The organism is Bradyrhizobium sp. HKCCYLRH3073 (assembly GCF_051167995.1).
Classification (GTDB): Bacteria; Pseudomonadota; Alphaproteobacteria; order Rhizobiales; family Xanthobacteraceae; genus Bradyrhizobium.
Genome location: NZ_JBNPUD010000002.1, coordinates 228,361 through 343,703, shown reverse-complemented (window position 1 = coordinate 343,703; position 115,343 = coordinate 228,361). Strand labels below are relative to the sequence as shown.

General features: G+C 66.7%; 99 protein-coding genes, 1 tRNA gene, 1 other RNA gene and 1 pseudogene (1 of these 102 running past the window's edge). 64 read left to right on the top strand and 38 right to left on the bottom strand.

The annotated features are described in order from the left end of the window. From ACQR1X_RS05500 to ACQR1X_RS05465, 8 genes are all read left to right on the top strand, one after another. Positions 1-1,020, top strand: partial view of an amidase gene (locus ACQR1X_RS05500; protein ID WP_434898473.1) — the 3' portion only. The gene continues 456 nt to the left of window position 1, outside the view; 1,020 of the gene's 1,476 nt are visible here — the last part of the coding sequence; the start codon falls outside the window, past its left edge; its stop codon occupies positions 1,018-1,020. Between the two features lie 194 nt (positions 1,021-1,214). Continuing rightward, entirely contained in the window at positions 1,215-1,394 is a 180-nt protein-coding gene (locus tag ACQR1X_RS05495; protein ID WP_316216693.1) for a DUF2256 domain-containing protein, read from the top strand. Between the two features lie 4 nt (positions 1,395-1,398). Next, on the top strand, positions 1,399-1,851 hold the full coding sequence (locus ACQR1X_RS05490) for a DUF3429 domain-containing protein (protein WP_434838521.1): 453 nt from the start codon (positions 1,399-1,401) through the stop codon (positions 1,849-1,851). A 65-nt stretch (positions 1,852-1,916) separates the two neighbouring features. Then, positions 1,917-2,666: an aspartate/glutamate racemase family protein gene (locus ACQR1X_RS05485; RefSeq protein ID WP_434898472.1), complete on the top strand. Its 750-nt coding sequence runs from the start codon at positions 1,917-1,919 to the stop codon at positions 2,664-2,666. Between the two features lie 149 nt (positions 2,667-2,815). After that, on the top strand, positions 2,816-3,901 hold the full coding sequence (locus tag ACQR1X_RS05480; RefSeq protein ID WP_316216696.1) for an ABC transporter ATP-binding protein: 1,086 nt from the start codon (positions 2,816-2,818) through the stop codon (positions 3,899-3,901). Positions 3,902-3,926: 25 nt separating this feature from the next. Then, positions 3,927-4,973, top strand: coding sequence for an ABC transporter substrate-binding protein (locus ACQR1X_RS05475; RefSeq protein WP_315805245.1), 1,047 nt, complete (start codon positions 3,927-3,929; stop codon positions 4,971-4,973). A gap of 4 nt (positions 4,974-4,977) precedes the next feature. Beyond that, positions 4,978-5,847 carry an ABC transporter permease gene (locus tag ACQR1X_RS05470; RefSeq protein ID WP_316182820.1) on the top strand — a complete coding sequence of 290 codons (870 nt, stop codon included), beginning with the start codon at positions 4,978-4,980 and terminating at the stop codon, positions 5,845-5,847. After that, on the top strand, positions 5,844-6,659 hold the full coding sequence (locus ACQR1X_RS05465) for an ABC transporter permease (RefSeq protein WP_316216698.1): 816 nt from the start codon (positions 5,844-5,846) through the stop codon (positions 6,657-6,659). The genes ACQR1X_RS05470 and ACQR1X_RS05465 overlap by 4 nt, the downstream gene beginning before the upstream one ends. 550 nt (positions 6,660-7,209) lie before the next feature. Here the strand turns inward: ACQR1X_RS05465 and uraH (ACQR1X_RS05460) are convergent. Then, the gene (gene uraH / locus ACQR1X_RS05460) at positions 7,210-7,551 is read right to left on the bottom strand and encodes a hydroxyisourate hydrolase (RefSeq protein ID WP_315805248.1); all 342 of its coding nucleotides are present in this window, start codon (positions 7,549-7,551) and stop codon (positions 7,210-7,212) included. Between the two features lie 80 nt (positions 7,552-7,631). On the opposite strand from uraH (ACQR1X_RS05460), the gene ACQR1X_RS05455 reads away from it, so the two are divergent. Further along, positions 7,632-8,996, top strand: coding sequence for an amidase (locus ACQR1X_RS05455; RefSeq protein ID WP_434898471.1), 1,365 nt, complete (start codon positions 7,632-7,634; stop codon positions 8,994-8,996). 218 nt (positions 8,997-9,214) lie between these two features. On the opposite strand, the gene puuE is transcribed toward ACQR1X_RS05455, so the two are convergent. From puuE to ACQR1X_RS05440, 3 genes are all read right to left on the bottom strand, one after another. Then, the gene (gene puuE / locus ACQR1X_RS05450; RefSeq protein ID WP_434898470.1) at positions 9,215-10,639 is read right to left on the bottom strand and encodes an allantoinase PuuE; all 1,425 of its coding nucleotides are present in this window, start codon (positions 10,637-10,639) and stop codon (positions 9,215-9,217) included. 5 nt (positions 10,640-10,644) lie between these two features. Next, positions 10,645-11,001: a hydroxyisourate hydrolase gene (gene uraH / locus ACQR1X_RS05445; protein WP_315805251.1), complete on the bottom strand. Its 357-nt coding sequence runs from the start codon at positions 10,999-11,001 to the stop codon at positions 10,645-10,647. 83 nt (positions 11,002-11,084) lie between these two features. Beyond that, on the bottom strand, positions 11,085-11,990 hold the full coding sequence (locus ACQR1X_RS05440; RefSeq protein WP_434898469.1) for a LysR family transcriptional regulator: 906 nt from the start codon (positions 11,988-11,990) through the stop codon (positions 11,085-11,087). A gap of 138 nt (positions 11,991-12,128) precedes the next feature. Between ACQR1X_RS05440 and ACQR1X_RS05435 the strand changes: the two genes are divergently transcribed. The 3 genes from ACQR1X_RS05435 (at position 12,129) to ACQR1X_RS05425 (ending at position 15,011) form a co-directional block, all read left to right on the top strand. Then, positions 12,129-13,067 carry a ring-cleaving dioxygenase gene (locus ACQR1X_RS05435; protein WP_315805253.1) on the top strand — a complete coding sequence of 313 codons (939 nt, stop codon included), beginning with the start codon at positions 12,129-12,131 and terminating at the stop codon, positions 13,065-13,067. After that, positions 13,064-13,696 (top strand): alpha/beta hydrolase, encoded by a 633-nt coding sequence (locus ACQR1X_RS05430; protein ID WP_434898468.1) that lies wholly within the window; start codon positions 13,064-13,066, stop codon positions 13,694-13,696. Before ACQR1X_RS05435 ends, ACQR1X_RS05430 begins: the two co-directional genes overlap by 4 nt. Before the next feature lie 109 nt (positions 13,697-13,805). Continuing rightward, on the top strand, positions 13,806-15,011 hold the full coding sequence (locus ACQR1X_RS05425) for an amidohydrolase family protein (protein ID WP_434898467.1): 1,206 nt from the start codon (positions 13,806-13,808) through the stop codon (positions 15,009-15,011). Between the two features lie 7 nt (positions 15,012-15,018). Here ACQR1X_RS05425 and ACQR1X_RS05420 read toward each other — a convergent pair whose 3' ends face one another. From ACQR1X_RS05420 to ACQR1X_RS05405, 4 genes are all read right to left on the bottom strand, one after another. Next, the gene (locus ACQR1X_RS05420) at positions 15,019-16,251 is read right to left on the bottom strand and encodes a carboxylate-amine ligase (RefSeq protein ID WP_316216705.1); all 1,233 of its coding nucleotides are present in this window, start codon (positions 16,249-16,251) and stop codon (positions 15,019-15,021) included. 20 nt (positions 16,252-16,271) lie between these two features. Beyond that, positions 16,272-18,047, bottom strand: a complete 1,776-nt coding sequence (locus ACQR1X_RS05415) for an N-acetylglutaminylglutamine amidotransferase (protein ID WP_434898466.1) — start codon at positions 18,045-18,047, stop codon at positions 16,272-16,274. Between the two features lie 26 nt (positions 18,048-18,073). After that, positions 18,074-18,901, bottom strand: a complete 828-nt coding sequence (locus ACQR1X_RS05410; protein WP_434898465.1) for a class II glutamine amidotransferase — start codon at positions 18,899-18,901, stop codon at positions 18,074-18,076. Positions 18,902-19,093: 192 nt separating this feature from the next. Beyond that, positions 19,094-19,975: a LysR family transcriptional regulator gene (locus ACQR1X_RS05405; protein ID WP_316216707.1), complete on the bottom strand. Its 882-nt coding sequence runs from the start codon at positions 19,973-19,975 to the stop codon at positions 19,094-19,096. Positions 19,976-20,085: 110 nt separating this feature from the next. Here ACQR1X_RS05405 and ACQR1X_RS05400 point away from each other — a divergent pair, with 110 nt between their 5' ends. Further along, a complete protein-coding gene (locus ACQR1X_RS05400; protein ID WP_434898464.1) occupies positions 20,086-20,505 on the top strand; it encodes a CidA/LrgA family protein in 420 nt (139 codons plus the stop codon). Then, complete coding sequence (locus ACQR1X_RS05395) at positions 20,480-21,190, top strand: LrgB family protein (RefSeq protein WP_434898463.1); 711 nt, start codon at positions 20,480-20,482, stop codon at positions 21,188-21,190. The genes ACQR1X_RS05400 and ACQR1X_RS05395 overlap by 26 nt, the downstream gene beginning before the upstream one ends. A 5-nt stretch (positions 21,191-21,195) precedes the next feature. Here ACQR1X_RS05395 and ACQR1X_RS05390 read toward each other — a convergent pair whose 3' ends face one another. From ACQR1X_RS05390 to ACQR1X_RS05375, 4 genes are all read right to left on the bottom strand, one after another. After that, positions 21,196-22,026 (bottom strand): type 1 glutamine amidotransferase, encoded by an 831-nt coding sequence (locus ACQR1X_RS05390; protein WP_434898462.1) that lies wholly within the window; start codon positions 22,024-22,026, stop codon positions 21,196-21,198. Between the two features lie 24 nt (positions 22,027-22,050). Continuing rightward, positions 22,051-22,881, bottom strand: coding sequence for a hypothetical protein (locus tag ACQR1X_RS05385; protein ID WP_316182876.1), 831 nt, complete (start codon positions 22,879-22,881; stop codon positions 22,051-22,053). Between the two features lie 131 nt (positions 22,882-23,012). Continuing rightward, positions 23,013-23,534 (bottom strand): hypothetical protein, encoded by a 522-nt coding sequence (locus ACQR1X_RS05380; RefSeq protein WP_434898461.1) that lies wholly within the window; start codon positions 23,532-23,534, stop codon positions 23,013-23,015. Between the two features lie 58 nt (positions 23,535-23,592). After that, positions 23,593-24,285 carry an HAD family hydrolase gene (locus ACQR1X_RS05375; RefSeq protein ID WP_434898460.1) on the bottom strand — a complete coding sequence of 231 codons (693 nt, stop codon included), beginning with the start codon at positions 24,283-24,285 and terminating at the stop codon, positions 23,593-23,595. 106 nt (positions 24,286-24,391) lie between these two features. On the opposite strand from ACQR1X_RS05375, the gene ACQR1X_RS05370 reads away from it, so the two are divergent. From ACQR1X_RS05370 to ACQR1X_RS05355, 4 genes are all read left to right on the top strand, one after another. Further along, positions 24,392-25,078, top strand: coding sequence for a hypothetical protein (locus ACQR1X_RS05370; protein ID WP_316182804.1), 687 nt, complete (start codon positions 24,392-24,394; stop codon positions 25,076-25,078). A gap of 132 nt (positions 25,079-25,210) precedes the next feature. Continuing rightward, positions 25,211-27,235 (top strand): YgiQ family radical SAM protein, encoded by a 2,025-nt coding sequence (locus tag ACQR1X_RS05365; RefSeq protein WP_315805266.1) that lies wholly within the window; start codon positions 25,211-25,213, stop codon positions 27,233-27,235. Positions 27,236-28,165: 930 nt separating this feature from the next. Next, positions 28,166-28,456 (top strand): CopG family ribbon-helix-helix protein, encoded by a 291-nt coding sequence (locus ACQR1X_RS05360; protein WP_434898459.1) that lies wholly within the window; start codon positions 28,166-28,168, stop codon positions 28,454-28,456. Beyond that, positions 28,453-28,740: a type II toxin-antitoxin system RelE/ParE family toxin gene (locus ACQR1X_RS05355; protein WP_434863978.1), complete on the top strand. Its 288-nt coding sequence runs from the start codon at positions 28,453-28,455 to the stop codon at positions 28,738-28,740. The genes ACQR1X_RS05360 and ACQR1X_RS05355 overlap by 4 nt, the downstream gene beginning before the upstream one ends. Before the next feature lie 309 nt (positions 28,741-29,049). Here ACQR1X_RS05355 and ACQR1X_RS05350 read toward each other — a convergent pair whose 3' ends face one another. Further along, positions 29,050-29,484 carry a hypothetical protein gene (locus tag ACQR1X_RS05350; protein ID WP_434898458.1) on the bottom strand — a complete coding sequence of 145 codons (435 nt, stop codon included), beginning with the start codon at positions 29,482-29,484 and terminating at the stop codon, positions 29,050-29,052. Between the two features lie 296 nt (positions 29,485-29,780). On the opposite strand from ACQR1X_RS05350, the gene ACQR1X_RS05345 reads away from it, so the two are divergent. Then, positions 29,781-31,847 (top strand): acyltransferase family protein, encoded by a 2,067-nt coding sequence (locus tag ACQR1X_RS05345; protein ID WP_434898457.1) that lies wholly within the window; start codon positions 29,781-29,783, stop codon positions 31,845-31,847. A 339-nt stretch (positions 31,848-32,186) separates the two neighbouring features. After that, positions 32,187-33,374, top strand: coding sequence for a TCR/Tet family MFS transporter (locus ACQR1X_RS05340; RefSeq protein ID WP_434898456.1), 1,188 nt, complete (start codon positions 32,187-32,189; stop codon positions 33,372-33,374). Positions 33,375-33,434: 60 nt separating this feature from the next. Here the strand turns inward: ACQR1X_RS05340 and ACQR1X_RS05335 are convergent, their stop codons facing one another. Further along, entirely contained in the window at positions 33,435-34,679 is a 1,245-nt protein-coding gene (locus tag ACQR1X_RS05335; RefSeq protein ID WP_434898455.1) for an NF038122 family metalloprotease, read from the bottom strand. 249 nt (positions 34,680-34,928) lie between these two features. Between ACQR1X_RS05335 and ACQR1X_RS05330 the strand changes: the two genes are divergently transcribed. After that, positions 34,929-35,879 (top strand): aldo/keto reductase, encoded by a 951-nt coding sequence (locus tag ACQR1X_RS05330; protein ID WP_434898602.1) that lies wholly within the window; start codon positions 34,929-34,931, stop codon positions 35,877-35,879. A 280-nt stretch (positions 35,880-36,159) separates the two neighbouring features. Beyond that, a complete protein-coding gene (locus tag ACQR1X_RS05325) occupies positions 36,160-37,323 on the top strand; it encodes a TAXI family TRAP transporter solute-binding subunit (protein WP_315800457.1) in 1,164 nt (387 codons plus the stop codon). Positions 37,324-37,354: 31 nt separating this feature from the next. Here the strand turns inward: ACQR1X_RS05325 and ACQR1X_RS05320 are convergent, their stop codons facing one another. Together ACQR1X_RS05320 and ACQR1X_RS05315 are read right to left on the bottom strand one after the other, a co-directional pair. Then, on the bottom strand, positions 37,355-38,794 hold the full coding sequence (locus ACQR1X_RS05320) for a sensor histidine kinase (RefSeq protein WP_434863972.1): 1,440 nt from the start codon (positions 38,792-38,794) through the stop codon (positions 37,355-37,357). Between the two features lie 5 nt (positions 38,795-38,799). Beyond that, positions 38,800-39,471: a response regulator transcription factor gene (locus tag ACQR1X_RS05315; protein WP_315800459.1), complete on the bottom strand. Its 672-nt coding sequence runs from the start codon at positions 39,469-39,471 to the stop codon at positions 38,800-38,802. A 433-nt stretch (positions 39,472-39,904) separates the two neighbouring features. Between ACQR1X_RS05315 and ACQR1X_RS05310 the strand changes: the two genes are divergently transcribed. Continuing rightward, the gene (locus tag ACQR1X_RS05310) at positions 39,905-41,461 is read left to right on the top strand and encodes a glycosyltransferase family 39 protein (RefSeq protein WP_434898454.1); all 1,557 of its coding nucleotides are present in this window, start codon (positions 39,905-39,907) and stop codon (positions 41,459-41,461) included. 108 nt (positions 41,462-41,569) lie between these two features. Here ACQR1X_RS05310 and ACQR1X_RS05305 read toward each other — a convergent pair whose 3' ends face one another. Beyond that, positions 41,570-41,893 carry a hypothetical protein gene (locus ACQR1X_RS05305; RefSeq protein WP_434898453.1) on the bottom strand — a complete coding sequence of 108 codons (324 nt, stop codon included), beginning with the start codon at positions 41,891-41,893 and terminating at the stop codon, positions 41,570-41,572. An 807-nt stretch (positions 41,894-42,700) separates the two neighbouring features. On the opposite strand from ACQR1X_RS05305, the gene ACQR1X_RS05300 reads away from it, so the two are divergent. Genes ACQR1X_RS05300 through ACQR1X_RS05270 form a run of 7 tightly spaced genes read left to right on the top strand, consistent with a single transcriptional unit; the run spans position 42,701 to position 51,214 of the window. Then, entirely contained in the window at positions 42,701-44,131 is a 1,431-nt protein-coding gene (locus ACQR1X_RS05300) for an SWIM zinc finger family protein (RefSeq protein ID WP_434886833.1), read from the top strand. 2 nt (positions 44,132-44,133) lie between these two features. Beyond that, on the top strand, positions 44,134-45,528 hold the full coding sequence (locus ACQR1X_RS05295; RefSeq protein WP_434898452.1) for a DUF5691 domain-containing protein: 1,395 nt from the start codon (positions 44,134-44,136) through the stop codon (positions 45,526-45,528). A 29-nt stretch (positions 45,529-45,557) separates the two neighbouring features. Continuing rightward, on the top strand, positions 45,558-46,661 hold the full coding sequence (locus ACQR1X_RS05290; RefSeq protein ID WP_434898451.1) for an ATP-binding protein: 1,104 nt from the start codon (positions 45,558-45,560) through the stop codon (positions 46,659-46,661). 1 nt (position 46,662) lies between these two features. Next, on the top strand, positions 46,663-49,044 hold the full coding sequence (locus ACQR1X_RS05285) for a DUF5682 family protein (RefSeq protein ID WP_434898450.1): 2,382 nt from the start codon (positions 46,663-46,665) through the stop codon (positions 49,042-49,044). Next, positions 49,041-50,231 (top strand): vWA domain-containing protein, encoded by a 1,191-nt coding sequence (locus ACQR1X_RS05280; RefSeq protein WP_434893213.1) that lies wholly within the window; start codon positions 49,041-49,043, stop codon positions 50,229-50,231. The genes ACQR1X_RS05285 and ACQR1X_RS05280 overlap by 4 nt, the downstream gene beginning before the upstream one ends. Continuing rightward, positions 50,232-50,393: a hypothetical protein gene (locus ACQR1X_RS05275; RefSeq protein WP_434898449.1), complete on the top strand. Its 162-nt coding sequence runs from the start codon at positions 50,232-50,234 to the stop codon at positions 50,391-50,393. It begins immediately after the preceding gene. Further along, on the top strand, positions 50,381-51,214 hold the full coding sequence (locus tag ACQR1X_RS05270; protein WP_316183282.1) for an NAD(+)--dinitrogen-reductase ADP-D-ribosyltransferase: 834 nt from the start codon (positions 50,381-50,383) through the stop codon (positions 51,212-51,214). Before ACQR1X_RS05275 ends, ACQR1X_RS05270 begins: the two co-directional genes overlap by 13 nt. 236 nt (positions 51,215-51,450) lie before the next feature. Here ACQR1X_RS05270 and hisC read toward each other — a convergent pair whose 3' ends face one another. From hisC to ACQR1X_RS05255, 3 genes are all read right to left on the bottom strand, one after another. Next, positions 51,451-52,518, bottom strand: a complete 1,068-nt coding sequence (gene hisC / locus ACQR1X_RS05265) for a histidinol-phosphate transaminase (protein ID WP_434898448.1) — start codon at positions 52,516-52,518, stop codon at positions 51,451-51,453. 93 nt (positions 52,519-52,611) lie between these two features. Beyond that, positions 52,612-52,688, bottom strand: a tRNA-Arg gene (locus ACQR1X_RS05260). A 270-nt stretch (positions 52,689-52,958) separates the two neighbouring features. Then, the gene (locus ACQR1X_RS05255) at positions 52,959-54,434 is read right to left on the bottom strand and encodes a sensor histidine kinase (protein ID WP_315715364.1); all 1,476 of its coding nucleotides are present in this window, start codon (positions 54,432-54,434) and stop codon (positions 52,959-52,961) included. Between the two features lie 500 nt (positions 54,435-54,934). Here ACQR1X_RS05255 and rpmH point away from each other — a divergent pair, with 500 nt between their 5' ends. From rpmH to dapE, 10 genes are all read left to right on the top strand, one after another. Further along, positions 54,935-55,069, top strand: coding sequence for a 50S ribosomal protein L34 (rpmH, locus tag ACQR1X_RS05250; RefSeq protein WP_006609582.1), 135 nt, complete (start codon positions 54,935-54,937; stop codon positions 55,067-55,069). A 31-nt stretch (positions 55,070-55,100) separates the two neighbouring features. Further along, entirely contained in the window at positions 55,101-55,502 is a 402-nt protein-coding gene (gene rnpA / locus ACQR1X_RS05245; RefSeq protein WP_315800470.1) for a ribonuclease P protein component, read from the top strand. Between the two features lie 22 nt (positions 55,503-55,524). Continuing rightward, on the top strand, positions 55,525-57,390 hold the full coding sequence (gene yidC, locus ACQR1X_RS05240; RefSeq protein ID WP_434894917.1) for a membrane protein insertase YidC: 1,866 nt from the start codon (positions 55,525-55,527) through the stop codon (positions 57,388-57,390). Positions 57,391-57,573: 183 nt separating this feature from the next. Then, positions 57,574-58,233, top strand: coding sequence for a ribosome biogenesis GTP-binding protein YihA/YsxC (gene yihA / locus ACQR1X_RS05235; RefSeq protein WP_434846477.1), 660 nt, complete (start codon positions 57,574-57,576; stop codon positions 58,231-58,233). After that, positions 58,230-58,601 (top strand): DUF423 domain-containing protein, encoded by a 372-nt coding sequence (locus ACQR1X_RS05230; RefSeq protein ID WP_316183285.1) that lies wholly within the window; start codon positions 58,230-58,232, stop codon positions 58,599-58,601. Before yihA ends, ACQR1X_RS05230 begins: the two co-directional genes overlap by 4 nt. Positions 58,602-58,676: 75 nt before the next feature. Further along, a complete protein-coding gene (argB, locus tag ACQR1X_RS05225; RefSeq protein ID WP_315800474.1) occupies positions 58,677-59,573 on the top strand; it encodes an acetylglutamate kinase in 897 nt (298 codons plus the stop codon). A gap of 125 nt (positions 59,574-59,698) precedes the next feature. Beyond that, positions 59,699-60,757 carry a DUF1036 domain-containing protein gene (locus tag ACQR1X_RS05220; RefSeq protein WP_434894916.1) on the top strand — a complete coding sequence of 353 codons (1,059 nt, stop codon included), beginning with the start codon at positions 59,699-59,701 and terminating at the stop codon, positions 60,755-60,757. A gap of 220 nt (positions 60,758-60,977) precedes the next feature. Further along, positions 60,978-61,673, top strand: a complete 696-nt coding sequence (locus tag ACQR1X_RS05215) for a pyrimidine 5'-nucleotidase (protein ID WP_315800475.1) — start codon at positions 60,978-60,980, stop codon at positions 61,671-61,673. A 347-nt stretch (positions 61,674-62,020) separates the two neighbouring features. After that, complete coding sequence (gene dapD / locus ACQR1X_RS05210; protein WP_315800476.1) at positions 62,021-62,866, top strand: 2,3,4,5-tetrahydropyridine-2,6-dicarboxylate N-succinyltransferase; 846 nt, start codon at positions 62,021-62,023, stop codon at positions 62,864-62,866. A gap of 59 nt (positions 62,867-62,925) precedes the next feature. After that, positions 62,926-64,080, top strand: coding sequence for a succinyl-diaminopimelate desuccinylase (dapE, locus tag ACQR1X_RS05205; protein WP_316239490.1), 1,155 nt, complete (start codon positions 62,926-62,928; stop codon positions 64,078-64,080). Between the two features lie 17 nt (positions 64,081-64,097). Here dapE and ACQR1X_RS05200 read toward each other — a convergent pair whose 3' ends face one another. From ACQR1X_RS05200 to def, 4 genes are all read right to left on the bottom strand, one after another. Further along, positions 64,098-66,155 (bottom strand): methyl-accepting chemotaxis protein, encoded by a 2,058-nt coding sequence (locus ACQR1X_RS05200; protein ID WP_316216732.1) that lies wholly within the window; start codon positions 66,153-66,155, stop codon positions 64,098-64,100. Positions 66,156-66,309: 154 nt separating this feature from the next. Next, a complete protein-coding gene (gene truA, locus ACQR1X_RS05195; RefSeq protein ID WP_434898447.1) occupies positions 66,310-67,047 on the bottom strand; it encodes a tRNA pseudouridine(38-40) synthase TruA in 738 nt (245 codons plus the stop codon). Between the two features lie 116 nt (positions 67,048-67,163). Then, positions 67,164-68,099, bottom strand: a complete 936-nt coding sequence (fmt, locus tag ACQR1X_RS05190; protein WP_434898446.1) for a methionyl-tRNA formyltransferase — start codon at positions 68,097-68,099, stop codon at positions 67,164-67,166. Positions 68,100-68,236: 137 nt separating this feature from the next. Next, positions 68,237-68,764 (bottom strand): peptide deformylase, encoded by a 528-nt coding sequence (gene def / locus ACQR1X_RS05185; RefSeq protein WP_315800481.1) that lies wholly within the window; start codon positions 68,762-68,764, stop codon positions 68,237-68,239. 170 nt (positions 68,765-68,934) lie between these two features. Between def and ACQR1X_RS05180 the strand changes: the two genes are divergently transcribed. Then, positions 68,935-70,167, top strand: coding sequence for a DNA recombination protein RmuC (locus tag ACQR1X_RS05180; RefSeq protein WP_316183292.1), 1,233 nt, complete (start codon positions 68,935-68,937; stop codon positions 70,165-70,167). 43 nt (positions 70,168-70,210) lie between these two features. Continuing rightward, entirely contained in the window at positions 70,211-71,593 is a 1,383-nt protein-coding gene (locus ACQR1X_RS05175) for an AmpG family muropeptide MFS transporter (RefSeq protein ID WP_315800482.1), read from the top strand. Between the two features lie 166 nt (positions 71,594-71,759). On the opposite strand, the gene ACQR1X_RS05170 is transcribed toward ACQR1X_RS05175, so the two are convergent. The 5 genes from ACQR1X_RS05170 to ffs all read right to left on the bottom strand — a co-directional run bounded on the left by ACQR1X_RS05170 (position 71,760) and on the right by ffs (position 75,309). After that, the gene (locus ACQR1X_RS05170; RefSeq protein WP_315800898.1) at positions 71,760-72,185 is read right to left on the bottom strand and encodes a hypothetical protein; all 426 of its coding nucleotides are present in this window, start codon (positions 72,183-72,185) and stop codon (positions 71,760-71,762) included. 20 nt (positions 72,186-72,205) lie between these two features. Continuing rightward, positions 72,206-72,805 carry a recombination mediator RecR gene (gene recR / locus ACQR1X_RS05165; RefSeq protein WP_315715349.1) on the bottom strand — a complete coding sequence of 200 codons (600 nt, stop codon included), beginning with the start codon at positions 72,803-72,805 and terminating at the stop codon, positions 72,206-72,208. Positions 72,806-72,830: 25 nt separating this feature from the next. Next, a complete protein-coding gene (locus ACQR1X_RS05160) occupies positions 72,831-73,151 on the bottom strand; it encodes a YbaB/EbfC family nucleoid-associated protein (protein ID WP_315715348.1) in 321 nt (106 codons plus the stop codon). A gap of 76 nt (positions 73,152-73,227) precedes the next feature. After that, positions 73,228-75,066, bottom strand: a complete 1,839-nt coding sequence (locus tag ACQR1X_RS05155; protein WP_434893221.1) for a DNA polymerase III subunit gamma/tau — start codon at positions 75,064-75,066, stop codon at positions 73,228-73,230. 146 nt (positions 75,067-75,212) lie between these two features. Next, an RNA gene (ffs, locus tag ACQR1X_RS05150) (signal recognition particle sRNA small type) lies at positions 75,213-75,309 on the bottom strand. Positions 75,310-75,454: 145 nt separating this feature from the next. On the opposite strand from ffs, the gene ACQR1X_RS05145 reads away from it, so the two are divergent. The 5 genes from ACQR1X_RS05145 to ACQR1X_RS05125 all read left to right on the top strand — a co-directional run bounded on the left by ACQR1X_RS05145 (position 75,455) and on the right by ACQR1X_RS05125 (position 79,400). Beyond that, a complete protein-coding gene (locus ACQR1X_RS05145) occupies positions 75,455-75,874 on the top strand; it encodes an HIT family protein (RefSeq protein WP_315715346.1) in 420 nt (139 codons plus the stop codon). Between the two features lie 3 nt (positions 75,875-75,877). Then, positions 75,878-76,822, top strand: a complete 945-nt coding sequence (nudC, locus tag ACQR1X_RS05140) for an NAD(+) diphosphatase (RefSeq protein ID WP_434893222.1) — start codon at positions 75,878-75,880, stop codon at positions 76,820-76,822. Positions 76,823-76,952: 130 nt separating this feature from the next. After that, a complete protein-coding gene (locus tag ACQR1X_RS05135; protein ID WP_315715344.1) occupies positions 76,953-77,453 on the top strand; it encodes an Lrp/AsnC family transcriptional regulator in 501 nt (166 codons plus the stop codon). A gap of 112 nt (positions 77,454-77,565) precedes the next feature. Beyond that, positions 77,566-77,895: a hypothetical protein gene (locus ACQR1X_RS05130; RefSeq protein ID WP_315800486.1), complete on the top strand. Its 330-nt coding sequence runs from the start codon at positions 77,566-77,568 to the stop codon at positions 77,893-77,895. A 38-nt stretch (positions 77,896-77,933) separates the two neighbouring features. Continuing rightward, on the top strand, positions 77,934-79,400 hold the full coding sequence (locus ACQR1X_RS05125; protein WP_434898445.1) for a methyl-accepting chemotaxis protein: 1,467 nt from the start codon (positions 77,934-77,936) through the stop codon (positions 79,398-79,400). Between the two features lie 63 nt (positions 79,401-79,463). Here the strand turns inward: ACQR1X_RS05125 and ACQR1X_RS05120 are convergent, their stop codons facing one another. The 4 genes from ACQR1X_RS05120 to ACQR1X_RS05105 form a co-directional block, all read right to left on the bottom strand. Beyond that, positions 79,464-80,963, bottom strand: coding sequence for a phosphomannomutase/phosphoglucomutase (locus ACQR1X_RS05120; protein ID WP_434838484.1), 1,500 nt, complete (start codon positions 80,961-80,963; stop codon positions 79,464-79,466). A 191-nt stretch (positions 80,964-81,154) separates the two neighbouring features. Beyond that, positions 81,155-81,655 (bottom strand): TIGR02281 family clan AA aspartic protease, encoded by a 501-nt coding sequence (locus ACQR1X_RS05115; protein ID WP_434898601.1) that lies wholly within the window; start codon positions 81,653-81,655, stop codon positions 81,155-81,157. A 161-nt stretch (positions 81,656-81,816) separates the two neighbouring features. After that, complete coding sequence (hrpB, locus tag ACQR1X_RS05110) at positions 81,817-84,291, bottom strand: ATP-dependent helicase HrpB (RefSeq protein WP_434898444.1); 2,475 nt, start codon at positions 84,289-84,291, stop codon at positions 81,817-81,819. 129 nt (positions 84,292-84,420) lie between these two features. After that, positions 84,421-85,740: a UDP-glucose dehydrogenase family protein gene (locus ACQR1X_RS05105; RefSeq protein ID WP_315800490.1), complete on the bottom strand. Its 1,320-nt coding sequence runs from the start codon at positions 85,738-85,740 to the stop codon at positions 84,421-84,423. A gap of 151 nt (positions 85,741-85,891) precedes the next feature. Between ACQR1X_RS05105 and ACQR1X_RS05100 the strand changes: the two genes are divergently transcribed. The 5 genes and pseudogenes from ACQR1X_RS05100 to ACQR1X_RS05080 all read left to right on the top strand — a co-directional run bounded on the left by ACQR1X_RS05100 (position 85,892) and on the right by ACQR1X_RS05080 (position 94,531). Continuing rightward, positions 85,892-86,944, top strand: a complete 1,053-nt coding sequence (locus ACQR1X_RS05100; protein ID WP_434898443.1) for an acyltransferase family protein — start codon at positions 85,892-85,894, stop codon at positions 86,942-86,944. Between the two features lie 282 nt (positions 86,945-87,226). After that, positions 87,227-90,304, top strand: coding sequence for a DNA polymerase I (gene polA / locus ACQR1X_RS05095; RefSeq protein ID WP_315800492.1), 3,078 nt, complete (start codon positions 87,227-87,229; stop codon positions 90,302-90,304). Positions 90,305-90,977: 673 nt separating this feature from the next. Then, complete coding sequence (locus ACQR1X_RS05090; protein WP_316239658.1) at positions 90,978-91,952, top strand: IS110 family transposase; 975 nt, start codon at positions 90,978-90,980, stop codon at positions 91,950-91,952. Positions 91,953-92,609: 657 nt separating this feature from the next. Beyond that, entirely contained in the window at positions 92,610-93,809 is a 1,200-nt protein-coding gene (locus ACQR1X_RS05085; protein WP_434898442.1) for a glycosyltransferase family 87 protein, read from the top strand. A gap of 85 nt (positions 93,810-93,894) precedes the next feature. Beyond that, positions 93,895-94,531: pseudogene (locus ACQR1X_RS05080) on the top strand (LysE family translocator). A gap of 222 nt (positions 94,532-94,753) precedes the next feature. Here the strand turns inward: ACQR1X_RS05080 and ACQR1X_RS05075 are convergent. Next, complete coding sequence (locus tag ACQR1X_RS05075; RefSeq protein WP_315800495.1) at positions 94,754-95,380, bottom strand: glutathione S-transferase family protein; 627 nt, start codon at positions 95,378-95,380, stop codon at positions 94,754-94,756. Between the two features lie 167 nt (positions 95,381-95,547). Here ACQR1X_RS05075 and pyrE point away from each other — a divergent pair, with 167 nt between their 5' ends. Both pyrE and ACQR1X_RS05065 read left to right on the top strand, forming a co-directional pair. Next, complete coding sequence (gene pyrE, locus ACQR1X_RS05070; protein WP_316183115.1) at positions 95,548-96,105, top strand: orotate phosphoribosyltransferase; 558 nt, start codon at positions 95,548-95,550, stop codon at positions 96,103-96,105. 188 nt (positions 96,106-96,293) lie between these two features. Continuing rightward, the gene (locus ACQR1X_RS05065) at positions 96,294-97,109 is read left to right on the top strand and encodes a DUF2865 domain-containing protein (protein WP_315800900.1); all 816 of its coding nucleotides are present in this window, start codon (positions 96,294-96,296) and stop codon (positions 97,107-97,109) included. A gap of 98 nt (positions 97,110-97,207) precedes the next feature. On the opposite strand, the gene ACQR1X_RS05060 is transcribed toward ACQR1X_RS05065, so the two are convergent. Continuing rightward, positions 97,208-97,639, bottom strand: coding sequence for a hypothetical protein (locus tag ACQR1X_RS05060; protein ID WP_315800497.1), 432 nt, complete (start codon positions 97,637-97,639; stop codon positions 97,208-97,210). A gap of 178 nt (positions 97,640-97,817) precedes the next feature. On the opposite strand from ACQR1X_RS05060, the gene ACQR1X_RS05055 reads away from it, so the two are divergent. From ACQR1X_RS05055 to ACQR1X_RS05045, 3 genes are all read left to right on the top strand, one after another. After that, positions 97,818-98,120, top strand: coding sequence for a GIY-YIG nuclease family protein (locus ACQR1X_RS05055; RefSeq protein WP_434838479.1), 303 nt, complete (start codon positions 97,818-97,820; stop codon positions 98,118-98,120). Positions 98,121-98,346: 226 nt separating this feature from the next. Then, the gene (locus tag ACQR1X_RS05050; RefSeq protein ID WP_434898441.1) at positions 98,347-100,854 is read left to right on the top strand and encodes a glycogen/starch/alpha-glucan phosphorylase; all 2,508 of its coding nucleotides are present in this window, start codon (positions 98,347-98,349) and stop codon (positions 100,852-100,854) included. 105 nt (positions 100,855-100,959) lie between these two features. Further along, positions 100,960-101,775, top strand: a complete 816-nt coding sequence (locus ACQR1X_RS05045) for an acyl-CoA thioesterase (RefSeq protein WP_434898440.1) — start codon at positions 100,960-100,962, stop codon at positions 101,773-101,775. Positions 101,776-102,027: 252 nt separating this feature from the next. Here the strand turns inward: ACQR1X_RS05045 and ACQR1X_RS05040 are convergent, their stop codons facing one another. Both ACQR1X_RS05040 and ACQR1X_RS05035 read right to left on the bottom strand, forming a co-directional pair. Continuing rightward, positions 102,028-103,641, bottom strand: coding sequence for a phosphoenolpyruvate carboxykinase (locus ACQR1X_RS05040; RefSeq protein WP_315800501.1), 1,614 nt, complete (start codon positions 103,639-103,641; stop codon positions 102,028-102,030). Between the two features lie 680 nt (positions 103,642-104,321). Then, on the bottom strand, positions 104,322-105,047 hold the full coding sequence (locus ACQR1X_RS05035) for a HugZ family protein (protein WP_434898600.1): 726 nt from the start codon (positions 105,045-105,047) through the stop codon (positions 104,322-104,324). A gap of 217 nt (positions 105,048-105,264) precedes the next feature. Between ACQR1X_RS05035 and ACQR1X_RS05030 the strand changes: the two genes are divergently transcribed. From ACQR1X_RS05030 to ACQR1X_RS05010, 5 genes are all read left to right on the top strand, one after another. Further along, positions 105,265-105,966 carry a response regulator transcription factor gene (locus ACQR1X_RS05030; RefSeq protein WP_006611449.1) on the top strand — a complete coding sequence of 234 codons (702 nt, stop codon included), beginning with the start codon at positions 105,265-105,267 and terminating at the stop codon, positions 105,964-105,966. 226 nt (positions 105,967-106,192) lie between these two features. Then, a complete protein-coding gene (locus ACQR1X_RS05025) occupies positions 106,193-107,998 on the top strand; it encodes a stimulus-sensing domain-containing protein (RefSeq protein ID WP_434838476.1) in 1,806 nt (601 codons plus the stop codon). Then, the gene (locus ACQR1X_RS05020) at positions 107,995-108,456 is read left to right on the top strand and encodes an HPr kinase/phosphorylase (protein ID WP_434846493.1); all 462 of its coding nucleotides are present in this window, start codon (positions 107,995-107,997) and stop codon (positions 108,454-108,456) included. Before ACQR1X_RS05025 ends, ACQR1X_RS05020 begins: the two co-directional genes overlap by 4 nt. A 195-nt stretch (positions 108,457-108,651) precedes the next feature. After that, entirely contained in the window at positions 108,652-109,053 is a 402-nt protein-coding gene (locus ACQR1X_RS05015) for a PTS sugar transporter subunit IIA (protein ID WP_006611446.1), read from the top strand. After that, positions 109,050-109,379, top strand: coding sequence for an HPr family phosphocarrier protein (locus ACQR1X_RS05010; RefSeq protein ID WP_434846494.1), 330 nt, complete (start codon positions 109,050-109,052; stop codon positions 109,377-109,379). Before ACQR1X_RS05015 ends, ACQR1X_RS05010 begins: the two co-directional genes overlap by 4 nt. A 60-nt stretch (positions 109,380-109,439) precedes the next feature. Here ACQR1X_RS05010 and ACQR1X_RS05005 read toward each other — a convergent pair whose 3' ends face one another. Continuing rightward, entirely contained in the window at positions 109,440-111,044 is a 1,605-nt protein-coding gene (locus tag ACQR1X_RS05005; protein ID WP_434898439.1) for a glycosyltransferase family 39 protein, read from the bottom strand. A 116-nt stretch (positions 111,045-111,160) separates the two neighbouring features. Between ACQR1X_RS05005 and lepA the strand changes: the two genes are divergently transcribed. Further along, entirely contained in the window at positions 111,161-112,972 is a 1,812-nt protein-coding gene (gene lepA / locus ACQR1X_RS05000; RefSeq protein WP_316183120.1) for a translation elongation factor 4, read from the top strand. Positions 112,973-113,309: 337 nt separating this feature from the next. Beyond that, positions 113,310-115,277 (top strand): methyl-accepting chemotaxis protein, encoded by a 1,968-nt coding sequence (locus ACQR1X_RS04995; RefSeq protein ID WP_434893228.1) that lies wholly within the window; start codon positions 113,310-113,312, stop codon positions 115,275-115,277. Positions 115,278-115,343 lie beyond the last annotated feature (66 nt).

The window sequence follows — 115,343 nt, the reverse complement described above, 5'->3', positions numbered from 1 at the left end:
ACCTGCGGCTCCTCGGCCGGCAGCGCGGCGATGGTCGCCGCCGGCGTCGTGCCGATCGCGCATGCGACCGATGGCGGCGGCTCGATCCGGATTCCCGCCGGCGTCAACGGCAATATCGGCCTGAAGGTCTCGCGCGGCGTGTTCTCGATCGCGCCGCATCTGTCGGATCTCTCCGGGCTTGTCTCGATCCAGGGCTGCCAGTCGCGCAGCGTGCGCGACACCGCGGCGTTCGTCGACCATTGCCGCGGCGGCGCGCCGGGCGAGTTCATGCCGTACTGGACCACGCCGGAGCCGTATGTCGAGCTGATCAAGCGCGATCCCGGCAAGCTCAGGATCGCGCTGTCGCATCAATGGGGCGACTACCGCGCCACGCCGCACATCGCTTCAGAGCTGGCGGGTGTCGGCAAGTTCCTCGAGGGCCTCGGCCACCACGTCGGCTACGCGCTGCCGGACGTCGATTATCGCGCCGCGTTCGCCGCGCAGACGACCTGCTACATCTCCAACTTCGCGATCGTCATCAACAACCTGCTCGCGTCGCGCAAGCTCGAGCGGCCGCCGGCCGAGCTGATCGAGCCGATCAACATCCGCATCTGGGAAGCGGGTCGCGATACGAGCTTTGCCGAGCGCGCGGCGATGCAGGCGGTGTTCAACACGACGTCGCGTGCCTTCGGTGCCTTCTTCGAGGATTGGGACATCATCCTCACTCCGATCACGGCCCTGCCGACGCCGAAGATCGGCACCACCGAATATCTGACCATCAGCGACAATCCGTCCGTGCTCGACTGGTTCGAGAACCTGTGGCGCAACTTCGCCTTCACGCCGCTCGCCAATCTCTGCGGCATCCCCGCAATCTCGCTGCCGCTCGCGACCAACGAGCACGGCCTGCCGCTCGGCATCCAGGCGATCGGCAAGCAGGCCGACGACGGCCTGCTGCTGCAGCTCGCAGCCCAGATCGAGCGCGCGATCGACGGCAAGTGGAACGGCGGTGCGACACCCGCCGTGCATGTGACCAAAGCCTGAGCCGCGACCACGGGCCACTGATCCGTCGTTGCCCGTCGATCGTTGCCCAGCGTGGATGGTGCCGGCCGGAGCCGGCGCCGCGCACTGGTCGGCGAGGACGAACATGATGGGCGAACGGATCGCGACGCGCTCCGGCAAGGCAGCAGCGGATGCGGCCCTGCCCCGGCGCGGCACGCCGGTCCCGTGGTGACGCCATGCCGAAGATGCGGCGCAAGGCCGACTTGCCGACCAGGATATGCGCTGCGTGCGGCCGCCCGTTCGCGTGGCGGCGCAAATGGGCACGCGACTGGGACGAGGTGAAATACTGTTCGGACCGCTGCCGATCCGACCGCGGCCGGACCTCCACTGCGGTCGCCAAGTGCCGAGAAGGCTAGCATCATGATGTCCGGCGTCCCCGCTCCGATACGCATTCTCGGCCTCGCCGGGCTGATTCCGTTCGCGGGCCTCGCGGTGTTGGCGATCGCAGGTGACGATCCGATCCGGCAGGCCGCGCTGCGCGCGCAGATCGGCTATGGCGCGGTCATCGTGAGCTTTCTCGGCGCGATCCATTGGGGCATCGCCGTGCAGACGCCGGTCCTGGCAGGCTGGCCGCGCATGAGCTGGGGGGTGACACCGTCTTTGCTCGGCTGGGTCGCGCTGCTGCTGCCGCCGCTGCCCGCTTTGGTGCTGCTCACAGTCGCGCTGCTGACGGCGCAGGTCTCCGATGAGTACAGCTTCGGCGGCGACCACCCGCGCGCCTGGTTCCTGAAGCTGCGGCGGCTGCTCAGCATCGGTGCGATCCTCTCTCTGCTTGCCACGCTGATAGGCATCGTGGTCGAAGGCGCGCCCTGACGGCCACCGTTCTAGACAACGCAGCAATCCCTCGGGCAAGCTCGCATATCCACTCGCGAGGCGCCATGAACATCCTGCTGCTCAATCCCAACATCCGCACCGATATCACCGAGCTGATGCTGCAGGTCGGCCGCGAGGCCGCCGCGCCGGGCACGACGCTGATCCCCTGCACCGCGCCGCGCGGCGTGCCCTATATCGCCACGCGTGCCGAGGCGCAGATCGGCGGCGCCGTCGCACTGGAGATGCTGGCGGAACGCAACGGCACGTTCGATGCCGCGATCATCGCCGCGTTCGGCGATCCCGGCCTGTTCGCGGCGCGCGAGCTGTTCGACGTGCCGGTGATCGGGCTTGCGGAAGCGGCGATGCTGACGGCCTGCATGGCCGGTCGGCGCTTTGCCATCGTCACTTTCGCGCAGGCGCTCGGCCCCTGGTACGAGGAGTGCGTGCGCATGCACGGGCTGATGGAGCGCTGCGCCGGCATCCGCATGCTCGACGGCAGCTTCAAGCAGATCTCCGACGTGCAGCACGAGAAGGAAGAGCTGCTGGTCGAGTTGGCGCTGCGCGCGGTCGAGGAGAACGACGCCGACGTGCTGATCTTTGCCGGCGCGCCGCTGTCGGGCCTTGCCGCGCGCGTCGCACATCGCATTCCGGTGCCGGTGGTCGACCAGGTGATCGCGGCGGTGAAGCAGGCCGAGGCACTGCTCGCCTTGAAGATGCGCAAAGCCACCGCCGGCACCTTCCGCCGCCCCGCCGCGAAGCCGACGACGGGCTTGCCCGAGGCGCTGGCCGCGCGGCTGGAGCATCGCGACGGGTAGTTGGGCCGAGCCAATCTTGTTAGCTGGCGCTCGGGGCGAAACTCGTCCTACTCCCCTACCCCCACTTCCACTTCTGTACACAAGCCGCCGCCGCTGCCTGAAAAGGCGGCACGCTTCTTGCTTTTTCAAACGAATAGAGCAGGAAGCCCATGGCCAGCGTATCGGACGCCAAGTCGCTCGTTCTGGATCGGATCACGCACCGCTTCGCCAGCGGAACGATCGCCGTCTCCGACATCAATCTCGACGTGAAAGGCGGCGAGATCATTGCCCTGCTCGGGCCCTCGGGCTGCGGCAAGACCACGCTTTTGCGCATCATCGCCGGCTTCATCGGCCAGAGCGAGGGACGTGTCATCATCGGCAACGACGTCGTCGACGCGCTGCCGCCCAATCGCCGCGCGGTCGGCATCGTGTTCCAGAACTACGCGCTGTTTCCGCATCTTTCGATCACCGAGAATGTCGGCTACGGCCTCGCCGCGCGCGGCGTCGACAAGGCGACGCGCAACAAGGAGGCGCAGCGGCTGCTCGACATGGTGCAGCTCGGCCCGTTCGGCGAGCGGCTGCCGCGACAATTGTCCGGCGGCCAGCAGCAGCGCGTGGCGCTGGCGCGCGCGCTCGCGATCAAGCCGTCGATCCTGCTGCTCGATGAGCCGTTCGCCGCGCTCGACAAGAATCTGCGGCTGGACATGCAGATCGAGGTCAAGCGGCTGCAGCGCATGGCCGGCACGACCACGCTGATCGTGACCCACGACCAGGAGGAGGCGCTGTCGATGGCCGATCGCGTCGCGGTGCTCAGCCATGGCCATCTCGAACAGTTCGGCACACCGTCCGAGATCTACGACCAGCCGCAGACGCTGTTCGTGAACAGCTTCGTCGGCACCGCGAACAAGATGAAGGGCGTGGTCGTGACGGCCGATGCTAACGGCGTCAAGGTCGCGCTGGAGGCCGGCGGCGAGATCATCGCCCGAGCGCCGCAGCCGGTCCGTGCCTCCGACAAGGTCACCGTCTGCCTGCGTCCCGAGCATCTCACCTTCGTCGGCGATGACTCCGGCTTTGCCGGCGAGATCGGCATGGCGCTGCCGCTCGGCGCCACGGTGGTCCATGAGATCAAGGCGCGCGACGGATCGAGCATCAAGATTTCGCAGGCCCGCACCGGCGGCACGCCTTTGCGCGAGGCCGGCACGCCGGTGCGCGTCGCGCCGCTCGCGCCGGGCCTCGCCACCGTCTTCCCCCAATGAACCAACCGACACATCGGAGTGAAACATGATGCTTGACCGCCGCCGGCTCCTGACCAGCGCGTTGACGCTGGGAGCCATGCACGCCTTCCCCGGTCTCAGCCTCGCGCAGGCGCGACCGCTGGTGTTCGCGACCTTCACCGGAAGCTGGGAAGAAGCACATAAAGCCGTGCTCGTCCCTGCCTTCCGCAAGGCCAACGCTGATGCCGCGATCGTGCTCGATCCGATGCTGTCGGTCGACCAGATCGCCAAGGTCAACGCCGCCAAGGCCAATCCGCCGATCGACGTCATGCTGCACGATCCCGGTCCGGCGCTGGTCGCGATCGGACAGGATCTCGTCGAGCCCTACCCGGCCGACAAGAGCACCTATTTCAAGGACCTGATTCCCGAAGCGCAGGACGCCATGGGCCCGGCGCCGTTCTTCCAGGTCGTCGGCCTCACCTACAATCCCGAGACGGTGAAGACGCCGCCGACGTCGTGGGCCGATCTGTGGAAGCCCGAATTCAAGGGCAAGGTCGGCATCACCAATCTGAACTCCACGCTCGGCACCGGCTGGCTGGTCGAGATCGCGCGCATGCGCGGCGGCTCGGAGGCCAATGTCGATGAGGGCTTCAAGGCGCTGGAGGAGCTGAAGCCGAACCTCGCCGCCGTCGCCGCCAATCCGGGCGCGCTGGCGACCCTGTTCCAGCAGGGCCAGATCGACATCTCGCCCGGCAATTTCAACGCCATCCAGATCCTGAAGGCCCGGGGCGTGCCGGTCGAGTTCGTGGCGCCGAAGGAAGGCGCCATCGCCTTCAAGACCACCATCCACATCGTCAAGAACTCGCCGAACAAGGAGCTCGCCTTCAAGCTGATCGAGGCGGCGCTGTCGCCGGAGGTGCAGACGGCGCTGATGAACCCGCCCTATCTGATCGTGCCGACCAACACCAAGGTCGCGATGACCGGCGAGATCGCCAAGGTGCTGGCCAAGGACACCGCGGAGCTGAAGAAGAAGTTCGTGTTCCAGGACTGGAAGAAGATCAACGAGCAGCGCGCGTCCTGGATCGAGAAGTTCAACCGCGACATCAAGATCTGACGCGATGAAGAGCGCGACGGCAGCGCCTGGAGACGTGACCAGCTTCAGCCTGGGGCTTGCGCTGCCCCTGAGCCTGGCATTCGCCATCTTCTTCGTGCTGCCGCTGGCGCAACTTCTTTTTCTCTCGCTGCACAACGACACCGCGGCGACGGTGTGGGGGCTCGGCCAGTACATCAAGTTCCTGACCGACCCCTTCAGCCTCGCCGTGCTCGGCTCGACCTTGCTGCTCGGCGCCGAGGTGACGCTCGCCTGCCTCGTGCTCGGCTATCCCATCGCCTGGCTGTACCAGCGCTCCGGCAGCCGGGTGCAGACGCTCATCATCATGATCGTGCTGCTGCCGCTGCTCACCAGCGTCGTGGTCAGGACCTTCGCCTGGATCGTCATTCTGGGACGGCAGGGCATCATCAACTCCGTTCTGCAATCACTCGGGTTGATCGGCACGCCGCTGCGCATGATCTACACGCAAGGCGGGCTCATCGCCGCGCTTGCGCAGGTGCAGATGCCGCTGATGGTGCTGCCCCTGATCACGGCGATCGGCCGCATCGATCCCAACCTCTCCGACGCCTCGGCCTCGCTCGGCGCCGGCAGCTGGCGCACCTTCTTCAAGGTGATGCTGCCGCTGTCGATGCCCGGCATCATCGCCGGCTGCACATTGACCTATGCTGCGGCGATCACCGCCTTCATCACCCAGTCGCTGGTTGGCGGCGGCCAGATGCTGTTCATGCCGATGTATCTGTACCAGCAGGCTTCGACCCTGCAGAACTGGCCGTTCGCGGCGGCGATCTCGATCATCTTCCTGTTCGCGGTGCTCGCCATCGTCGCGCTGTTCTCGATGCTCGGGCGGCGTGCCCGCGGCTATGGAGAGGCGCGATGAGCAGGCGGCGAAAAAACTGGGAAGCGCTGAGCTTCCAGATCGTGATGACGGTCATTGCCATCATGGCGCTGATCCTGATCGTCTCGCCGTCGCTGGTCGTGGTCATCGTCTCCTTCACGTCCGGCTTCTCGCTGAAATTCCCGCCGCCCGGTTATTCGACGCGCTGGTACGTCGAATTGTGGAACGCCTGGCAACTGCAATTCGCCGCGCGCAACAGCGTCGTCGTCGCGCTGTGGTCGACGGGGCTCTCGATCGTGCTCGGGGTCGCCGCGGCGCTGGCGATCTCGCGCTCCAAGACGCTGACCGCAAAGCTCCTGGACTCCTTGTTCATGTCGCCGCTGGTGCTGCCCGCGCTCGCCTTCGGGCTTGCGGCGCTGATGTTCTTCTCGCTGGTCGGCCTGCCGGTGTCGCTGCTGACACTCGTCATCGGCCACACCATCGTCTGCGTGCCCTACGTCGTCCGCAACACCGTCGCCGCCCTGGCCCAGCTCGAGCCGACCTTGCTGGAAAGCTCGGCGATCCTCGGTGCCAGCAGGCTCTACACGTTCCGCCGCATCGTGCTGCCGCTGATCCGCCCCGGCATCATCTCCGGCGCGTTCATCGCCTTCATGTCGTCGTTCGACAACGTGCCGGTGTCGCTGTTCCTGCGCGATGCCGCCACCGACATGCTGCCGATCCGGATGTGGCAGGACCTCGAAGGCAAGCTCGACGTCACCATCGCTGCACTGTCGAGCGTGCTGATCATCGCCACGATCGCGCTGATGGCGATCATGGAGAGGACGACGGGACTGTCGAAGCGGCTGACGGGTTAGTGGCGCGAGGTCGGGGGCCTCATGGATCGAGACGCGCCGCGAGGCGGCGCTCCTTACCATGAGGGTCAAGCGGCGGAGCGGCCGCTGCACACAGGACCATGAACATGCTGTCAGCGTGTTCATGGAGAGCAACCTCATGGAGAAGCGAGAAACCGATCGACCTTGCCGCGGGCGGGACGGCCGTGACTGCGCCCTCGCCCCTTATGGGAGAGGGCATTTACAATAGCGCAACGATCTCGGTCGGGTGAGGGGTCTGTCTCAACGAGTTGCGCTCGCGGAGAGGACCCCTCACCCGACCGAGCCTGAGGATCAGCCGGCGATGCCCTCTCCCACAAGGGGCGAGGGCACTGCATCGCGCAGCGATGCGGAGGTTGCATCAAAAGACCAGAGATCGGGAAGCGAGAAGAGAGTCCGGCGCCGAAGCTGGAGCTACACGTGAACTATGAGCCGTGTGTTCGTGGAGAGGGTGAATATCTCGCCGCGAAATCAGCCCTCATCCTGAGGAGCCCGCCGCAGGCGGGCGTCTCGAAGGACGGCCGCGCGCGACGCACTAGGCCCCACGAAAGATCGAATAGCCCCAGGGCGTGAATTTCAGCGGCAGGTGAAAATGCTCCTCGACCTTGTCGATCGCGAAGCGAAACGGCACAGTGGTGAGGAATTTCGTTTGAGCGTTTGCCCCGAAGAACTCGCCGACATGGAACAGCACCTCATACTCGCCGGCCGTGACGCCCTCGCCCTTGACGACTGGCGCCTGCAGCGTGCCGTCGGCGCCGAGCTGTCCCTCCGCGAGCAAGGTGCGATCCGGCGTCAGGCGCCAAATCGCGACGCGCAGGCCACGCGCGGGGCGCCCGTTCGCCACGTCAACCGCATGAACCGAGATCCCGCCGGCCATCACCCACCTCATCCTGTCTTTGCTGCGATGATAGACGCGAAATCGGTCGTCGCGCCAGCCACGCAATGGACTGAGACATCATGTCCGTGACGGCATCCCAGATCGCATGCGCTGTCCTGGAACGGCAGGCGTCGGCCAGAGAGACGGCCGAGCAGGCGCTTGCGCGCATTGCCGCGGCGCGCGACCTCAACGCCGTCGTCACGATCGATCCCGAACGTACGTACGCTGAGGCCGATGCCGTCGACGCGCGTGTTGCAGTCGGAGAGCAGCTCCCGCTGGCTGGCGTGCCGATCGTGGTCAAGGACAACATCTGGGTCGAGGGTTGGCGCATCACGCAGGGCTCGGGGCTGTTCACCGATTTCATTGCGCCAGAGGATGCGATCGCCATCGCGCGGGTGCGGCGCGCTGGCGCCGTCATTGTCGGCATCGGCGCGACCTCCGAATTCGCTTGCAAGGGCGTGACGACCTCGCTCCTGTACGGGCCGACCCGCCATCCGCTGGATCAGCAGCTCACGCCCGGCGGCTCGTCCGGCGGGCCGGCTGCGGCGGTGGCGGCCGGGCTCGTGCCGCTCGCGATCGGCACCGATGCCGGCGGCTCGAGCCGCCGGCCGCCGGCCCATGTCGGCGTGGTCGGATTCAAGCCGTCCTACGGCGCGATCCCCTATGGGCCTGGCTTTGCCGAGCCGTTCTGGCGCATCTCGGTGATCGCGCCTATCGCCGCCGATGTCGCCGATGCCAGGCTTGCGTTCGAGGTCATGGCCGGTGCCGATCCGCGCGATCCCGATGCGTTCGATGTGGCCGCAGCCGATCAGGAGAAGCCGCTTCGCGTGACATTCTCGCCGCGGCTCGGCTTGGATGTCGCCGTCGATCACGAGGTGAGTGCCGGCTTGCAGCAGGCCGTCGCCCGGCTCCGCGCCAGTGGCATGACAATCGAGGACAAGAATCCGATCTGGCCGGCAGGGCTTGCCGAAGATGCGGTGATGCCGCTGCAGCACGCCGGGCTGGCCGCACTCTACGGCGAAGGCTTTCGCAGCGATCCCACGCAGTTCGACCCGGACATCGCCAAACAGATCGAGCGCGGCCTCGGCCTGAGCGGCGCAGACGTGGCGCGCGCGATGGAAGCGAGCACGCAGATCGCGCGCGCGTTTGCGGCGTTCTTCACCGAGGTCGACGTGCTGCTCGCGCCGACCGTGCCCTGCGTCGCCTGGCCGTTCACGCAGCTCGGCCCAGCGGAGATTGGTGGCAAACCCGCCATGCCGCGGGCGCACGCGGTGTTCACGCCTTACGCCAACCACGCCGGCGTGCCGGCGATCTCGATTCCGTGCGGGACCAATTCGCAGGGCCTGCCCTTCGGCCTGCAACTGATCGCCGCACGCGGGCGCGATCGGATGCTGCTGGACGTGGCGGCGCGGGCGGAGAGAGTGTTGCTTGGTTCGTTTGAATGAGCTCACGGCGGTCTTAACCTCGCCCCGCTTGCGGGGAGAGGTCGGATTGCATCGCCAGATGCAATCCGGGTGAGGGGGTACAGGTCCAACAACGAACACCACTCGTGCGGCTGCCCCTCACCCCAACCCTCTCCCCGTAAGAACGGGGAGAGGGAGCCCACCGGCTGCGAGGCGCGCGCACCGAACCAACTAACACGCGACGACACCAGCCCGCCTGCTCACCCCTGCTCGAACTTCTTCGCCAATCTCGCCCGCGTGATGTGGCCGATCTGGTCGATCGCGTTGGCGATCTCGGTATCCATATCGTTGCCGATGCGGCGTTCCATCTCGGCGATGACCGAGGGACGGTCGGCGTGCAGCGCCAGAGCGACGATCAGCGGAATGCCGAACTTGTCGCGATAGCGGCGGTTGATGTCGGCGACGCGCTCGAACTCGGCGCGCGACAGCGCGGTGAATCCGAGCCGACCCTGCTCGCCGATCGAGTCGTTCGTCATCTCACCCGCCAGCGCCTCGCGGCCGGCGAGCTCCGGATGGGCGCGGATCAGCTTCAGCTTCTCGTCGCGGCTCATGGCGCGGACGACGTTCATGAGCGTCGTATGCAGCGCATCCGCGGCGTCGTCGAAGGCGGACAGGCCGGCACGATAGGCGCGGTCGGCAATCTCCGGGGAGTGCTCGAAGATGTCGCCATAGCGCTCGACGAACAGCACGCGCGACATCTGCGACGGCCGCCATGCGCCAGCCGGCGGATGCGTCCGGATCCAGTGCCGGGCGATGTCCAGCCGGGTCGCGACCCAGACCTTGTCATGACCCGTGATGTAGTCGAGGAAGCGCGCCAGCGCGGCCGCGCGCCCGGGGCGGCCGACCAGCCGGCAGTGCAGTCCGACCGACATCATGCGCGGGCTCTCCGCGCCCTCTGCGTAGAGCGTATCAAAACTGTCCTTCAGATAGGCGAAGAACTGGTCGCCGGAGTTGAAGCCCTGCGGGGTGGCGAAGCGCATGTCGTTGGCATCGAGCGTATAGGGCACGATCAGTTGCGGGCCGTGCGGCCCCGCGATCCAGTACGGCAATTCGTCGGCATAGGAATCGGCGCTGTAGACGAAGCCCTGCTGGTTGAGGACGATGTCGAGCGTGCGCTCCGACGTGCGGCCCTGGTAGAAGCCGAGCGGCCGCTCGCCCGTCAGCTCGGCATGGAGGCGGATCGCCTGCTCGATATCGGCGCGCTCGTCGGCTTCGGGGACATCGCGGTAGTCGATCCATTTCAGGCCGTGGGAGGCAATCTCCCAGCCGGCCTCCTTCATCGCCGCCACGGCATCTGGATTGCGGGCCATCGCGGTGGCGATGGCGAACACCGTGACCGGCAGCTTGCGGGCGGTGAACATCCGCCACAGCCGCCAGAAGCCGGCGCGCGAGCCGAACTCGTAGATCGACTCCATGTTCATGTGGCGCTGGCCCGGCCACGGCTGGGCGCCCACGATCTCGGACAGGAAGGCTTCGGAGGCAGCGTCACCGTGGAGGATGTTGTTCTCGCCGCCCTCCTCGTAGTTGATCACGAACTGCACCGCGATGCGGGCATCGCCGGGCCAGCGCGGATGCGGCGGCGTGCGGCCGTAGCCGACCATGTCGCGCGGATATTCGGCACTCATTTGTCTCAGCTCCCGCGATAGGTCTGGTAGCTCCAGGGCGTCGCCAGCAGCGGCACATGGTAGTGCGCGCCGGCATCGGCGACGGAGAAGCGGAGCGGGATCAGGTCGAGAAACAGCGGGTCGCCCAAGGCGAGGCCATGGGTCTTGAAATAAGCTCCCATATGGAAGGTCAGCATGTAGGTGCCGGTGGCGAAGTCATCGTCCGCCAGCATCGGCTGATCGGTCCGCCCGTCCGCATTGCTCCGCACCTGCTTGACGCGGCGCCAGGAGCCGTCCGGTTCGAGGACATCGAGATCGATCGCGACGCCGGCCGCGGGCTTGCCCCTGACCGTGTCCAGAATATGCGTGCTCAGCCGCCCCATGCATCGTTTCCTCTCTGCTGCCGGCTCGGAACCCTATCAGCGCCCGGTTAAAGGTTCGAGGCGATTTGCCGTTCAGTTGCAGCCTATGGGCTGGTCACGTCGCGCTCCCTGCCGAACCGCTCGACCAGGAAGTCGATGAACAGCCGCACCTTGACCGAGAGGTGCCGCGTCGGCGGATAGATCGCATAGAGCGCGAGCGGCGGCGCGGCGTAGTCGGCGAGGATCGCGGTCAGCGCCCCGCTCTCGAGCGCGTCCGCCGCGATGAAGCGCGGGATCAGCGCAACGCCCTGCCCCTTGATGGCGACATCGCGCAGCACCTCGGCATTGTTGACGCACAACGACCATGCCGGCTGGATCCAGTGGTCGCCGTCGCTGCCGGTGAGCTTCCACTGATTGCCGGTCAGCAGGAAGCCGTAGGTCAGCGCGGTGTGGCGGCGGAGCTCCTCCGGGCTCTCTGGCGTGCCGTGCCGCGCCAGATAGGCCGGCGCGGCGCAGATGACGCGCTCGACCGGCATGATCCGCCGCGCCACCAGGCTCGACGATTCCAGCTCGGCGATCCGCAAGGTCACGTCGAACCCATCCTGCACCGGATCGAGCAGGTCGTCGCTGAGCACGATCTGCAACTGCAGCTCGGGATAGCGGGCCATGAAATCGGCCACGACCGGCCCGAGCCGCATGGTGCCGAACGACATCGGCGCATTGACGCGCAACAGCCCACGCGGCGCGGCCTGCGACTGGCTGACGGCCTGATCGGCGGCGTCGAGCTCGGCGAGGATCGAGACTGCGCGCTCGAAATAGCGCTGGCCGGTCTCGGTCGGGCTGGCATGGCGCGTGGTGCGGACGATCAGCTGCACGCCGAGGCTCTGCTCGAGCTCGCCGATATATTTCGAGATCGCCGAGCGCGACAGCCGCAACTGCCGGCCGGCTTCGGCGAAGCTGCCGCTCTCGACCACCTTCACGAAGGCCCGCAGGCTGCTCAGCTTGTCCATAGGGTCTCCGGGCCGTCATTGTCGCCAAATCGTAGACAGAGACGTCACAAGAGCACGGATTGTCTCCAAATCAAAGCGGACCAATATGGCGTCCAGGAATTCAAGCGGCCCTTTTGGGCCTACCGACAGGAGATTCACATGCCCGGACTTCACCACGTCACCGCCATCGCCGGCGACCCGATCCGCAATTTCGGCTTCTACACCCGCGACCTCGGGCTGCGCTTCGTCAAGAAGACGGTCAATTTCGACGATCCCGGCACCTATCACTTCTATTACGGCGACGAGACCGGCCGCCCCGGCACCATCCTGACCTTCTTCCCCTGGGCCGGCGTGCGGCCGGGCCGTCGCGGCGTCGGCGAGACCCACCAGACCGCGTTCCGCGTGCCGCAGCGCTCGCTCGGCTACTGGACGCAGCGCCTGACCGAGAAGGGCATCGCCTATGAGGCTCTGGAGAAGCGTTTCGGCGAGTCGGTGCTGCCGTTCACCGATCCCGACGGCATGGCGCTCGCGCTGGTCGGCATCCCCGGCGCGGAGAACGAGCCCGGCTACAGCAACGGCGACATCCCGGCCGAGCACGCCATCCGCGGCTTCCACGGCGTCACGCTGCTGCTCGACTCCGCCGAGAAGACCGCAGCCGTGCTGACCGACGTGTTCGGCTTTGCCGAGACGGGCCGCGAAGGCTCGGTGATCCGGTTCAAGGCGCCGGGCGATGCGCAAGGCAGCGTGGTCGACATCTACGAGGCCAAGGGCTTTCTACGCGGCGCGCAGGGCGCGGGCTCCGTCCACCACATCGCCTTCCGCGCCGCCGACGACGCCGAACAGGGCGTGATGGCGCAGCGGCTGGTCGATCGCCACGGCCTGCATCCGACCGAGCAGAAGGACCGCAACTACTTCCGCTCGATCTACTTCCGCGAGCCGGGCGGCGTGCTGTTCGAGATCGCGACCGACATCCCGGGCTTCGCGGTCGACGAGCCGGTCGCCGAGCTCGGACAAAACCTGAAGCTGCCCGCTTTCCTCGAATCGCATCGCAAGCAGATCGAGGGCGTGCTGCCCAACCTCGAGGAGGCCGCATCATGACCGCCACATTGTCCTTCACCCACCGCTTCCAGCCCGCAAGCGCGGCCGGCGCAGCGCCGCTGCTGCTCCTGCACGGCACCGGCGGCGACGAGAACGATCTCTTGCCGCTCGGCGCCACGCTCTCGCCCGGCGCGGCTCTCCTCTCGCCACGCGGGCAGGTGCTTGAGCACGGCATGCCGCGCTTCTTCCGCCGCCTGGCGGAAGGTGTATTCGACGAGGACGACGTCCGCCGCCGCGCGCGGGAGCTCGGCGCCTTCGTCGGCGAGGCGCGTCGGCATTATGGGATCGGAGCGCCGGTCGCGGTCGGCTACTCCAACGGCGCCAACATCGCCGCAGCGCTGCTGCTGTTGCAGCCGGAGACGCTGGCGGGCGCGGTGCTGTTCCGAGCCATGGTGCCGCTGAGCCAGCCACCGGCGGTCAAGCTGACGCGTCAGCCGGTGCTGATGCTGTCGGGGCTCGCCGATCCGATCGTGCCCGCCAGCAATGCGACAAAGCTGTGCACTGAGCTCACCGAGGCCGGCGCGGACGTGACTCACACGACGCTGCCGGCGGGGCACCAGCTGTCGCAGGCGGACATCGCGCTGGCGCGCGACTGGCTCGCCGGACTGCCGCACGCGATTGCCGCCTGAAGATGCTTGCGGCTCCGGCCGCTCCTGACCAAGAATATCGTCTCATCGCGCATCGGACCGCAGTCATGCGGCTCCGATGCCGGGCGGACGAATGGGAAGGATCTCGGGCATGGCCGTCGACAAGCTGTTCATCAATGCGCGGCTCGACCGCGGCGCGCGCCATGCGATCACGGTCGACGGCGGCCGCATCAGCGGCCTTCTCGCCGAGACCGAGCGCCCCGAGGCGCGCGAGGTGGTCGATCTCGGCGGCGCGCTGGTCGTGCCCGGCTTCGTCGAGGGCCACATCCATCTCGACACCAGCTTCTATGGCGATGCCTGGAAGCCGCACAAGCCCTGCACCAACGGCTTCGACGTGCATGAGCGCGTCACCTTACAGGCCCAGAACATGGCCGCGGCCGCGCCGATGGACGTGCGCGCCCGCAACCAGCTCGATCTCTGCATCGGCCACGGCACCACGCGGATGCGCAGCCACGTCATGGTCGACGGCTCGGTCGGCCTGACATCGCTGGAAACGATCCTGCGCGTGCGCGAGGAGTATCGCGAGCTGATCGAGATCCAGCTCGTCGCCTTTCCCCAGAGCGGCATCCTCAAGAGCCCGGGCACGCCCGAGCTGCTCGACGAGGCCATCCGGCTCGGCGCCGACCTCGTCGGCGGGCTCGACCCCGCGAGCTTCGACCGCGACGTCGAAAAGCATCTCGACGTCGTGTTCGGCACAGCGCACAAGCACGGCGTCGACGTCGATATTCATCTGCACGATCCGGGCATGCTCGGGCTGTTCGAGCTGGAGCAGATCGCGGCGCGCACGCGCGCCCTCGGCATGCAGGGCCACGTCGCGGTCAGCCACGCCTATGCGCTCGGCGACCTGCCTGCTGACCCGCTGAAGAAGATTGCCGATGTCCTGGCGGCGTCTGGCGTCGCCATCATGACCAATGCGCCGGGCGCGCGGCCCTTCCCGCCGGTGGCGCTGCTGCGCGCGGCCGGCGTCACCGTGTTCAGCGGCAACGACAACATCCGCGACTCCTGGTGGCCCTACGGCGACGGCGATCTGTTGAACCGCGCCATGATGGTCGGCTACCGCTCCGGGTTCTATGTCGATGACGAGTTGCGGATGGCCTTCGACCTCGTCACCGAGGCCGGCGCCAAGGTCTTGAGGCTTGCCGATTACGGCCTGCGCGCCGGCGCGCGGGCCGACTTTGTCACCCTCGATGCCGAGCACGTTCCGCAGGCCGTCGTCGCCGTGCCAAAGGGCCGCTCGGTCTACAAGGACGGCCGCCTCGTGGCGCGCGACGGCCGTGTGATCAGGCAACCGATCTAGGCCGGCGTCATTGGGCTGGCTCGACCGGTGCCTGCCGGCGCGGTGGCTCGGCGCGCGACACGGTGGCGGCCTCGATCCAGCGCGTCACCGCCGACAACTGCCCGCCGGACTCGCGATAGGCCTGCAGCTGATAGTCGGCCGAGCTGCCGAACTGCATGATGATGCGGCAGTGCTCGACCTCGGCGAGGCATCCCAGCGCCTCCGCATGCGGCGCGACGTCCGCGATCATGCGGTTCAGGATCTCCTGGCCCGTCACCGGACCGTCCTCGGTCACGAACAGACAGTCGGTGCCATAGCGCTGCGCCCGCCACTTGTTTTCGACCGCGATCGCACGCTCGACGTTGCCGACGGCCTCGGCAAGATCGGGATTCAGGTACAGGTGGCGCGCCAAGGCGCGATAGAGCGAGGCAATCGCCACGGCGTCGTCGACCGAGGTGCAGACGTCGGGGGCACGCAGCTCCAGCGTCGGATGCCGCAGCGACGGGCGCATCGCCCACCAGACATGGCTCTCGTCCGGCATCACGCCGGACTTCGTCAGCGCCGCCACATAGCGATCATATTGCTGCTTCGAGGTGAACAGCTCGGGCAGGCCACTGCGCGGCAGCTCGTCGTAGGCGGCGAGCCGATAGCCCTTCAGGCCCGTCTCGCGCGAATTCCAGAATGGCGAGGACGCCGAGAGCGCGATGAACACCGGGATGTAGGGGAGCATCGCCCGCATCACCGCGAAGCGCAGGTCCGGGTCCGGCAACTGCACATGCACATGCATGCCGCACAGCATGTTGCGCTGGCCGACGATCCGCAGGTCTTCCATCATCTCCGCGTAGCGCGGCTTGGGACTCGGCAGTGAGCTGCGCCACGTCGCGGTCGGATGCGTGGAGCAGGCCAGGATGGTCAGGCCATACTGGCTCGCCACGCTGGCAACCTCGCGCCGCAGGAATTTCAGCTCCTCGCGCGCATCGCCGACATCGACATGGACGTTGGTGGCGACCTCGAGCTGGGCCTGCAGCATCTCGCGCATCGCCTGTCCGCCGGTCGACCAGTTGGCGGCCTCGAACAGGTCGTCCGGCGTCCGGATCGCGACATCGCGCGTCTGCGCGTCGACGAGAAAGTATTCCTCCTCGATGCCGAACGAATATTCCGTGACCTCCTCGCTGCCGGTGGCCGAGCGGATCACCAGACGCCGCTCGTCATCGCTCAGGCCGAGCCGCAGCTTCTCCAGGATGCGTGGATCCAATCCCATGTGATCAATCCTCTCCGACGTCAAATGCCGTGAGTCTGCAGCCATGCCTCCAGCAGGGCCGCCTGCCACAACCGCGAATGTCCCTTGGGGCTCATCTCGGCCTCGGGGTGCTGCAACATGTGGTCAATGAAATCGCGTCGGTAGAGACCGCGTGCACGCGCCTTCTCGTCATTGAGCAGGTCGCGGACGTAGTCGAGAAACGGGCCGCGCAGATAGCGCAACAACGGCACCGGAAAGTATCCCTTGGGGCGGTCGATCACCTCCGCCGGCACGCAGCGGCGCGCCGCCTCCTTGAGAATGTGCTTGCCGCCGTTCTTCACCTTCAGCTCGGCGGGCATGCGCGCAGCCAGCTCGACGACCTCGTGATCCAGGAACGGCACCCGCGCTTCCAGCCCGAACGCCATCGTCATGTTGTCCACCCGCTTCACGGGGTCGTCGACCAGCATGATCTCGGTGTCGATCTGCAGGACCTTGTCGACCGCCGAAGCTCCAGCGTGAGCTGCGAAGAAGCGCTCCACGAATGCCAGGCTCGCGTCGTCGTCGCCAAGCATCTCCGGTGCCAGCAACCGCTGCAGGTCGGAATGCGTCCAGTCGAAATAGGCGTTCTGATATTGCTGAACGGGCTCATTGGCCGAGAGGAAGCCCGGATACCAGCTGTAGCCGCCGAACACCTCGTCGGCTCCCTGTCCGCTCTGCACCACCTTGACGCGCTTGGCGACCTCAGATGACAGCAGATAGAACGCGACGGCGTCATGGCTGACCATCGGCTCCGACATGGCAGCAATGGCGCCGGGGAGCGCCTGCAGCGCGCGGTCGCCGCCGATCCTGATCTGCTCGTGATTGGTCCCGAACGTCCGCGCGATGATATCCGAGTAGCGAAACTCGTCGCCGGAATGCGCGCCCACCGCATCGAACCCGATCGAAAAGGTGCGGATGTCCTCGTGTCCGAGCTTCGACAGCAGCGCGACCAGCAGCGACGAATCGAGGCCGCCGGACAGCAGCACGCCCACCGGCACGTCGGCCACGCGCCGGCGGTCGACCGCTGTCGTCATCGCCTCGAGCAGCGCCTCCGACCACTCCTCCTGGCTCATGGCGCGATCGGTCGGACGCTGCTCGCCGACCGAGAAATGCCAGTAGCGCTCGCGATGCTGCGTGCCGTCGGGCTCGATCGTGAGCAGAGTGGCAGGCTCGAGCTTCTTCACGCCGCGCAATATCGTGCGCGGCGCCGGAACGGCGGCGTGGAAGCTGAAGAAGTGATGCAAGGCGATCGGATCGAGCGCCGTATCGACCTCGCCGCCCGCCAGCAGCGCCGGCAATGACGACGCAAAGCGAAAGCCGTGAGGACCATCGGTGTAGTAGAGCGGCTTGATGCCGAGACGGTCGCGCGCCAGCAGAACGCGCCCGCTGTCGCGTTCCCATAGCGCAAAGGCGAACATCCCCTTGAAGCGCTGCACGCAGGATTTGCCCCAGGCATGGTAGGCCTTGAGGATGACCTCGGTGTCGCCGTCGGAAAAGAAGCGATAGCCCTTCGCCTTCAGCTCGTCGCGAAGTTCACGGAAATTGTAGATGCAGCCGTTGAATGCCAGGCCGAGACCTAGCGCCGCGTCGATCATCGGCTGCTGTGCCGCAGCCGAGAGATCGAGAATGCTCAGGCGGCGATGGCCGAGCGCAAGCCCGCCCTGCACGTAGAGGCCGGCCGCATCAGGACCACGCGCCTGCATCGCATCGTTGATGCGGCCGAGCGTGGACAATGAGGGCCTTCCGGAAAAGCTGATTTCGCCACAAATGCCGCACATCGCGGGATCTTTCAGTTCCTGCTGTTCTAAGTACCTCCGACAACCCGTTGTGATCGCTTGCGTTCCGCGGCAAAATCAGCAGTCCCTGCGGCGAATAGCGGAACAATTTCGGCGGGCTTTGCCGCGCGCGCGATCAGCACGTGGTCCGGCGGCACCTCGATCCAGTCAGGCTCCTTGTCATACGGCTCGGAGACCGCGATCACCTGATTGCCGTCTTCGCGGAAATACAGCGAATTGGCGCGGTCATTCTCGGCGAAGCGAAACGCATAGAGATCGTGGCCGTTGGACAGCGCCGAGGTGAAGCGCAGATGCTCACGCAGACCATCCTCATTGACGAGCTCACAGAGTGATCGCAGCACCTCGCGCGTCGCGCCGATCGGGTCCGGATCAATGCCGGCACCGACAATGGCGAGGAACACGGCTTCGGAGTCGGTCGTGCCGAGCCGTGACGGATACAGCGCGTCCGGGATCAGAGCCTCGACCTTGCGCCGCAGCCTGTTCCAGCTGCCGACGAAGCCGTTGTGCATGAACAGCCAGCGGCCGCAGGCGAAGGGATGGCAGTTCTGGCGAGTGACCGCCGTGCCGGTCGCGGCGCGGACATGAGCGAAGAACAGATGCGAGCGCAGATGCCGGCTGAGATAGCGGAGATTCTCATCCGACCAGGCCGGCCGCGTCTCGCGATAAAGCCCCGGCTCTGGATGATCGCCGTACCAACCGAGACCGAAGCCGTCACCATTGGTGCCCGCGGTCGATTCCAGCGCGCGGATGCTCTGCGTCACCAGGGAATGTTCCGGCTCGGTCACATAATGCTCGAAGGCGGTCGTTTCTCCGCGATAGGCGATCCAACGGCACATCCTTGCCCTCCGGTTCAATGAATGAGCTCGAGGCACGCAAAAACGTGTCACGTTCTTTTCGGATCATGCGGAAACGCCTTCGGAGCAGAGCTGGTTCCGCGCTGCGAGTCGCGCGCTGTGAGTCAGGCCGTAGGACTGGGATCCCTTGCCGCACGTCTCTCACCGTTCAAGCGACATCGTCGCAGTGATTGCTCAAGCCTCGCCGCGCTCGCGTACCAGCCTCAACCACGCCGCAGCCGCAGGCGACAGATAGGCGCCGCGGCGCCAGGCCATCGCCAATGTCCATTCGGTGCCGGGCTCATCAAGCAGGACGAGACTGATCGGCACCTGCGTGCGCTGGGTCGCGATCATGCGCGGCAGGAAGGCGACGCCGAGACCGGCGCCGGCGAGCTCGGCGATGAAATCGATCTGGGTGCTGCGCGCAGCCACGACAGGTTCGAAGCCGTTGCGGCGGCACGCCTCGCGAAGGATTCGGTTGAGCGCGAAGCCGGCCTCGAACAGCACGAACGGTGTCTCGCGCAGCTCCGCAAGGGTGATCGTCTCGCGGCGGGCCAGCGGATGATCGACCGAGACCAGAGCCATCAGCGGCTCGCGGCGCACGACCTGCGCGGCAAACTCATCGGCGATCGGCGGCAGCAGGCCGGCAAAATCGATATCGCCCGCAGCCAGCAATTCGCTGAGCCGGTCGCTGCCGTGCTCCACCAGTCGGATCTCGATCTCCGGATAGAGCTGGCGGTAGAGCGCGAACAACGGCGCGAACAGCGTGCTCGATCCGATCGGCGGCAGGCCGAGACGCAGCACGCCGCGCTTCAAGCCGCGCAGCTCGGCGAGCTCCGCCTGCAGATCATCGCGCTCCGCCAGCAGCCGAATCGCACGGCGATAGACGATCTCGCCGGCGGCGGTCATGCGGCTCTTGTGGCCGAGCCGGTCCAAGAGCGGCAATCCCAGCTCGTCCTCGAGCTGCTTGACGGCCTTGCTCACGGTCGACTGGGTCGCGAACACCACCTTGGCGGCCTGGGAGAAGCCGCCTTGGCGGACGACCTCGACGAAGGTCCTGAGGGTACGAAGTTCCATAATCAGGCCGAATATTCCATATTCGACTTATTATCATTCATTCAATTCGCTTTCTACATGCTGCGATGCGGCATACATTGCAAGCGCAATCACTTTTCGGACGCCACCGCATGATGCATCGCAGCATTTCCATTGGGGTTCATCGCCTGATCCGCCGCAACCGGCTGGCGCAGATCGGTCTGCTCGGCCTGTTCTGGGCCGTCGGCGAGGCGCTGGTCCGGACGACCGGCCTGCCATTGCCCGGCGGCATCATCGGCATGGCGCTGGCGCTCGTCCTGATCCTAGCCGGCGGACTGAAGGTCGCGAGCATCAAGCGCGGCGCGAACTGGATGCTGGCGGAGATGCTGCTGTTCTTCGTGCCGGCGGTGCTGGCGCTGCTCGACCATCATGAGCTGTTTGGCCTGCTCGGCCTGAAGATCTTTGCCTTGATCGTCGTCAGCACCACCGCCGTGATGTGCGTGACCGCGCTCACAATCGACCTCTGCTACCGTTGGACCGAGCGTCATGACCCTCGCCGCGCTGTGGCGTGAGCCGCTGATCCAGGCGGCGGTCTGGTCGCTCGCGACGATCCTGCTCTATCTGCTCGCCAAGCGCGTGCACCGGCGCTGGCCGCGCTGGTGGCTGATGCCGCTCGCGGTGGCGCCGGCCCTGCTGATGATCGCGGCACTCGCGCTCAACGTCTCCTACCGCGATTACATCCGCGGCACGCATTGGCTGGTGGCGCTGCTCGGGCCGGCCACCGTCGCCTTCGCCGTGCCGATCTACGAGCAGCGGGCACTGATCCGCCGCCGCTGGCCGCTGCTGCTGGCCGGCATGGTCGCGGGCAGCCTCACCGCGGTGGCGACCAGCTGGGGGCTGGCCTATGTGCTCGGCATCGACGGCGAGTTGCGCCTCAGCCTGCTGCCGCGTTCGATCAGCACGCCATTCGCGATGGAGGTCTCCGGCGAGATCGGCGGCATCCCCGATCTCACCGCCGTGTTCGTCGTGCTCACCGGCATCATCGGCGCGGCCGTCGGCGACGTCGTGCTCACGCGGCTGCCGTTGCGCTCGACGCTGGCCAAGGGCGCGTTGTTCGGCGTCGGCGCGCACGGCGCGGGCACCGCACGCGCCCACCAGATCGGTCGCGAGGAAGGCGCGGTCGCCGGCCTCGTGATGGTGCTGGTCGGGCTGATGAACGTGGCGCTTGCGCCACTCATCATCCAGTTCATGCGGTAGCGCGCTCAGCCCCGCCCGAGCGAGGCGATCCAGTTGCTGATCTCGGCCTGCCGCACCCGGTCATTCGCGACGTCCTGATCGAGCCCCAGCCGCCACAGAATGTCGCGCCGGTCACGGTCGTGGTGCAGGATCGCGAGATCGGCGGCGTAGCGCTCGAGCTCGGCGGGATCCGTGAAGAAGCCCTCCTCGACCAGCGGCTGGCTGAGGCGGCGGATCACCCAGGCGACGTCCTGCAGGCTGAATTCGGGATGATATTGCACGCCCCAGAACCGGCCGCGGCCGCTGCGGATCTCCGCGGCCTGCACCTCGCTCATCGCGTTGCGCGCGGTGACCGTCGCATCTGGCGGCAGCCTGGTGACGATGTCGCTGTGGATCGCCGGTGCATCGAACACGGCGCCCCGCGCCGCGTGCATCGGATGATCGCGGCCCGCCTCCGTCAGCGCGATCTTGCGCGCGAAGCCGACCTCGCGGCCGGCCGGATTGAGCGACACCTCGCCGCCGGCCGCAACGCTGGCGAGCTGAAGTCCCCAGCATGAGCCGAACATCGGCACGCCCCGCGCGAAGACCGTGCGCACCAGCTCGATCTGGCGCAGCGATTCCGGCTCGCGCTGATAGATGTTGAGCGCCGATCCCGTGATGACGATGCCCTGATAGGCCTCGATCGGCTGCGGCAGGCGCGCATCGGCATCGGCGGGCGTGGCGATGTCGATCGCCGCCTCTGGCGCGAGCGCGCGCAGCACGTCGGCGTAGCTCTCCGACGGCGTGGCACCTGCGATCTCGGCCCAGCGGCGCCTTCCGTCCAGCGAATTGCCTTCGAGCACGAGCAGTCTCAGCACGTCGTCAATCCTCCGCCCGGCCCATCATGGCTCCAACACGCCGCGCAGGAATCGCGCGCTCCGCTCGTGCACCTCCGGCCGGTTCAGGATCGTATGGACGTCGGCATCGATCACCATCACCTCCGCCTTGGCATCGTCCTTGAGCGCGGCGGCGCAGGAGCCGGTGACGGCGCGGTCCTTGTTCCAGGGATTGGCGGCCGTGAAATACGGATCGCGCGCGGAAATCGCGTTCAGCACCGGCTCGTTCGGACCGATGCCGAGCCGGGGCGCGCTGACGAAGTAGTTGTCCTCGCACGACCACGAATAGATCAGCCGCGCCGCCACGTCCTTGCCGGCGTAGCGGCCGACCGCCACCGCACCCTCGCTGGTGCCCGCCAGCACGATCCGCAGCCGGTCGACCCAGCTCCAGTCGCGCGACGCCTTCAGCGCGTTCTCGAGCTCGGCCAGCCGCAGGGCGTGGACACGCTCATAGGTCGCGACGTCGACCGGCGAGGTGTAGGTCAGCCGGTCGGGAATCGCGAGGCTGTCGGGCGCCACCGACGCCACGCCGAGCTCGTCGGCGAGCCAGGCCTGGAACTCCTTCACGGCCGGCGCCACGCCGCTTGACCCGTGCATCACGATCGCGAGCGGCGCGATCCCGATCACGTCGGGCGCGTCCTCCGCACGGCCCTCCCAGCGCCGTCCGCCGGCGAGCGTCGCCGGCAACACCAGGTTGGCCCCGCTCCACGTCAGCGCCAGATTGGCGGGCGACGGCTCCAGCACCGTGCCTTTGGTCTCGCCGGGCTTGTCGGCCGCGAGGGCGGCGGTCGCGCAGAAAAAGGCGACGGCGATCGGCACGACACGCGCCACGAACATGATCGATCCGTCCTCCTGCGAGGCGAGCCCAGCGAGCCTGGCGCGCACCGTCCGTTTCAATCACGGCATCGGGCTGCGGACAAGCAAGGGGCGACGGACGGAGCATGCAGGGCACCCATGCGGTGATGCGATCAGCGCGCCCGCAGCCGCCGGCGCTGGGCGCGCGGCGATTCCATCGACCGGACGTGATGGCGCGGCGTGGCCGCAGCGCAGAAGACCGCGTTGGGCGCGCCGGCCGGCACGGCGGCGGCCTCGCGCGCTCCTCCGCAGCCGCTGACGGCGCGAAGCCGTGGCACGACCGGCGACGTGTCCCGCAAGGCCTCCTGCCGTACGCTCACATCGTTCCGGATCTCCACGGGAGAGAGAGCCAGCAGCGTCGCCCGCAAGCCGCGAAGGATGGCGGCCATTGCGCGCGACGGCTGCGCCCAGCGAAACGGCCGGGCCGAACGTTTGGCGCGGCCGCGCTTGGCTCGCCCGGCTCCACTGCCGCGACGGCCGCGCTGATTGGATGCTGATCCTTCGTCATCGACCTGCAACATCAGCCGGAACGGCTGTTCCGAGGGGCCGGCCGCGATCAACAACTTGCGCATGCGTCTCACCTTGATTTCGTGACGGCCAAGCGAGCGGCCGCGTTGGTCGAGACCATCGCGCAAGCGCGGTGACCGCAAGCTGTTGCCTGATGTCAGCGACATGTCAGCTCCGCGGCGTCGCTCACAGTCGCTCTCCCAGCCGCGCCATCACCAGATCGAGCACGTCGGCGTCATCGAACGCCGCCGCGGTCAGCGCCGCGCCCGCCGCGATCAGCTCGTCATGAGCGAGATTGGTGCGCATGCCGACGGTGGCGATGCCAGCCGCCGTCGCCGCCGCGATGCCGGCGCGGGAATCCTCGAAGGCGACCGACCATTCCGGCACGGCGTCGATCGCGCGCAGGCCTTCCAGATAGGGCAGCGGGTGCGGCTTGCCGTGCGGCAGTTCGTCGCCGATGATCACGGCGCGAAACCGGTCCCTCAGCCCGAGCCCGTGCAGGATCAGCTCGGCATTGGCGCGCGGCGCGTTGGTGACGGCCGCCACCGGAATCGCCGCCGCCGCGGCCCGATCGAGCAACGCCATCAGGCCCGGCAGCGGCTGCACCGCGCCGGCGGCGAGGCTGCGAAACACCTCCTCCTTCTGCGCCATGACCGCCGCGCGCCGCTCGGGCGGCTCATCGGGCAGAAATTGGGCGGAGATCGACAAATTGGATCGGCCGAGCAGTTCGCGTGCCGCCCGCGCGCGGTCGAACACATGGCCATACGGCCCGAACACCGCGTTGAAGGCCTGCAGGTGCAGCGCGTCGGTATCGGCGAGCGTGCCGTCGATGTCGAACAGCAAAGCCCGCCGCTTATTGATAACGCCTCGCATCAGCAAATTGACCTCAACTCATCCGGATGTTGACGCGATCTGATCCAACTCTCGACCAGACCGGCTGTCGTTATTCCTCAAACGGCGTGAAACCGCGACGGGGGAAATTGCGATGATCGGCCAGTTGAGCGCATTGCCTGTTTTGACATCGTCGAGGCTCGGAGCGGCCGCCGCGCTGGTCTCGATCATCTGTGTTGCCGCGCCCGGCGCCGCGCAGGCCGGATCCGCCGACATGGTCAACGGCCAATACTGCAACGATCTCTGCAAGGCCTATATGGCCTGGTCCGACCGCATGCTGGCCGTCACCCAGCCCGCGTCCTATTCGCGGCCGCAGGTGCGGGTCGCGGTGCCGCAGAGCATGACGCCGAAAAAGATGGACAAGGCCGAGAAGCCGGACCGGATGGCGCAGCATGGGCCGAAGCCGCATCGGCCGGCGAACCTGAACTCCTTCGCCCAGCTGCCCGCCGGCAGCCACGCCGCGCAATCCGCGATGGAGCCGCCGCCGGGCGACCTCGCCGCGTCCGACGAGCCCCCGCCGGCGACTGGTCGGCCGTTCGCCGCCGACCCGCTGCCCCATTCCGCCATCGCCGACATGCGGCGCGCGACCGACGCTGCCGGCCTGCGGCTGGTATCGATGACCGAGCCCGGCACCGGGCCGGTCACGGTCGGCGAGGCCGGCGGCAGCCCGCGCTCGAAGATGCCCTCGATCTGGATCATGCTCGCCGCAGCCGCGCTGCTGGCCTATTTCGGCCATGGCTGGCTCAAGCGCCGCAACGGCGCCTCGCATCACCTCAACTGAGACGGCAGGAACTGCGACGTCAGTTCGGCCACGCAAAGCCGCGGGAACCATTCCGGACAATTTGACCACCGGCCCTCGTCTGCGACCGGGGCTTTGGTTGAACTCGCAGCGCCGCGGCTCTATGCGTGGGCGATGAACATCGCCCTCACCGCCCCCCCGTTGAGTTCCTGGCCGCGCCACCGCGCCGACCTCAAGCCTGCGCCGTTCCTGCCGATGAGCCGCAAGGAGATGGACGCGCTCGGCTGGGACGTCTGCGACATCGTGCTGGTGACCGGCGACGCCTATGTCGACCATCCCTCGTTCGGCATGGCAATCATCGGCCGGCTGCTCGAGGCCCAGGGGTTTCGCGTCGGCATCATCTCCCAGCCCGACTGGCATTCGGCCGAGCCGTTCAAGGCGCTGGGACGCCCGCGCGTGTTCTTCGGCGTCACCGGCGGCAACATGGACTCCATGGTCAACCGCTACACCGCCGACCGCCGCATCCGCAGCGACGACGCCTACACGCCGAACGGCGAAGGCGGCAGGCGGCCGGACCGCTGCACGCTGGTCTATGCGCAGCGCTGCCGCGAGGCGTTCAAGGACGTGCCGGTCGTGCTCGGCGGCATCGAGGCCTCGCTGCGCCGCATCGCGCATTACGACTACTGGTCCGACAAGGTGCGCCGCTCGGTGCTGGCCGACGCCAAGGCCGACATCCTGATCTACGGCAATGCCGAGCGCGCCGTGATCGAGGTCGCGCACCGCATCGCCAGCGGCGAAGCGCCGAAGGACATCCAGTCGGTGCGCGGCACCGCGCTGTTCCGGAAAGTGCCCGAGACCTACATCGAGCTGCACGCCGACGATCTCGACTCCGCCGATGAAGGCGCGGCGCGCGAGAAGGGCTGTGTCGTGGTCCGGCTGCCGTCCTGCGAGCAGGTCGAGGCCGACAAGGAGGCCTATGCGCGCGCCTCGCGCGTGCTGCACCGGGAAAGCAATCCGGGCAATGCACGTCCCCTGGTGCAGCGTCATGGCGACCGCGACCTCTGGCTCAACCCGCCGCCGATCCCGCTGACCATGGCGGAGATGGATAGCGTCTACGATCTGCCCTACGCCCGCGCGCCGCATCCGTCCTATGGCGACGCCAAGATCCCGGCATGGGACATGATCAAGTTCTCGGTGACGATCATGCGCGGCTGCTTCGGCGGCTGCACCTTCTGCTCGATCACCGAGCATGAGGGCCGCATCATCCAGAGCCGCTCGGAAGGCTCGATCCTGCAGGAGATCGAGCGCATCCGGGACAAGACGCCGGGCTTCACCGGCGTGATCTCCGACATCGGCGGCCCGACCGCCAACATGTACCGGATGGCCTGCAAGGACCCCAAGGTCGAGGCCGCGTGCCGCCGGCCGTCCTGCGTCTTCCCGGAGATCTGCCCGAACCTCAACACCTCGCATGACGATCTCATCCGGCTCTATCGCAAGGTCCGCGAGGTCAAGGGCGTCAAGCGCGTGATGGTCGCCTCGGGCGTGCGCTACGACCTCGCGGTCGAGAGCCCGGCCTATATCAAGGAGCTCGTGACGCATCACGTCGGCGGCTACCTGAAGATCGCGCCGGAGCATACCGAGCGTGGTCCGCTCGACAAGATGATGAAGCCGGGCATCGGCACCTATCACCGCTTCAAGCAGATGTTCGACGCCGCCGCGGCGCAGGCTGGCAAGAAGTACTATTTGATCCCGTATTTCATCGCCGCCCATCCCGGCACCAGCGATGAGGACATGATGAACCTCGCGCTGTGGCTGAAGAAGAACCGCTACCGCGCCGATCAGGTCCAGACCTTCCTGCCGTCGCCGATGGCGACGGCGACCGCGATGTACCACACCGGCGTCAACCCGCTGCGCGGCGTCCGTCATGGCGGCAGCGACAAGGTCGAGGCCATCAAGGGCCTCAAGCAGCGCAGGCTGCACAAGGCGTTCCTGCGCTATCACGACCCGGACAACTGGCCGGTGCTGCGGGACGCACTGCGCGCCATGGGCCGCGCCGATTTGATCGGCTCGCGCCCGGATCAGCTGGTGCCCGCACATCAGCCGCCGGGGACGGGAAAGGCTGCCGTCACGCGGCGGCCTGTGCGACCCGAACAGCGGCCGCAGCGCTTCACGACCAAGGGCGTGAAGATCAGGAAGTAGTTGTCGAGCGCGCGCCAAGCTTGATGGCATGGGCACGCACCCGCCTCGTTCTCCGCTGTCGTCCCGGGCTTGACCCGGGACCCATAACCACAGGAAGACGTGTTGGGCACATCCTGAAGCACCAGCCTGCCTCACACATCCGCCTGTGGTTATGGGTCCCGGGTCAAGCCCGGGACGACACCGAATTTGTTGCCGCCATCTCGCCAACGCATGCGCACCGGAAGCGCCGGCGTCTGTGACGCATCCACCCCCGTTCCCGCCACCACATCCACTCCACGATTTTTCCGAACAGCCCACCGCACTCCCGCGACGCCATCCGCGCCCAGGTGATGCTGCCGACATCGCCCTCGACAATGAGAGGGCGCGGGGAAGACCGGACCTCGACTGAGGCCCGTGGCCCGCCTGCAGAAAAAAATGCAGGCGGCAGGTACCACAGGTCCAGCCGGACGACCCGGCCTTCCCCGCGCGCTGGTTTGAACGGCTGCTTCGCGATCTCCCTGGGGACCGGGCTTGTTTGCCCCCATCACCGGCGCGACGCGTCTCCGCATCATCGACCGGCTTGACCTCAGCGTCGGGAGGCCAGGACCACGCGACTTGACCGTACGTCCCAGGCTCATTCGCCGGCCCGCTTGCGCGAAAGCCCCGAGCCCGACACGTCCACCGCTCCCCGCTGCTACGCTCCGTGACGATCGGCCGAAACGTCCCTCTTCATCGCGAACGGGATGGCCGAGAGCATCCGCTTGATTTGCCCGACGACACAAGGCGCGCAGCATGCGACAAACTGGCTCGACGGGCAGTTTGCGCATGAGAGGACTACGGGGATTGCTCGTCGGGCAGAGAACGGCGCTCAACGAGTGGTCTTGGCCAGCAATTGCGCAGCACAATCGTCGGTCCTATATTCGATGCTTGCCTGAGCCGAAGGACTGCGTGATGCCCTCGACCACCTTGACCGTGCACGTCGATGCGAGCGTCAACGAGCGCCTCGAACGGTTAGCCAAAAGTACGGGCCGGAGCCGCGACGTCGTCGCTGCCGAGCTGATCAACGGCTCTCTCGATGTGTATGAGTGGCAGGTGGAGAGCATCCAGCAAGCCATCTCGTCGCTCGATCGTGGCGAGGGCATTCCACATCATGAGGTCAGGGACTGGGTTGCGTCTTGGGGAACGGAAACCGAGAAGACAGTCCCCGGTAGCACGACCAAGGCTGCCTCGAAGGGATCATGACCCCGATCTGGTCCCCTGAGGCGATCGCCGACCTCGTCGCCTTGAGGGCCTACATCGCACAAGACGATCCGGCGGCAGCTCAGCGCGTCGCACTCCATATTCTTCGGAATGTCGAGACGCTGTTGGCCAATCGCCCGAAAATGGGACGGCCAGGCCGCGTTCAGGGCACGCGTGAGCTCGTCATTCCGAAGACGCCCTACATCGTGCCGTACCGGCTGTCCAACGATGCAATCCAAATCCTGCGCGTGCTTCACAGCGCCCGGCGTTGGCCCGAGTCCCTTTGAAGCAAATTCTGTCAAGGGTCAGGAGAATGCTTGCGCAAAGCCTCATCATGATGCATTGGCGTCCACTCTTTGGTCGCTTAAGAGATCCGGCGCAAGCGTTCGACTTAGTCGACCAGCCGTTCGACACCCATTCGGGCGCGCGCGATGAATTCCTGGTCATCCGCCGTTGCTCCCGTCAGAGAGATGTCCGTTTTGGCGGTTCGTATGAAGCTGGAGCCGACGCAGCTGTCCGAGCTTTCGATGAACGACGTCCACGGCCCGGGAGTCGCCTGCTGCAATCGCAGGCGAATTTCGGCGAAAACGCCCCAGCTAGCAGCTCGTATCTCCACCGGCCCAGCGGTAGATGCGGCTACTCAGGGGGCCTGCTCCCAGCGGATTGCTGACCTTGATGGTCACGCGCGATCCGGAGCCGGACTTTTCGATGCGCGCCGAGGCGAAGTAGTTCATCCGGACCCCATAGCTGCCTGCGACCAGGCGAAACTCCGCGAAGCCGCGGTCGCGGTGCAGCTCGCCTTCGGCTTCGATCTGTCCCCCGCCCGGGTTGGCCGGATTGCCAAAGACCCGGACGGGCGGATTGCAGCTTTTGCCGGTCTCGATCAGGCGGCGGTAGATCTCCTCATAGCTTTCGGAAAAGCTCCTGCTGTCGGCGACGTCGCGCGAATTCAAGCCCTCCGGCGACATCGCACATCCACCGGCCATCAGAACGGCGATCGCCGCCGCAGGCAGAGCTGCCTTGATCCCCATCGTCCATCCCCCTGCGCCATCGATCGCATCGCCCCGAGCGATCATCGTGCCACCGGATTCACATACGTCGTTTTGCGGGAGACAGACAATAGCCACGCGGCATCATGAGCTCGGGCCGGCTCACCCCGGACGGCTTCGACGTTCGCGACCGACCTCACGATCACCTCCTCACGACGCTCATTCGTGATTGCGTTTGGCCCGCGCCATCCGTCATAATTGTGAAATAGAAATTTTCGCGCAATTGACGGCAGCCAAGACCATTGCAAGCCGAACGTTCTTTTGGGGAGAGAGCGCACATGCACGCGCCAGTGGCCGGCTCGAAACCGGCTCCCGTGGTCGGCACGGCCTACAGGCCGGATATCGACGGACTGAGAGCTGTCGCAGTCATGTCCGTCGTCGTGTTCCACGCCTTTCCCCATGTGCTTCGCGGCGGCTTCATCGGAGTCGACATCTTCTTCGTCATATCCGGGTTCCTGATCACCTCGATCATCGTTGCGGATCTGGCGAACGGATCATTTCGTCTTCGGACCTTCTACGCGCGCCGTGTCAAGCGCATCTTCCCTGCCCTCATCGTAGTTCTCTTGGCCGTCCTCCTGCTCGGGTGCATTCTTCTGTACACCGACGAATACAAGGAGCTCGGCAAGCAGGTCGCGGCGAGCGCCGGATTTGCCGCGAACCTGCTGTTCTGGAAGGAGGCCAACTATTTCGACCTGGCCGCCGAAACGAAGCCGCTGCTTCACTTGTGGTCGCTCGGCATCGAAGAGCAATATTACATCCTCTGGCCGCTGCTGCTGTGGCTGTGCTGGCGGACAAGGAAGCGCGCCTTGCCGTACCTCGTGGGGCTGCTGCTCGTCGGGTCATTTCTGCTGAACATCAGAGCCATGGGCACGAGCCCGACCGAGGCGTTCTACTCCCCGCTCACGCGCGCATGGGAGCTGTTTGCAGGCGGTCTGCTGGCGATCGCGTCGTCGCCACACACCGGGCCGCTCCTCGGCGCCGTCCCTGACACGGGGCATCGATCCCCCGTTTCCAATCGGCTCGCGGCGTCGGGAATAGTCCTGTTGGCGGCGAGCCTGATCCTGATTTCGAGGAATACGCCATTTCCCGGGTGGGCGGCACTGCTGCCCGTCGCAGCGACCTGCATGCTCGTCGGCGCCGGACCGAATAGCTGGGTCGCCCGCCGGATTCTTTCGCATCCTGTGCTGGTCGGAATCGGGCTGATCAGCTACCCGCTCTATCTCTGGCACTGGCCCCTGCTCGTCCTGACCCGGGCCTGGATGGGCGAGGCGGGCTCCGCGCCGCTGCGCTGCGGCGGCGTCGCGCTGAGCGCCGGTCTGGCCTGGATCACCTATCGATTTCTCGAACGTCCAATCCGGTTCGGGCAATCGCCCTTGCGCTCGCTCCCGCTGCTCGGCGGTGCGCTGGCGACGCTCGCTGGAATCGGCGCCCTGGCCATGACCTACGGCTGGTCCTTTCAGCCGGGCGATCTGAACAGCTACGCAGCCTATTTCGATTCATTCCGCACGGGCGTGTCGCCAGCCCGCGAAGAGCTGGTGGAGATCAACCAGAACCAATGCAACTTCTACAACTTCGAGAGCGCGCTTCCCACGCGCGTCCCGCGGGACGGCATCAGCCCGGACTGCTACACCAGCCACTCCCGCAGAACGGTGCTGCTCTGGGGCGATTCTCATTCGGCCCATCTCTTCTACGGCTTACGGAAGACGCTGCCGGCCGATACGTCCCTGCTGCTGGTCTATGCGTCGGGGTGCCGTCCACACCCGATCGATCTGGCCAAACTGACGACCGATTACTGCGAGACGTCCAACTCATTTGCGCTGTCGACGATCAGGAAGGTCGTTCCGGATGTCGTGGTCATCTCATTCAACAATTCCTTCGATACGGAGTACCTGCGCGAAGTATCCCGGGACATCAAACGGATCGGCGTGAAACGGGTGATCGTGCTCGGACTGGCGCCGCATTGGGAGCCGTTCCTCTTCAAGGTGGTCATGCAGCATTATTGGCAGTTCACGCCGGCACGTATCGCGACGCACCTGGACCAGCATGCGCTCGGCATCGACAAGGCCTTTCGGAACGAGCTCCGGGCCGACGAACCGTTCGAGTATCAGAGCCTTCATGACTTCTTCTGCAATCGAGAAGGCTGCCTGATCTATCTCGATCGCAACCGGCGCGAGGGTCTCGTGAGCTTCGACAATGCGCACCTGCGCCCCCTCGCGTCCCTCTATCTCGCCGAGCACCTGCTCACCCCGTTGATCCAACGCGACGTCCTGCCGCCGGGCACGCGCAGCGATGCGCAGCCGCATGGCAGGACGGGGGCTCCCGATGACCGGCCGGCCGTGCCGTGAAGACGCGCATTGCCGGGATGGACCACGAGACATCCCAAGTCCCATCGACGTCTGCGTGCCATCACCCGACCAGAGCTCCGGCGTCGTGTCGATGAATATGCATCGAACGCGCCGATCGGCGTTCGGAAAAAAGCGGCTTGCGCTACCCGATCGCCGCGTGTAGATGGCGCCTGTCGCGAAAAGCGGCCGTTGCCTGCGGCCGAGTACAAGCCGTCCATCTGCCGTTCTGGCATGGACCGGCCCAGCGTCTCCCACACATCAATCGCCTGACCGATCGTCAGGCTCCAGCGAGCGGTCGCGCGTATCTGCGCCATCGGCTCGCGTGGACCGGAGCGCGCCATGACCAGGGCTGTTGCCGTCATCTATCTGACCATCGTGCTCGATGCCGCCGGCATCGGGCTGATCTTTCCGATCCTGCCGTCGCTGCTGCACGACGTGACGCACGCCGACAACGTGGCGTCCCTTCTCGGCGTCATGACGGCGCTCTACGCCGCGATGCAGTTCATCTGCGCGCCGGTGCTGGGCTCGCTGAGCGATCGGCTCGGCCGGCGCCCGCTGCTGCTGGTCTCGCTGACCGGCGCCATCGTCAACTACCTGTTCCTGGCCGCTGCGTCCGATCTCTGGATGCTCCTGCTCGGCCGCGCCATCGCCGGCGTCACCAGCGCAAACGTCTCGGTGGCCACGGCCTACATCACTGACATCTCTGCCGAGGAGGAGCGAGCCCACCGCTTCGGACTCCTCAATGCGATGTTCGGCATGGGATTCATCATCGGGCCCGTGCTCGGCGGCGCGCTCGGCGACCATTGGCTGCGGCTGCCGTTCGTCGCGGCGGCGGCGTTGAACGGATGCAACGTCGTGCTGGCGTTGCTGATGCTGCCGGAGACGCGACCACCGGACCCTGGCAGGATCGAGATCGCGGTCCTCAACCCGCTGCGGCCATTGCGCTGGGTGCTCGCCGTCAAGAGCCTGCTGCCGGTGGTTCTCCTCTTCTTCCTGTTCAGCGCGACCGGCGAGGCCTATGGCGTCTGCTGGGCGCTGTGGGGTGGCGACACCTTCCACTGGAGCGGTCTTTGGATCGGCCTGTCGCTCGGCGCCTTCGGCGTGTGCCAGATGCTGGCCCAGATATTCCTTCCCGGTCCGGCGGTGAGATTGCTGACCGAGCGCGGCGCCATCCTGACCGGGGTGACCTGTGTCTGCACGGCTCTCACGGCCATGGCGTTCGCCAGGCAGAGCTGGATGGTGTTTGGCGCCATGCCGCTGTTCGCGCTCGGCGGCATGGGCATGCCGGCCCTGCAGTCGCTCGCCACCCGGCAGGTCGACGAGAATTTACAGGGCCAGTTCCAGGGCGTGCTCGCCGCCACCGTCAGCCTCGCCTCGATCGTTGCGCCGCTCGGCTTCTCGAGCCTGTACTTCGCCGTCAGGGAGCAATGGCCCGGGGCGATCTGGCTGTCGGTCGTCGCCATCTACGCGGTCGCCATTCCCGTCGTTGTCACCCTGCGCCCGGCCAAGCCGGCGTCCGTGCCCTGACGTCTCGGAGCGATCGCCTGCGCCGCCCGTGCCCGGGGACGGCGCTCGCCCGCACGCCTCTCAGTTCGCGGTGATGCTGTGCAGATGCAGGGCCATCATGGAGTCGTAGTGGGAGTTGCCGGCATAGGGGTCGTGGACCGCGGCCTCGTGCATGGTGCCGGCGGCATGGGTGCTGCCACTCTCATTGGCGTCGGCCGCATCGGCCTGCGCGTTCGCCAGAACCTGCGCAGCGCCTGCGGCGTCACCGAGCTTGGTCAGGCTGGCGGCGGTCTCGGCCGCCACCGCCGAGGCGATGGCGGCGGCCTGCGCCGGCGTCTGCACCGGCGCGGCGACGCCTGCGGCCTGCGGGATCTGGGCCAGCAGCGCCTGCGTGTCGGGAGTCTTGATGTTGTAGCCGAGCGTCTCCAGCACCACGAGATCGATCGGCGACAGCGTCTGCGACGTGGTGGGGTTGTAGAACTCGTTCAAGGGATCGCGCGCGCCCTGGATGCCGGTGTTGAGGAAGTCGGCCGGGTCGGACATCTGGCCGTAATCGGCGATCTTGGTCACGCCGCCGTCGAGCGAGAAATAGGCGGGAGGGCCGGCGGCGATGTTGTTGTTGATCAGATGCTGTCCCGGCTTGGTGAAATCGAACAGGTCGAAGATGTCGAGATTGCCCGGCGACGGTACGCGCCCGAGCGCATGCGACAATTCGTGCAGCGCGACGCCGACCAGGGACTGAGTCGGGATGTCGGTGTTGAAGATGGCGAAGCCGTCCTCCGTCGTCGTGCTGTTTGGATCGATCAGCCCGAGCACCTTGGCCTGCGCGTTGGCGACGAACACCTGGGAATGGCCCTGCACCGCCCTGGTCGTCGGCAGATTGTCGAACACGGTGTCCCCGGCCGCCGCGTGATCCTGCAGATCGGCTCGGAGCTGCGTGTAGTTGGCGAGCACGCCGTTGCTGACATTGGCGCCGGCGCCGCCGCCTGTGCCGGCGAAATCGATCGCGAGGTTCACCGTGGCCTGATCGGTGATCGCCGAGGACAGGATCGCCGCCGCCTGCTCGACGCCGGCGCGGAAGCTTTCGGGCGCAGCCGCAGCGGCGGCATCGAAGGTGAGGTTGAAGGTCAGACCGCCGGTGTGAACCGCGACGGTCTCGGAGCCGTCGGCATGCACCACCGGATCCGACACCGCGCCGGGCGGCAGCACGAACGGCGAGGCGGCCGCGGCCGTGTTGGTGGTCGTGGTCTTCGCCGCCGCGGCCGGGTCCGGCATCATGAGGCCCTCCGAGCTCAGTCCGAGCTGGTCATAGGTCAGCGTGTTCATCAGACGGACTCCTCGATCATGGCCCCCGCGTCTCCAGCTGCGAGGCGTTCGCAAGCCGCGACCATCATCGGCAAGTGAGTGAAAAGTCTGACGCGGCCGGACCCTCTTCGCGGCAGCCGCGCCATGGTTTGGATGCGGCCGGGAAGCCCCGCCATGCTCCTGCCGCGCTGGTCACGCGCGGCGAATGACGGCAATCTGCGGCAGGCGTCCGCCACAGATCGATCCAACATCATCATCGAGAGCCTCCCCATGAAGATGCGCCCGCTCGGCCGGTCCGGCCTCAACGTTCCGCCCCTCTGCTTCGGCTGCAACGTGTTCGGCTGGACGGTGGACGAGGCAGCCTCGTTCCGCCTGCTCGACAAGGTGCTGGAGTCCGGGCTCAACTTCCTCGACACGGCGGACGTCTATTCGCGCTGGGTGCCCGGCCACACCGGCGGCGAGTCCGAGACCATCATCGGCAAATGGATGAAGCTGCGCGGCAATCGCGATCGTGTCATCCTCGCCACCAAGGTCGGCATGGACATGGGCGACGGCAAGGTCGGGCTGAAGCCCGACTACATCGCGCGCGCGGTGGAGGATAGCTTGCGCCGGCTGCAGACCGACGTGATCGACCTCTATCAGTCGCACAAGGACGACGAGGCGACGCCGCAGGAGGAGACGCTGGCGGCCTATGACAGGCTGATCAAGGCCGGCAAGGTGCGGGTCATCGGCGCCTCGAACTTCTCGGCGGAACGGCTGCAGGCCGCGCTCGACATCTCCAAGGCGAACAGCCTGCCGCGCTATGAGAGCCTGCAGCCGGAATACAGCCTCGCCGAGCGCGCATCCTACGAAGGCGCGCTGCAGCGCGTCTGCGAGGACAACGGCGTCGGCGTCATCACCTTCTTCTCGCTGGCCGCCGGCTTCCTCACCGGCAAGTACCGCTCGGAGGCCGATTTCGGCAAGAGCCCGCGCGGCCAGCGCAGCATTCCGAAATACTTGAACGAGCGCGGCATGCGCATCCTCGCCGCGCTGGATTCGGTCGCGAGGGAGACCGGAGCGCAGCAGGCCTCGATCGCGCTGGCGTGGCTGCTGGCGAAGCCCTCGGTGACGGCGCCGATCGCCAGCGCCACCAGGCCCGAGCAGGTCGACACCCTCGTGGCGGCGACGCAGCTCGCGCTGACCGCGGACCAGGTCGCGCGGCTCGACGCGGCGAGCGCGTGAGCGCACACGAACAGCGTCATCATTCAACCAGGCGTGCGGCGTTTCGACACGCACGCAGGACGGTCGTTCTCCACCGGACACGGCCTGTGATCGAGGACAGGGCGCTGCCAACAGCTGTCCTCGCACGCGATCACGCTCCTGCACCGCATTTTCAGCACAGCCGTGCAGCGGGCCGGGCGACTTTGCAGCATTTCGCGGATCGTCACCTCGCGGCCAAACTTCGGCCGGGATCGAACTGCTAAGTCCACCTCTAATTTAGAATGTATCGAGGAAGCGTTCGGTGAATCGTGTCGCGCGCGTAGCTGTTGGCGCATTCGTATTTGCATCGGTTCTGTCATCCCTCGTGGCGCCGACCGGCAGCGCCCGGGCGCAGCAATCACCGCAGCGCGCGCCGGCCGGCGCCCCGGTGGGCACGCTGCCGGACCGCGAGGCGCTGAACTCCGGCACCGTCACCGTGATCACCGCGCCGATCGGCGGGCCGATGTCGGTGATGGGCTCCGACATGGCAGCGGTGCTGGATGATGGCGAGAGCCTGCGCGTGCTGCCGATCCTCGGCAAGGGCTCGGCGCAGAACCTCATCGACATCGTCATGCTGAAGAACATCGACATGGGCTTCGTCGCCACCGACGCGCTGGAATTCGTCAAGACGGAATACAACATTCCAGACATTGCCCAGCGCGTGCGCTACATCGCGAAGCTGTTCCACAACGACGTTCACATCATCGCGCGGCGCGAGATCCGCTCGCTCGCGGATCTCAACGGCAAGCGCGTATTCGCCGAGCGCTCGATCGGCCTCCCGGCGGCGCGCACGATCTTCCGGCGGCTCGGCATCCAGGCCGACATCGATTCGCAGACCGACCCGACCGGCGGCCTGCAGAAGCTGATCGACGGCCAGGGTGATGCCTGGATCGCCTCGGTGTCGAAGGACGCGCCGATCATCAAGGGCATCAAGAACGAGGGCGGCCGGCTGCATCTGCTGCCGGTCCCGTATGACCGCGTGCTGCAGGACATCTATCTGCCGACGACGTTCTCGTCGGAGGAATATCCCAACCTGGTGCCGCCGGGCACGAAGGTCGACGCGGTCGCGGCCTCCACCGTGCTGATGGTCTACAACTGGCCGGAGAACAGCGAACGCTATCGCCGCACCGCGCGGTTCGTCGACGCGCTGTTCGGCAAGATCCAGGTGCTGCAGTCGCCGCCGCGGCATCCGAAATGGCGCGACACCGTGCTGTCGGCGCCGGTGCAGGGCATGATCCGCTTCAAGGCGGCGCAGGAATGGCTCGACGGCGCCCGCGCGATGCAGTCGCCGGGCCAGGACGCCAACCCGGCCGAATTCCGCAAGTTTCTCGACGAGCGCAAGGCGCAGGCGCGGATGTCGCCGGACGAGGCCGCGAGACTCTACAGCGACTTCCTGAAGTGGCAGCGCAGCAGGGAGCCACGCTGAGCACCGAACCGCCGGAAGCGACGTCCCGGCGTCAGGAGGGCGGCAGCAATCCCGCCTGCTCGGCCGTGCGCCGGACGGCCGGCAGGGCCGCATTCGCAGCGCCGCCGTGCTGAGGCGCGGCGCGCGCGAAGCTCAGCTCGACCGTGGTGCCGCCGCCCGGCGTCTCGCGCAGCGCGACGCGGCCCTGATGCGTCGCCATGACCTGCGACACGATCGAGAGCCCGAGCCCCATGCCTTCGCCGCGGGCGTGGCCGCGCTCGAACGGCTGCAGCAGGCGTTCGGGCTGATCGGATTGCAGGCCGGGCCCCGAATCGATCACGCGCAGGCGGGCAGCGGAGTCGACCTCGACCAGGATGGGACCGCCCGCGCCAGCATGCGCGACAGCATTCCTGATCAGGTTCGAGAGCGCGACCGCGATCGCGGGCTCCGAGCCGCGGATCCGGACCGGCGCATCGCAGCCGGCGAAGCCGATCTCGAGCCCGGCCTGCAGCGCCATCGGCACGTGCTCGGCGGTGACGCGCCGCGCCAGCGCGACCAGGTCGATCTCGCCCGGCTCGTCCGGCTCCATCGAGATCCGCGCCAGTTGCAGCAGCATGGTGACGATCGACGACAGCTTCTGGTTCTCGCCGACGAGCTTCGCGCGCAGGCCGGCATCCGGCACCGCCTCCAGCATGGTGCGGGCGTTGGTCAGCGGCGTCCGCAGTTCATGGGCCGCGTTGGACAGGAAGTTGCGCTGCGCCTCGGCGGCGTGGTCGATGCGCGTCAGGGCCCGATTGAAGGCGGTGACCAGCGGCAGCAGTTCAGCCGGCGCGTCGCGCTCGGGCAGCCTTCGGCCGTCGGGCACGCCGTCGATCATCTCGGCCGCGCGCGCGACCGCGCGCACCGGACGCGCGATCAGCGTCGGCACGAACAGCAGCGCCGCCAGCACCGTCGCGACCAGGACCAGGATGATCGGGAGCGCGACGATCGTCGCATCGGTCAAGGTGCCCGTCATCAGTTGCGTCGACGTGTAGGCGACGCCGCCGGTCTCGATCCAGACCTCGCCGACCGGCGTATTCCGGACCGCCGTCATCCGTTTCAGGCGCCTCGTCTCGCCGTCGATCGCATAGGCAAGAAAGCTGGTGCCGTCCCGCGAAGACGGCCCCTTGTGCGGCCGCCATTTCGGAATCGGCCCGTAGCTCACCTCGCCGCTCTTGTCGGAGACGACATACCAGAACGTCGGAAAGTCCTGCATGATCGTGTCGAGGCGGGGCGTCTGCTTGACGATCAGCTGGCCGCCGGCATCGCGGGCCACGGCCTCCTTCAGCGCGTCGGCGACGTCGGCCGCACCCCACGTGCCGTCATCGTCGCCGCCGAAGCGGATCAGCAAGGCGGCGGCGCAGATCAGCATGATGGTGGTGACGACCGCAATCAGCGTCGCGGAGAGCAGCGTGATCGAGCGCCGGATGCGGCTCAGCTTCTGCCACCTCATCTGCGTCACTCGCCGCTGAGGAGATAGCCAAGGCCGCGCACCGGCCTGATCGTGGCCTTGCAATTGGCTTCGCGCAGGCGGCGGCGCAGCCGCGACACATGGGCCTCGATCGCGTTCGACTGGATCTCGTCCTCGAAGCCGTAGGCTGCGGTCTCCAACGTCTCGCGCAGCACGACCCGCCCGCTGCGGCGAACCAGCGCCTCGAGGATCGCAAGTTCGCGCCTGGGCACCACGATCGGCGCCTCGTCGACGCAGACCGCACGGTTGACGATGTCGAATCCCAGATTGGCGATCGAGACCATCGCGCCGCGGTCGAGAAATAGACGGCGCAGCACCGCCCGCGCCCGTGCCACCAGTTCAATAGGCTCAAATGGCTTGGCGACATAGTCGTCCGCGCCCTCGTCGAGCGCACGTGCGATGTCGGCGGGATCGTCGAGCGCCGTCAGCACCACGGTCGCGGGGCTCGGCTTCTGCTGCCGCAGATCCGGCAGCAGCGCCAGCCCGTCGCCGTCCGGAAGACCGCGGTCGATCACCACGAGCTCGAAATTGCGCACCGCGATCGCCGCCCGCGCCTCGTCGAGCGTCGTGACGATGTCCGACGAGCCGAACGCCGTCGCGAGTGCATCCCGCAGCCAGAGCCCGAGCTGGGGATCATCCTCAACGACCAGAACGCGCACGCCATCCTCCCGCATCACCGACAATCGGCTGTTCCTATCATTACGGACGGATTACAATAGGATTACGTGGCGGCGTTCTGGTACCGTTGTTTTTCGTGGCTCAATCGAAGTTGACTGGTTCTGACAAGGCCGATTGCATGCCTGTCGCGACATCTCCGATTGCAAGCTGAACGGTTTCTCGGCCGGCGCGATTGCAGTCGCATGACGGGCCAGGCCGCGGACATCCGATTTTCCATCAGCCGGCAGGCCGGTAACGTCAGCCTTTCGTAATCGTCTTGGCCGAGACTGGCGCGCTCAAACACGCGCCGAGGATTCGCCCGCATGAAGCCTGCCGCATGATCGACCGGACATACCGGGCGATCCGCCATCCCTAATCGGCTGGGGGCGTCGATCGCGCGTCACATCCGTTGCCTCATCATTGATCGACATCGACATGTTCTATGACTTTGCGTTCTCGACCGTCGCCGAACGGTCGGACTGTCATCCGGCGGCCTGGCGTCGTCCATTCCTGCGCTGGCTGGACGGCATCGAGGCCGGCTGGGCCGTGCCGCTGCTGCTGGCGTGCTTCGTGGCCGTGTGGACGGTCTATCTTTCGATCGCCTATGCCGGTGCCGGCCTGCATCCTGACGTGATCGAGACCTGGACGTTCGGGCGGACGTTCGCCTGGGGCTACGACAAGCATCCGCCGCTGATGGGCTGGATCGCCGGCGCCTGGACCGCCGTCTTCCCGCTTTCCGACTGGTCGTTCCACCTGATGGCGATGACCAATGCGGCGCTGGCGCTGTGGTTCGTCGATCTCGTCTCGCGCCGCTTCGGCGGCGGCGACAAGCGGGTGATCGTGCTGCTGCTGCTGATGCTGACGCCGGCCTATCAGTTTCACGCGCAGCGCTTCAACGCCAACTCGGTGCAGCTGGCGACGTGGCCGCTCGCCACCTACTGCTTCCTGCGCGCGTTCGAAACGCGAACGACGTCCTGGGCTGCCGCCGCGGGTCTGACGACCGCACTCGCCGTGCTCGGCAAGTACTACTCGATCTTCCTGGTGATGAGTTTTGCCTTCGCCGCCACAGCGCATCCGCAGCGGCGCGCCTATTTCACGTCGGCTTCACCATGGATCTCCACGGTCGCCGGCCTCGCCGCGCTGTCGATGCATCTCGACTGGCTGGTCGGACATGACGCCGCGCCCATCCAGCACGCGCTGATGCACGCGCGCTCCACCCTGGCAACGTCGTCGCGGGATGCCCTGTTCTTCCTCTTGGGGCTCGCAGCCGCGATGGCCGTGCCAGCCGTCACCTGGCTGATCGTCGCCGGCGCCAGGATCAGGTCCTTCGCCACGGAGATGACCACGCTGAACGACGGCCTCCGGCTGTTGTCGTACATCGCCATCGGCACGGTCGGCCTGCCCGTCGTCAACGCGCTGATCATGGGGACCGACCTGCCATCGCTGTGGGCGCTGCAGGGACTGTTCCTGTTCGTCGTGGTGGTCGTCTGCGGCGCAAGCTATCCGATTGCCCGCTTCCACACCGTCAACATCGCGGTGCTGACGGCCGGGATCGCCGTCCTGGCCGCGATCGTCGCGGCGCCGCTGCACGCCTTCTACCGCAACCGGCACGGCTATGAGGAAGGCCGCACCTTCTACCAGCAGACTGCACAGGAAGCGACGCGGCTATGGCGGGATCTGACAGGAACACCGCTCGCGCATGTCGGCGGCACCGAGAGCCTTGCGCTCGCGACCGCCTTCTACAGCGCTGACCATCCCGCTTACGGTCTGCCCATCTCAGCCCACAAGACCGGTGCGGACTCTGGCAGCGAAGGCTGGATTTCGCTGTGCTTTCGCGACCAGGCGGATTGTATCGGCGCCGCGGAAGCGGCGGCCGCCCGATCCGGCAACTACGTCAGGCGTGAGTTCACGGTGCAGGCGCGGCTGCTCGGCTGGACGGGTTGCACACGAACGGTGGTGGCCTTCCTGGTGACACGGCCGAGCGAACCATAGGGCTGACGCAACGAAGGACGCGCAACAGCGTCAACGGATCCGAGCATACAGATAAAAAGCGAGGCCCCGCATCGGCGGGGCCTTGCATCGTATGCTCGGGCGGCGGTCTCAGTCTTTGTCCCAGGAGCCGTCGGAATAGCCGTCGCGGTAGCCGGACAGATAGCCGTCGCCATAGTTGCCGTCGTCCGCGTCATACTCATAGACGCGGTGACCACGATAGACGACCCGGGGCGGCGGATAGTCCTCGTAGCTGTCGACATAGGTCGGCGCGGAACGGGCGGTTGCCGCAGACCCGATCAGGGCTCCGATCGCCAGACCGCCGACGACGCCGGCGGCGACCGCCGCTCCGCGATTTCCGCCGGCGTTGGCCGGCGTGGCGATCGTGCCCGCGATGGTCGAGGCCACGATCATGAGCGCGCAAATTCGTTTCATTGGGTTCTCCTTGCGATCGGCTCAGCCGTCGTTGCGGGAGACTCGTGGCTGCGGCTTACAGCATCATTACAAACGGCGCAGCGAGAGTGTGAGCGCGAGCGTGACGCCAGGTCCATCATGGCAGGCCGTTCGGACGTGTGGGGCTGGGACACAAACCGAACGGCCCACTCACTGGACTCCGACGACGTTCGAAGCCATGCGGCGCCAGCTCATGATGGAAGGTGCCGCAGGTGGGACGGAGCCGACCTGATCTGGTCGGGCTTCAGGGCTGCGACGCCGCTCCAATGTCTTTTCGATCGGGCATCACATCGAGAGACGGCGAGCATTGGCTCATCATGACCCGCTGTCGATGGTGAAACCGATATGATGTCGGTCGTAAGGACGCTTCGGAGTTAGCGTCACGCGCCTTACCGCAGGATTACAGTCCGACGCAGACGATCCGGGCATCTCATCAGTGCATGACCGGGAACAATTCCCGCGCGTTTGAACAGCCGGCTTCGACGTGATGGACGACGACGAGCCAGGCAGCGCGCTACTGCCCTCCACACGCCAACTGTTTCGCCTGCGCAGCGGCGATGTCGTTCCGTTTGAGCTACAGCGTCGGAAGCATCGACGTCCGCCGCATGCGCGCCCAGGAAATTGCGCAATTCCGCCGACGTGCGCGTGACAAGCCGAGCGTTGCACAGTTCGCCCAGTTCCGTGCGACGCGAAAGGAAATCGGCAGGCGTCGCGCTTGAATTGTTGTGTGGCTCCGTCGCCATCTGCTAGGGAGTGCGGCATCGCGCGATCAGCCGGTTGGGAGAGTGGGTGTCTCTGACACGCGAACGAATCGAAGGGCTGGCGCCTGATCAGGCCTCACTCGCCGCAGCGCTGAAGCTGGTGAAGCCGGCGAACTGGCCGGTGCTCGCCGCGAGCAGCGATGCCGAGGTGCTGTGGGGCGAATGCCAGGGCTCGGGCGCGACACCGTATCGCGTGGTCACCGCAGCCGAAGGCAGCGGCTACAAATGCACCTGCCCCAGCCGCAAGTTTCCCTGCAAGCATGTACTGGCGGTGCTGTGGCTGCGGGTCGACAAGCCGGAGCGGTTCGAGACCACCAGCCCGCCGCAATGGGTCGAGGACTGGAGCGCGCGGCGGCGCGGCTCGAGCGGCCGCGCGCCGGGCAAGCCCAAGCCGGAGGGCGATGATGCAGGCGCGCCGCCGTCGCTCGATGCTGCGCTGGCGGAGACCGCGACGATTGCTGCCGCCGATCCAAAGGCCGCGGCGCGCGCCGAGGCGCAGCGCGAGCGCATCCGGGCCGAGCGCGAGGCCGCGATCCTCGCCGGGCTCGACGAGCTGGAGCGCTGGATCACGGATCAGCTCAACCAGGGGCTTGCCGATTTCGCCACCCGCGCCGCGTCCGCCGCGCGCACGCTGTCGACACGGCTGGTGGATGCCAAAGCCGGCGGCCTCGCTGCGCGGCTCGATCAGCTCTCGTCCGAACTGTTTCGTGTCGGCGAGGATCGCCGCGCCGATCTCGCCATCGAGCGGCTCGGCGCCATGACCCTGATCGCCTCCGCCTACCGGCATCAGGACCGCCTGCCGGCACCGCTGCGCGAGGATGTCCGACGCGCGGTCGGCTGGTCGCTGCGCCGCGAGGAGCTGCTGGCGGACGCCGCGGCGCCGCGCGCAAGCAGCGTGTGGATCGTTGCCGCCAACCTGTCCGAGGTGCAGCCGGACAAGCTGCGCAGGCTCGAGACATGGCTCGTCAACACTGGCGATGACCTCAGCCAGCCGCGCGCCGCGGTGCTGGTCGATTTCGTGCCGGTGTCCGGCGGCGGCGCCGGATTTCCTTTCGCTCCGGGCGAGATCATCGACGGCGAGGTCGTGTTCTATCCGTCGGCCGCGCCGTTGCGCGGGCTGCTGGCGAGCCGCAAGACGGCGGCGACCGCGACCTGGCCGCGGCCGCTGCCAGGGCTCGCACCAGCGCTGCAGGACTACACCGCGCGGCTCGCCGCGCTGCCGTGGCTCGATCGCTGGCCGCTGCGGCTCGCGGGCGTGACGCTGCACACCGCCGGCAAGGGCGCGCTCGCCATCACCGACAAGGCCGGAGATGCGATCGCGGTGGAACGCAGCCAGTTCGACCAGCTGACGCCGCTGCTCGGCCTCGACGACCTGTCGCTGCTGTGTCTGTGGGACGGCCGCGTTGCGCAGGTGCTCGCCGCCGAAACGGCGCTCGGCCGCTGGCATCACGAGGGCTGACGATGGCGAGCGCAATCGATCCCCAGAGCCATGCCCGCCTGCGCCAGTCCTTCCTGCTTGGCCTGGCGCGGCAGCCCTTGACGACCCCGCCTGCGCTGGCCGAGCTGTTGCCGCAAGGACGCGAGCCGGCGCTGCCGCTGCTGGCACTGGCCGCGCAATGGCAGCGCTTTGCCGGCGCGCCGGCGCCTGTGGCCGATCCCCTGGCGGATGCCGCCCTGCGGCTGCACCAGGACGCGCGGCCCATCCTGCCCGAACCGGCGCGGCGCGCGCTCAGGGCCCTGGCACGCAGCGTCGAGAAGTCGCTGGCGTCGAGCGCCCTGCCGCTCGCGCTGCGCCGGATCCAGGCCGCCGGCTGCCGGCTGCATCCGTTCGATCTGCCGGATTTCGTGCCGCACATCAAAGCCAACGCCGAGGACCAGGGCCTCGCCGAGCGCGCCTATCTGGCGCTGGTCGCCTCCGACGCCGATGACGATGCGACGAAGGGCCTGTTCTTCGAACGCATCACCATCGAGAACTGGACCACCTTCCCGAAGGCGCAGCGGCGCGCCTTCGTCGCGGAGCAGCGCCGCAACAATCCCGCCGACGGCCGCGCGCTGATCGAATCGGTGTGGAAGAGCGAGCCCGCACCGGTCCGCGCTGCGCTGCTCGATGCGCTGATGGTCGGCCTCGGCTCCGATGACCAGCCGTTTCTGGAGAGCCTGAGCGCCGATCGCGCCGACAGCATCAAGCAGATCGCCGCACAGCTCCTCACGCGCATCGCCGAACGCGCCGAACGCGGCACCCGGCTGAGCGAGGCCGCTCAGTGCTTCCAGCGCGCGGGCTCGTTCCTCGCCAAGATCGGCCTCGGCTCGGCGTCGACAGTGACCTTCAAGCTGCCGGCCGACGGCCTGAAATGGCAGGAGGCCGAGGCGTTGCGCGAGCGGCTGTTCGGCGGGCTGCAGCTCGGCGCGCTCGCTGCCGCGGTCGGCGTATCGCCCGAGGCGCTGATCGCGGCACTGCCGCCATCCGAGCATCGCGTGCTCATGCTGCTGATGGATGCCGCCGCGGCCGAAGGCGACGACGACACCGTGCTGCGCATCATCGGCGCGCGTCTCTGCGGCGGCGACTCACTGCACGGATATGCCCTGATGTCGCTCGCGGCGAAGGCGCGCCAGCCGCTCGCAGCGGAGGTCGCCGAACGCGTGCTGGCGTCACCGGCCTGGCAGAAGGCGATCCAGGACCTCGCCGACGCGACCACGCTGGCGGCGCAGAAGGACGACGGCCGGCTGGTGCTCATGGCTGCGCTGATGCCGCGCGCGACGATGCCCGCCTTCATCGCCACGCTCACCCCGCTGTCCCCCGCCACTGCGCGGGCGGCCAAGGATTTCGCCGACCTCGTTTGCGCGTTGCCGACGTAACGCGCCATCCAACACTCCGGAGCACGTCCATGACGAACGCCGATGCGAGCCCCACCGACGGCCAGTTGCGCCGCTCCGCGGAAACGCTGCATGCCCACGAGCTCGAGGCGCTGGCGCAGGAAGACACGCGGGCGCGGCCGGCGCAGTGGCGGCTGTCGCCACAGGCGGTCGTGACCTATCTGATGGGCGGCCGCACCAGATCGGGCGTCGAGATCACGCCGAAATATATCGGCAACCGCCGGCTGATCGAGACCGCCGTGGCGACGCTCGCGACCGATCGCGCGCTGCTGATCCTGGGCGTGCCCGGCACAGCGAAGTCGTGGGTCTCCGAGCATCTCGCCGCCGCGATCTCCGGCTCGTCCGAGCTGATCGTGCAATGCACCGCCGGCACCGACGAGAACCAGATCCGCTACGGCTGGAACTATGCGCTGCTGCTGGCAAAAGGCCCGTCGCGCGAGGCCATGGTGGCGACGCCCTTGATGCGCGCGATGGAGGCGGGACGGATCGTGCGCTTCGAGGAGCTGACGCGCATGCCGTCGGACGTGCAGGACACGCTGATCACGGTGCTGTCGGAGAAGCTGATGCCGATCGCGGAGATCAACGACGCCGTGCACGCCCGGCGCGGCTTCAACATGATCGCGACGGCGAATGCGCGCGACAAGGGCGTCAACGAATTGTCCTCGGCGCTGAAGCGGCGCTTCAATGTCGTGGTACTGCCGCTGCCCGCCGACCTGGATGAAGAGGTCAAAATCGTCACCAAGCGCGTGGGCGAGATCGGCGGCGGGCTGGAGCTGCCGAAGATCGCGCCCGCCGACCAGGAGATCATGCGCATCGTCACGGTGTTCCGCGAGCTGCGGGACGGCCAGACGCTCGACGGCCGGCTCAAGCTGAAGTCGCCGTCCGGCTCGCTGTCGACGGCGGAGGCCATCGCGGTGACGATCGGCGCCTGGGCGGAGGCCGGCCATTTCGGCTCCGGCGTGATCGACGCGCAGAGCATGGCGGCGAACCTCGTCGGCGCCATCGTCAAGGATCCGGTGCAGGACAAGGTTGTGCTGCAGGAATATCTTGAAACCGTGGTGCGGGAGCGCAAGCCATGGGCCGATCTCTACGGCGCGATCCGCGAAGTGATGTGACGTGGCCGCAGCTTCGCCCGATCGCCTGCACCTCCTCGGCATCCGTCATCACGGACCCGGCTCGGCACGCGCCGTGCTGGCTGCGCTCGACGCGGCCGATCCCGCGGTCGTGCTGATCGAGGGACCGCCGGATGCCGATGAGCTGATCTCCTTCGCCGCATCGCCGGCGATGGTGCCGCCCATCGCCTTGCTGGTGCATGCGCAGGACGATGCGAGCAACGCCAGCTTCTTTCCGTTCGCGGTGTTCTCGCCGGAATGGCAGGCGATCCGCTGGGCGCTGGCGAAGCAGCGACCGGTCCGCTTCATCGATCTGCCGGCATCGCATCGGCTGGCCGAACGGGCCAAGGCGGCGAAGCCGGAGAGCGATGAAGGCAAGGCCACGCCGGAGGACGCCAACGCGGCTGCGCAGGAGCAGCCCGAGGCCACCGATCCGGAGCTGGCACAGATCCGGCGCGATCCGCTGGCCTATCTCGCGACGCTCGCCGGCTATGACGACAGCGAGTCCTGGTGGAACGCGATCGTCGAGCAGGGCACGCATGGACCGGAGATCTTTGCGGCGCTGGAAGCGGCCATCGCGGCGTTGCGCGAGACGATCGATCCCCTGCCCTATCAGCCGGCCGATGAAGCCCAGCGCGAGCTGCGCCGCGAAGCGCACATGCGCCTGGAAATCGCAGCGGCGCTGAGCGCGCAGGACGGCACGGTCGCCGTTATCTGCGGCGCCTGGCACGTGCCGGCGCTGCGCAAGAAGGTCGCGCTGAAGGATGATCGCGCATTGCTGAAGGGATTGCCGCAGATCAAGGTGACCGCGACGTGGGTGCCCTGGACCGAGACGCGGCTCGCCGCGAGCTCCGGCTATGGCGCCGGCGTGATCTCGCCCGGCTGGTACGCGCATCTCTGGCAAGGATTGCAGCACGGTCAGGTCGCCGCGCTCGACGCTACCGGCTTCACGACCCGCTGGCAGGCGCGCGTCGCCGAACTGTTGCGCCGGAATGGCCGGCCGGCATCGACGGCCTCCGTGATCGAGGCGTCGCGGCTGGCGATCACGCTGGCCGCGTTGCGCGACGTCGCTTTGCCGGGACTGGCCGAGATGCGTGAGGCGAGCCTTGCCACGCTGTGCGAGGGCGAGACGGCTCCGTTCCGCCTGATCGAGCAGCAGCTCATCATCGGTCAACGGGTCGGCGAGATCGACGACAGCGTGCCGCAGATGCCGCTCGCCGCCGATCTCGCGCGCTGGCAGCGCAAGCTGAAGCTGAAGCCGGAGGCGCTCGACACCGACATCGCGCTCGACCTGCGCAGCGAGGCTGGGCTTGCCAAGTCGCAGCTCCTGCATCGCCTCGCGCTGATCCAGGTGCCGTGGGGACGGTTGCAGGGATCGGGGCAGAGCCGCGGCACGTTTCGCGAGAACTGGCGGCTGCGCTGGGAGCCGGAATTCTCGGTGCGTCTGGTCGAGGCGCTGGTGCACGGCACGACCGTCGCGCAGGCCGCGGGCAACGCCGCCGTGACCCACGCACAGGCGGCGACCTCGTTGAACGCCGTCGCGGGCCTCGTGCGCGGCTGTCTCGAAGCGGGTCTGAGCGAGGCGGCCGAGACGACGATCGCGCTGCTGCAGCAGCGCTCGGCCGCGACCAGCGACGTTGCCGACCTCACCGAGGCCGTGCCGCCGCTCGCCGAGATCCTGCGCTACGGCACCGCGCGGGCGCTGCCGACCGAGGCGCTGCGCCTGTTGGTGACCAGCCTCGTCGAGGCGATCTGTGCCGGCCTCGTCTATGCCTGCCGCAACCTGCAAGCCGACGTCGCCGCCGATCTGCGCGGCAGGCTGGCGCGGCTCGACGTCGCGATCGGGCTGATCGAGGATCGCGGCCTGCGCGACGGCTGGAGCCGCGCGCTGCTGCATGTCGCCGCCGATGCGGCAGCGCATCCGCTGGTGAAGGGCCTGGCGGGCCGCCTGCTGTACGATCAGGGCATCGTCTCACCGGAGCAGGCCGCGCTGGCACTGTCGCGCGCGCTCTCCCACAGCGTGCCGACCCTGGAGGCCGGCGACTGGCTCGACGGGTTTCTCGGCCAGAGCGGCCAGGTGCTGCTGCACGACCAGATGCTGCGCCGGATCATCGACGGCTGGCTGGCTGCGATCGACGACGAGGCGTTCAACAACCTGCTGCCGGTGATGCGCCGTGCCTTCGCGAGCTTCGACCGCAACGAGCGGCGGCGCCTGCTCGACGAGCTGGCCAGGCAGCGGCCGCTGGCCGTGTCGGCGTCGATCGATACCACGCCGTTGCAGCCGCTCGCGCCGCTGCCGTCCAGTTTGACCGGGTTCGACGCCGCCCTGCCCTTGCTGCTGACGATCCTGGGCGCCGACCGGCCGATGAAGGGGCGATCGACATGAGCCGTGATGCAGATGCCGAGCGCAACCGCCGCTGGCGCCTCGTGCTCGGCGGCGACGACCAAGCCGGCCTGTCCGATCGCGATCGGCGGCTCGATGCGGCGCTGGCCGGACTCTATGACGCAGGCTCCGGAGGCAAGCGCGGCGGCAGCCGACGTGGCGGTCTCGGTGGCTCGGCGCCGCGTGTCGCGAGCTGGCTCGGCGACATCAGGGAGTTCTTTCCGGCGCCGGTCGTGCAGGTGATCCAGAAGGATGCGTTCGAGCGGCTCGGCCTGAAGGAGATGCTGCTGCAGCCGGAATTTCTCGCAGCCCTCGAAGCCGACGTGCATCTCGTCGCCGACCTGATGGCGCTGCGCGCGGTGATGCCGGAGAAGACCAAGGCGACGGCGCGCCAGGTCGTCGCCAAGGTGGTGAAGGAGCTGATGGAAAAGCTCGATGCCCGGACCACCGAGACGATCCGCGGCGCGGTCGACCGCCGCCGCCGCACCCGCCGGCCGCGCGCCGGCGATATCGACTGGCCGCGCACGATCGGCAGGAACCTGCGCCATTGGCAGGCCGAGCATCGCACCATCGTGCCGGAGACATTGATCGGGCACGCGCGCGCCGCGCGCCGGACCAATCTGGAGGAGGTGATCCTGTGCGTCGATCAGTCGGGCTCGATGGGCACCTCCGTCGTCTACTCCTCGATCTTCGCCGCGGTGCTGGCCTCGATCCCGGCGATCGCGATGAAGCTCGTGGTGTTCGACACCAACATCATCGACCTCACCGAGGAGCTGGCCGATCCGGTCGAGGTGCTGTTCTCGGTGCAGCTCGGCGGCGGCACCGACATCAATCAGGCGCTGGCCTATTGCGAGCGCCTGGTCCGCGAGCCGGCGCGGACGCACATGGTGCTGATCAGCGATCTCATCGAGGGCGGCATCGCCGAGCAGATGCTGGCCCGCGCCAAGGCGCTGGTCTCGTCGGGCGTGAACCTGATCGTGCTGCTGGCGCTCAACGACGACGGCCGTCCGGCCTATGACGGCAAGCATGCCGCAATCCTGGCCTCGCTCGGCTGCCCGGTGTTCGCCTGCACGCCGCACCAGTTTCCCGAGTTGATGGCAACCGCGCTGAAGCGCCAGGACATCTGGTCGTGGGCCGCAGCGCAGGACATCAAGCTGGTGCGGCCGGAGGACGGCGTCTCGGGCGTGTGAATGAAGCGCCTGGTTCTCATATGCATCCTGCCGCTCGGCCGCGATGCGGTTCTGCCCGTGTTCGTGCTGGCGGGTGGATTGCTCGTCATCCGGCTGATGCTGCTCGACGACGACACGAGGATTGCGCTCTCGGCCTGCCACACGGCATCATGCCGGCCATGAACGACGCAGCACAGCGCGCCCACCGCGGCATCGGCCATTCGACCAATCTCGTCGGGCGTCCCTCCGCATGGCTGGCGAGCTGTGCTTTCAACGACAGCGCGGTGCCGCTGCACATCTGGGGCGTCACGGAGATGAACCCCAGCCTGTTCACGATGCTCGATCAGGCCGAACATCTCGCCGAAGCCGGCGAAGCCTTCACCACCTACATGATGGCGATGTTCGGCCTCGATCCTGAGCAACGCGCCACGACGTCCGGCGGCCAGCGGCGTTTCCGCTCGTCCTTCCTGCGGCTGATCCAGGGCTGGGGCTTCGACAGCAACGGCCCGGAAGGCGCCGTGCTCAAGGGCTGGGTCGAGAGCCGGTTCGGCCTCGGTCCGTCCTACCACAAGGAGATCATCGAACGCGTGGCAAGCCGGGCCTGGACGACCTATGTCCAGGAGAAGATGTCGAGCCGCTTCCACAACAATGCAATCTGGGTGCAACTCGATCTGCTGTTCGAATTCTGCCAATGGGCGATCCGCCGCTTCGCCTTTCCGGACGAGACGCATCTGACGCTGCATCGCGGCGTCAATTCGTTCGACGAGCATTGGATCGTGGAGCAAACGACACGGCGCGAGGCGGTGGTCCGGCTCAACAACCTCGTCTCGTTCTCCTCCGACCGCGACACTGCGGGCTGCTTCGGCGACATGATTCTCACCGCGAGGATTCCCGTCAGCAAGATCGTGTTCTTCAACGGCCTGCTGTCGTCACATGCGCTGAAGGGCGAAGGCGAATACCTCGTGATCGGCGGCGACTACCGCGTGAGCGTCGACTATGTGTGAGCAGGCTCCGCATGACGCGCCTGATGTCGAGGAACGCGCGCTGGCGGCCATTCCTGCGCGCTGGCGCGACAGGCTCGACCGCGACGTGACGGCGGACATTCACGTGCAGGTGTCCCGGCTGCTGGAGATTGCGCGCGCTTCGGGCCTGATGTCTTGGAGCAAGGGCATCCAGACGTCGCAGAGTGTGCCGGCCGTGGCGGATCCGCTCCGACCGATCGTCGTCTCAGCCACGGCCCTCAACCATTCTGCGCCAGCACCTCGCGCAGCGCGTCCGTCAGCCGCGCAAGCTCCGTCTCCGAGCCGATCGTGATGCGCAGATAGTCCGCGATCCGCGGGGCGGTGAAATGGCGGACGAGCACTGCGCGCTGGCGCAAGGCTGCGGACAGCGCCTGGCCGGAATGGTCCGGATGCCGGGCGAAGACGAAATTGGCGCTGGACGGCAGCACCTCGAAGCCGAGACGAACCAGCGCAGCGGTGAGGTCGGCGCGGTTCTTCATGATGACCGAGCGCGCCTGCTGGAAGTGCGCCTCGTCCTCGATCGCGGCGATCGCGCCGGCCTGGGCGGGCCGGCCGAGCGGGTAGGAGTTGAAGCTGTCCTTGACCCGCGTCAGGCCCTCGATCAGCGCGGCATCGCCGATCGCGTAGCCGACGCGGAGTCCTGCGAGCGCGCGCGATTTCGACATCGTCTGCACCACCAGCAGGTTGGGGTAGTCGCGGATCAACGGAATCGCGGTCTCGGCGCCGAAATCGACATAGGCCTCGTCGATGACGACGGCCGCGTCGCGACGCGCCGCCGCGAGTCGCGCGATCTCGGCGCTCGGCAGCGCGATGCCCGTCGGTGCGTTCGGATTGGCGATGATCACCGGGCCGGGGCGACCGACATAATCGTCGATACGCACGCGCATCTCGGCATTGAGCGGAACGGTCGTGTAGTCGATGCCGAGCAGGCGACAATACACGGGATAGAAGCTGTAGGTCACGTCGGGGAACAGCAGCGGCGCGGGTTGCTTCAGGAGCGCCGCGAAGGCATGCGCGAGCACCTCGTCCGAACCGTTGCCGACGAACACCTGCTCCGGTGAGACCCCGTGATGGGCCGCGAGCACCTCGCGCAGCCGCGTCGCCTGGGGATCCGGATAGAGCCGCAAGGTGTCGGCGGCGGCCGCCCGTATGGCCTCGATCGCCTTGGGCGAGGGCCCGAACGGGCTCTCATTGGTGTTGAGCTTGACCAAGCCCGGGATCTGCGGCTGCTCGCCGGGCACATAGGGCGACAGCCCACGAACGAGCTCTGACCAGAAGCGACTCAAGATTGCTCTCCTGCGCACCCGAGATCCGCCGATCGACGCATCGATCGGAAGCGATGGACGTGCGAACTGAACGTGGTGTGGATCATCGGCAAATGGCGCGCCCGGAACGATTCGAACGTCCGACCCTCAGATTCGTAGTCTGATGCTCTATCCAGCTGAGCTACGGGCGCGTTTTTCGCATTTGGCAGGCTCCGGGCCAGGGGCCGGATCCCGGAAGGCCGGAGCGGCAAACGCCGGCAGGCCTCGCGAAGGGCCCCTGACTAACGGCTCGGAGACCGCTTGGCAAGGCTGGAGCGGGACATTTTGCGACCATTTTTCCGCAGACGCGCCGGCGCGGTTCGGCATGGCCGGAGCGGACGGGCTTCGTTCCGACACAACGGGAGTTCCGGGCTCGACGCCTGCGGCATCGCCCGCCGGAATGGCAGGTGGGCCGGTCCGGTTCAGGCGCTGGCGCGCTCGGTCCAGAAGGTCTGCAGCTCGACAGGGCGGTCAGGGATCGTGATTCGGAAGGTGGCCCCCAGGGTCCCTTCGACCAGTTGGATGTCGCCATCATGGGCCCGGACCAGTTCGGCCGCGATCGCAAGGCCCAGCCCCGAGCCGCCCGGACGACCGGCACCGCGGAAGGCCTCGAACAGGTGCTCTCGCACCTTCGCCGGGACACCAGGTCCCGTGTCCGAGACCTCCAGGATCGCCACCCCGCCCTCGCGGCGGCCGGTGATCCGGATCTGGCGCACGCCGGCATCCGCCGCGAGACTGTCCAGGGCCTGGGCGGCATTGCGCACCAGGTTGAGCAGCACGCGGAACAACTGGTCGGGATCGGCATCGATCTTCAGCCCGCGCTCGATCGCCGCGATCCAGGTGATCGAGGCATCCGGCGACAGGCCGGCGGTCTCCCGCACCTCCGCGACGACGGGCTCGACCACCACCATGCGGCGGTCCGGCGCCGGCTCCTGCACCTTGCCGTAGGACAAGGTCGACTGGCAGAACGCGATGGCGCGCTCCAGCGAGCGCATCAGCTTCGGCGCGAAGCGCTGCACCCGCGGATCGGGCACGCTGGCGAGCTGGTCCGACAGCAGCTGCGACGAGGCCAGGAGGTTGCGCAGGTCGTGGTTGATCTTGGACACGGCGAGGCCGAGCGCGGCGAGCCGGCTCTTCTGATGCAGCATCGAGACGAGGTCGCGCTGCATGTCGGCAAGCTCGCGCTCGGCGACGCCGATCTCGTCGGAACGCTGGCTCGGCACGATGATTCGCGCCACGCTCTCCGGATTTTCGTGGAAGCCGACGAGGCTCGCGGTGAGGCGCCGCATCGGCCGCACGAACAGGAAATGCAGAGCAAGATAGACCAGCGCCGCGGTCAGCACCGCGAGCAGCAGCGACACGCCGAGCAGGTTGCGCGAGAACCGGTACATCGCCTTGCGCAGCGGCTTCTCGTCGGTGACCACCTCGATGAACTGGGCCCGGCCCGGCGCCGGCCCGATCACCCGCATGGTGTGATCGCCGGTCTCCGTCATCATCGTCAGCGAATTCACGATCGACGACCACGCCGTCATGTCGCGCATGTCGAAGTCGTGGTCGATCGAGGCGGGCAGGTCGGCGCTCGCGAGCAGGCGGCGCTGCTGGCCCATCTTGATGGCGACGCCGCGCGCGTTGATGGAGGTGAGGATCTGCCGCGCCAGCGAATCCGGCACCATGCCGGACGGTGCGGCGTCGAGCACCAGCGCAGCGGTATTGGCGGCCGCCAGGCGGTCGTTGAGCCGGTTGGTCCAGAAATTGGCGATCGCCGGTACGTAGATCAGCACCTCCGCGATCATCACCAGCGGAATGGTCAACAGCAGCAGCTTTCCAGACAAGCCGAGCCGGCGCGACCGTTTCGGTCGCAGACGCTCCAGGATTGGCTGGTTGTCGCTCTCGGTCACGTATCGCCCTTGTAAGAGACACCCCCACCCTTACGGGACCGCAAGATGGGACTGCACCGGAGTCCGGTCAAATTACGGATCGCTCATGTTCCGGTTTCCAAATCGTTCATAATGGAACCCAAAACTGCACGATCTCTGACATCTTCAACCCCGCCGCGCCGAGGCTATTCTTGCCTTCGTCTTGTGCGCAGGGTCTTGCGTTCTCGTCCTGCCTCGTGTCGTTCGCGACGCTGACCCGCGGCTGGTGACGAAGGTCTTTACGAGATCTCGGCGTCGTCGATCCCTGCACCGCCTATGACGCCTTGCCGCGATTGACGAAGGCGGGACGCTCCCTTATAAGCCGCGCCAACCGTCCGCGATGACCCGGCTCGCCCGGGAGCGGCTCGATTTCAGGGCCGGCAGCGGTCCATTTCGGGCCCGGAAGCATCACCGGACATCAATCGACATTTCAAGCAGGCAAGTTGTCAACTGGCAAATTGCCCGTCAGCGGAGAACGACCCGTGAAGCGGACTTATCAACCCAGCAAACTGGTGCGCAAGCGCCGTCACGGCTTCCGCGCCCGTCTCGCCACCACCGGCGGCCGCAAGGTCCTTGCCGCGCGTCGCGCCCGGGGCCGCAAGCGTCTCAGCGCCTGAAGCCAGGGCGTCTGTCCCGGAGATTTCCATCATGGATCGGCTACGGCAGCGGGCGGACTTCCTCGCCGTTGCCGATGGCGTGCGGGCGAACAGCCCTGCCTTCGTGGTCCAGCGCCGGGAACGGCCGGACCAGGGCCCGGTCCGGATCGGCTTTACCGTCACCAAGAAGAATGGCACCGCCACGGAGCGTAATCGCATCCGTCGGCGGTTGCGCGAGCTTGTGAAACGGCTCGATCCCTTGTCGATGCGGCCGCACAGTGACTACGTGCTGGTCGGCCGGCGGGATGCCCTGTCACGCGATTTTCAGACCATGCTCGCCGACCTCCAGGCGACGCTCCGCCGCCTCGACCGGCCGCAGGCCAAGCCGCAGCCGCGCAAGCTGAACCAGCAGAACGCTTCCGCTCCGGACGCGCATTCCCGCAAACCGGATTGAACGACGAGACGATAAGAAAACGATGACCGACAATCGCAACACCATCCTCGCCGTCATTCTATCCGGCCTCGTGCTGATCCTGTGGCAGGTCTTCTACAACGGCCCGCAGATGGAGAAGCAGCGCGCGCAGGCGCAGATGCAGGCCGAGCTCGCCAAGAAGCAGGCGCCGGCAACCCAGCCCGACAGCGCCGCGCCGTCAGCCACCCCGCAGCCGGGCGCGACCGCGACCGGCAGCCCGAGCGCGCCGGGCGGCGCCGTGACCAGCACCGGCGTGCTGCCGCGCGACACCGCCATCGCCGCCACGCCGCGCGTCAAGATCGACACGCCGCGGCTGACCGGCAGCATCTCGCTCAAGGGCGCGCGGATCGACGATCTGGCCTTCGTGCAGTACCGCGAGACGGTCGATCCGAAATCGCCGGCGATCGTGCTGTTCTCGCCGTCCAACACCGCCGAACCCTATTACGCCGAGTTCGGCTGGGTGAACGCCGCCGGCGCCAAGGTGCAGGTGCCCGACCAGAACACGGTCTGGCAGCAGGACGGCTCGAATGCGCTGACGCCGTCGACCCCGGTGAAGCTGACCACCACCAACGGCGACGGCCTGACTTTCCAGCGCACCATTTCCGTCGACGACCACTATCTCTTCACCATCAAGGATGACGTCACCAATGCCGGCAACGCGCCGGTGACGCTGTATCCCTACGGCCTGATCTCGCGCCACGGCACGCCGCACGTGTCCGGCTACTACATCCTGCACGAAGGCCTGATCGGCTATCTCGGCGAGAAGGGCCTGCAGGAATTCACCTACAAGAAGATGGACGACGAGAAGGCGGCGAAGTTCGACGTCACCAATGGCTGGCTCGGCATCACCGACAAATATTGGGCGGCGGCGCTGCTGCCGATGACGGATGCCCGCCTGCAGGCGAACTATTCGTCGAAGCTGGTCGACAACCAGCATCGCTACCAGACGGACTATGTCGAGACCCCGCAGACGGTGCCGGCCGGCGGCTCGACCAGCGTCTCCACGCGGCTGTTCGCCGGCGCCAAGGAGGCCGGCGTCGTCGGCATCAACTTCCCGATCGGCGGCCTCGGCGGCTACAACCAGAAGCTCGGGCTGAACCATTTCGATCTCCTGATCGACTGGGGCTGGTTCTACTTCCTGACCAAGCCGATGTTCCTGGCGCTCGACTTCTTCTTCCGTTTCTTCGGCAATTTCGGCATCTCGATCCTGCTGGTGACGGTGCTGGTGAAGCTCCTGTTCTTCCCGCTCGCCAACAAGTCCTACGCCTCGATGGCCAAGATGAAGGCGATCCAGCCGCAGCTCCAGGCGCTCAAGGAGCGCTATCCGGACGACCGGATGAAGCAGCAGCAGGAGATGATGGAGATCTACAAGAAGGAGAAGATCAACCCGGTCGCCGGCTGTCTGCCTGTCGTGCTGCAGATCCCGGTGTTCTTCTCGCTCTACAAGGTGCTGTTCGTCACCATCGAGATGCGACACGCGCCGTTCTATGGCTGGATCAAGGACCTCTCGTCGCCGGATCCGACCAATCTGTTCACGCTGTTCGGGCTCCTGCATTTCGATCCGACCCAGCTGCCGCTGTTCGGGCATTACCTCGCGCTCGGCATCTGGCCGATCATCATGGGCATCACGATGTGGTTCCAGATGAAGCTGAACCCCACGCCGCCCGATCCGACCCAGGCGATGATCTTCAACTGGATGCCGCTGATCTTCACCTTCATGCTCGCGGGCTTCCCGGCCGGTCTCGTGATCTACTGGGCATGGAACAACACGCTGTCGGTGCTGCAGCAGGGATTCATCATGCGCCGCAACGGCGTCAAGGTGGAGCTGTTTGACAACATCCGCGGCACGTTCAGAAAAAAAGCGGCTTGACGACCAAGGCGGTGTGAGCTGCTGAAGCAACGAACCATCTACCGTGATGGCCGGGCTTGTCCCGGCCATCCACGTTTTGATATCCCGCGCAATGGCGTGGATGCCCGGGCCTTCGCCGCGCCGAAGGGGCTTCGGCCCCGCAGGCGGGTCAAGCCCGGGCATGACAAAGAGCGAAGGCTTGTCATGACCACCAGCGCCGATGCAGACGACCGCCTGATCGAGAAAGGCCGCAAGCTGTTTGCGCAGGCGTGGCGCTTCACGCACGCATCGCCGTCGATCGAAAGCCTGCCGCCGATGGGGGCGATCGAGGTCGCCTTCGCCGGCCGCTCCAATGTCGGCAAATCCAGCCTGATCAACGCGCTGACCGGCCAGAACGCGCTGGCGCGCACCTCGCATACGCCGGGCCGCACCCAGGAGCTGATCTTCTTCGAGGGGCCCGAGCATGCGTCGCTGCGGCTGGTCGACATGCCCGGCTATGGCTATGCCGCCGCGGCGAAGACCAAGGTCGCGTCCTGGACCGAGCTGATCCACAAATTCCTGCTCGGCCGCGCCTCGCTCGCCCGCGTCTACGTGCTGATCGATGCCCGTCATGGGCTGAAGGAGGTCGATCAGGAGATCCTCAAGACGCTGGACCGGTCCGCCGTCAGCTATCAGCTCGTCCTGACCAAGGCCGACCAGATCAAGCCGGCCGAGCTCGCAAGCCGGATCGCCGAGACCGAGGCCGCGCTCGCCAAGCATCCGGCGGCGTTCCCGCAGGTGCTGGCGACGTCGTCACGATCCGGCACCGGCATGCCGGAGCTGCGCGCCGCCATGGTGCGGCTGCTGGAAGAGCGGAGCACATGATGACGCCGTGGCGAATCCTGGTCGCAATGGCCGGGCTGATGGGCGCCGCCGGCGTCGCGCTGGCGGCCAAGGCCGCGCACGATCCCGATGCATCCCGGCTCGCGACCGCCTCGACCATGCTGCTGTTCCATGCCTGCGCCCTGCTCGGCACCATCGCGCTGGCCGAACGCGGCGTCGTCGCGAGGCGCATCGGCCTGGCCACGGCGATCGGCTTCGTGCTCGGCCCAGCCCTGTTCGCGGGCGACCTCCTGATGCGGCAGTTCACCGGCGACCGGCTGTTTCCGTTCGCAGCACCGATCGGCGGCAGCCTGCAGATCGCGAGCTGGCTCGCACTCGCGGTCTGCGCGCTGTGGCCGCGGCGGGCCTGATCCGGCGCTTTGCGCCGCGGGCGGCAATCGGCTAGAACGCGGCGCGACGCCCCCGACAGCCGAGACCTCCCAGACATGACCGACGCGACCACCATAAGCCCGCTCGATCAGGCCCGCATCCTGTCCGAAGCGCTCCCGCACATGCAGGAGTACGACGACGAAACCATCGTCATCAAATATGGCGGCCACGCCATGGGCGACGAGGACACCGCGAAGGCCTTCGCGCGCGACATCGTGCTGCTGGAGCAGACCGCGATCAATCCGGTGGTCGTGCACGGCGGCGGCCCGCAGATCGCGACCATGCTCAAGCGCCTCGGCATCGTCTCGGAATTCGCCGCCGGCCTGCGCATCACCGACGCCGCGACCATCGAGATCGTCGAGATGGTGCTGGCCGGCTCGATCAACAAGCAGCTCGTCGGTTACATCAACGAGGCCGGCGGCAAGGCCGTCGGGCTGTGCGGCAAGGACGGCAACATGGTGCGCGCGGTCAAGGCGACCCGCACCATGGTCGATCCCGACAGTCATATCGAGAAGGTGGTCGATCTCGGTTTCGTCGGCGAGCCGGACAAGGTCGATCTGACGCTGCTGAATCAGCTGATCGGCTACGAGCTGATCCCGGTGCTGGCGCCGCTGGCGACCTCGAAGGAAGGCCAGACCTTCAACGTCAACGCCGACACCTTCGCGGGCGCCGTCGCCGGCGCGCTGAAGGCCAAGCGGCTGCTGCTGCTGACCGACGTGCCCGGCGTGCTCGACAAGTCGAAAAAGCTGATCCCGGAAATCTCGATCAAGGACGCGCGCAAGCTGATCGCCGACGGCACCATCTCCGGCGGCATGATCCCGAAGGTCGAGACCTGCATCTACGCACTCGAGCAGGGCGTGCAGGGCGTCGTCATCCTCGACGGCAAGGTGTCGCACGCGGTGCTGCTCGAGCTGTTCACCAACCAGGGCACGGGCACGCTGATCCACAAGTGATGGGCACGGCCGCCACCACATTAAAGGTCGTCATGCCCGGGCTTGACCCGCCTGCGCGGCCGAAGCCGCTTCGGCGCGGCGAAGGCCCGGGCATCCACGCCTTACTCTCTGGTGCTCGCAAAAAGATGGATGGCCGGGTCAAGCCCGGCCATGACGGCGGAGAGGGTGGACGAGCGAAGTCCATCCTGGCGCGCGCTTTACTTGCCCTAACGGTCCTCCTTCCGCTCCTCACCTTCACCACCCCTGCCCGCGCCGACCTCAAGCTCTGCAATCGCATGAGCTACGTTGTGGAGGCCGCAATCGGCATCGACGAGAAGGCCGCGACCGCGACGCGCGGCTGGTTCCGGCTCGATCCGGCGACCTGCCGCGTGGTGCTGCAGGGGACGATGACCGCCGATCGCATCCTGCTGCATGCACGCGCGCTCAGCCTCTACGGCGCGTCGCCACTCGCCGAGAACGGCAACGACCAGCTGTGCGTGGCGCCCGACAATTTCGTCATCGCCGCCGCCCGGCAGTGCCGCACCGGGCAGACGCCGGCGGCCTTCACACAGGTCACGCCGAGCAAGACCGATGACGGCACCCTGATCGCCTATCTCGCCGAGAGCGCCGAATATGACGACGAGCAGGCGCGGCTCGCCGGCATCCAGCGGCTGCTCGGCATCGCCGGCTATGACGCCTCACCGATCGACGGCGTCGACGGACCGAAGACGCAGGCCGCGCTCGCGGCGTTCCTGAAAAGCCGCGGCTTGTCTTCTGATGTCGTGTCGCAGCCGAGCTTCTTCGCCACGATGGTCGATGCGGTGCAGACACCATCCCCGGTGGGACTGACCTGGTGCAACGACACGCCGCACAAGGTCATGGCGGCGGTCGGCACCGACGACGGCCGCACCGTGGTGAGCCGCGGCTGGTACCGGATCGATGCCGGCAAGTGCCTGCATCCCGACATCACCGGACAGCCGAAGAAGGTCTACAGCTTCGCCGAGGCGGTCGACGATGAGAACCGCACCATCAAGCTGAAGAACAAGCCGCTGAACTGGGGCGGCCTGGTGCAGCTCTGCACCCGCGAGAACAAGTTCGAGACCTCCGAGCAGGGCGACTGCCCGAGCCGCGGCTTCGCGGCCACCGGCTTCACTTCGGTCGACATCACCCGCGGCGGCAAGACGCTGCGGTTTGCGTTGCCGTGATGGACGCATCGATGAGTCCCGGGATACCGCAACAAATTCCGCCGTCATCCCGGCGAACGCCGGGATCCATAGCCACCGGCCGTGGTTTGGGCCGCCGGCGTCAGCCATCCTGCCTCAAGACAGATCACGCGGTATGGGTCCCGGCGTTCGCCGGGACGACAGCGGAATATGCCGCGCCACTGTGGCCGAATGAACCCACGCATGATGGACCGAGGCACACATGACAAAGTCCCCCCGCGCCTTCGATCACGTCGACACCTGGGTGTTCGATCTCGACAACACGCTGTATCCGCATCACGTCAATCTGTGGCAGCAGGTCGATGCCAGGATCGGCGAATTCGTGTCCAACTGGCTCAAGGTCGATGCGGACGAAGCGCGCCGCATCCAGAAGGACTACTACCGCCGCTACGGCACCACGATGCGCGGCATGATGACCGAGCACGGCGTGCATGCCGACGACTTCCTGGCCTACGTGCACAAGATCGACCATTCGCCGCTGGAGCCGAACTCGGCGATGGGCGCGGCGATCGAGCGACTGCCCGGACGCAAGCTGATCCTGACCAACGGCTCGGTGGACCATGTCGGCGCGGTGCTGAGCCGGCTCGGCATCGCAGACCATTTCCATGGCGTGTTCGACATCATCGCCGCCGAATTGACACCGAAGCCCGCGCGCGAGACCTATGACAAATTCGTTCGGCTGCACGATGTCGATCCGACGCGCTCCGCAATGTTCGAGGACCTCTCCCGCAACCTCGTCGTCCCGCACGACCTCGGCATGACCACGGTGCTGGTGGTGCCCGACGGCACCAAGGAGGTCGTGCGCGAAGACTGGGAGCTGTCGGGCCGGGACGATCCGCATGTCGACCACGTCACGGATGATCTGACCGGGTTCTTGCAGCGGCTGGTGAAGGCCTAACCCTCGCTGTCGTCCGGACAAGCGAAGCCGCCGGCGGTCCTGAGGTGCGATGGGCGTCCGACAAACTCAGTGTCGTCCCGGGCTTGACCCGGGACCCATAACCACCGGCGGATGTGTGGGCACGCAAGTGGCTAAGGATGTGCCCAACACGTCTCCCTGTGGTTATGGGTCCCGGATCGCGCTCGCGAGATTGAATCGTATCAATAGCGACAGCCGGGCGCTCCGCTTGTCCGGGACGACGCCGGTGGGTGCCTTGACTCCCTTGCCCCAAACCCGGAAAAAGCCGCCCTGCCCCCAGCTTCTACAAGTCTATCCCGGTCGGCCCGGGACCAAGCGAGGATCGACCGATGTCACTGTCCGCCCTGGAATCCACCATCAACAGCGCCTTCGATGCCCGTGATGGCGTCTCGACCACGACCAAGGGCGAGGTCCGCGACGCCGTGGAGAGCGCGCTGGAGCTGCTCGACAAGGGCGAGGCCCGGGTCGCCGAGCGGGGCACGGACGGCAAGTGGAGCGTCAACCAGTGGCTCAAGAAGGCGGTGCTGCTGTCGTTCCGCCTCAACGACATGAGCGTGATCCCCGGCGGCCCCGGCCAGGCGTCGTGGTGGGACAAGGTGCCGTCGAAGTTCGAGGGCTGGGGCGAGAACCGTTTCCGTGACGCCGGCTTCCGCGCCGTGCCGGGCGCAATCGTGCGCCGCTCGGCCTTCATCGCCAAGAACGTCGTGCTGATGCCGTCCTTCGTCAATCTCGGCGCCTATGTCGACGAGGCGACCATGGTCGACACCTGGTCGACGGTCGGCTCCTGCGCCCAGATCGGCAAGCGCGTGCACATTTCCGGCGGCGTCGGCATCGGCGGCGTGCTGGAGCCGCTGCAGGCCGGTCCCGTCATCATCGAGGATGACTGCTTCATCGGCGCGCGCTCCGAGGTTGCCGAGGGCGTGGTCGTGCGCAAGGGCGCGGTGCTGTCGATGGGCGTGTTCCTGGGCGCGTCGACCAAGATCGTCGACCGCGAGACCGGCGAGGTTTTCGTCGGCGAGGTGCCGGAATATGCCGTCGTGGTGCCGGGCGCGCTGCCGGGCAAGCCGATGAAGAACGGCCAGATCGGCCCCTCCACCGCCTGCGCCGTCATCGTCAAGCGCGTCGACGAGCGCACCCGCTCCAAGACCTCGATCAACGAGCTGCTGCGCGACTGATCGTCCACGTCCGGGCGGCCGCACTAGCCGCCGCCCGAACGCCCATGTTAAGCGAGGGCATGACCGATGCCCTCACCATCACCCGCGACCTGATCCGCTGTCCCTCCGTGACCCCCGCCGATGCCGGGGCGCTCGGCGTGCTCGAGGACCTGCTGAAGCAAGCCGGCTTCCAGACCCATCGCGTGACCTTCTCGGAAGCGGGCACCGCCGACGTCGACAATCTCTACGCCCGGATCGGCACCGAGGGGCCGCACATCACGTTCGCCGGCCACACCGACGTGGTGCCGCCCGGCGACGAGGCTGCGTGGAGCCTTGGCGCATTCTCCGGCGAGGTCAAGGACGGCTACATCTATGGCCGTGGCGCCGTCGACATGAAAGGCGGCATCGCCTGCAGCGTGGCGGCTGCACTCGACTATCTGCGCGACAATGGTGGACGGCCGAAGGGCTCGATCTCGTTCCTGATCACCGGCGACGAGGAGGACGTCTCGATCAACGGCACCATCAAGCTGTTGAAATGGGCGGCCGAGCGCGGCGAGCGCTTCGACCATTGCGTGCTCGGCGAGCCGTCGAATCAAGAAGTCATGGGCGACTGCATCAAGATCGGCCGCCGCGGCTCGCAGTCCGGCACCCTGATCGTCGAGGGCAAGCAGGGCCACGTCGCCTACCCGCACCGCGCCTCCAACCCAGTCCCGGATATCTCGCGCCTGATCGTCGCGCTTTCGGACGAGCCGCTCGACCATGGCAGCGCGCAATTCCAGCCGTCGAACCTCGAATTCACCACGGTCGACGTCGGCAACACCGCGACCAATGTCATCGCGGGACTGGCGCGGGCGAAGTTCAACATCCGCTACAACGACTGCCATACGCAGGAGTCGCTGCGCGCGCTTGTCGAGCAGCGGCTGGCCAAGGCTTGCGGCAACCGCATCCGCGCCCGCATCGACTGGATGCCGTCGAACTCCAACGTGTTCCTGACCAAGCCCGGACCGTTCACCGACCTCGCGGTTGCCGCGATCGAGAGCGTGACGGGCCGCAAGCCCGAGCTATCGACCACCGGCGGCACCTCGGACGCGCGCTTCATCTCGAGCTACTGCCCGGTGATCGAGTTCGGCCTGGTCGGCCAGACCATGCACCAGATCGACGAGCGCGCCTCGGTCGCCGACATCGCCACCCTGACGAAGATCTATCGCGGCATTCTCGATCGCTACTTCGCGTGAGCGGCGTGCCGCTCCGATCAGGCGGCCTTCACCTCCGCCAGGAACTGATCGACCTCGCGGCGCAAATCCGTCGCCTGGCCGGCTAGGCTGGCAGCAGAATCGAGCAGTGAGCGCGCCGAGCCGCGGGTTTCGGCTGCGGCCGCGCTGACCAGCGCAATCGACGACGAGACGTCGTTGGTACCGCTCGCCGTCTGCTGCACGCTGCGGGCGATCTCGCGTGTCGTAGCGCTCTGCTCGGCCACGGCCGTCGCGACAGCTCCCGTGACGCCGCTGATCGTATTCACCACGGCTGCGATCTTCTCGATTGCGGCGACCGTGCTGCCGGTCTCGTCCTGAATCGCGGCGATCTGGCTCTCGATCTCTTCGGTAGCCTTGCTGGTCTGCGACGCCAGGCTCTTCACCTCGGATGCGACGACGGCAAAACCCTTGCCGGCCTCGCCTGCGCGCGCCGACTCGATCGTGGCATTGAGCGCCAGCAGATTGGTCTGCGAGGCGATGGCGCGGATGAGCTGGACGACGTCGCCGATGCGTGTCGCGCTGCCGGCCAGCGTGCGGACCTTGTCGGTGGTGTCGAGCGCCTGGCTGGTCGCGTTGGAGGATTCCGACGCGGCTTCCGCGATCTGCCGGGTGATCTCCTTCATCGAGGCGTCGAGCTCCTCGGAGGCCGCCGCGACTGTGTTGACGCCGGAGGTTGCCTGCGCCGCCGCATCGGCCACGGCGGTGGCACGTGATGCCGTGGTGCTGGCGGAGCCGTCGAGGGTCTCGGCCGAGAGTTTCAGGCCACTGGCGGCGTCGCTCAACCGGCCGCAGAGCGTGTCGATGACGTCGCCGAAGCGGCGGGTGAGCGCCTCGATCTTTTGCCGCCGCGCATCGCGCCGCGCCTCGGCATCAGCACCCTGCAACGCCAGCCGATCGGCCTCGGCCGACTTCTCCTGCAGAACGCCGATGGCGTGGGCGAGCGTACCGACCTCGTCGGTGCGGTCGCGGTAGGCGATTTCCACGTCGCGCGCGCCGCTGGCGATGCGCCCGATCAGCTCGGTCAGGTTGGACAGAGGCTTGATGACCCGAGCGTTGAACCAGAGTGTTCCGAGCGCAGCGGCGGCAATGTTGACGACGAGCAGAATGAGCGCCAGCACGAAGCGGAGCTGGGCGTCGCCGATCGCGGCCTCGCTCTGGCGCAGCGCCTCGGTCAGCGCGGCATCACGCAGCGGCAGGATGGTGTCGAGGATCGGAAACAGCGACCGCAGGAATTGATCGGGGTCGAGCTCGAGCACCTTGCCGCGATTCGGCGCCACCTGCGACGTATACAGCTCGCCGCCGCGCGCCCAATAGCCGTTTTCCACCCCGGTCATCGCTGCGAAGATCGGCTTCTGATCGATCTCGGCAGCGGCAAGCTTAGCCGTCGCCCAGATCCGCTCAATGCGTCCCTTGAACGCGGCGAGCGCCTCGGCCGGCTCGCCGGCCATCGGCTGCTTGGTGGCGATCATGCGAATGAGCGTCGTGGTGGCGCGGCCGGCCCAATCGCGCAGATCCCATCCGATCACGGCGAGCCGTGCGGCTTGGCCGACGGCGGGGTTGGCCGCGTTGATCCGGCGCACGATCACCTCGACGTGGCTGCCGGTGGCTTCCTGGACCGTGAACATCTGCGGCACGTAGTCGCGGACGACAGCCTCAGACCGGGACGCCTTGGGCTCGGCCACGGCATCGAGCGCCGCGCCGCGCAGCGTGCGCAGCTTCTGCTCGATCGAATCGAGCGCTGCGACGTCCTCGCGAAGCTGCGCCAGGCTGCGCGCCTTGGCGAGCGCCTCATCGGAGCCGCCGGTGATCTTCTTGAGCCCCGCAAGCTCCTCCGCCGTCGCCGGGTTGGCCGATGCCAGTCGCGGATTGATCCAGGCGCGCTCCACATTGAGCTTTTCCGGGAGCCGCAGCATGGCGGCCAGCAGTTGCGCATCGGCGCCCGCGGTCCGGGCCGCTTGCAGCGAGGTCAGCTGCTGCCAGGCGAACAGCACGGTGGCGAGCAGGCCGATGACGGCCCCGAGCAGCAGAGAGAGCAGGAAGACTTGACGAATGCGCACGATCGACCTCGCTGGAGAGCAGCCTGAGGTCCGGATAGCAGGGAGGGATTCAATTTGAAGTTAATGAGGCCTATCGCGCAACTCGAAGCGGCAACTAATTAGGACAGCCTCTCGTCACGGTACGCGACGGGCCGGGTTCCACGCGGGAACGACCTCAATAGTCGACCTTCACGAGATAGAGCCCTTCCGGTGGCGCGACGACGCCACAGGCGGCGCGATTGCGCGCGGCGAGCGCGGCGGCGAGATCATCTGCGGTCCAGCGGCCCTGCCCGACCCACACCAGCGAGCCGACCATCGAGCGCACCTGGCTATGCAGATAGGAGCGCGCGGAGGTGAGGATGGTGATCGCATCGCCGTCCCTCACGACATCGAGTTGATCGAGCGTCTTCTCCGGCGATTTCGCCTGACATTCCGCATCGCGGAAGGTCGTGAAATCATGCTTGCCGAGCAGCCGCTGCGCCGCCGCATGCATCGCCTCCGAATCCAGCCGCTGCGGCACGCGCCAGACGCGGCCGACCTCGAGCGCAAGATTGGAGCGGCGATTGACGATGCGATAGCGGTAGTGCCGCTTTCGCGCGGAGAACCGCGCTTCGAAGCTGTCGGGCACGATCTCGGCATGGAGCACCGCAACCGGGTTCGGCCGCAGATGCGCGTTGAGTGCGTCGCGCAGCTTGTCGGGGCGGAACTCCTTGGCGATGTCGCAATGCGCGACCTGCCCCGTGGCGTGGACGCCGGCGTCGGTACGGCCCGAACCGTGCACGCGCGTCGGCACGCCGCAGGTCGCCTGCACCGCAGCTTCCAGCGCGCCCTGCACCGACGGCAAGGTCGCCTGCAGCTGCCAGCCGCAGAACGGCGCGCCGTCATATTCGATGGTGAGCTTGTAGCGGGGCATCGCCTCGATCGCGTTTGGCCGTCATTGCCGGGCTTGACCCGGCAATCCATCCATGGACGAAGCTTGTTCGCGAGATGGATGCGCGGGTCAAGCCCGCGCATGACGAGCTGAATTGGTCAGCCGAAGCGCCGGCCCGGCGCGACGGGCGTGCCGCGCAGGAAATCCGCGGCTTTCATCGGGCCCTTGCCGGCGCGCTGCAGCTCGGTGACGCGGATGGCGCCGTCGGCGCAGGCGATGGTGAGCTGCTCGTCGAGCACGGCGCCGGGCTCGCCCCGGCCGTCGGCGAGCGCGCAGCGCAGGATCTTCAAACGCGCCGCCTCGCCATCGAGGGTGACCTCGCTCCAGGCGCCGGGGAACGGCGACAGGCCGTGGATGTGACGCAGCACCATATGCGCCGGCTTCGTCCAGTCGATCCGCGCCTCGGCCTTCTCGATCTTGGCCGCATAGGTCACGCCGCCCTCGGCCTGCTTCGTCAACGTCAGCCCGCCGCGCGCCAGCGCCGCCATCGCCCGCACCATCAGGTCGGCGCCGATGCGCGACAGGCGATCGTGCAGGTCGGACGCCGTCATCGCGTCAGTGATGGGCAGACGCTCGGCCATCGCGACGTCGCCGGTGTCGAGACCGACATCCATCTTCATGACCATCACGCCGCTTTCGGCGTCCCCTGCCATGATGGCACGGTTGATCGGCGCAGCGCCGCGCCAGCGCGGCAGCAGCGAGGCGTGGAGGTTGTAGCAGCCGAGTTTTGGTGCATCGAGAATCGCCTGCGGCAGGATCATGCCATAGGCGACGACGACGGCGGCGTCGGCCTGGTGGGCGCAGAACGCAGCCAGCGCGTCCTCGGTCTTCAGCGTCTTCGGCGTGAGCACGGGAATGCCGAGCCGCCGCGCCTCGGTCTCGATCGGAGTCGGGACCAAGGCCAAGCCACGGCGGCCACCGGGCTTCGGCGCGCGCGTGTAGACGGCCACGATCTCGTGGCCGTGGCCGGCGAGCTCGAGCAGGGTCGGCACGGCGAAATCCGGCGTGCCCATGAAGATCAGGCGAAGCGGCATCTGGTGCGCCCCTCAAGGCTTCATCCTGCCGTCATTGGCCGGGCTCGTCCCGGCCATCCACGTCGCAATGCCAACGCGAGAGGCAAGACGTGGATGCCCGGGTCAAGCCCGGGCATGACGGAGGAGAGAGTTGATCGTTACTCGCCGGCGCGCTTGGCGGCCTTGGTGAACTTCTTCATCACGCGGTCGCGCTTGAGCTTCGACAGATAGTCGATGAACAGCACGCCGTTGAGATGGTCGATCTCGTGCTGGATGCAGGTGGCGTAGAGCCCCTCCGCATCCTCCTCGCGGACCAGCCCGTCGAGATCGGTGAAGCGCACGCGCACACGCGCCGGCCGCTCGACCTCCTCGTAATATTCGGGGATCGACAGGCAGCCCTCCTCGTAGACCGACAGCTCGTCCGACTTGGCAACGATCTCCGGATTGATGAAGACGCGCGGCTCGCGCTTGCCTTCCCCGTTCGCGTCGGGCTTGGCCAGATCCATGGTGATGACGCGCAGCGGCTGCGCGACCTGAATCGCTGCGAGCCCGATGCCTGGCGCGTCGTACATGGTCTGAAACATGTCGTCGACCAGCTGCCGGATCTCCGGCGTGACCTTCTCGACCGGCTTGGACACCAGCCGCAACTGCCGGTCCGGCAGGATGATGATTTCTCTTAGAGACATGGCGCGCGATTTAAGCCGCGGAACCGGCGCGGTCAATGTGATGGCTCGCAGTTAAGACTTCGCTAACCATGAATTTCAATGTCTCGTTAACCATGATTCTTTACCCGGCCTTAACCATAAATGTTCTCTCTTCGTTCGCGAGCTCTTGCGAATCGGATAGATGGGGGGTGATGACCGCCAGCCAGTCCCTCAATCCTGTCGTCGTCATGATCGGCGATCTGCCCGTGCGCGCCAGCGACGCGCTGATCGGGTTTGGCGTGCTGGTTCTGCTCCTGCTGCTGATGATCGTCGCGGCCGTGGTGCGCTCCGGCCGGCGCGGCGCCGAGCTCGCGGCCCAGCAGGCGATGCGCGCCGATGAGATCGAACAGCGGTTCGGCGAGATGATCCGGGTGCAGAGCGAGGCCTCCGGCCGGGTCGACGCGATGGCGCAGCTGCTTGCCGGGCGGCAGGTGGACCTGGCGCGCAGCGTCAACGAGCGGCTCGACGCCGTCACCCATCGCGTCGGCCAATCGATGGAGCAGACCACGCGCCACACCATGGATTCCTTGCGCGTGCTGCACGAGCGGCTCGGCATCATCGACAACGCGCATCGCGATCTCAGCGAGCTCACGACACAGGTCACGACCTTGCGCGACGTGCTCGCCAACAAGCAGTCGCGCGGCGCATTCGGCCAGGCGCGCATGGAGGCGATCGTCCAGGACGGGCTGCCGAAGGGCAGCTACGCCTTCCAGTACACGCTCGCCAGCGGCAAGCGGCCGGACTGCGTCGTGATCCTGCCCGACACGCGGCCGCTGTGCATCGACGCCAAGTTTCCGCTCGAGGCAGTGACCGCGCTGCACGACGCGAAGACGGAGGACGAAAAGCGCGCCGCCGCGCAGCGGCTGCGCACCGACGTGCTGCGCCACGTCAACGACATCGCCGAGAAGTACCTCGTGGTCGGCGAGACGCAGGACACGGCGCTGATGTTCGTGCCGTCGGAATCGGTCTACGCCGAGATCCATGACGGCTTCGACGACGTCATCCAGAGAGCCTATCGCGCCCGTGTCGTGCTGGTGTCGCCGTCGCTGCTGATGCTCGCGATCCAGGTCATGCAGCAGATCATGAAGGACGCGCGCATCCGCGACGCCGCTGACCAGATCCGCAACGAGGTGATCCATTTGGGCGACGACCTCGGCCGCCTGCGCGAGCGCGTGCTCAAGCTGCAGAAGCATTTTGGCGATGTCGGCGAGGACATCCGCCAGATCCTCATCTCCGCCGACAAGATCGAAAAGCGCGCCGCGCGGATCGAGGAGCTCGATTTCAGCAAGCCGGATGCGCCGGCGGACTCTCCGCGCATTGCGCCGGGCGCGGGCGCGACGCCGGACCTGTTTCCGCTGGCGGGGCGGATGCAGGCGGGGGAATGACCGCGGCGTCGCGAAAGCTGTCCAGATCTGCTACCACCCACCGATGACCGCACCTGACGCCGCCTCCGACATCAGAGCAACCGCTGCAAAGCCTGAGGCCAAGCCCGCCCCCACCTGGCGCGAGAGCATGGCCGTCTACCTGCAGCCGCGCGTGCTCGTGGTGCTGTTCCTCGGCTTCTCCTCAGGTCTGCCGCTGGCGCTGTCCGGCTCGACGCTTCAGATCTGGATGCGCGAGCTCGGCGTCGATCTCGGGACCATCGGGCTGTTCGCGCTGGTCGGCACGCCCTACACGCTGAAATTCCTTTGGGCGCCGCTGGTCGACGCGCTGCACGTGCCGCTGCTGACGCGCGCCTTCGGGCGGCGGCGCGGCTGGCTGGTGTTCGCGCAATTGCTGCTGATCGCGGCCATCCTGCTGCTGGCCGTGACTGACCCGGCGCATGCGCCGTTCATGGTCGCGCTGGCCGCGCTGCTGGTCGCCGCGATGTCGGCGACCCAGGACATCGTGGTCGATGCCTTCCGCGTCGAGAGCCTTCCGGAGAGCGAGCAAGCCGCGGGCATGGCGGCGTATGTCGCCGCCTACCGCATCGGCATGCTGGTCTCGACCGCCGGCGCGCTGGTGGTGGTCAGTGCATTCGAGAACTCGGGGTTGACGCGTCCGTCGTCCTGGATGTGGGGCTATGTCGCGATGGCCGGAATGGTGCTGATTGGCACGATCACGGCCCTCGCGGCGACCGAGCCGGCACAGTCGCAGCAGGCGGAGGCCGCGATGGGCGCGGACACCGCGCTCACCCGCGTGATGCATGCGGCCGCCGGAGCCTTCGTCGAGTTCCTCAGCCGACGTGATGCGCTCACGGCGCTCGCCTTCGTCGTGCTGTTCAAGTTCACCGACGCGTTCTCCGGCACGATGACCGCGCCGTTCGTGATCGATCTCGGCTTCAGCAAGGTCGACTACGCCGCGATCGTGAAAGGCGTCGGCCTCGCCGCCACGCTCGCCGGCGGCTTTGCCGGCGGCTTCGTCGCGCGGCGCTATTCGCTCGCCACCAGCCTGTGGATCGGCGGCATCGTGCAGGCGCTGGCCAACCTGTCGTTCTCATGGCTCGCCATCGTCGGCGTCAATCAATGGGCGCTGGCGCTGGCGATCTCTGCGGAGAACTTCACCAGCGCGATCGGCACCGTGATCTTCGTCGCCTATCTCTCTGCGCTGTGCCAGAATCCGCTGCACACCGCGACCCAATATGCGCTGCTCACCGCACTCGCCGCGGTTGGACGAACCTATCTGTCATCGGGCGCGGGCTATGTGGCGAAGGCGACCGGCTGGCCCACATTCTTCGTCATCTGCGCGCTCGTCGCGATCCCGAGCCTCGTGCTGCTTGCTTGGCTGCAGCGGCGCGGGCATTTCGATGAATTGGGGCCAGTGAAGGTCTAGCTGCCGCCTGGAGTTAGACTGTCATCCTCCGCGAAGGCGGGTGATCCGGCATTGCGGAGACGTCGGCGATCGACCGCGAGACCGCGGCGTACTGGATCGCCCGGTCAAGCGGGGCGATGACAGCGGAAATCGTGGCGTTGCATTCGCGTGAATGCTCCCAGCGGCCTCAACGCTTCACCAAGCTCCACTTGGTCACGACCGCCTCGCTCATCTGTCCCGCATCCTGCGCGCAGGCGATCTCGTCGACCTTGACCGCGATCTGCTTGCCGAGCAGCCCCTTGAGCTGCGACGCCTGCGCCGTGTTCGCGGTGACGAGCTGGAACGTCTCCGGGCCGGTCTCGAGATTGCACAGCCCGCTCGGCGGCGGCAGGCGGCGCGGCTCGCTGGTGATCTGATAGGCGGCGGAGGGCTGGCCCGGCTTGGCGCCTTTCAGCTTCAGCGCGTTCAGCTCGCCGGACAGCACGTCACCGGCATTGAGCGGCTTGCCGACCTTCTGCGGTGTCTCGCTCTGCTGCGCCAGGACGGACGGAGCCGAGAGCGCCACCCAAATCGCGCCCAAAGCCAGCCGTTTGCCGAATCCGCGTTTCGTCATCATTCCACTTTCGTCTGTGCCTAGAACAAGGTCCGCTGCCGCATCGCGGCCGAGAGCGTGCCTTCGTCGAGATAGTCGAGCTCGCCGCCGACCGGCACGCCATGCGCCAGCCGCGTGACCTTGACGTTCGCCTCCTGCAGGAGGTCGGTGATGTAGTGGGCGGTGGTCTGGCCATCGACCGTCGCGTTCAATGCGAGGATGATCTCCTGCACCTCCGGCGCATGCGCGCGCTGCACCAGCGCGTCGATGGTGAGGTCCTGCGGACCGACTCCGTCGAGCGGCGACAAGGTGCCGCCGAGCACGTGATAGCGGCCGTTCGAGGCCTTGGCGCGCTCCAGCGCCCAGAGATCGGCGACATCGGCGACGACGACGATCATCGCGGGATCGCGCCGCGGATCGGTGCACACCGTACAGGGATTCTGGGTATCGATGTTGCCGCAGGTCTTGCAGACCTGGATGCGGTCGATCGCGACCTGCAGCGCCGAGGCGAGCGGCACCATCAGCGCCTCGCGCTTCTTGATCAGATGGAGCGCGGCACGCCGCGCCGAGCGCGGCCCGAGGCCGGGCAGGCGCGCAAGCAGCTGGATCAGGCGTTCGATCTCAGGACCGGCGACGGCCATCAGTTCACGAATGTCATCGGGTCAACTAACCAAAACCGAAGCCTGGCGGCAGGCCGAGCTTGCCGGTGATGGCCTGCATCTTCTCCTGCATCGCGGCTTCCGCCTTGCGCCGCGCGTCGCCGTGCGCGGTGACCAGCAGGTCTTCCAGGATCTCGGCCTCCTCCGGCTTGAGCAGCGACGGATCGATCTTGATGCTCTTCACGTCCATCTTGGCGGTCATGCGCACGGCGACCAGACCGCCGCCCGAGATGCCCTCGACCTCGACGTTGCCGAGCTCCTCCTGCATTTCCTGCATCTTCGTCTGCAGCTGCGCCGCCTGTTTCATCATGCCGAGAAAGTCAGCCATCGGAGCACCTCATCATCAGCCTTCTTGTTGAGCATGATCTTTCGGAAGACCGGTTTCCACGTTTCCGGATCATGCTCTAGAAATCGTCATCGTCGGACTCGTCGGGCGGCTCGACAGCACTGGCGTCCGATTCGGGCGGCTCGGGGGCGAGCCGGCGCACTTCGACCACCTTGGTGCCCGGGAACCGCGCCAGGATCTCCTGTACGCGCGGATCGGCCTCCGCCGCCGCCTCGCGCTCGCTCTTGGCGCGCAGATTCTGCTCGCGCAAGGTCGCCTGACCCGGCTCGTTGGAAACGATCACCGTCCAGCGCCGGCCGGTCCAGTCTTCCAGCTTGCGGCCGAGGTCCGAGACAAGCGAGCGCTGCGCCGTCCGTTCCAGCGCGATCTCCAGCCGTCCCTCTTCGAAGCGGACCAGCCGCACGTCCATCTCCAGCGCGCTCTTGGTGATCAGGTCGCGATTCTTGCCGGCCAGCGCGACGAGTTCCTGGAAGCTCGCCAAGCGCAGCGCGGGCTGGTCCTGCGATGCCGGTGACGGCTGCGATGCCATCGCCTGCGGGCGCATCGAACCGCCGACCGCGGCGAGCGTCGGGCCTTGCGCGCGCGACGCCTGCATCGGCGCCGACGTCATCACAGGCGGCGTTCCCGCGCTCATGGTGGATGCCGGCGCAGGGCGCGCCCCGCCGCCGTTCGTCACGATCGGCGAGCCACCACCGTTCTGGTCGATCATCCGAATGGCTTCGTCAGGCGTCGGCAGATCGGCCGCATAGGCGATGCGCACCAGCACCATTTCCGCCGCAGCCGCAGGCCGCGTCGCGCCTTGAGTCTCGGCGATGCCCTTCAGCAGCATCTGCCACATCCGCGACAGCACGCGCATCGACAACTTGGTGGCGAAGTCGCGCGCGCGCAGCCGCTCGGTCTCGCTGAAGGCGACGTTGTCAGCCGTGGCCGGCACGACCTTCACCCGGGTGACGAAGTTCACGAACTCGGCCAGGTCCGACAGCACGACCACGGGGTCGGCGCCGACGTCATATTGCTCGCGGAATTCCTTGAAGGCGGCGGCGATGTCGCCGCTGGCGAGATGGTGGAACAGGTCGATGACGCGAGTGCGGTCGGCGAGGCCGAGCATCTGCCGGACATCGTCGGCACGGACCTCGCCGGCGCTGTGCGCGATCGCCTGATCGAGCAGCGACAAGGAATCGCGCACCGAGCCTTCGGCGGCGCGCGCGATGATGCCGAGCGCCTCGGGCTCGATCGTCACGCCTTCCTTGGTCGCGATGCCCGAAAGATGTTTCATCAGCACGTCGGCCTCGACCCGCCTCAGGTCGAAGCGCTGGCAGCGCGACAGCACCGTCACCGGGACCTTGCGAATCTCGGTGGTGGCGAACACGAACTTGGCGTGCTCCGGCGGCTCCTCCAAGGTCTTCAGGAAGGCGTTGAACGCCGCCGTCGACAGCATGTGGACTTCGTCGATGATGTAGACCTTGTAGCGCGCGCTGGCCGGCGCATAGCGGACGCTGTCGTTGATCTGGCGGACGTCGTCGACGCCGGTATGCGACGCCGCGTCCATCTCCAGGATGTCCATGTGCCGGCTTTCCATGATCGCCTGGCAATGGGTGCCGAGCACCGGCATGTGGATCGTCGGGCCCTTCACCGAACCGTCGGGCAGCTCGTAATTCAGGGCGCGGGCGAGGATGCGGGCGGTGGTGGTCTTGCCGACGCCGCGGACGCCGGTCAGGATCCAGGCCTGCGGAATCCGGCCGGTCTCGAACGCGTTCGAGACGGTGCGCACCACGGCCTCCTGGCCGATCAGATCCGCGAAGCTGGAGGGGCGGTATTTGCGCGCCAGCACCCGGTAGGGCTTGGCGGGAGCGTCGGCGCTGTCAGGCGGAACAGGTGGGGCGCCAGCGTCAGTCATCGAGCGATCCGCAAGTGAGCATTCCAGTCCGGCATCGATCGCGATCGTCGACGCCATCAGCCTCGGCGCAATCAACCGGAGCGCGGTCGAGCGCCCGCCCTGCGCGGGGTCCCCGCCATCTTTGCGCGATTCGCTCGAAAAAACAGGTAGGAGACTGACGAGCGACCCGATCCGGACCTCGTTAGGGCTGCTTCCTTCCGGACCTGACCCGGTTGGCGAGTGGCTCGTCCACCGCCAATCTCCCGCCGCCTATTTGGGGCCAAACGGTCCGGAAAGCAAGCGCGAGCTTCGCCGGCCCGCTCTACCGCCCCGCGGGCTTGTGCCGCAGCTCGGAAAGGCTTTAGGTGCCGTCGAGCTCCCCGCCTGACCATCCGCCAGGAACCGCCGCATGCCCGAATCAGCCTGGTCGCTGCATCCGCAACTTGCGAAGGATACGATCGACATTGGCGACCTGCCGCTGTCCCGCGTGCTGGTGATCAAGGACGCGAACTATCCCTGGCTGCTGCTGGTGCCGCGGCGCGAGGGCGCGGTCGAGATCATCGATCTCGACGAGGTCGCGCAGGCGCAACTGATGACCGAGATCACGCGGGCGTCACGCGCGCTCAAAGAGATCACCAAATGCGACAAACTCAACGTCGCCGCGCTCGGCAACATGGTGCCGCAGTTGCACGTCCACATCATCGCGCGACGCACAAGTGACGTGGCCTGGCCGCGACCGGTGTGGGGCGCCGCGCCGCCTGTGCCCCACGATGCGCAGGAGGTGCAGCAGTTCATCAGCGCTATCAGGCGCAAGATCTGGCTAGGGTGAGAGATGTCGCCATTCGACTCGTTTCCGCTGGGCAAGCCGGCCTTCGTCGGCCATCCGATCGATCGCGCCGCCCATCTGCGCTTCCACGACGACAAGCTGATTGCCTTCGAGAGCAAGCCGTCGACGCGGGCCTATGTCGTGCATCGCGATTCGCTGGTGCTGAAGCGCGAGGGCGACCAGCTGCGCGCGCTGCTGTCGATCGACGAGGCGCTGAAGTTCGGTGCCAATCCGGGAACGATCTTCCTCGGGCTGCAGGACGGAGCGGCCGTGTTCGGCATGGGCATCTCGCCGGCCGCGGTCGAGAAGCTCGCCGGGCGGGAGGACGTGTCCGTGACCGAGCTGCGCGGCATGGCGATGCAGGGCGCGATCCCGGTCGACCAGCTCGCCACCATCGCGATGGCCAAGTCCCTGGTGTCCTGGCATCAGCGCCACGGCTTCTGCGCCAATTGCGGCGCCAAGACCGCCATGCGCGAGGGCGGCTGGAAGCGCGAATGCCCGAGCTGCAAGACGGAGCATTTCCCGCGCACCGATCCGGTCGTGATCTCGCTGGTCGCCTCCGGCGACAAGTGCCTGCTCGGGCGGCAGAAGCAGTTTCCGACCGGCATGTATTCCTGCCTCGCCGGCTTCGTCGAGGCGGCTGAGACGATCGAGGACGCCGTCCGGCGCGAGGTGTTCGAAGAATCCGGCATTCGCTGCACCGACGTGACTTATTACATGACCCAGCCCTGGCCCTACCCGTCGTCGCTGATGATCGGCTGCAGCGCCCGGGCACTCAACGAAGACATCGTCATCGACCGCACCGAGCTCGAGGACGTGCGCTGGTTCAGCCGCGACGAGGCCCGGCAGATGCTGCTGCGGCAGCATCCGGATGGCTTGGCAGGACCGCATCCGTTCGCCATTGCTCATCATCTGGTCGGCCGCTGGTTGAAAGAGAACGACGAGCGGTAGCAGGAAACCACCCCACCCCGCCGCGGAAACCGTCAGCCCCGGCCGCAAAGGGCTGAACGGCCAACCCTTGTCTTGGAACGATTTTCTCTATATGAGGGTCATATAGCCTTCATATGGAACAAATTTCTCCATGACCGATGTCGCCGCCCAAGGCTCCGAGGCCAATCGCCGGCTCGATGCGATTGACCGCAAGATTCTGATGGTCCTGCAGGAGGACGCATCGCTGTCCGTCGCCGAGATCGGCGATCGGGTCGGACTGTCGTCGACACCGTGTTGGAAGCGCATCCAGCGGCTGGAGGCCGATGGCGTGATCCTGCGCCGGGTGGCCCTGGTCGATCAGAACAAGATCGGGCTCGGCATCTCCGTGTTCGTGTCGGTGGAGAGCGCGGACCATTCCGAGGCCTGGCTGCGCAAATTCGCCGAGGCGGTCAGCTCGATGCCGGAGGTGATGGAGTTCTACCGGATGGCCGGCGACGTCGACTACATGCTGCGCGTCGTCGTTGCGGACATGCAGAGCTACGATGTCTTCTACAAGAAGCTGATCAGCGCGGTGCCCCTCAAGAACGTCACCTCGCGCTTCGCCATGGAGAAGATCAAGTCGGTCACGGCGCTGCCGGTGCCGCCGGTCTGAGCCGAGCATTCCGGGCCGCTTCGATGTTGCAGCGCTAGCGTCCCCAATCTCAGTCGTCATCCCTAACGAACGTTTACCGGAAGTTATTCCCATCCCTCTATTCTTGGATGCGATGACGTCCGGTGCAACCATACCTCAGTCTTCGCGCCCGTGGCTCAATGCCACGGCGCTTCTGATCGCGAGCTTTGTCGCGGTCGCCGCGCTGTCACTCCAAGTGCGCGCGGGGAGCGAAATCGTGGCCGTCGCTTTCCCACCCTGGTGGAGCGCGCAACACGCGATGCTCGCCGCGGCCTCGGCTGACGCCGCGCTCGTGCGCACAACGGCCATTTCATCGCTGCTGGTCGTTCGTCCCGGCGAACACGACGGCTCGGCGCGGCTGCGCGAGGCCGGCGCCTGGCTCATCATCGATCCGCAGGCGGTCTCTGCCTGCTTTGCAAAATGATCAAAATGATCAAAATGATCTCTTTGGGGGAATCGGAAATGAACGTCGAGACCAGCGATCTGGCAACCCTCCGGCACACGACCAGCAAGCTTCTGCTGGCGATGCTCTGGGTTCACGTTCCGCTCTCCCTCATCATCGGGCTGTCGCGCGGCGAATGGCTGATGCCGACCATGCTCATGGTCGTCATGGCAGTGGTGGCAACCCTTTCCTGGCGCAGCGCCGGCGACGCCTTGTCGACCCAGCTCACCGTCGCAGTCGCCGTCATGGGCAGCGTATCCGTGCTCGTCTACCAGATGTCCGGACATCCCTGGCAGATCGACATGCACATGTATTTTTTCGCCGCGCTCGCCTGTCTGGTCGCATATTGCGACTACCGGCCGATCCTGGCCGGCACGGTCGCCGTCGCGCTTCATCATCTGGTCCTCAACTTCGTCTTTCCTGCAGCGATCTACCCGGGCGGCGCTGATTTCGGCCGCGTTGTGCTGCATGCGGTCATCCTGCTGATCGAGGCCGGCGTTCTCATCGCCCTTGCGCTCAAGCTGACGCAGCTGTTCGAAACCAGCGCGCGCAAGACCGCGGAAGCCGAATCGGCGATCGCTGCCGAAGCGCGCGCCAACGCCGAGCGGTTCGAGGCCGAGCAACGCGTCAAGCAGCAGGCCGATCTTGCCCGTCGCGAGCTCGCCGAAGGCTTCGAGCGCAAGATCGGCGGCATCGTCGAGGCGGTGGCCGTCGCCGCCAACGAGATGCAGAGCCTGTCCTCGTCGATGAGCCGGAGCAGCGCGGAGTCCTCGCGCCAGACGTCGGCCGCGGCCGGCGCCTCGCAACAGGCGTCGACCAATGTCGAGACGGTCGCTGCCGCAACGGAAGAGCTGACCGCGTCGATCAACAATATCTCACAGCAGGTGACGCGGTCGGCGGAGATCGCCGCGAAAGCGGCGGACGAAGCTCGCCGCACCAACACGGTGGTCGAGAGCCTGGCTGCCGGCACCCAGAAGATCGGCGAGGTGGTGACGCTGATCCAGACGATCGCCAGCCAGACCAACCTGCTGGCGCTGAACGCCACCATCGAGGCGGCGCGCGCCGGCGAGCACGGCAAGGGTTTTGCCGTCGTGGCAAGCGAGGTCAAGGCGCTCGCCAACCAGACCGCGAAGGCCACCGAGGAAATTTCCAGCCAGGTGCAGAGCATCCAGAGCGCAACGGGTGACGCCGTCTCCGCCATCCAGGCGATCGGGGGAACGATTGCCGAGATCGACGACATCTCCAAGGAGATCGCCACCGCGGTCGAGCAGCAGGGCCTCGCCACCGGGGAAATTTCCGGCAACGTACAGCAGGCGGCCGAAGGCACGCGGCTGGTCAGCCAAAGCATGGGCAGCGTGACCCGCGCTTCCGACGAGACCGGCAGCGCCGCCTCGCGGCTGCTGGAATCCGCGAACGGACTCACCTCGCAATCGAGCCGGCTCAAATCCGAGGTCGATCAGTTCCTGAGCTCCCTGAGGGCCGCTTGATCCCATCGAATGGGATGGGATCGGCGCGAGCATCGACCCTAGCGGGATATCATCAACGCGGCCTCAGATCGTCTGGTTGTAGGCGCCGACTTCGGGATGCGTCCGCAGCACCTCGTTGACCGCCTCGAACATGTCGTGCATGCGCCGCTCGGACACCGGGCTTTCGACCACCACCACGAGTTCGGGCTTGTTCGATGAGGCCCGCACCAGACCCCAGCTACCGTCTTCGACCGTGACGCGGACGCCGTTGACGGTGACGAGATCGCGGATCTGCTGCCCCGCCACCTTGCCGCCCTGCCGCTGCAGCGCCTGGAAGTGCTTCACGACGGCGTCGGCGACGCCGTATTTGACCTCGTCGCCACAATGCGGCGACATGGTCGGCGATGACCAGGTCTTTGGCAGCGCGTCCTTCAGGTCGGCCATCGACTTGCCCGGCGCCCGATCGAGCATCTCGCAGATCGCGATCGCCGAGACCAGACCGTCGTCATAGCCCCGCCCGAACGGGCGGTTGAAGAAGAAGTGGCCCGACTTCTCGAAGCCGGCAAGCGCACCGAGCTCGTTGGTGCGGCGCTTCATGTAGGAATGGCCTGTCTTCCAGTAGGCGGTCTTCGCGCCCTGCGCCTGCAGCACGGGATCGGTCATGAACAGGCCGGTTGACTTCACGTCGACGACGAACTGCGCGTCCTTGTGGATCGCCGACATGTCGCGCGCCAGCATCACGCCGACCTTGTCCGCGAAGATCTCCTCGCCGGTGTTGTCGACTACGCCGCAGCGATCGCCGTCGCCATCGAAGCCGAGGCCGACATCGGCCTTATGCGCGAGCACGGCATCGCGGATGGCATGCAGCATCTCCATGTCTTCGGGATTGGGATTGTATTTAGGGAAGGTGTGATCGAGCTCGGTGTCGAGCGGAATGACCTCGCAGCCGATCGCCTCGAGCACGTCAGGCGCGAACGCGCCGGCGGTGCCGTTGCCGCAGGCCGCAACAACCTTGAGCCTGCGCTTCAGCTTCGGCCTGCTGGTGAGGTCGGCGATGTAGCGCGCCGGGAAATTCTCGTGGAACTGATAAGATCCACCGCCGGCGTTCTTGAACTCGGCGTTGAGCACGATCTCCTTCAGCCGGGTCATCTCTTCGGGGCCGAAGGTGAGCGGGCGGTTGGCACCCATCTTCACACCGGTCCAGCCATTGTCGTTGTGCGAGGCGGTCACCATGGCGACGCAGGGCACATCGAGATCGAACTGGGCGAAATAGGCCATCGGCGTCACCGCAAGGCCGATGTCGTGCACCTTGCAGCCGGCGGCCATCAGGCCCGAGATCAGGGCGTATTTGATCGAGGCGGAGTAGCCGCGGAAATCGTGCCCGGTCACGATCTCCCGCTTGACGCCGCGTTCGGCGATCAGCGCGCCCAGCCCCATGCCGAGCGCCTGCACCCCCATCAAGTTGATTTCCTTGTTGAACAGCCAGCGCGCGTCATATTCGCGGAAGCCCGTCGGCTTCACCATCGGCTCGGATTCGAAGGCGTAGGTATTGGGAACCAGGACGGGCTTGGGTTTCGGAAACATCAGGAGACGGCCTCGGGAAATCACATCAACGGAAGAATGCAGTCGTGCCTGATACGACGTCGGACGACAATGGCAGAAGGCAGATGAATGCAGGCAACAATCAGGCGGGACCGCCCCGTCCGCTGAACCAATCCGCCTGCCGGTATATGGGGGCCGTCACTGCATGCACCAAGATGCGGTGAAGGCGCAGCCTACTGCTCCAACACCATCTGGCCGTTGGCGTAGGCGAAGCGCTTCAGCTTGGACAGGAAGGACAGGCCAAGCAGGTTCTCCGACAGCGCGGTATCGGGCAGCACCAGGGCATCGACGTCGCGCACGGTGAGCTCGCCGAGCTCGACCATCGCGAGCCTGGCGCGGGCCGCCTTCACGGTGCCGTTCGCCGTGGTCACGGTGGCGGTGTAGTCGCCGCGCGCCGGACGGAGGCCGAAGCGGGCGGCCGAACTCTCGTTCAGCGCGACCATCGAGGCGCCGGTATCCACCATGAAGCTGATGCGCTGACCGTCGACGCGGCCGTCGGCGCGGAAGTGACCGCGACGGTCGGTCGGAATGCTGAGGCTGCGCTGGCCCGCGGCAGAGGATTCCACCGTGGCAACCCGCGCGGACGGTGTCGCGGATGCCGACGCGGGGGTCAGGCGATCGGCCAGTTGCGCCATGAAGGTGCCGAGACCGACGAGAACGGCCGCAAAGATCATTATGTTACGCATGACGCAAACGCCCGACTTTACCCCGCAACCGATTTGACCATCAAAGCCGCTGACGGGCGACTGCGAGTGACCGGCTGCCGCCGCCATTTTGGCGAAAACGATGAGTGAAGCGTTAACGACAACGACGGCGGCGGTACAATTTGCATGAGCTATGTCCCCCGCGGCTTGGCCCGCCGGGTCGGCTCGGCATGGGCGGGATCGTCGGGCCAGGGATGGCGCGGATAGCGGCCGCGCAGATCGGTGCGGACCGCGGCATAGGAGCCGCGCCAGAAGCCGGGCAGATCGCGCGTCACCTGCACCGGCCGCTGCGCCGGCGACAGCAGTTCCAGCACCAGCGGCACGGCCCCCCTGGCGATAGACGGATGGACGTTGAGACCGAACAGCTCCTGCAGCCGGACCGCGATGGTGGGCCCCTGCTCAGCCTCGTAGTCGATCGCCAGCATGGTGCCGGTCGGCGCCTCGAAATGGGTCGGCGCCTCCCGGTCGAGCCGGGCGCGCAGATCCCACGGCAGCAGCGCCATCACGGCATCGGAGACGTCGCCGGGCGAGGCGTCCTTGAGCGAGGTCTTGTCGGCCAGCAGCGGCACCAGCCACTCCTCCCGCCGCTCGGCGAGGCCCGCGTCCGACAGGTCCGGCCAGCTGTCGCCCTCCGCCTTGCGCAGGAAGGCGACGCGATCGCGCCATTGCCTGGCGGCCTTCGACCAGGGCAGCCGGTCGAGCCCGGCCGCGCAGATTCCTTCCGCGAAGATGCGCGCGGTCTCCTCCGACGGCGTCAGCGCGACCGGCGCATCGGCCATGGTGATCGCATGCAGCTTGCGCCGTCGGCGCGCCCGCAACGCCATCGCGCCATGATCGAAGCTGACCTCGTCCTTGGCTTCGATGTGCCCGGCGAAGTGGCGCTCGATGTCCTCGATCGCCAGCGGCGCCGCCAGCAGGATCCGGCCGTTGGCCGCCGTTCCGGTCAGCTCGCCGACCGCGATATAGGGCACGCGCGCCAGCGACGAGGCTGGGTCGACGGCAGCGCCGCGGCCATTGGCGAGCACGAAGCTGCCATTGCCGCGATTGCGCGCCACCCGGTCGGGAAAGGCGAAGGCGAGCATCAGGCCGGTGGAGATATCCGCTTCTCCGGCGGGGGCGGACGCGGACGACACCTGCTGCGCCCACCGCCGCGCCAGGTCGCGGGCACTTTGCGCGCGCGGCGAGCGGTCGCGGCGGAACTGATCGAGCCGCACCTCGAGATCAACGCTGTCGCCGCCCAGCCCGCGCTCGGTCAGGATGGCGGCGATGTCGGCGGCCTGCGCCGCCGCGCCGTGGTCGGCGGCATCGACGATCATCCGCGCCAGCCGCGGCGGCAGCGCCAGCGCCCGCAGCCGCCGGCCCTCGTCGGTCAGCCTGCCATCGGCATCGAGCGCATCGAGCTCGCGCAGCAGGTCCCTCGCCTCCTTCCAAGCCGGTTGCGGCGGCGGATCGAGGAAGCTCAGCGTGGAGGGGTCACTGACACCCCATTGCGCCAGATCGAGGACTAGCGAGGACAGGTCGGCGCTGAGAATTTCCGGCTGCGTATAGGCCGCCAGCGAGGCCGTCTGCGGCTCGTCCCATAACCGGTAGCAGACGCCAGGCTCGGTGCGGCCGGCGCGGCCGCGGCGCTGATCCACGGCGGCGCGCGAAGCCCGCACCGTCTCCAGCCTGGTCAGGCCGATGTCCGGCTCGTAGCGCGGCACCCGGGCGAGGCCGGAATCGACCACGATGCGCACGCCCTCGATGGTCAGCGAGGTCTCGGCAATCGAGGTCGCCAGCACCACCTTGCGCTGCCCCTTCGGGGCGGGCGAGATGGCGCGGTCCTGCACGGCGGAATCGAGCGCGCCGAACAGCGGCACGATCTCGACGCTGGCATCGTGGACGCGCTCGGCCAGCATCGTCTGGGTGCGCCGGATTTCGGCGGCCCCCGGCAGGAACGCCAGCACCGAGCCCGCGTCGGCGCGCAGCGCCGCCGCGATGGTCTCAGCCATCTGGCGTTCGACCGGCGCATCCGGCTTGCGGCCGACATAGCGCGTCTCGACCGGATAGGCGCGGCCTTCGCTCTCGACCACCGGCGCATTGCCGAGCAGGCTGGCGACGCGGGCGCCGTCGAGCGTCGCCGACATCACGAGGATGCGGAGATCCTCGCGCAAGCCCTGCTGCGCATCGCGTGCCAAAGCGAGGCCCAGATCGGCATCGAGCGAGCGCTCGTGGAATTCGTCGAACAGCACGGCGGCGACGCCGGTGAGCTCGGGATCGTCGAGGATCTGCCGGGTGAAGATGCCTTCGGTGACGACCTCGATGCGGGTCGCGCGCGAGACCTTCGAGCCGAAGCGCACGCGATAGCCGACGGTGTCGCCGGCGCGCTCGCCCAGCGATTTCGCCATCCGCTCGGCACTGGCGCGGGCGGCGATCCGGCGCGGCTCCAGCACGATGATTTTGTTGGTCCCGACCCACGGCGCATCGCGCAGCGCCAGCGGTACACGGGTCGTCTTGCCGGCGCCGGGCGGCGCCACCAGCACGGCGGTGTTGCTGCGTGCGAGCGTGCCGGACAGTTCGTCCAGCACGGCATCGATGGGCAGCGGCGTGTCGAAGCGAAGGGGCAATCGTCGAACCCGTCATTGCCCGCGAAGGCGGGCCATCCAGTAAACGCAGATCTCGCAGATGACGAAGATCGGGCGTACTGGATACCCCGCCCTCGCGGGGTATGACAACGCTATGTCACGCACGCCGCATCACGCGCCCTTCACCGACGGCCGGCCCACGCTCTCGTAGACGAAGCCGTGCGCCGCCATCTCGTCCGGGCGGTAGACGTTGCGCAGGTCGACGACGACAGGACTGGCCATCACCTCCTTGAGGCGATCGAGGTCCATGGCGCGGTACTGCACCCATTCGGTCACCAGCACGATCGCATCGGCGCCCGTCGCGCACGCATAGGGATCGTCGTAATAGGCGATCTCCGGCAGCTCCTTCTTGGCCTGCTCGATGCCGACGGGATCATGCGCCCGCACCTTGGCGCCCATGTCGAGCAACCCGGTCACCAGCGGGATCGACGGCGCCTCGCGCATGTCGTCGGTCTCCGGCTTGAAGGTGAGGCCGAGCACAGCGACTGTCTTGCCGCGCAGATTGCCGCCGACGGCATGCGCCACCTTGCGCGCCATCGCACGCTTGCGGTTGTCGTTGACGGCCAGGACGGATTCGACGATGCGCAACTGCGTATCGTAGTCCTGCGCGATCTTGATCAGCGCGCGCGTGTCCTTCGGGAAGCACGAGCCGCCGAAGCCCGGACCGGCATGCAGGAACTTGGCGCCGATGCGGTTGTCGAGACCGATGCCGCGCGCCACCTCCTGCACGTCGGCGCCGACCTTCTCCGCGAGATCGGCGACCTCGTTGATGAAGGTGATCTTGGTCGCGAGGAACGCGTTGGCGGCGTATTTGATCAGCTCGGCGGTGCGCCGCGCCGTGTACATGACCGGCGCCTGGTTCAGCGACAACGGCCGATAGATGTCGCCGAGCACCTTGCGACCGCGGTCATCGTCGGTACCGACCACGATACGATCGGGCCATTTGAAGTCGCGGATCGCCGCACCCTCGCGCAGGAATTCCGGATTGGAGGCGACCACGACGTCGGCCGCCGGATTGGTCTCGCGGATGATGCGCTCGACCTCGTCGCCGGTACCGACCGGCACGGTCGATTTGGTCACGACGACCGTGAAGCCAGTGAGCGACGCGGCGATCTCGCGCGCCGCGGCATAGACGTAGGTGAGGTCGGCGTGGCCGTCGCCGCGTCGCGACGGCGTACCGACCGCGATGAACACGGCGTCGGCTTCCGCGACCGGCTGCTTGAGATCGGTGGTGAAATCGAGCCGCTTGGCCTTCACATTGGCCGCGACCAGTGCATCCAGCCCGGGCTCGAAGATCGGGATTTCTCCGCGATGCAGCGCGGCGATCTTGCTCTCGTCCTTGTCCACGCAGGTCACCTGGTGACCGAAATCGGCGAAGCAGGCACCGGACACCAGACCCACATAGCCCGTGCCGATCATCGCAATTCGCATCGAAACCCATCCTTCAAGGTTAATACTTTCGCGTCTTAAACCATTTGCGGTTCAAGGGGAATTTAGAAAACGGCATGACGTTTGGATGACAAGGAGGAGTATTAACGGCTCTGCCCGACAATGCGGCAGCTCCGCGCCAAAGAGGGACAGCATGACCGCGAATGGTACGCCGAAAACGGCCGGAACCGAGACGCGCATCGACTGGGTGGACTACGCCAAGGGTATCTGCATCATCATGGTGGTGATGATGCATTCGGTGCTGGGCGTCGAGCTCGCCGCCGGCGAGACCGGCTTCATGCACGCCGTCGTCGCCTTCGCCAAGCCGTTCCGGATGCCCGACTTCTTCCTGATTTCCGGCCTGTTTCTGCCACTGGTCATCAACCGCGACTGGCGCACCTATCTCGACCGCAAGGTCGTGCATTTCGCCTATTTCTACGTGCTGTGGGTGACCATCCAGTTCGGCTTCAAGGCGCCCGGCTTCGCCGCCGCGTCCGGCTGGCCGCACGCCGGCTATATGTATCTGGAATCCTTCATCGAGCCGTTCGGCACGCTGTGGTTCATCTATCTGCTGCCGATCTTCTTCGTCGTCATCAAACTGACACGGAAGCTGCCGGCGCCGGTGATCTGGGGCATCGCGGCCGGCCTCGAAATGGCGCACATCGTTACCGGCTGGACCGTGATCGACGAATTCTGCGCCCGCTTCGTCTACATCTATTCGGGCTATCTGTTCGCGACCACCATCTTCGCAGTGTCGGACCGGGCCCGCGCGCAGCCCATGCTCGCGATCATCGGCCTGCTCGCCTGGGCTGTCATCAACCAGTCGCTGGTGAACCTCGGCGTCAGCGAGTGGCCGGCTGTCTCCCTCATGCTCGGCTATGCCGGCGCCGTCGCCATCATCATCGCCGGCACGCTGCTGGCGCGCGCGCAGCTCCTCAACGCAGTGCGGTTCTGCGGCGAGCATTCGATCGTGATCTACCTCGCCTTCTTCCTGCCGATGGCGGCCACCCGCACCTTGCTGCTGAAGACGGGGATCATCACGGACATCGGCACGATCTCCCTGCTCGTGACCATCGCCGGCGTGCTCGGCGCGCTCGTGATCTGGCGCCTCGCACTGCGCGTCGGTGCGCGCTTCCTGTTCGAGCGCCCGATCGCGTTCTGGATCGCGCCGCCAAAGCCGAAGGCTGTGTTGCAGCCGGCGGAGTAGCCACATCCATGGTGTCGTCCCGGGCGAAGACCCGGGACCCATAACCGCCGTCCTCCATGTGAGGCACGCTGTGGCTCCAGCATGCCGCCTCATCACCGCCTGGGAGTGTAGGTCCCGGGTCGGCGCCCCGCCAGCGCTTCGCGCCGTCGGGGCTTGCCTGGGACGACAGCGGAGTTTTTGGCGCGAGCACGGCTCGCAGCCGGCGCCGATTTGCGTGGGGAACGCGCCGGATTCTGCCGTTCCGAGGGTGTCAATCCCGGCCAAATTCCCTACATTGCGGCCATGCCCAAAGCTCCCCAGAAAGCCGCCGCCACGCCCGCCGCCCCTGTGCCTGCCGCCGCCAAGAATTTGGCGAAGGGCGCGGCCAAAGGCGATCATGTGTTCCTGGTCGACGGCTCGTCCTACATCTTCCGCGCCTATCACGCGCTGCCGCCGCTCAACCGCAAGTCCGACGGTCTGAATCTCAATGCCGTGCTCGGCTTCTGCAACATGCTGTGGAAGCTGCTGCGCGACATGCCCGAGACCGACCGGCCGACGCATCTGGCGATCGTGTTCGACAAGTCCGAGGTCACGTTCCGCAACAAGATCTATGCCGACTACAAGGCGCACCGGCCGCCGGCGCCCGACGACCTGATCCCGCAATTCGCGCTGATCCGCGAGGCGGTCCGCGCCTTCGACCTGCCGTGCCTGGAGCAGTCGGGCTTCGAGGCCGACGACCTGATCGCGACCTATGCGCGGCTCGCCTGCGAGCGCGGCGCCACCACCACCATCGTGTCCTCCGACAAGGACCTGATGCAGCTCGTCAACGACTGCGTCACGATGTACGACACGATGAAGGACCGACGCATCGGCGTCGCCGAGGTGATCGAGAAGTTCGGCGTGCCGCCGGAGAAGGTGGTCGAGGTGCAGGCGCTGGCCGGCGATTCCACCGACAACGTGCCGGGCGTGCCCGGCATCGGCATCAAGACCGCGGCGCAGTTGATCACCGACTATGGCGACCTCGAAGGCCTGCTGACTCGCGCGGTCGAGATCAAGCAGCCGAAGCGACGCGAGGCTTTGATCGAGAACGCCGAGAAGGCGCGGATCTCGCGCCAGCTCGTGCTGCTCGACGACAAGGTCGCGCTCGAGGTGCCGCTGGACGATCTGGCCGTCCACGAGCCCGATCCGCGCAAGCTGATCGCCTTCCTCAAGGCGATGGAGTTCTCGACGCTGACGCGACGCGTCGCGGAGTATTCGCAGATCGATCCGGCGGATGTGACGGCGGATGAGCAGTTGAAAAGTGGCGCAGGCACTGCTCCCTCCGTTCCCTCCCCCCTTGTGGGGGAGGGTCAGAGAGGGGGGCGCTCCACGAGCGGTCCCTCCGGAGCACCCCCCTCCCCAACCCTCCCCCACAAGGGGGGAGGGAGCCCTCGCACCGGAGATCCGCGGATAGACAAGTCCGCAATGAGCAAGGGCACGCCCGCTGGTCTCGCCGAGACCAGGGCGGAGGCGGCCAAGAGCGCGCGGATCGATCGCGACAAGTATCAGACTGTCCGCAGCCTGCCCGAGCTGAACGCCTGGCTGGCGCGCGTGCACGATCTCGGCCGCGTCACGATCGATGTGAAGGCCAGCTCGATCGACCCGATGCAGGCGAGCCTGTGCGGCCTTTCGCTGGCGCTGGCGCCGAACGAGGCCTGCTACATCCCGCTGGCGCATCGCCAGGCCGGCGATGGCGGCGGGTTGTTCGATGCCGGGCTCGCGCCCGACCAGATCAAGGAAAGCGATGCGCTTGCGGCGCTGAAGCCGATCCTCGAAACGACCGGGCTGCTGAAGATCGGCTACAACATCAAGTTCCTCGCCGTGCTGCTGGCGCAACACGGCATCATCCTTGCGAATGTCGACGACATCCTGCTGATGAGCTACGCGCTCGACGCCGGACGCGGCTCGCACAAGCTCGACTCGCTGGCCGAGCATGTGCTCGCCCACGCGCTGCTCAGCGAGAGCGAGCTGATCGGCAGCGGCCGGAACAAGCTGACATTCGAGCAGGTCGCAATCGATCGCGCCACCGCGCATTCCGCGGAAGCCGCCGATGTCATCCATCGCGTCTGGCGCGTGCTGAAGCCGCGCCTCACGGCCGAGCGCATGACCGCCGTCTACGAGACCTTGGAGCGGCCGCTGGTCTCCGTGCTCGCACGCATGGAGCGGCGCGGCATCTCGATCGACCGGCAGGTGCTGTCGCGCCTCTCCGGCGACTTTGCCCAGACGGCGGCGCGCGTCGAGGCCGAGCTGCAGGAGCTGGCCGGCGAGCCGATCAATGTCGGTAGCCCCAAGCAGATCGGCGACATCCTGTTCGGCAAGATGGGGCTTTCGGGCGGCACCAAGACCAAGACCGGCGCCTGGTCGACCTCCGCTTCGATCCTCGACGACCTCGCCGAGCAAGGCAACGATTTCGCGCGCAAGATCCTGGAATGGCGCCAGGTCTCGAAGCTGAAATCGACCTACACCGATGCGCTGCCGACCTATGTCAACCCGCAGACGCATCGCGTGCACACCACCTACGCGCTGGCGGCGACCACGACGGGGCGGCTGTCGTCGAACGAGCCGAATTTGCAGAACATCCCGGTCCGGACCGAGGACGGCCGCAAGATCCGCCGCGCCTTCATCGCCGCACCCGGCCACAAGCTGGTGTCGGCCGACTACTCGCAGATCGAGCTGCGGCTGCTGGCGGAGATCGCCGACATTCCCGTGCTGAAGCAGGCGTTCAAGGACGGGCTCGACATCCACGCGATGACGGCCTCGGAAATGTTCGGCGTGCCGATCAAGGACATGCCGAGCGAAGTCCGCCGCCGGGCCAAGGCGATCAATTTCGGCATCATCTACGGCATCTCCGCCTTCGGCCTCGCCAACCAGCTCGGCATCGCCCGCGAGGAGGCTTCGGCCTACATCAAGCGCTATTTCGAGCGCTTCCCCGGCATCCGCGACTATATGGACGAGACCCGCGAGTTCTGCCGCAAGAACGGCTATGTGGTCACGCTGTTCGGCCGCAAGTGCCATTACCCGGAGATCAAGGCGTCGAACGCCTCGGTCCGCGCCTTCAACGAGCGCGCCGCGATCAACGCGCGGCTGCAGGGCACGGCTGCGGACATCATCCGCCGCGCGATGACGCGGGTGGAAGAGGCGCTGGCGCAAAAGAAGCTGTCGGCTCAGATGCTGCTGCAGGTGCATGACGAATTGATCTTCGAGGTGCCGGACGACGAGGTCGCGGCAACTCTGCCGGTGGTGCAGCACGTCATGCAGGACGCCCCGTTCCCGGCCGTGCTGCTGTCGGTGCCGCTGCACGTCGACGCGCGCGCGGCCGATAATTGGGACGAGGCGCATTGAGCTGATAACACGGCGCCCTCCTGCATCATCGATGGTTGGTGGAGGCCTCGCTGTATCGCCGCCCCCTTCTGTCGTCCCGGCCTTGAGCCGGGATCCATACCCCCAGGGAATGGTTTGAGGCGCACTGGTCATTGGCCCTTTGCCCGACACGACCGCCGCGGCGTATGGGTCCCGGATCGGCGCCGTGCCGCGCTGGCGCGCGTCACGGCTTGTCCGGGACGACAGCGGGGCGAGAAGACGCATTCACGTTTCAAACAACTGACGACAGAATAAGGACAAGGCTTTGCATTCTCGCGGCACATCGTGCCCGAGGCTTGCGATCAGTCGGCCCTTTTGCAACGGCGCAAAGGGCGCAGGGAAGGCCGGGCCCCGACTGAGGCCCGTGGCCCGCCTGCGAAAAAAATGCAGGCGGCAGGTACCACAGGTTCAGCCGAACATCCGGCATTCCCTGCGCGACGGGCTTAACGCTTACTTCGCGCTCTTGTGTGTTCGAAACCTGCCAGAATGTGCGAACGGGCGGTTCTGACCAACCGCCCGTCGCTGGATCTGAGCCCGATCGTGCTCAAAGGCCCTAGAGCCTGTCGGGGAGCGTGGGACAGGTCCGGTGTCTTCCTTCAACCCGAACAGTTGCACGGGCTTCGAGCCCGCACCTTGCAAGGAAGGGAGCTGGATGATGGCACAGAATGATCTCGTTGTCGCGGGTGTCGATGTCGCCAAGGATAAGGTCGATGCTTGTACCCGAGCGCCCGGGTCCAAGCAGATGTTTGAAAGGACGAAGGAAGGCCAGCGCGACTTCGTGGCGTGGCTGCGCCGGCACGGCGTCACCAAGGTCGTGATGGAGGCCAGCGGCGGCTACGAGCGGGAGTGGGCCAAACTGGTGCGAGCCGCCAAGATCGACGTTCGTATCGTCGATCCAAAGCGGGTGCGGAGCTTCGCTCAATCGGCCGGGCGCCTGGCCAAGAACGACAGTATCGATGCGGACACGATCGCCTGGTTCGCCGAGACCTTCAACGAAGCTGCGGTGCAAGCCTACGATGCCGCCCGAGAGAAGCTTCAGCAGATGGTCAATGTGCGCCAAGCGACGAAAGATATGCTGGTCAGACTGAAGAACCAGGGCGAGCATAAATTGCCTGTAGAAGTACAGCGTCTGCATACGCGCATCGCCAAGGCGATCAGCGCCGAGCTGGCCGAGCTCGAGGCAGAGATCTCCGCCCTGATCGAAAGCACGCCGCATTTTGCGGAGCTCGCCGAGATCATCGAAAGCGTTCCGGGCATCGGCCGCACGACGTGTGCTACGCTGATAGCAACCATGCCGGAGCTCGGCCAGACCAGCGACAAAGCCGTCGCGGCGCTGCTGGGTGTTGCGCCGTACGATGATGACAGTGGCCGGCGTCGCGGGGATCGGCACGTCAAGGGCGGACGCCGCAGAACTCGCAACACATTCTACATGGCCTGCGTGGGCGCCGCGACGCGGTGCAATCCAGTCCTGAAGGCCTTCTATGAGCGCCTGCTCGCCCAAGGTAAGTTGAAGAAGGTCGCGCTGACCGCCTGCATGCGCAAGCTGATCTGCATTCTCAACGTCATGGTCAAACGCCGCCAAAAGTGGAATCCGGCGCTCCACGTTGTGAACGGGTCGAGCGCCTCATAGCCGCTCGGGCTCCGCCCGAGCGCACGCCAAGCCAACAGACCGGCGAGCGGACGGGGTCAAGGCCGTCAGCCGCCGAAGGCGGTGGCGCGCCTTCGCGCCAGCCTTGAGGCCGGCCGATCACCGGTCTACAAAAAAGACAGTTGCTCCCCGGGGACCGGCTTGTTTGCCCCCGTCACCAGCGCGACACGTGATGTCACGCAGGCTTGGCGCCAGCTTCGGGGCGCCAGGACCACACGGCTTGAACGTCCGCGAGCTGCCAATCGTCCAGCGCATCAGCACCTGACAGGCCCGCGGCCACCGCTCCCCGCCTCTACGTATCGTGACGACGCGTACGCCCCTCTGCATGAGGACGGGATGCACGGATCAAACCATGATTTCGGAAAAATAGCAACAAGAAAGTTTTGGGGCGAGAGCGTTGCTTGATGCGGCGGCGACGCCGGCCCCCAACCGAGGTCACTCGGCCCCCGCGGCGATTTTACCTGTCGTTAGGCACGATGAGATCGCGCCTGGTCATCCGGACGACCGGTAACACGGCGTGCAGCGTGCCCTGGCAGAGTTGGAGGGGCACCGCGTGCGCGTGATCGCGTGACGGCATCGACCAACCCTACGCCACGACTGCGCCGATGGCGCCGAACACCCTGGCCTCGACAGGCTCCCATGACCGCGATCTCATCCGCAGCCCACCCCGAGATGCGCGACCGGCGCGCGCTGCTGATCGTGCTGGCCGCGCTCGTGCTCTACAATGGCGCCTATCTCGTCAGCTGGGCGCTGTCCTCGCCGCAGCCGGCGTTCGGTGACTTCTTCGGCCTGTGGTCGTTCGGCAAGTATGCCGCGCTGTCTGGCGCCGGCATCTACGATCCTGTCGCGCTCGCGCGCTACCAGCAGACGCTGGATCCCGCCCTCGGCGGCGGCGGATTTCCCTATCCTTACCCGCCGACCTTCCTGCTGGCGTTGATCCCACTGGGGATGCTGGCGCTGCCTGTCGCCTATGTCTCTTGGATCTCGGTGACGTTCGCGCTGCATGGCCTGGCGACGCTCGGCCGCGACTGGCGCTCGCTGTCGGGCCTTGCGCTGCTCGCCGCGCCGACGACGCTGATCAACGCGATCACCGGCCAGAACGGCTTTCTCTCGGCAGCCTTGCTGATCGGCGGGCTGCGCCTGCTCGCGCGCCATCCCGTCATTGCCGGCGTCCTGCTCGGCCTGCTCGCCTACAAGCCGCAATTCGTGCTGTTGATGCCGGTCGTGCTGCTGGCGTCGCGCAACTGGCGCGCCATCCTGTCGGCCATCGCCACGACCATGATCGTCGCGGTCGTTACCAGCGCTGCGCTCGATCCGTGGATCTGGCTCGAATGGATCGTGAAGTTTCCGAGCTATCAGGCGCAATTGCAGGCCAACCAGCCCAGCCTCGATCACATGATGCCGACGGTCATCGCGGGCCTGCACACGCTCGGCGCGCCGCCGCCGATCGGCTACCTGGTTCAGCTGCTGTTGTCCTGCTCCATCGTCGTGATGGTCTGGGATGCGTGGCGACGCGGCTCAACGCAGCAGGCGATCGCGCTGGTCGCGGTCGGCAGCATCATCGCCACGCCCTATGCGATGATCTATGACATGCCGATGGTGGCGGCGGGGATCGCGATCCACTGGAAGGCGCGGAGCGACGCCGGAGAGCCGATCGCGCCGCTGGAGATCGGCGTGGTGATCGCGCTGGGGGCCTGCCTGCTCGCCATGATCGGGCACTCCGTGCCGCTCGCGGCGGCCATTCTGCTGGTGCTGCTGGCATTGAGCATCGCCGGTGTGTTCGACCGCTCCGGCAGACGGCTGCCGGCGCTGAACGCCGCGCCGCCGCCGGCGGGCTGATTGCTCTCGGTGCAATCGATCGGATGACGATGCGTGATCGTCCGCGCTAAAGCAGGCGGCAGAGATCCCGATCATCGAGCCAGTCATGCCGCACACATCGTCCCTGCTCGCCTTCGCGCTCGTCTCGCTCGGCATGGTGCTGACGCCCGGGCCGAACATGATCTATCTGATCTCGCGCTCGATCACGCAGGGCCACGCCGCCGGCCTGATCTCGCTCGGCGGCGTCGCCACAGGCTTTCTGGCCTACATGCTGGCCGCGGCGTTCGGCATTACGGCGCTGCTGTTTTGCCGTGCCATTCGCCTATGACGCGCTGCGCCTCGCCGGCGCGGCCTACCTGCTTTATCTGGCCTGGCAGGCGGTGAAGCCGGGCGGACGCTCGCCATTCCAGGTGAGGAAGCTCGCCATCGACAGCCCGCGTCGGCTGTTCCTGATGGGGCTCGCCACCAACCTGCTGAACCCGAAGATCGCGATGCTGTATCTGGCGCTGCTGCCGCAGTTCATCGATCCCGCTGTCGGCAGCGTGCTGACGCAGTCGGTGGTGCTGGGCGCGATCCAGATCGTGATCAGCGTCAGCGTCAACGCCATGATCGCCATGGCGGCGGGATCGATCGCGCTGTTCCTGGCGACACGGCCGAGCTGGGCGCTGGTACAGCGCTATCTGATGGGCACGGTGCTCGCGGGACTTGCGGTGCGGATGGCGCTGGAGGCGCGGCGCGGGTGATTTCCATCGGCTCCTCCGTCCTGTCCGCCGAAGCTCCCTTTAGCGACGGGGGATGTGGAGGAGGCCGGCTCACGCGCCGGCATGCGACGGGGCGGGCATGTTCGCGCTAGAGCGATACCGCCCGCGTGGCTCCCCCTCCCCGGCCCTCCCCCGCAAGCGGGAGAGGGAGCGCACCGCCGGCGCGGAAGACAGCATCGCCCCCCAGCGACAGAGCAGCGGCCATCAATCCAGCTTCGCCTCCATGCCGCGCTTCACGGCGGGGCGGGCCATCAGGGTATCGTACCAGCGCTTGACGTGGGGGAAGTCGGCCAGATCGACCTTGTGGCGCGGGTGGCGCCAGGCCCAGCCGAGAATGGCGAAGTCGGCGATCGAGAGCGCGCCTGCGACGAACTCGTGCTGCGCCAGCCGGCGGTCGAGCACGCCATAGAGCCGGACCGTCTCGGCCATGTAGCGCTTGAGGCCGTAGGCGCGGTCCTGTTCGTCGGTCAGCGCGATGAAATGGTGCACCTGGCCGGGCATCGGGCCGAAACCGCCCATCTGCCACATCAGCCATTCATAGACCGGGATCCGCTCGGCGACGGATCCCGGCAGGAACTGGCCGGTCTTCTCGGCCAGATAGAGCAGGATGGCGCCGGACTCGAACACGCTGACCGGCTTGCCATCGGGGCCGTCGGGATCGACGATCGCCGGGATCTTGTTGTTGGGGCTGATCGCCAGGAACTCCGGCGCCATCTGGGCGCCCTTGGTGATGTCCACCGGAATGACGCGGTAGGGCAGCGCCATCTCCTCCAGCGCGACCGAGATTTTGCGCCCGTTCGGGGTGTTCCAGGTGTACAGCTCGATCGTCATACGGGCATCCTTCCCAATCGTCCTTGCTTGGTCGCGGGCTCCCATTAGCTCGAAACTGCATCCGGCTTCAAACGTAGCGTTGTTGATGGGACATCGTGGCGGCTGGTCTCCGCCGCCCGCCCCCGATAGATTGCGCCACCCAAGAATCCACCCTCAGGGGAAACGCCGTGTCCAAATCCGCCTCCCGCGCCCGCCTCCTCGAGATCATCCGCAGGCGCTCGTTCGGCCGTGGCGAGATCACGCTGGCCTCCGGCCGCAAGAGCGACTTCTATTTCAACCTGAAGCCGACCATGATGGACCCGGAGGGCGCCACGTTGCTCGCCGAGCTCACCTATGAGGCGCTGAAGGACGAAGGCTTCGATTATATCGGCGGCCTGGAGATGGGCGCGGTGCCGCTGGCCGGCGCCATCGCCCAGATCTCCTGGATCAAGGGCCATCCGATCGCGGCCTTCTTCGTGCGCAAGAAGCCGAAGGAGCACGGCGCCAGGCTGGCGATCGAGGGCCTCGCCCGGGACGAGACCCTGGCGGGCAAACGCATCGTCGTGGTCGAGGACGTCACCACCACCGGCGGCTCGGCGATGAAGGCGGTGGAAGCCCTGCGCGAGGCCGGCGCCGAGGTGGCGCTGGTGTTCACCATGGTCGATCGCGAGGAAGGCGCCGCCGAGACCTTCGCCCAGGCCGGCCTGCCGTTCCAGGCGCTCTACAAGGCGCGCGAATTCCTCTGAGGCGCCTGGCGCGCGGCGCAATTCGCCGTCCGCGCATACCGCTCATTTACCAACGCCCGTTAAGGTTACCGCAAAGCTGATGACGCCGTGCCTTGGGCATGGCGCGTTCGATCGCACATGATCGGGCGACGTGGGTTGCCGCGTCACGGCGTGGCTTTGCGGTGAAGATCCTGGCGATGGAGCGGGCGTTGCGTAGCGTGTTGTCGTTTCGGCGGAGGTCCCGCCACGTCGCTGTCGCGGCGACGGTCGGCCTCGTCGCCGCCGGCGCGCTGGCGCCGCGGATGGCGTCGGCCCAGGGCCTGTTCGACTTCCTGTTCGGCGGCTTCAACAAGCCGCAATCGCAGCGGCCAGCGCAGGGCAGCTCCTTTGATCCGTTCGGCACCAACCCGCAGGCCGCCCCGCAGCCGCGCGTGGCGTCTGGATCAGGCGCGGCGTTCTGCGTGCGCACCTGCGACGGCCGCTATTTTCCGCTGACGCGCGGCCTCGCCTCGCCGGCGCAGATGTGCCAGGCGTTCTGCCCGGCGAGCCCGACCAGGATCTATTACGGCTCCAACATCGACTACGCGACCGCCAGCAATGGCGAGCGCTATGCCGACAGCGAAACCGCGTTCGCCTATCGGCAGGCGCTGCGCGCCGACTGCACCTGCAACGGCCGCGATCCGGCCGGGCTGGCGCCGGTCGACCTGTCGCTCGACACCTCGCTGCGTCCCGGCGACGTGGTCGCCACCAGCGACGGCCTCGTCGCCTATTCGGGCACGCGCGGCAGCGGCGGCCAGCCGGCCGACTTCAAGCCGGTCGCCTCCTATCCCGGGCTGACCTCGGACACGCGGGCCAAGCTGAGCGAGATGAAGGTGGCGCCGGTGCGCGCCGAGATGCTGGCGGCCGATGCGCTCGCCGCCATGCCGCCGCCCGAGGCCAATGCCGGCAATGTCAGCGTCGCGCCGCCGATGGCAATCGCGCCGAAGCCGGCCACGGGCCGCGCCAAACGCGCGGACGTGGATTGAATTTTAGTCCTCGTCATTGCGAGCGCAGCGACGCTTCCGCCTTCGCCCTGCGGGCTTCGGCGGACACGTCGCTGCGCTCGCGATGACGGAACGCTGACCTAGCGTCCCACGATCACGCCGATGACGTTCGGCGCTTCCAGGTACTTTTCCTCGATCGCCGCCCGCGCGGCGGCGCGGTTGTCCGGCGTCAGCAGGCCGCGCTTCTCGGCGAGGATCATCCAGCAGAAGCCCCACCAGTCCGACAGCATGCCTTCGTCGTCGACCAGATCGTAGCCTTGCTCGGCGGCAAAGATGCGCGCCCGCGCCTCGTCGAGGCCATCGAGGAAGGTGTGGTCGGTGGCCGAGAACAGGTCGTCGGAAATGTCGTCGGTGGTGTAGCCCCAGACCGACATGCACACCGCGTTGAACGCGCGGTCGATCTGGTCGTCGTCGACGGCCCGCCGCCGCGCGGTCTTGTGCAGCCGCGTCAGACTGCGCGCGAAGTCGGCAATGCGGGTCAGGGCCAGAGGATCGAAGGCGATATTGGACATGGGTGTGCTCGCGGGATGCACTGATGCCGGGGGCTGGCGGATCGAATCGCTGTAGGGATAACGATCGCTTGCTAAATTGTTCTTAATTTGTTCTATTTGAAAAAGGAAGTCAATTGTCGTCGTCCCGGCCCCCGAGCCGGGACCCAGACCCACCGCAGCCGATTGTTTGGCACGCGCTATGAGCACTGAGGCCGCATGGACGGTCTACATTCTTGCCAGTGGCCACCACGGCACGCTGTACATCGGGGTGACCAACGATGTCAGGAAGCGCCTTGAAGACCACCGTGCCGGGCGAGGGTCCAAGTTCGTCAGCAGGTACAAGGTTTTTCGGCTTGTCTATGTCGAACGTTTCGCGCGCCCGCTAGAGGCGATCGCCCGCGAGAAGCAGCTCAAGAATTGGCATCGCGACTGGAAGGTCGAGCTGATTGAGACGGACAACCCTGATTGGAGTGACTTGTCGGGCCTGATCGTAGGCCGGTGAGTCTGGATCCCGGCTTTCGCCGGGATGACGACGGTCGAGAGACCTCGATCCATCTCTCCCACGCACCCGCAGCAACAGCCTTCCGCGTTCCCTGCCCGGAACCCGGCCTGAACTTTGCATCATTTTCCATCACCTTGCTGTGCGGACCAGCCTTTCCCCGGGTTTCGGACCGCGCGCAACCATCGTATGCTTTTACCGGTTCCTCGTAGCATCACAGGTTTCCAAGGTGACAGATCAGCCGTCCCAGCGCAGCTTCGTAAGCACCGGCCAGCCCGTCGACGAATTGGCGGTCGCTGAGATCAAGAGCGACATCCTGGCCAAGCTTCGCCTCGCCATCGGCAAGGAGGCGAGCCAGGCGACGCAACAGGACTGGTATCACGCCGCGGCGCTGACCTTGCGCGACCGCATCGTGCATCGCTGGCTGACCGCGGACAAGGAGAGCTACGATGCCGGGCGCAAGCGGGTCTATTATCTCAGCCTCGAATTCCTGATCGGCCGTCTGTTCACCGACGCGCTCAACAACATGGGCCTGATGAAGGTGTTCGAGACCGCGCTCGGCGATCTCGGCGTCGGCCTGATGGACCTGCGCAAATGCGAGCCGGATGCCGCGCTCGGCAATGGCGGCCTGGGACGACTGGCGGCCTGCTTCATGGAAAGCATGTCGACGTTGCAGATCCCGGCGATCGGCTACGGCATCCGCTATGATTTCGGCCTGTTCCGCCAGGTCATCGTCGACGGCTGGCAGCACGAATATCCCGACGTCTGGCTGTCGTTCGGCAATCCCTGGGAGTTCCAGCGCCCCGAGGTGGTCTATCACGTCCATTTCGGCGGCGGCGTCGAGCATGTCGCCGACAAGGGCCGCGACCGCGCGATCTGGCATCCCGGCGAAACCGTGCAGGCGGTCGCCTATGACACGCCGATCGTCGGCTGGCGCGGCCAGCATGTGAATGCGCTCAGGCTGTGGTCGGCGCGCTCGCCCGACCCGCTGAAGCTCGACGTGTTCAACTCCGGCGACTATCTCGGCGCCTCCGCCGAAGAGGCGCGCGCCGAGGCGATCTGCAAGTTCCTGTATCCGAACGACGAGAGCCCGGCGGGCCGCGAGCTGCGGCTGCGCCAGGAATACTTTTTCGTCTCGGCCTCGCTGCAGGACCTCGTCAAGCGCCATCTCGGCTCCGACGGCCAGTTGCGCAGCCTGGCGCAGAAGGCCGCGGTGCAGCTCAACGACACGCATCCTTCGCTCGCGGTGGCCGAGCTGATGCGGATCCTGGTCGACCTGCACAATTTCCGCTGGGACGAGGCATGGAAGATCACCATCGCGACCTTGTCCTACACCAACCACACGCTGCTGCCGGAGGCGCTCGAGACCTGGCCGGTCGAGCTGTTCGAGCGCCTCTTGCCGCGGCATCTCGAGATCATCTACCGGATCAATGCGCAGCATCTCGCGCTCGCCGAGCAGCGCGCACCGGGTGACATCGACTACCGCGCCTCGGTGTCCCTGATCGACGAGAAGAGCGGCCGCCGCGTGCGCATGGGCCAGCTCGCCTTCGTCGGCTCGCACCGCATCAACGGCGTCTCGGCGATGCATTCCGACCTGATGAAGGAGACCGTGTTCCACGATCTCAATCATCTCTATCCCGGCCGCATCACCAACAAGACCAACGGCATCACCTTCCGCCGCTGGCTGACCCTGGCCAATCCCAAGCTGACGAACCTGTTGTGCGAGGCCTGCGGCGACGCCGTCGTCGACGATCCGACCTTGCTCTCGAGCCTCGAGAGCTACGTCGCCGACGCCGGCTTCCACCAGAAGTTCCGCAGCGTGAAGCACCACAACAAGGTGCTGCTGGCGCGCCTGATCGGCGAGCGCATGAACGTGCGCCTCGATCCGGGCGCGCTGTTCGACGTGCAGATCAAGCGCATTCACGAATACAAGCGCCAGCTCCTGAACATCCTGGAAGCGGTCGCCCTGTACCAGGACATGAAAGATGATCCGCAGCGCGACTGGGTTCCGCGGGTGAAGATCTTCGCCGGCAAGGCCGCGGCGAGCTACCGCTACGCCAAGCTGATCATCAAGCTGATCAACGACGTCGCCGAGGTCGTCAACAACGATCCCGCGATCGGCGGCAAGCTGAAGGTCGTGTTCATGGCGGACTACAATGTCAGCCTGGCCGAAGCGATCATTCCCGCGGCGGATCTCTCCGAGCAGATCTCGACCGCCGGCATGGAGGCCTCCGGCACCGGCAACATGAAGCTGGCGCTGAACGGCGCGCTTACCATCGGCACGCTGGACGGCGCCAATATCGAGATCCGTGACAATGTCGGCGCCGACAACATCGCGATCTTCGGCATGGAGGCCGACGAGGTCATGCTCCGCCGCAAGCAGGGGCTGGACGCGACCGACGTGATCCACCGGTCACCGCGGCTGGCGCGCGCGATCGATGCGATCGCGACCGGCGCGTTCTCGCCGGACGAGCCCGGCCGGTTCGAGCCGATCGCACATGCGCTGCGCCATCTCGACCACTACATGGTCTCGGCCGATTTCGATTCCTACTACGAGGCCCAGCGCGGCATCGATGCACGCTGGCAGACCGTGCCGGCCTGGACCCGCGCCTCGATCCTCAACGTCGCGCGCATGGCGTGGTTCTCCTCCGACCGCACCATCCGCGAATATGCCGACGACATCTGGAACGTGCCGGTCGGCCCGGTGATGGCACCGGTGCACGCGCAGCGGGCGTGACGGGCCCTTCCCCTCGCCTTCAGCAATGACCCATGACGTCATTGCAGAGGCGTTCCATTGCGTTTCACCTGACGGCCATCATACGATGACCGTCAGGAGGAATGCATGACCGAACCGCCAGTTCACCTGTTCGACGAGGCCACCCGCGTCACCGCCGGCGACAGCCGCTGGCAGGGAAGGACCAGCCCGGATTACTGGGCTTTCGTCGGCCCGTTCGGCGGCGTCACGGCGGCGACCGTGCTGCGCGTCTTGATCCAGCATCCGCAAATCGCCGGCGATCCGCTGGCGATGACGGTCAACTACTGCGCGCCGATCGCGGAGGGACCGTTCGATCTCGACGTCCGGCTGGTGAAGGCCAACCGCTCCTCGCAGCATTGGTGCGTCGAGCTGAGCCAGGGCGATGCCGACGCGGCCACGCTGGCGACCGCTGTCTTCGCCGAGCGCCGGCCATCGTGGTCGCACCAGCCGGCCGTCAAGCCCGACGCGCCGCCGTTCGATCAGGTCAGGCGCTATCCTGATGCGGGAATGTCCTGGACCAAGCAGTACGACTTCCGCTTCGTGGAGGGACGGCCGGAGTTCGGCAGTCGTTCAGACGAACCGCGCAGCGCCTATTCGCGGCTGTGGATCTCCGACCGCAAGCCGCGCAAGCTGGATTGCCTGTCGCTGCTGTCGATGTCGGATGCCTTCTTCGGCCGCGCGTTCCATGTCCGCGGCGAGTTGATTCCGTTCGGCACGGTGTCGCTGACCACCTACTTCCACGTCAGCCGCGAGGAACTGGCCGCCGAGGACATCACGCATGTGCTCGCGACCGCAGACGCCAAGGTGTTCAACAGGAGCTACCAGGACCAGCATGGCGAGCTGTGGTCGCCGTCCGGCCGGCTGCTCGCGACGACGACGCAGATCGCGTATTTCAAGGCGTGAGCCTGGACGCCGGCAAAATGAACGGTGTCGTCCCGGCCTTGAGCCGGGACCCATAACCACCGTCGGCAATTTGGCGAAGGCTGGAGCGGCCAGCATGCCGCATCACACCGCCCTGTGGTTATGGGTCCCGGCGTTCGCCGGGACGACAGCGGTGGATGGGGCTTGAGTTCGCCCCTCTCGTGCATCAGCAGAGGGAGCGGGAAAATAGTAAGAGCCAGCCGCAATGCGGCTGGCCCATTTGCGTTTGCAGCCCTACTCCGCAGCCAGCTTCAGATCCGGCGCCGCAGCGCGGACGTCGGCGTCAACCTGGGCTTCGAACTTGGCAAAATTCTTCTGGAACATGCCGACCAGCGCGCGCGCGGTCTTGTCGAACTCGGCCTTGTCCTTCCAGGTGTTGACCGGGTCGAGAATCTCGCTCGGCACGCCCGGCAGCGCGGTCGGCACCGCGAAGCCGAAATATTTGTCGGTGCGGAACTCGACGTTGCGCAAGGAGCCGTCGAGTGCCGCCGTCAGCAGCGCACGCGTCACCTTGATGGGCATGCGCGAGCCCGTGCCGTACTTGCCGCCGGTCCAGCCGGTGTTGACCAGCCAGCAGTCGACATTGTGCTCGGCGATCAGCTGCCGCAGCATGTTGCCGTAGACCGACGGATCGAGCGGCAGGAACGGCGAGCCGAAGCAGGTCGAGAACTCCGGCTGCGGCTCGTTGCCGAGGCCGCGCTCGGTGCCGGCGACCTTGGCGGTGTAGCCGGACAGGAAGTGGTACATCGCCTGCGCCGGCGACAGCTTTGCGATCGGCGGCAGCACGCCGAAGGCGTCGGCGGCGAGCATCACGACGTTCTTCGGATGCGGCGCACGGCCCGTGCGCGAAGCGTTCGGAATGAAGTCGAGCGGATAGGCGGAGCGGGTGTTCTCGGTCTTGGAGCCGTCGTCGAAATCGGGGACGCGGTTGTCCTCGTCGAGCACCACGTTCTCGAGCACGGCGCCGAAACGGGTCGACGCCGCGAAGATCTGCGGCTCGGCTTCCTTCGACAGCTTGATGCACTTGGCGTAGCAGCCGCCCTCGAAGTTGAACACGCCGGACGGGCCCCAGCCGTGCTCGTCGTCGCCGATCAGGGTGCGGTTCGGATCGGCCGACAGCGTGGTCTTGCCGGTGCCGGACAGGCCGAAGAAGATCGCGGTGTCGCCCTTCGGCCCAACATTGGCCGAGCAGTGCATCGGCATCACGCCGCGCGCGGGCAGATAGTAGTTGAGCGTCGTGAACACGCTCTTCTTCATCTCGCCGGCATAATAAGACCCGCCGATCAGGACGATCTTGCGGGCGAAATCGATCGCGACGACATTCTGCGAGCGCACGCCGTGACGTTTCGGGTCGGCGCGGAAGCTCGGCATGTCGATGATCGTGAGCTCCGGCACGAAGGTGTCGAGCTCGATCTTTTCGGGGCGGATCAGAAGCGTGCGGATGAAAAGCGAGTGCCAGGCGAGCTCGGTGAAGACGCGCGTCTTGATGCGGAAGGTGGGGTCGGCGCCGCCATAGAGATCCTGCGCGAACAGGGTCTTGCCTTCGGCGTGCTTGATGAAATCCTGATGCAGCGCCTCGAACTGCTCGGGCGTGATCGCCTGGTTGCCCGCCCACCACATTTTTTCGGTGGAGGCGTCGCGCACCGTGAACTTGTCCTTCGGGCTGCGACCGGTGAACTCGCCAGTATCCGCGCAAAGCGCCCCGTCGGCCGACAGCACCGCCTCGCCCGCCGCCAGCGAATACTGATAGAGCTGGGGAGCGCCGAGATTCCAGTGCACCTGCTTGAGGTTCTTTAAGCCGAACTTGTCGGCACCGAAGGCGCCGTTGCGAATACCCGTCTCTTGCACGAAGATCCCTCCTGAGAGCCCGCGTCTGTTGCGCGCAGTCGCGCGCGTTGCGCGGTGACCGTTGCCGTTACATCGCCTTATCGAAGCGCGGTCGCCGACCTAATACTGATCAACGCTGGTCTTGCCAAGACGATCCGGCCTAATTGGTTATTGGCAATTCGTGATGCACGTAGCTCATCTTTTGCCGCGTCATGCACATTCCAGCAGCAGCCACCCGCGCCGCGCTGAGATGCTGCAACGCAACAGATATATCAGCGCGGTTGGGTTTCACAAGGAACGATGAACGACGCTCGAATCGACGGATTCGCGCAGGCAAACGAAGACCAAGCGACGACCGGGCATCCGGCAGCGGCTGTCGCAGCGCCTCGCGGAAACCGATCAAGGGAGGCCGCCCGAGCCGACGGAATGTGCCGGTGATCGGCCGTGTCGTCGCCACACCCGATCAGCCAGCTTCCCTTCACGATGGCCTCGCGCCTGCGGGATCACATCGTCCGATTCTCCCGGCCGCGACGTCAACGAGCTCACTCGCGCCCACGCCACGAAGTTTGCGCGACGCTCACCCTCTGCAGGACATGGAGCGCGCACATCGAGATTCACCACAAGCTGCCTTCATGCGTGAACTTCGCCGTCTTCCGTCACGGGAGATGAGCACAGTCATCAAAGTGGGCTCGAACTACACCTCACTTCGCGCGGGCCTCGTCAGCAAGCCGCACCAGCATCTTGCGCAACGCCCCGGGCGTGGTCACGCGCTCGGGAAACTCGAGCCGCAGCGTCCTGCCGTCGGCCATCAGATCCAATCCCTCCGGGTCACAGCCGCTACACCGCCACTCCGCTGCTTCGGCGCCGAGCAGCTTCGTCGCGTAGAGGGCGAGCGCCTCGCGGTGATCTTCGTTCATGTGATCGACGGCGCCCTGCTCTGCCAGAATCAGTTCGTCAGCAACGGATATATCCGTGAGAAACTGCTCCGGCTTGAGATCGACGATGCGGCCGAATCCGGCGACGAGATGCGCGCCTGACGGACGAATCACGAAGAACGAGAAGTCGGCGAATTCAGCATAGTCCGCAGCGGACGGATGCGCATTGAGATACCGACGGCGCAGCACCTCGCGATTGTCGTCGGTGGCCTGCTCGGCCCTGCCCGACAGCATGATGCGAGATCCCTCGAGCGGATCGCCCGGCGCGCGTTCATCGAGCATCAGCGACACGCGCGAATCGGCAAGTAGATTCCTGGTGTGCACAGCTAATCGCGAAATCAGGATGATCGGAGCACCATCGACCGCGGTGGCGACGTTGACGAGGGAGCAGTAGGGATCGCCAGAACCAACCATCAAGGTCGCAAGGGCGCCCTGCCGGCTTCGGCGCAGCAGGGAATGCGTGACGCGGTTAGGGTTAAAGCTCGCAGACATCGTCTTTCCCTCGTCCATCCAGTTGCAATGAAGGCCTTTTTTCGGCTAAACGGGCCACAAACCTGGGCACGGCACAAGACTTTGCCATGGTATTTGTGGAACTCGGTCACACTTCAGCCCAGCTTGCATTGCTCGTTGACCATGTTCGAAGCCCAAATACGCGGCCCTTATCTTGATTCTCGAAGTCTCGGCGTAACCAGACTCTGAAAGCAGGCTCATGCCCACAATCGCCTTGGTCGATGACGACCGCAACATTCTGACATCCGTCTCCATCGCGCTCGAGGCCGAGGGTTATCGGATCATGACCTATACCGATGGTGCGTCGGCGCTCGACGGTTTTCGGACCAGCCAGCCTGATCTCGCCATCCTCGACATCAAGATGCCGCGCATGGACGGCATGGAGACCCTGCGGCGGCTGCGCCAGAAGTCCGACCTGCCGGTGATCTTCCTCACCTCCAAGGACGAGGAGATCGACGAGCTGTTCGGCCTGAAGATGGGCGCGGACGACTTCATCCGCAAACCGTTCTCGCAGCGCCTGCTGGTGGAGCGCGTCAAGGCCGTGCTGCGCCGCTCGCAGCCCAAGGATCCGACGGCGCTGCCGAAGGAGAACGACGCCAAGGCGCTCGATCGCGGCCTGCTGCGCATGGATCCGGAGCGCCACACCTGCACCTGGAAGAACGAGCCGGTTACGCTGACCGTCACCGAGTTCCTGATCCTGCAGGCGCTGGCGCAGCGTCCGGGCGTGGTCAAGAGCCGCAATGCGCTGATGGACGCGGCCTATGACGACCAGGTCTATGTCGACGACCGCACCATCGACAGCCACATCAAGCGGCTGCGCAAGAAGTTCAAGATGGTCGACGAGGAGTTCGAGATGATCGAGACCCTCTACGGCGTCGGCTATCGCTTCAAGGAAACCTGAAGCCAAGGCCTGAAGCAGGGACCTGAAGCATTGCCTTGCGCGACGTCATGCGAAATTGCGCGCTGACGTCGCGGTCTCGATTGGATAGGCTACGCCTCCTGCGCGTTTGTCCGAGCGCAGATGCCGGAACGGGGCCATTGTTGCGGCGAATTCGGGTGCGGCAAGTCGAGTTCTCGCGGGAATTCGCCGCACAACCCCTACGAAATTCGGAATCGGAGCACTCACATTGCTCGATCGCACGCAGCTTGACCCAGCCGTGAATGGCCACGACGCCGCGGCGACGATCGCGTCCGACGCGGCTGAGGAGACCCCGAAGGTCTCCGGCTGGCAGCGTCCGCTGAGCTGGCTGCGCCGCGCCGGACAGTTCCTGTTCGCGCTGTCGTTCTCGAGCCTCACCCGCCGCATCGTCTCGCTGAACATCGCCGGCTTGCTCGCACTGGTTGCAAGCATTCTGTATCTGTCGCAGTTCCGCGCCGGCCTGATCGACGCGCGCGCGCAGAGTCTGCTGGTGCAGGCCGAGATCATCGCCGGCGCCATCGCCGCCTCGGCAACCGTGCAGACCAACACCATCACCATCGACCCCGAGCGCCTGCTCGATCTCAAGCCGGGCGAGAGCTACGGCGCGCCGGACGAATATTCGCCGCTCGATTTCCCGATCAATCCGGAACGCGTCGCGCCGGTGCTGCGCACGCTGATCTCGCCGACCAAGACGCGCGCGCGCATCTACGATCCGAATGGCGGGCTGCTGCTCGACAGCCGCAATCTGGAGAACGTGCTGCGGTTCGACCTGCCGCCGCCGTCGAGCGAGAAGCCCGGCTTCGTCGAGCGCGCGCTGATCTCGGTGCGCACCTGGCTCAACCGCGGCGACCTGCCGCTGTACCGCGAATACGGCCCCGAGAACGGCAACGGCTACGAGGAAGTCGCCGACGCCCTGAAGGGCCAGAAGCGCAGCATGGTCAGGGTCAACTCGCGCGGCGAAGTGATCGTCTCGGTCGCGGTGTCGGTGCAGCGCTCGCGCACCATCCACGGCGCCCTGATGCTGTCGACGCAGGGCGACGACATCGACCAGATGGTCACCGCCGAGCGGCTTGCCATTCTGAAGGTCGGCGGCGTCGCCTCCGCGGTGATGATCGTGCTGTCGCTCTTGCTCGCCAGCACGATCGCAGGTCCGGTGCGCCGGCTCGCCGACAGCGCCGAGCGCGTCCGCCGCCGCATCAAGACCCGCGTCGAGATCCCCGACTTCACCCGCCGCCGCGACGAGATCGGCCATCTCTCCGGCGCGCTGCGCGACATGACGGACGCGCTCTACAACCGCATCGAGGCGATCGAGATGTTCGCCGCCGACGTCGCCCACGAGCTCAAGAACCCGCTGACCTCGCTGCGCTCGGCGGTCGAGACCCTGCCGCTGGCGCGCAACGACAACAGCCGCGCCCGCCTGCTGGCCGTGATCGAGCACGACGTGAAGCGGCTCGACCGGCTGATCTCCGACATTTCCGACGCCAGCCGGCTCGATGCCGAGCTGCAGCGCCAGGACATGACCCTGGTCGATCTGCGCCGCCTGCTGAACACGCTGACCTCGGTCGCCAACGAGACCAAGCTCGGCACCGACGTCACCGTCGAGGTCCGCTTCGAGGGCCGCGGCGCCAACGACACCTTCTCGGTGCCCGGTCATGATTCGCGGCTCGGCCAGGTGATCTCCAACCTTCTGTCGAATGCGCAATCGTTCTCCGCCGCCGGCGGCAAGGTGCGCATCACCTGCCGGCGCGTGCGCTCGGAGATCGAGATCACCGTCGATGATGACGGTCCCGGCATTCGCGAGGACGCCCTGCAGCGCATCTTCGAGCGGTTCTATACGGACCGGCCGCACCAGGGCTTCGGCCAGAATTCCGGCCTGGGCCTGTCGATCTCCAAGCAGATCATCGACGCTCATGGCGGGCGGATCTGGGCCGAGAACCGGCCCGGCCCTGTCGACGCCGACGGACATCCGACCTCGGCCGGGGCTCGCTTCATCGTCCGGCTGCCGGCGTCGTGACGAACGAAACGGCGAGCATCCATGCATCTGCCGTCCAGGTGGGGGAGCAGGCCGTCCTGATCCGGGGTCCCTCCGGTTCCGGCAAATCCCGACTCGCCTTCGATCTGATCCTCGCCGGACGCGCGGGGCAGCTGCCGCCAACGATTCTGGTGGGCGACGACCGTGTTCATCTCGCCACACGCAGCGGGGAAATGTGGGTGAGCCCCGCGCCCGCCCTGGCCGGGCTGATCGAGATCCGCGGCCTTGGAATCCGCGCCTGCGACCATGTGTCGGAGGCGAAACTTGGGCTTGTGGTTGACCTGATGGCCGAGGACGCTGCCCGCCTGCCGAACGCCGAATCGCTTCGGATTCACCTCAACGGTATCGAATTGCCACGGATACCCGTGGGGCCGGGTTTTTCACCCTTCCCGATGGTTGTGGCGGCACTTATTACCACCCAGACTTTCATGTTCCGGTAATCTTTCGGCCGATTGTGTGGAGCAAATTGGTAACCATATCAGCCCCACTATCGCGACCGATTAGACCGCCGCCAGCTCCCATTCTGTATGCCAGAATCCGGGAGACTCGCGAATATGCCCCCTTGCGCGAGGGCTCCGGATGGTCAAAGTGGCGCGTTCGTGCGGTGCACCCAAGGCGCCCGCGAGGAGTATCCGATGATTGGCCTGGTACTGGTGACCCATGGGCGCCTCGCCGACGAGTTCAGGGCGGCGCTGGAACACGTCATGGGTCCTCAAAAACAAATCGAAGCGGTCACGATTGGCGCCGACGATGATTCCGATCTCTGTCGCAGCGACATCATCGAAGCCGTGAACCGCGTCGACACCGGCGACGGTGTCGCCATTCTCACCGACATGTTCGGCGGCACGCCGTCGAACCTCGCCATCTCCTGCATGAGCCGGCCCAAGGTCGAGGTGCTCGCCGGCATCAACCTGCCCATGCTGGTGAAGCTCGCCAAGGTGCGCGAGGAACGCTCGCTGCCCGACGCCATCGCCATGGCGCAGGAGGCGGGCCGCAAATACGTCACCATCGCCAGCCGCGTGCTCGCCGGCAAATGAGCGGCGAGGATGCTCCGCAGGACAACGTCGCCGGCCCGGCCGTCCCTGCCGGAGCCCTCTCGCGAGAGCTGCTGATCACCAACAAGCGCGGCCTGCATGCGCGGGCCTCGGCGAAATTCGTGCAGATGGTCGAGAAGTTCCAGGCCGAGGTCTGGGTGACGCGCGGCGGCGAGACCGTCGGCGGGCGCTCGATCATGGGCCTGATGATGCTGGCGGCGGCGCCGGGAACCAAGATCCTGGTCTCCGCCACCGGCCCCGAGGCCGACGCCGCGCTGCAGGCGATCACCGACCTGGTGAACGACAAGTTCCACGAAGAAGGCGTGTGACCACCTAGGATCGTCATTCCGGGGCGCGCGAAGCACGAACCCGGAATGACGTGCTCTGGGTTACCTGCCCGGTCCCTGAATATACACCTTCCAAACGATTGCAGGGCCCGCCTGGCCGTGGAAGAAGCGCTGGGTGGTCATCACCAGCGACTCGGCCTTCGGGGCCTCCTTGGCCATCCAGGCCTCGCAGGCCGCGATCCGGTTGTCGGTGGTGTCGCAGATGCCGATGAACCCCTCGCGCTCGAGGTCTTCCAGCGTGCTCAGGCCGGAACTCCAGGTTTCCTCCGCCGTGTAGGGCACGGTGAACGGCCGCGGGTGGTCCGGGCTGTAGAAGGTCATCGGCGTGTTCATCTCGGAAAAGCCGGCCACCAGCGGCCACGGCGAGCCGAATCGGGCGTGCCAGGCTTTGGTCAATTCCCGCGCCAGCTCCGAACGGGCGCCGTAGCCGGTGGCGCCGTTCGGATTGGCGGCCATCTCGCGCCGGGCAATCCAGGGCGAGGCGATCAGCGTGAGCAGCGACAGCACCAGCCAGACGGCGGCCAGCCGCGGCAGCATGACCGATCGCAGCCGCAGCGCGGGGATCGCGACCAGCGCCAGCGGCACCAGGAAGAACAGCGAGATGCCCCAATCGGTCTTCATGTAGATCGTGAAAGCGAGGCCGCCGAGCGGCGGCCCGACGGCAACGATCGCCTGCACCAGCCAGACGTTGATCGCCTGGCTCACATTCACGCCGGGATTGGGACCGCCGCGCCAGTTGCGGAAGGCGAAGCGCGGCGGCCAGGCCATCACCAGCGCCGCCAGCGCCAACGGCAAAGCCAGCAGCGCCAGATTGTGGCCGACATAGCCGAGCACGAGCTCGGCGGCCCGGCCCCGGTCCGACAGCGTATAGACATCCCCGGCATAGGTGATGGCGACGAAATCGACCCGCCACAGCCACACCAGATGTGGGATCATCGCCACCAGCATGGCGACGATCGCGACCCACGGCGCGGGCGACGCCAGGAAGCGCAGCCGTTCCGGGTGCAGCAGCGCGGCAAGGCCGATGGCGCCGATCATGGTCAGCACCCAATATTTGGTCATCAGCGCGGCCGCTCCGGCGAGGCCGAGCCACAGGCCGGAGGCGGCGCTGCGCTTTTCGAACGCGTTGAGATAGGCCAGCACCAGCAGCGGCAGGGTCAGCAGCTGCACCAGGTCGGCGTTGTACTTGAAGCCCTTGAAATTGAAGATCGGGTACAGCGCGACCATCACCATGACGAAGAAGGCGCGGCGGCGGTCGACCACCTTGAGGCTGGCGAGCCAGACGATGACGAGGCCGCTGCCGTTCACGGCCATCGCCAGCGCATAGGTCGCCCAGTCCTTGACCGGAAACACCGAGAACCACAGCCCGGCGATCCAGCCCGACAGTGGCGGATGCTTGCCGTAACCGAACAGGAAGCGGCTGCCCCAGGCATAGGCCTCGGCCACGTCCATGTGGACGTCCTGCGCCGCCTTCAGATTGGTCAGGATCGCGGTCCACAGCACGGCATGGACGACCACGAAGGCGATGACCACCCAGGCCGACGTTGCCGGCGCCGTGGCGCGCGCCACCAGCCAGGCGGAGATTCGCCGCGGTCCGAGACGGCCGCGCATGCGCGCCGCGAGAGGCGGAAGAGAGGTACTCGACATCCGCCCTCGGTAGCCTGTTTTCGGGCCACGGGGAATCAGCTTGGCGTGAAGAAAGGCCCTGGAAATTCAGCAATATGGTTGCTGGTTGGGGGCTCGGGATGCTATCTGCGCGACCCATGACGACCGTCCCCATTCCCAACATCCGCAACTTCTCCATCGTCGCCCATATCGACCATGGAAAGTCCACGCTCGCCGACCGCCTGATCCAGATGACGGGCGGCCTGTCGGACCGCGAGATGGCGGGCAAGGAACAGGTGCTCGATTCGATGGATATCGAGCGCGAGCGCGGCATCACCATCAAGGCGCAGACCGTGCGCCTGCAGTACCGCGCCAAGGACGGCAAGGACTACATCTTCAACCTGATGGACACGCCCGGCCACGTCGACTTCGCCTACGAGGTGTCGCGGTCGCTCGCCGCCTGCGAAGGCTCGCTGCTGGTGGTCGACGCCAGCCAGGGCGTCGAGGCGCAGACGCTCGCCAACGTCTACCAGGCGCTCGACAACAACCACGAGATCGTTCCGGTCCTCAACAAGATCGACCTGCCGGCCGCCGAGCCCGAGAAGATCAAGCAGCAGATCGAGGACGTCATCGGCATCGACGCCTCCGACGCGGTGATGATCTCGGCCAAGACCGGCCTCGGGATTCCCGACGTGCTGGAGGCGATCGTCACCCGGCTGCCGCCGCCGAAGGGCGACCGCGATGCGACCCTGAAGGCGCTCTTGGTCGACAGCTGGTACGACGTCTATCTCGGCGTCGTCGTTCTCGTGCGCATCGTCGACGGCGTCATGAAGAAGGGCCAGCGCGTCCGGATGATGGGCACCGGGGCCGCCTATGACGTCGAGCGCGTCGGCTTCTTCACGCCAAAGATGCAGCAGGTCGATGAGCTTGGGCCCGGCGAGATTGGCTTCATCACCGCCGCGATCAAGGAGGTGGCCGACACCCGTGTCGGCGACACCATCACCGACGACCGCAAGCCGGTCTCAGAGATGCTGCCGGGCTTCAAGCCGGCCATCCCGGTCGTATTCTGCGGCCTGTTCCCGGTCGACGCCGACGATTTCGAGACGCTTCGCGCAGCGATGGGCAAGCTCCGGCTCAACGACGCTAGCTTCTCGTTCGAGATGGAGACATCCGCCGCGCTCGGCTTCGGCTTCCGCTGCGGCTTCCTTGGCCTGTTGCACCTCGAGATCATCCAGGAGCGGCTGTCGCGCGAGTTCGATCTCAACCTGATCGCCACGGCGCCGAGCGTCATCTACAAGATGAAGCTGACGGACGGCGAGGAGATCGAGATCCACAACCCCGTGGACATGCCCGACGTGGTCAAGATCGCCGAGATCCAGGAGCCCTGGATCGAGGCCACGATCCTGACACCGGACGAATATCTCGGCAGCGTGCTGAAGCTGTGCCAGGACCGCCGCGGCAATCAGAAGGAGCTCACCTACGTGGGCGCCCGTGCGATGGTCAAATACGACCTGCCGCTGAACGAGGTCGTGTTCGATTTCTACGACCGGCTGAAATCGGTCTCCAAGGGCTACGCCTCGTTCGACTATCATTTGACCGACTACAAGCCGGCCGACCTCGTCAAGATGCAGATCCTCGTCAACAACGAGCCGGTCGATGCGCTGTCGATGCTGGTGCACAGGACCCGCGCCGAAGGGCGCGGCCGCGCCATGGTCGAGAAGATGAAGGACCTGATCCCGCCGCACATGTTCCAGATCCCGATCCAGGCGGCGATCGGCGGCAAGGTGATCGCGCGCGAGACCGTGCGCGCGCTGCGCAAGGACGTCACCGCCAAGTGCTACGGCGGCGACATCACGCGCAAAAGGAAGCTTCTGGAGAAGCAGAAGGAAGGCAAGAAGAAGATGCGGCAGTTCGGCAAGGTCGACATCCCGCAGGAAGCCTTCATCGCCGCGCTCAAGGTCGACAGCTGAGGGCGGATCGCCGCCCGCTCGATCGACCGCAGGGCTATCGCCCATAGACCGGCTGGGCAGTCGCGACGAGCCATCCTGCCAATTAGTTACTCCGTCATGGCCGGGCTTGTCCCGGGCATCCACGTGGTTGTCAGCGTGCCGAACGACGGGGATGGCCGGGACAAGCCCGGCCATGACGACGTCGTGACGGAAGACCACGACACCCCGATCGTCCAATGCGATCGACGGGAACGCGGAACGTGGGACGCCCTCGGCTGAATCGGTGTTCCCGTACAACTACGGTATCTGTTCCTTAATGGTATTCTGGGACCCTTGCTGCAAAGCAAGGAATGCCCCAATGTCCCGCCTCCGATCGATCTCCGCCCGCCTGATCATCGCGCTCTCGCTCACCGTCGCCATCGCCTGTGCCGTGCTCGGCACCTTCTCCGTCATCCAGCAGCGCGCCCTGACCCGACTGGCGCTGGAGCAGCAGTTGAAGCTGCAGTTCGACAGCGTGTCGGCCGGCATCGACTATGAAGGCCGCGCCGCGCTGGCGGTGAGCTCCACCCTGGCGGCGCTGCCGCCGATCGCCGATGCCTATCTCAAGGGTGACCGCGACGCGCTCGGCGCCCTGCTCGGCGGCGCCATGACGTCGCTGAAGGCGCAAGGCATTCCGCTGGTGAACGTATGGGCGCCGCCGGCCACCAATTTCTATCGCGTGCATGAGCCGAAGGTGTTCGGCGACGACACCTCGAAGCGCCGCATCACGGTGGTGCAGGCCAACCAGACCGGCCGCCTGATCGCCGGCGTCGAGCAGAGCCGGCTGTCGCTCGGCATCTTCGGCATGACCCCGATCGTGCGCGACGGCAAGGTGATCGCGACCGTCGACGTCGGCGCCGCCTTCGGCAAGGAATTCGTCGAGCGCGCCAAGCAGCGCTTCGGCATCGATCTCGCCGTCTACTGGATCAACGACGGCCAGCCGAAGCGGCTGTCCTCGACGTTCGGCGACGAGACCGTCGCCACCCCGGACGAGGTGCTCGCAGTGTTCAAGGGCACGGCGCTGCTGCGCGATGCCACCCTGGCCGGCAAGCCCGCGGCCGTCTATGCCGGCCAGATCAGGAACTACGCCGGCGACCCGATCGCCGTGCTCGAGCTGATCAAGGACACCACGGCTTACGAGGCCGCCGCCGCCAGCGCGCAGCAGCAGCTGATCATCGGCACGGTCGTGATCCTGCTGCTCGCCGTCATCGTCGCGCTGTTCGTCGCCCGCGGCATCTCGCGTCCGCTGGTCGCGATCACTGCCGTCATGCACCGGCTGTCGAGCGGCGACACCGAGGTCGCGATCCCCGGCGGCCAGCGCAAGGATGAGCTCGGCACGATGGCGCAGGCGGTCGACGTGTTCCGCCGCAACATGATCGAGACGGCCAGCCTGCGCGAGTCGCAGGAGGCGACGCAACACCGCGCCGAGCAGGAGAAGCAGGCGCTACAGCGACAGATGGCCGACCGGTTCGAGGCCGACGTCAAGGGCGTCGTGTCCTCGGTCGCCAAGGCGACGGCGGACATGGAGCGCGTCGTCCACGAGATCACGGTCAGCGTCAACGGCACCTCGCAGCGCACGGCGGCCGCGGCGGCGGCGTCCGAGGAAGCTTCCAGCGGCGTATCGACCGTCGCCGCGGCCTCGGAGGAGCTCGCCTCCTCGGTGACCGAGATCGGCCGCCAGGTCGCGCATTCCAGCAAGGTCGCCGACGGCGCCGTGATCAAGGCGCGGCAGACCACCGAGATGGTCGAGAGCCTCGCCGCCGCCGCCGAGCGGATCGGCGACGTGCTGCGCCTGATCGACGCGATCGCGAGCCAGACCAACCTGCTGGCGCTCAACGCCACGATCGAGGCGGCGCGTGCCGGCGAGGCGGGCCGCGGCTTCGCGGTCGTGGCAGCCGAGGTCAAGGAGCTGGCCGGACAGACCGCCAAGGCGACCGAGGAGATCGCCGGCCAGGTCAGCTCGATCCAGGCCGCGACGTCCGACTGCGTCAGCGCCATCGGTGGCATCAGCGGCACGATCCAGGAGATCAGCGGCATTGCCGCGACCATCGCCGCCGCCGTCGAGCAGCAGGGCTCGGCGACGCGCGAGATCGCGCGCAGCGTCCAGCAGGCAGCGTCCGGCACCAACGAGGTGTCGCAGAACGTCGTCGGCGCCAGCGACGCGGCCGAGCAGTCGCGCCAGCTCGCCGATCACGTCATGGTCGCGACGCGCGACCTCGGCAAGCGTGCGAACGACCTGTTCAAGAGCGTCGACACCTTCCTCGCCGGCTTGCGCAAGGCGGCGTAGTGATAGTTGCCGACGCTGCGCCCCCGAAAACCGGTGTCGTCCCGGCCCCTTGAGCCGGGATCCATA

Bases quoted from the DNA above. Each gene is read 5' to 3' on its own strand.
- ACQR1X_RS05075 (WP_315800495.1), bottom strand. From the start codon at position 95,380: ATGACGATCGAGCTGTACACCTGGAACACCCCGAACGGGCGCAAAATC.
- ACQR1X_RS05010 (WP_434846494.1), top strand. From the start codon at position 109,050: ATGAGCGGCGAGGATGCTCCGCAGGACAACGTCGCCGGCCCGGCCGTC.
- ACQR1X_RS05145 (WP_315715346.1), top strand. From the start codon at position 75,455: ATGCCCGAATCAGCCTGGTCGCTGCATCCGCAACTTGCGAAGGATACG.
- dapE (WP_316239490.1), top strand. From the start codon at position 62,926: ATGACCGATGCCCTCACCATCACCCGCGACCTGATCCGCTGTCCCTCC.
- nudC (WP_434893222.1), top strand. From the start codon at position 75,878: ATGTCGCCATTCGACTCGTTTCCGCTGGGCAAGCCGGCCTTCGTCGGC.
- ACQR1X_RS05035 (WP_434898600.1), bottom strand. From the start codon at position 105,047: ATGTCTGCGAGCTTTAACCCTAACCGCGTCACGCATTCCCTGCTGCGC.
- ACQR1X_RS05060 (WP_315800497.1), bottom strand. From the start codon at position 97,639: ATGTCCAATATCGCCTTCGATCCTCTGGCCCTGACCCGCATTGCCGAC.
- ACQR1X_RS05090 (WP_316239658.1), top strand. From the start codon at position 90,978: ATGGCACAGAATGATCTCGTTGTCGCGGGTGTCGATGTCGCCAAGGAT.
- ACQR1X_RS05120 (WP_434838484.1), bottom strand. From the start codon at position 80,963: ATGTTTCCGAAACCCAAGCCCGTCCTGGTTCCCAATACCTACGCCTTC.
- uraH (WP_315805251.1), bottom strand. From the start codon at position 11,001: ATGGGGCGGCTGAGCACGCATATTCTGGACACGGTCAGGGGCAAGCCC.
- ACQR1X_RS05395 (WP_434898463.1), top strand. From the start codon at position 20,480: ATGACCCTCGCCGCGCTGTGGCGTGAGCCGCTGATCCAGGCGGCGGTC.
- argB (WP_315800474.1), top strand. From the start codon at position 58,677: ATGACCGACGCGACCACCATAAGCCCGCTCGATCAGGCCCGCATCCTG.
- ACQR1X_RS05230 (WP_316183285.1), top strand. From the start codon at position 58,230: ATGATGACGCCGTGGCGAATCCTGGTCGCAATGGCCGGGCTGATGGGC.
- ACQR1X_RS05125 (WP_434898445.1), top strand. From the start codon at position 77,934: ATGAACGTCGAGACCAGCGATCTGGCAACCCTCCGGCACACGACCAGC.
- ACQR1X_RS05345 (WP_434898457.1), top strand. From the start codon at position 29,781: ATGCACGCGCCAGTGGCCGGCTCGAAACCGGCTCCCGTGGTCGGCACG.
- ACQR1X_RS05130 (WP_315800486.1), top strand. From the start codon at position 77,566: ATGACGTCCGGTGCAACCATACCTCAGTCTTCGCGCCCGTGGCTCAAT.
- ACQR1X_RS05340 (WP_434898456.1), top strand. From the start codon at position 32,187: ATGACCAGGGCTGTTGCCGTCATCTATCTGACCATCGTGCTCGATGCC.
- ACQR1X_RS05055 (WP_434838479.1), top strand. From the start codon at position 97,818: ATGAGCACTGAGGCCGCATGGACGGTCTACATTCTTGCCAGTGGCCAC.
- ACQR1X_RS05280 (WP_434893213.1), top strand. From the start codon at position 49,041: ATGAGCCGTGATGCAGATGCCGAGCGCAACCGCCGCTGGCGCCTCGTG.
- ACQR1X_RS05370 (WP_316182804.1), top strand. From the start codon at position 24,392: ATGATCGGCCAGTTGAGCGCATTGCCTGTTTTGACATCGTCGAGGCTC.
- ACQR1X_RS05310 (WP_434898454.1), top strand. From the start codon at position 39,905: ATGTTCTATGACTTTGCGTTCTCGACCGTCGCCGAACGGTCGGACTGT.
- ACQR1X_RS05425 (WP_434898467.1), top strand. From the start codon at position 13,806: ATGGCCGTCGACAAGCTGTTCATCAATGCGCGGCTCGACCGCGGCGCG.
- ACQR1X_RS05400 (WP_434898464.1), top strand. From the start codon at position 20,086: ATGATGCATCGCAGCATTTCCATTGGGGTTCATCGCCTGATCCGCCGC.
- ACQR1X_RS05005 (WP_434898439.1), bottom strand. From the start codon at position 111,044: ATGTCGAGTACCTCTCTTCCGCCTCTCGCGGCGCGCATGCGCGGCCGT.
- ACQR1X_RS05430 (WP_434898468.1), top strand. From the start codon at position 13,064: ATGACCGCCACATTGTCCTTCACCCACCGCTTCCAGCCCGCAAGCGCG.
- ACQR1X_RS05105 (WP_315800490.1), bottom strand. From the start codon at position 85,740: ATGCGAATTGCGATGATCGGCACGGGCTATGTGGGTCTGGTGTCCGGT.
- ACQR1X_RS05350 (WP_434898458.1), bottom strand. From the start codon at position 29,484: ATGGGGATCAAGGCAGCTCTGCCTGCGGCGGCGATCGCCGTTCTGATG.
- ACQR1X_RS05365 (WP_315805266.1), top strand. From the start codon at position 25,211: ATGAACATCGCCCTCACCGCCCCCCCGTTGAGTTCCTGGCCGCGCCAC.
- ACQR1X_RS05135 (WP_315715344.1), top strand. From the start codon at position 76,953: ATGACCGATGTCGCCGCCCAAGGCTCCGAGGCCAATCGCCGGCTCGAT.
- ACQR1X_RS05160 (WP_315715348.1), bottom strand. From the start codon at position 73,151: ATGGCTGACTTTCTCGGCATGATGAAACAGGCGGCGCAGCTGCAGACG.
- ACQR1X_RS05085 (WP_434898442.1), top strand. From the start codon at position 92,610: ATGACCGCGATCTCATCCGCAGCCCACCCCGAGATGCGCGACCGGCGC.
- uraH (WP_315805248.1), bottom strand. From the start codon at position 7,551: ATGGCCGGCGGGATCTCGGTTCATGCGGTTGACGTGGCGAACGGGCGC.
- ACQR1X_RS05215 (WP_315800475.1), top strand. From the start codon at position 60,978: ATGACAAAGTCCCCCCGCGCCTTCGATCACGTCGACACCTGGGTGTTC.
- ACQR1X_RS05330 (WP_434898602.1), top strand. From the start codon at position 34,929: ATGAAGATGCGCCCGCTCGGCCGGTCCGGCCTCAACGTTCCGCCCCTC.
- ACQR1X_RS05405 (WP_316216707.1), bottom strand. From the start codon at position 19,975: ATGGAACTTCGTACCCTCAGGACCTTCGTCGAGGTCGTCCGCCAAGGC.
- puuE (WP_434898470.1), bottom strand. From the start codon at position 10,639: ATGAGTGCCGAATATCCGCGCGACATGGTCGGCTACGGCCGCACGCCG.
- ACQR1X_RS05275 (WP_434898449.1), top strand. From the start codon at position 50,232: ATGAAGCGCCTGGTTCTCATATGCATCCTGCCGCTCGGCCGCGATGCG.
- ACQR1X_RS05470 (WP_316182820.1), top strand. From the start codon at position 4,978: ATGAAGAGCGCGACGGCAGCGCCTGGAGACGTGACCAGCTTCAGCCTG.
- ACQR1X_RS05320 (WP_434863972.1), bottom strand. From the start codon at position 38,794: ATGAGGTGGCAGAAGCTGAGCCGCATCCGGCGCTCGATCACGCTGCTC.
- ACQR1X_RS05220 (WP_434894916.1), top strand. From the start codon at position 59,699: ATGGATGGCCGGGTCAAGCCCGGCCATGACGGCGGAGAGGGTGGACGA.
- ACQR1X_RS05305 (WP_434898453.1), bottom strand. From the start codon at position 41,893: ATGAAACGAATTTGCGCGCTCATGATCGTGGCCTCGACCATCGCGGGC.
- ACQR1X_RS05115 (WP_434898601.1), bottom strand. From the start codon at position 81,655: ATGATCTTTGCGGCCGTTCTCGTCGGTCTCGGCACCTTCATGGCGCAA.
- ACQR1X_RS05355 (WP_434863978.1), top strand. From the start codon at position 28,453: ATGACCCCGATCTGGTCCCCTGAGGCGATCGCCGACCTCGTCGCCTTG.
- ACQR1X_RS05175 (WP_315800482.1), top strand. From the start codon at position 70,211: ATGACCGCACCTGACGCCGCCTCCGACATCAGAGCAACCGCTGCAAAG.
- ACQR1X_RS05335 (WP_434898455.1), bottom strand. From the start codon at position 34,679: ATGAACACGCTGACCTATGACCAGCTCGGACTGAGCTCGGAGGGCCTC.
- ACQR1X_RS05435 (WP_315805253.1), top strand. From the start codon at position 12,129: ATGCCCGGACTTCACCACGTCACCGCCATCGCCGGCGACCCGATCCGC.
- ACQR1X_RS05295 (WP_434898452.1), top strand. From the start codon at position 44,134: ATGGCGAGCGCAATCGATCCCCAGAGCCATGCCCGCCTGCGCCAGTCC.
- ACQR1X_RS05100 (WP_434898443.1), top strand. From the start codon at position 85,892: ATGACCGCGAATGGTACGCCGAAAACGGCCGGAACCGAGACGCGCATC.
- ACQR1X_RS05465 (WP_316216698.1), top strand. From the start codon at position 5,844: ATGAGCAGGCGGCGAAAAAACTGGGAAGCGCTGAGCTTCCAGATCGTG.
- ACQR1X_RS05455 (WP_434898471.1), top strand. From the start codon at position 7,632: ATGTCCGTGACGGCATCCCAGATCGCATGCGCTGTCCTGGAACGGCAG.
- dapD (WP_315800476.1), top strand. From the start codon at position 62,021: ATGTCACTGTCCGCCCTGGAATCCACCATCAACAGCGCCTTCGATGCC.
- ACQR1X_RS05480 (WP_316216696.1), top strand. From the start codon at position 2,816: ATGGCCAGCGTATCGGACGCCAAGTCGCTCGTTCTGGATCGGATCACG.
- fmt (WP_434898446.1), bottom strand. From the start codon at position 68,099: ATGCCGCTTCGCCTGATCTTCATGGGCACGCCGGATTTCGCCGTGCCG.
- def (WP_315800481.1), bottom strand. From the start codon at position 68,764: ATGTCTCTAAGAGAAATCATCATCCTGCCGGACCGGCAGTTGCGGCTG.
- ACQR1X_RS05475 (WP_315805245.1), top strand. From the start codon at position 3,927: ATGATGCTTGACCGCCGCCGGCTCCTGACCAGCGCGTTGACGCTGGGA.
- ACQR1X_RS05385 (WP_316182876.1), bottom strand. From the start codon at position 22,881: ATGTTCGTGGCGCGTGTCGTGCCGATCGCCGTCGCCTTTTTCTGCGCG.
- recR (WP_315715349.1), bottom strand. From the start codon at position 72,805: ATGGCCGTCGCCGGTCCTGAGATCGAACGCCTGATCCAGCTGCTTGCG.
- ACQR1X_RS05180 (WP_316183292.1), top strand. From the start codon at position 68,935: ATGACCGCCAGCCAGTCCCTCAATCCTGTCGTCGTCATGATCGGCGAT.
- ACQR1X_RS05155 (WP_434893221.1), bottom strand. From the start codon at position 75,066: ATGACTGACGCTGGCGCCCCACCTGTTCCGCCTGACAGCGCCGACGCT.
- ACQR1X_RS05170 (WP_315800898.1), bottom strand. From the start codon at position 72,185: ATGACGAAACGCGGATTCGGCAAACGGCTGGCTTTGGGCGCGATTTGG.
- ACQR1X_RS05485 (WP_434898472.1), top strand. From the start codon at position 1,917: ATGAACATCCTGCTGCTCAATCCCAACATCCGCACCGATATCACCGAG.
- polA (WP_315800492.1), top strand. From the start codon at position 87,227: ATGCCCAAAGCTCCCCAGAAAGCCGCCGCCACGCCCGCCGCCCCTGTG.
- ACQR1X_RS04995 (WP_434893228.1), top strand. From the start codon at position 113,310: ATGTCCCGCCTCCGATCGATCTCCGCCCGCCTGATCATCGCGCTCTCG.
- ACQR1X_RS05415 (WP_434898466.1), bottom strand. From the start codon at position 18,047: ATGTGCGGCATTTGTGGCGAAATCAGCTTTTCCGGAAGGCCCTCATTG.
- ACQR1X_RS05410 (WP_434898465.1), bottom strand. From the start codon at position 18,901: ATGTGCCGTTGGATCGCCTATCGCGGAGAAACGACCGCCTTCGAGCAT.
- ACQR1X_RS05045 (WP_434898440.1), top strand. From the start codon at position 100,960: ATGACCGAACCGCCAGTTCACCTGTTCGACGAGGCCACCCGCGTCACC.
- truA (WP_434898447.1), bottom strand. From the start codon at position 67,047: ATGCCCCGCTACAAGCTCACCATCGAATATGACGGCGCGCCGTTCTGC.
- ACQR1X_RS05360 (WP_434898459.1), top strand. From the start codon at position 28,166: ATGCCCTCGACCACCTTGACCGTGCACGTCGATGCGAGCGTCAACGAG.
- ACQR1X_RS05490 (WP_434838521.1), top strand. From the start codon at position 1,399: ATGATGTCCGGCGTCCCCGCTCCGATACGCATTCTCGGCCTCGCCGGG.
- yidC (WP_434894917.1), top strand. From the start codon at position 55,525: ATGACCGACAATCGCAACACCATCCTCGCCGTCATTCTATCCGGCCTC.
- rnpA (WP_315800470.1), top strand. From the start codon at position 55,101: ATGGATCGGCTACGGCAGCGGGCGGACTTCCTCGCCGTTGCCGATGGC.
- ACQR1X_RS05015 (WP_006611446.1), top strand. From the start codon at position 108,652: ATGATTGGCCTGGTACTGGTGACCCATGGGCGCCTCGCCGACGAGTTC.
- ACQR1X_RS05270 (WP_316183282.1), top strand. From the start codon at position 50,381: ATGCCGGCCATGAACGACGCAGCACAGCGCGCCCACCGCGGCATCGGC.
- ACQR1X_RS05030 (WP_006611449.1), top strand. From the start codon at position 105,265: ATGCCCACAATCGCCTTGGTCGATGACGACCGCAACATTCTGACATCC.
- lepA (WP_316183120.1), top strand. From the start codon at position 111,161: ATGACGACCGTCCCCATTCCCAACATCCGCAACTTCTCCATCGTCGCC.
- ACQR1X_RS05495 (WP_316216693.1), top strand. From the start codon at position 1,215: ATGCCGAAGATGCGGCGCAAGGCCGACTTGCCGACCAGGATATGCGCT.
- ACQR1X_RS05420 (WP_316216705.1), bottom strand. From the start codon at position 16,251: ATGGGATTGGATCCACGCATCCTGGAGAAGCTGCGGCTCGGCCTGAGC.
- ACQR1X_RS05290 (WP_434898451.1), top strand. From the start codon at position 45,558: ATGACGAACGCCGATGCGAGCCCCACCGACGGCCAGTTGCGCCGCTCC.
- ACQR1X_RS05440 (WP_434898469.1), bottom strand. From the start codon at position 11,990: ATGGACAAGCTGAGCAGCCTGCGGGCCTTCGTGAAGGTGGTCGAGAGC.
- yihA (WP_434846477.1), top strand. From the start codon at position 57,574: ATGACCACCAGCGCCGATGCAGACGACCGCCTGATCGAGAAAGGCCGC.